Consider the following 115,343-nt stretch of genomic DNA (forward strand, 5'->3'; position numbering starts at 1 on the left):
CGGCGATCGTCTGGGCGGGCACGGTCGGCGCGCTGGCCGGGCCGCCGCTGATCGCCCCGGCCGCGCACACCGCCGACGTGCTCGGGCTGCCAGGGCTCGCCGGGCCGCTGCTGGTCGCCGCGCTCGTGACGGCGGTGGCCGCGGTCGCCAGCGCGGCCCTGCCCCGGTCCAAGCCGGACGTTCAGCCGGAAACCCGGGCGTACGCGGGGTTCGCGGCGGCGTTCGCCCGGCCCTCGGTACGCGGTCCACTGCTCGCCATGGTCGCCGCGCAGGTGGCGATGGTCGCCATGATGACGATGTCGGCGCCGCAGTTGCACCAGCACGGGCACGGGCTGGAGGTGGTCGGCTGGACGCTGACCGCGCACATGATCGGCATGTTCGCGCTGGCGCCGATCTCCGGGCGCATAGCCGACCGGTGGGGCGGCCGGACGGCGATCTTCGCCGGGATCGGCACGCTCGCGGTGGCTTCGGCCGCCGCGATGGCCGCGCCGACTTCGCACACCGCCGGTATCCCGCTGTCGTTGTTCCTGCTCGGCTACGGCTGGAACCTGGTCTTCGTCGGCGGCAGCAGCCTGCTGAGCAAGCAGGCCCGCAAGTTGCAGGGCACTGTGGACGCGGTGGTGTGGTCGACTTCGGCGCTGGCCGGACTGGCCGCCGGGCCGCTGTTCGCGCTCGGCGGGTACGTGCTCGTGGCCGCTGTGGCGGGGATCACCGCGCTGGTTCCGCTGGCCGTGCTCACCCGGCGCTGAAAACGCTCGTGCATTGCGCACGTGCATTACAAGACATTGTCCGCAGTGGACAAGTGGACGCCCGAAATTCAGCCGGGCGAAACTCCCGGTGGGGCACCGAGGCCCCGGCTTTTCCCATTTGGCGGATAGACAGGGGCAGTAGCATGAAGATTCCTCACTGCCGACGTCGCCGGTGGGGCTCATTTGTGCGAGCGGAGGGGCGGCGCATTGTGAACGATTCGTCCGGCAGACGGAACGGCTTGACAATTCACCAAGATCAGGTCCAGCCGATTCGTGAGCCGCGGATGATCCCGGAACCGGTGCCCGCACAGCGGTCGCTGGTGCGCCCGTACGTGCTGACCAAGGGCCGCACGAAACCCAAACGCCACCTCGCGGTGGAGACGATGATCTCCACCAGGGCGTGCGCGCAGTGGCGGGACGCGCGGCTGGGCGCCGAGTACCACTCGGTGCGCGCGGTCTGCACGGAACCGCGCTCGGTCGCCGAGGTCGCGGCCCGGCTGCGGGTGCCACTGGGGGTGGCCAGGGTCCTGCTGGGGGACATGGCCGAACAGGGCCTGGTCGCGGTGCACGGCGCGGTCGCGACCCCGGGCACGCGGCCCGACCTGGCGCTGATGGAGCGCGTGCTCACCGGCCTGCGGCGGCTCTGAACCGCGCTTACCATCGGCCGGTGGCAAGTGAATCCGGCGGCGGCAGCACGCTCACCGTACTGCTCGCGGGTGGGGTGAACCTGGCGATCGCGGTGCTCAAGGCGATCGCCGGGTTGATCACCGGCTCCTCGGCGATGATGTCCGAAGCCGCGCACTCGGTGGCCGACACGATCACCGAGGTGCTGCTGCTCACCGCGTTGCGCCGGTCGGGAAGACCCGCCGATCGCGTGCACCCGTTCGGGTACGGCAAGGAGCGCTACTTCTGGGCGTTGCTGGCCGCGGTGTCGATCTTCGCCTCCGGCGCGATGTTCGCCTTCTACGAGGGCTTCTCCACGGTCTTCGGCGAATCGCAGGAGCAGGAGAGCCCGCTGATCGCCTACGGGGTGCTGGCGATCGCGTTCGCCCTCGAGTCCGTCTCGTGGTTGCAGGCGCTGCGGCAGGTCCGGCGCGAATCGGCGGAGGAGCACCGCTCGGTCGCCGAGCACCTGCGGCTGATCGACGATCCGGCGCCGAAGACCGTGTTGTTCGAGGACTCCGCCGCGCTGCTCGGCATCCTGCTCGCGTTCGCCGGTATCGGGCTGCACCACCTCACCGGCTCGTCGCTCTGGGACGGGCTCGCCTCGATCGCCATCGGCGCGCTGCTGGCCGTGGTCGCCTACACGCTGGGCCGCACCAACCGCGGCCTGCTCATCGGGCGGCAGGCGGATCCGGTGCTGGTCCGCGGGGTTCGCGACCACCTGGCGAGCGCGCCGGAGGTGGACGCGCTGGTCGACCTGCAGACCATGCTGCTGGGCACCGACCAGGTGCTCGTCTGCGCGCGACTGGACTTCGCCGACACGCTCAACTCCGGTGAGCTGGAACGGGTCTGCGTGCGGCTGGCGGGCGAGTTGTCCGCCGCCTTCACCGACATCACCGAGGTCTTCCTGGAACCGGTGCCGCGGACCGACACGGCGCTGCGGTCGGCGGTGCTGGACCGGTACGGCGACTGGCGCCCGTCCGGCTGACCCTTGCGCGAAGGAATGAATCGGCGTTCAATCCTTCCATGCCGTACCGCCGCACGCCCCGGGTCCAGGCACGCCTGGACTCCCAGCGCGCGAAGATCCTGGACACCGCAATCGAACTGCTGGCCGAGCACGGCTACGCGGGCTGCTCGATGGCGGCCGTGGCAAGCCGGGCAGGCGTCGCCACCGGCAGCGTCTACCGGCACTTCCCCGGCAAGGCGGAGCTGGTGGTCGAGGTGTTCCGCGAGGTGGTGACCCGCGAGGTCGCCGCGGTCGAGGCGGCCTCGGCCGAGCCGGGCGAGCACGCCGACCGGATCCTCGCGGTGTTCGACACCTTCGCCACGCGGGCGCTCAAGGCCCCGCGACTGGCCTACGCCCTGCTCGCCGAGCCGGTCGACGCGCCGATCGAGGCCGAGCGCCTGGTGTTCCGCCGGGCGTTCCGCGACGTCGTCGCCCGCCGGATCACCGACGGGATCAGCGCCGGCGCGCTGCCGCACCAGGACGCCGAGGTCACCGCGGCGGCGCTGGTCGGCGCGGCCGCCGAAGTCCTGATCGGACCCCTCACCGAGAACGACGCCGAAAGCGCCCTGCCCGCCCTGCGCACCTTCGTCCAGCGCGCCCTAGGAGGACATTGATGCCCGCCACCCACGAGGTCACCAACCAGGTTCCGCTGCTCACCGGCTACAACGTGGCCGACGATCCGGCGCTGCTGGCCGGCCTGCACCGCGAAGGCGCCGGGTGGGCCGAGCCGGAGCTGCGCGAACTCGGCGCGCTGGCCGGGGGTGAGCAGGCGCAGGAATGGGGCAGGCTGGCCAACGAAAACCCGCCGAAGCTGCGCACGCACGACCGCGTCGGCCACCGGATCGACGAGGTCGAGTTCCACCCGCACTGGCACGACCTGATGGACGTCGCGGTGAGCCACGGGCTGCACGGCACACCGTGGCAGGACGACCGCGCGGGCACGCACGTGGCGCGGGCGGCGAAGTTCTACACCTGGGGCCAGGTCGAAGCCGGGCACAGCTGCCCGATCTCGATGACCTACGCGGCCGTGCCCGCGCTGCGGCACAACCCGGAACTCGCCGCGGTCTACGAGCCGCTGCTCGCCAACCGCGAATACGACTTCGGCCTGCGGGAACCCAGTGGCAAGCGCGGGCTGATCGCGGGCATGTCGATGACCGAGAAGCAGGGCGGGTCCGACGTCCGCGCGAACACCACCCTCGCCCGGCCCACCCAGGACGGATACCTGCTCACCGGGCACAAGTGGTTCACCTCGGCGCCGATGTCCGACCTGTTCCTGACGCTGGCGCAGGCGCCCGGCGGGCTCTCCTGCTTCCTGCTGCCGCGCGTGCTGCCCGACGGCACCCGCAACCGCATCCACCTGCAGCGGCTCAAGGACAAGCTGGGCAACCGGTCCAACGCCTCCGCCGAGATCGAGTACGACGACGCGGTCGGCTTCCTGGTCGGCGCGGAGGGCCGCGGGGTCCAGACCATCATCGAAATGGTCAACATGACGCGGCTGGACTGCGTGCTGGGCAGCGCTTCGGGCATGCGGTACGGCGTCGTGCGGGCGGTGCACCACGCCGGGCACCGCACCGCGTTCGGCAAACGGCTGGCGGAGCAGCCCCTGATGACGAACGTGCTGGCCGACCTGGCGCTGGAGGCCGAGGCCGCGACGACCGTCGCGATGAGACTGGCCGGAGCCACCGATCGCAGCGAAGAAGCGGCGTTCCGGCGCCTCGGGCTCGCGGTGACGAAGTACTGGGTCTGCAAACGGGCGCCGATGCACGCCGCGGAGGCGCTGGAATGCCTCGGCGGCAATGGCTACATCGAGGAATCGGGAATGCCGCGGTTGTTCCGCGAATCGCCGTTGATGTCCATTTGGGAGGGTTCCGGGAACGTCGCCGCATTGGACGCGTTGCGCGCGATGGCCAAACAGCCGGATTCGGTCGACGCGTTCTTCACCGAAGTCGAACTGGCCACCGGCGCTGATTCCCGATTGGACGATGCGATCGCCGCGGTGCGCAAGGAACTCGCCGATTTCGAGCAGATCGAATACCGCGCGCGGCGCATCGTCGAATCGCTCGCGCTGGTGCTGCAGGGCTCACTGCTGGTGCGGCACGCACCGGCGGCGGTCGCGGACGCCTTCTGCGCGTCCCGGTTCGGCGGGGACTGGGGCGTCGCGTTCGGCACCCTGCCCGCCGGGACCGATGTGGACGCCATCGTCGAACGGGCACGAGTGTGAGCGTGCGAAGTGAGTCGACGGGTCCGGTCACCACGATCATCCTGTCCCGGCCGGAGAAGCGGAACGCGGTCGACGGGCCGACCGCCGCCGCGCTGGCGGAGGCGTTCCGCGCCTTCGACGCCGATCCGGGCGCCCGCGTGGCGGTGCTGTGGGGCGAGGGCGGCACGTTCTGCGCGGGCGCCGACCTGAAGGCGATCGGGACCGAGGACGGCAACCAGGTCACCGAGGACGGCGACGGCCCGATGGGCCCGACCCGGCTGCGGCTGGGCAAGCCGGTCGTCGCCGCGATCGCCGGGCACGCCGTGGCCGGTGGGCTGGAGCTGGCGATCTGGTGCGATCTGCGGGTGGCCGAGGAGGACGCGGTGTTCGGCGTCTTCTGCCGCCGGTGGGGCGTGCCGCTGATCGACGGCGGCACGGTCCGGCTGCCGCGGTTGATCGGCACCAGCAACGCGATGGACCTCATCCTGACCGGCCGCGGGGTGCCCGCCGACGAGGCGCACCGGATGGGCCTGGTGAACCGGCTGGTCCCGCCAGGGCGATCGCGGGCCGAGGCCGAACGACTGGCCGCGCAGATCGCCGCCTTCCCGCAGACCTGCCTGCGCGAGGACCGGCTGTCCGTGCTGGAGCAGGAGGGCCTGTCCGAAGAAGACGCCATGGCGGGCGAGCTGCGCCACGGCCTCGTTTCCCTGTCCTCGGACGCCTTGGCGGGCGTTCGGCGATTCGCCTCCGGTGCCGGGCGCCACGGCGAAATGTGACTCGGCGCACAGCAGGTTTGCCCGGCCCGGGTGCCGGGGTAGTAGATCACCGGTGTCCGGCGGATACCGGCCCGCAGGGGGTGCGACTCATGGTGGATCTGCGGTCCGGAAGCCGGTAGGGACGGACACCCCTTTACCAAATGCACAGAGGAAACGCCGGCGGCCACGAGCTCGCCGGCGTTTCTGTTCGCGGACCTCAGTAGCCGAAGTTCTGGGTCCAGTACCAGCCGCCGGTGGCCACGCCCACGCCGAGCTTGGTCAGGTCGCAGTTGAGGATGTTCCGCCGGTGCCCCTCGGAGTTCATCCACATGTTCATCGTCTGCTCGGCGGTGGTGGAGCCCTTCGCGATGTTCTCCGCGCCCGGCTTCGGGTAGCCCGCCTTCTTGATGCGCTGGTCGAAGGTGACGCCCTCGGGCGTGGTGTGCGAGAAGTAGTTCCGCGCCGACATGTCGTCGCTGTGCGCCTGCGCGGACTTCACCAGCCGGTCGTCGATCCCGACGGCACCGCAGCCCGCCTTCGCGCGCTCCTGGTTCACCAGCGCAACCACCTGGGCGCCGCGCGAGCCGTCGACCGGCTTGGCCTTGGGCGTCTCCTTCGGCTTGGCCGACGAAGTGGGCGCGCTGCTGCTGCTTTCGGGCGCCGCTTCGCTGCTGCTGGGCGGCGCGGTCGACGACGAGGGCGGCGGTGCCGTGCTCGTGGTGACCGGCGGCGCGCTCGCCGTCGTCTGCTGCGCGGCCCGGAACGCACTCAGGTCCTCGGTGACCCGCTGCTGGCCCGCGAGGGCGTCGGTCTCGGCGGACCGATCCAGCGTCAGGTAACCACCGGCGGCAAGCGCACCACCCATCAGGACACCAAGTACCACTGAAAGTGACTTCTTACGCGGGTTCACGGCTGGCACGAGCCCGGAAATTACCACTAAAGCATGATCATGTGGACCCTACGTAAGCAGTGGGTAGTTAGTTCACGTGGTTTCGGCCACGTCGTGAAACCAGCACCAGAGCGCCGCCCACGAGCAGCAAGCCGAGGCCCGCGACCAGGGTCGGCAGCGCGTCGACACCGGTGGACGCGAGCGACTTCGCCGCCGTCTGCTTCGGCGTGCCGCTGCCACCCGACTGGTTCGCCGCACCGCCGCCGACCTGCACCACCGCGGTGTCGGAGTCGGTCAGCGCGACCGTCCCCTGGTCGGTGTCCGGCGTCGCCTTCGCGTTCGCGGTGTTGCTCAGCTGCCCGCTCTTCGGCGCCGGGGTGGTGCACGTCCAGGTGCGCGTCTCGCCGACGCCGAGCCGCTCGAACGACCGGTCGCAGGCGGCCAGCGTCGGGTCGGTCACCTGGACGGGGGCGAGCACGGTGTTGCCGGTGTTCTTCGCGGTCAGCGTGAAGGTGACGGTGGCGCCGGGCGCCGCCTGCTCCGCACCGGCGTCCTTGGTCAGCTCCAGGCCGGGCTTGGCCGAGCGCAGCATCAGCTCGTCCTTCGAGCGGACTTCCTTGGCGAGGGCGTCGAAGCCGGTGACCTTGACGAAGTAGACGACGTCCTGCTCGCCGATGGTGAACTCGCAGTTCACTTCGTGCTTCCCGCCGGGCTCCAGCGTGCCGATGGTCGCGGCACAGCCGGTCAGCGGGTCTTCGACGGCGACATCGGTCAGCACCGCGTCACCGGTGTTGGTCACCTCGACGACCAGCGCGGCCTTGTGCCCGGGGTTGACCGGCTTCTCCGGCCCGATGAGCTTGGCCGTGATCCCGGGTCCGAGCACGTCGACGCCGGAGTCCGCCTCATCCTCCAGCTTGCCGCCGAGCGGGTCGACCGCGCTCACCGCGGCCGTGCTGGTCACGTCCTGATCGGCGACGAAGGTGCAGGTGCGGGTCTCGACCGCTTCGGGGTCCAGCGACTCGACGGTGAAGCCGCAGGACGGCTCGCGGTCGTCGGTCACCGCGACGTCGGTCAGCGGCACGTCGCCGGTGTTCGTCACGGTCAGCGTGACCGTCACCTCGTCACCCGGGTGAGCCTGCTCGGGCGAAACGGTGTGGTCGAACTTCAGCGACGGGTGGATCACGTCGATCGACGCGCTCGCCTCGCTGGTCAGCGGCTTCTTGTCGGCGGCGAGGGTGCTCGCGCTGGTCTTGACCTCGGCGTCCTCGGTGGCGGTCATCGCGCACTGGTAACCCTCGGAGGTGCCCGCGAGCAGCGAGTTGATCGTGCGCGCGCACTCGGGTGCCAGGGTGTCGGCGACCTTGATGTCCTCCAGGTCCTCGTCGCCGGTGTTGGCGACCTCCACCTGGAACACCACGGAATCGCCCACCCGGTACGGGCCGTCCAGCGCCTTCTTCGTCAGCGACAGCCCCGGGTTGATCACCTGGAGCCGCTGCTCGGCCGAGGCGAGCACGAGCCGGTGCGTGCCGTCGGTGCCGTTCGCGCGGATCGTCTTGTCGATGCTCTCGGTGGCCTTGACCGTGCACTCGTAGGTCTGCGTCGCACCGGCGTCGAGCTTGCCGAGCTTCTTGCCGCAGTTCGGATCGGCCACGTTGACGTCCCGCAGCGGCGAGTCACCGGTGTTGCGCACGGTGACCGAGAAGGCCGCGGACTCGCCCTGGCGCGCCAGCTTCGGACCGCTGATCCGCAGGTCGAGCTTCGGGTGGATGACGTCCACCGCCGCACTGGCCGCCGCCTCCGCGCGGCGACCGGCCGGCGGGCGCGCGGTGACCGTCGCCTCGTTGGTGAAGTCCTGCGCGGGCGCGGCGGCGAAGCAGCCGTAACCCCAGACCCCGCCCGGCTCCAGCGGCTCGGCGCGGCTCTGCGAGCACTCGGGGGTGCGCGGGTCGGTCACCGTGACGCGCGCGAGCGGCACGTCCCCGGTGTTGCGCACGGTGAGCTGGAAGGTCACCTGGTCGCCGGTGCGGAACGGCCCGCCGGTGACCTCCTTGGTCAGCTCGATACCCGGTTGGTCGGCGGCGGACGCGGGGGTGACCGCGAAAACCGCCGGGCCGCCGAGGGCCAACACGATCGCCATGCCCATACGGACCAGCCCGGCCTTGCGCACGAAACCCCCATCGGAGCCAGTGGATACTGCCGACTATTCGCCGGATCGGGGGATTTCGTTACACGATTCGCAGTGCTTTCCGCGCCAGGTCAGCGTTTGGTGTCGATCAGGTGAAAGTTCTGGTAAGCCCGGCTCGGCGTGGGCCCGCGCTGGCCCTGGTACCGGGAACCGGCCTGCGCCGAACCGTAGGGGTGCTCGGCCGGGCTGTGCAGCATGAACAAGCACATCTGGCCGATCTTCATCCCCGGCCACAGCGTGATCGGCAGATTGGCCACATTGGACAGTTCGAGGGTGATGTGGCCGGAGAAGCCGGGGTCGATGAAGCCGGCCGTGGAGTGGGTGAGGAGGCCGAGCCTGCCGAGCGAGGACTTGCCCTCGAGGCGTCCGGCGAGGTCGTCGGGCAGGGTGAAGCTCTCGTAGGTGGAGCCGAGCACGAACTCGCCGGGGTGCAGCACGAACGCCTCGTCGCCCTCCTTCTCCACCAGCGAGGTCAGCTCGTCCTGCTGGAGGCGGGGGTCGATGTGGGTGTACTTGGTGTTGTTGAAGACCCGGAAGAAGCGGTCGAGCCGGACGTCGATGCTGGACGGTTGCAGCATCGCCGGATCGAACGGGTCGACGCCGAGCCGTCCGGATTCGACGTCTTTGCGGAGGTCTCGGTCACTGAGCAGCACGGGCCCAGGTTAGCCGGGGTCAGGCCGCGCTCCGCATGTGCTGTGCGTAGGTCGCGTCGATGTCGAAGAGTTTCGCGAGGTGGGCGACGTAGGCGCGGCGCTCGGCCAGGCCGATGCGCTCCTGGAGCGCGGTGAGCCCGGGCACCGTGCGGCGGACCGTCTCGGCCGCGAAGATCGCCCCGGCCGCGGCCACGATCGCCCCCTGCGCGACGCGGTCGTCGGGCAGTTCGAGGAAGTCGGCGTTGGCCTTGCCGAGCACGAGCCTGCTGATCGAGGAGTGCACGCGGACCGAGACGTGCGAGAGGACCTTGCCGAGGGCCCCGCGGCCGTGGCCGATCTCTTCGTGCGACTTGAGCAGCGCCCTGGCCAGGCGCTTCGAGTCTTCGTCGGGGATGAACTCGGTGGCGGCGAGCAGCCAGAGCAGGCGCCAGGCGTCGCGCTCACCGGCGGGCAGCAGTTCCTCGTCGACACCCATGAGCCAGCCGGCGTAGCGCCAGAGGTGCAGGATGTCGGCGCGCTCGCGGGCGGTGTAGCGGATGCCGAGCAGCTGGGTGCCGAAGACGAAGACGAGGGAGAACAGGAGCAGCGTGCCGGTGGTCTGGACCTGGTTGACCGGCCGGTCCCACTTGTCGTAGTCCCAGTCGGGCCGCCGGTTCATGGCCGCGCGGACGTGCGCGTGCACGATCCGCACCCGCAACGCGGCGGCGTACCCCTCGGCCCCGGGCTCGAGCGCGCCGGGATTGGTGACTTCGATCCACCAGGTCGCCGTCTCGACCAGTCGTTTTGTCGCCTTGTGCTCGATGGCGCCGGTGCCCACCAGCGACTTCGTGGCCCGCGATGCGAGGTAGCCGCCCATCAGGGCCATGTCGCCCAGCGGGAAGAGGCCCAGCAGCCCGGTGCGCACGATCGCCCGCGCCCCACGCTCGACGCTGGCCCGATCCACCCACAACGGCGTCGCCTCGACGGCCCGGAAGAACCGACGCAGCTCGTCCGGTGGTTCCTCGATGCTGTCGATGCCGTCCTTGAGCGCCCGCTCGAACAACGCGCGTCCCGCGGGGTTCTCGCGCATCATCGCCACCACCGCGTCGGCAGCGGGATCCTCGGCCTGCGCGAACTCACGCAACCGGCGGACCTGCTGTTCGTCACCCCGGATGTCGCCCCCGGAAAACCGCGCCGCCAGCCGGAACCCACCCTGGCGGAACAACTCAGGCTCGTCCACGCAACCTCACCACCTCTGGACAACAAGTGTTGTCACTTGCCGGGTGCCACGTCAACCCGGTAGGTTCAAGGAGGCCGGAGCAAGGCGGGGATGGACACCGTGTATGCTCGGTCGAGTACTGCGGATGTAGTTCAATGGTAGAACATCAGCTTCCCAAGCTGAATACGCGGGTTCGATTCCCGTCATCCGCTCCACCGGCATAAGCCCTGGTTCGCGTTCCCGGCGAACCAGGGCTTATTGCTTTCCATGTCCCGTTCCCCGGCCTCGCCCACCCGCTCTCTCTCGCAGGTTCCTCGGATGCCAGCAGCCATCCGGGGAGCGGCAGCCACCGACGTGCCACAGAACGTCGAACTCACCTTCTCGAGCAGCCTCGAATGCCACACAGCGCCGCCATGTGAGTTATCCAGAACCCGATAAAAGTAACCACGAGACAACCGCTGGATCGGCGGTAGTGAATACGACAGCCCGGTTGCAACTGTTGAGCTACGCATATTGCCAGATCCGGGGAGGCAGATTTGCGCACGGTTCACTACAAAAATTGCGAGGATGCGACCAGCGAGACCTGCAGGTGCACATGGTGCGCAGGCACGAGACACGGATGGCAAGGCGCACTCGAAATCGCAAAGGATGCGAGCCCGAAGCGATATGACGACTTGCGAAAGGCCGTTGAGGATAACTGGAAAGTAGTCGCCAGCAAAAGACTGAAGACTTCTACGAACCTGGCAGTAAGATCACTCAAGAACGCTGCCACCAGATTACTCAAAGCCGACTTGATCGGCGGGCTCCGTCGATCCGCAAGAAATCCCGTGACTCCCGAATCAACACCCGATCTTGCCACCGGCAGTGAAGATACACAGAAGACCAAAGCCGAAGGGGGTCAAGACCCCGGCGCCGCCAATCTACCCGAGCAGCAAGACAACATACTGGAGCAGATCGACTCGCTGACCAAGGTGATGTTCAACGGCGTCGGACCCAGTGACAACAAACCCAGCGTGACCGCCGGCATCATAGGCAAGATCGAGAATGAGCTGGGCAGGAAAATATCCGATAAAACCCGGCGCGCCATGGCCGATCACTTCTGGTGCGACATACTGGCGCACTTGGCCCACACCTTGGACCAGGCCGTGACCATGGTCGACAAGATCCCGGATCACGTCGCGGACGTGGTCATCAAATCCCGGCCGAACGAGAAGCGCCCGCACGTCGAAGACGTGATCGTCAAGCTTGCTGTCAAGTACGTCTGGACTTACCTGCAGAAGCTCATCCTTTTCGGCCTGACGGCCAAGGGCAAGGCCCTAGTTGTCACCCTTCGCGTCCTCGCCATCCTCATGTGCAAGCAGCCCGACCGGCACAAGGCAGTGATCCAATACTGCGTCGACCCCATGGGGCAACACCTCAAAGACGAGACCAAGGAGAAGCTCAAGACCACACTGCAGGACTGGCTGCCGTCATTCCCGGCGGTGCAGTGAGCCAGTCAGAGTGTTGTCGTGCTCAAGCCTCACTTCTCCTTGTGGAAGACGTAGGCGGCGGATACCGGGTGGTGGCGGTACTTCGACCACTTCGGTTTCAGGGTGATCCATCGGTCGTCTACCACGGCTTCTCGTAGTTCGGCCAGGCGCCAACCGGCGGTCAGCGCCGCGGTGAGGTGGTCGCTGATGAGGTGCACGGTGGTGGAGATGGCGATGGACTCGCCCGCCGCGGTGGTGAAGTGGGTGGGCATGCCTGACGCCATGATGAAGTGCGGGTGCAGGCCCACCAGGGCGAAGTGCGCGTTCGGCGCGGCGACGCGGAAGGCTTCGCGGTACAGCGGCGCGAGGTCCGGCAGGTGCTCGTCGATCAGGGAGGCGATGAGCAGGTCGTACGTGTCGTCCGGCAGGCCGGTGTCGGTGACATCGCCTTCCAGGAGGGTGTCGTGTGCACCTCGCGCGCGGGCGGCGGCGAGCATTTCCGGGGTGAGGTCGATGCCGTCGATCGCGGGCACGCCGTGGCGGCGGAGCCAGGCGCCGGTGCGACCGGTGCCGCAGCCCAGGTCCAGTGCCCTGGTCGTGCGCGACCACTGTGGCACGGTCAGTTCGTCGAGCACGGCGATGTCCATTTCGTCCTGGACCGTGTCCTCGTACGTGCTGACCCACTCGCCATAACCGGTGCGCACGTCGACCGTGCGGTAGCCGCGCGAATCGAAGCTGTCGAACTCCATGCGGCCGAGTATGGCGATCACCACGCCGCACCCCCAACCGAATATCACCGCAGTCGCGCCGGGGCCTTCGTCCGCCACGCCTCTTCGATCAACTCCGCCAACTGCTCCCCGTCGACCTTCGCCAGGTCCACCAGGATCGCGCCGTAGCCGTCGTAGTGCGGCGTCGTGTAGAACGCCGGATCGCCCGAGGCGAGCAGCGCCTCCTTCTCGTCCAGCCCGCACATCAGCACCAAGCCGCCTTCCGCCTCGGTGCGCAGGCGGGCGAACGACTTGCCCGCCACCTTCAGCGCCGGCGTGCGGTACGAAGTGGACTCTTCGACTTCCGGCAGCCGCTTCGCCAGCGCGACAGCGTCTTCCTAGGTAGGCATGCTCCCATTGTCACGGCCCCGGCTTGGAGGAACGGGAACTCACGAGCGCGGCGCGTACATGATCACCGCGACCCCCACCAGGCAGACGGCCACGCCGATCAGGTCGTACCGGTCCGGCCGGTAACCGTCCAGCACCACGCCCCACAGCAGCGAACCGGCCACGAAGATGCCCCCGTACGCGGCGAGGATCCGGCCGAAGTGCGCGTCCGGCTGCAGGGTGGCGACGAAGCCGTACGCCCCGAGCGCCACCACGCCACCGAGCACCCACAGCCAGCCGCGCTGCTCCCGGACGCCCTGCCACACCAGCCACGCCCCGCCGATCTCGGCCAACGCGGCCAGCACGAACAGGACCAGCGAACGCACCACCGTCAACGCGTACCCACCCACGAGAAATCAGTCGCCGAATTGAGCACGATCTTCTCAGCGACCTCGACCAGCGCGGACTCCCAGCCCGGCCCCCGGACCCCGTACTCGGCCGGCGGCGTCCGCAGCACCACCCAGCGCCCGTCCCCGAGCGGCACGCTCAGCGCCGCGCCGGTCTTCGGCTGGAACGGGACGAACTTGCCTCGGATGCCGCGCACCATCACCTCGTACCCGCCGGGGAGATCCGCCGGAGCCGGGGCGACCGCGGCGTCGAACTCCTTCCAGCTTCCCGACGTGTTCCAGTCGGACGCCCTGGTCACCGCGGCCGACGGTGAACTGCCCTCCACCGAAACCTCCACCCGTTCGGGCGGCAGGCCGAGGTCGAACTGGGGGGTGAGCACATCCGCGGACTCGTGCACCGACTCGGCGATTCGCAGTGCGATGCCCCTCGGCTCGGCCACCTCGTGGAACTGCAGGCTCAACCGGACCTTCGGCGCCGGCAGCCAGGCCAGCGAGGCCCGCTCGGGATCGTCGGTCGCCTCGAAAGCGCCGGGCCTGCCGTGCACGCTCGTCCTCTGCGGCTCCGGTGCCGCGGTGATGTCGTCGGTCCACACGGGCAGCCCGTCCGGTCCGGGGGTCGCCTGCACGAACAGGGAGATGCGGGACTCGCCCGACCCCCACGTCCGGATCTGGATGTAGTCGTAAGCGGAACTCCGGCTGGTTTCGACGTACCCGTCCGGCAGCCAGCCCACGTCGTACCGCATCGGCAGGCCGGGCAGCTCCCGTTGCGCGAATCCGGCCACCGGCACCGGGGGCGGTGAGGGCGCCAGCAAGGAGGTCGCGCCCACGGCGAGCACCGCCACGAGGGCCGCGATCAGGCTCACCACCAGCGACTTCCGCGGAGACCGCCGCTCACCGGCCAGTGCGTGCAGGATCGGGCCGCCGTGCGGCACGCGTTCGGCCTGTTTCGCCAGTGCGGCTTTGATCAGCTCCTCGGTCATGCCTGCTCCGCTTCCAGTTCGATGGCCCGCAACCTGGTGAGCGCCCGCGAGATGTGGCTGCGCACGGTGCCTTCCCGGCACCCGAGCAGGGCCGCGATCTCGGCGTCGGAGTAGTCCTCGTAGTAGCGGAGGACCACGGCCGCGCGTTGTTTCGCCGGGAGTGCCGCGATTTCGGCCAGCATCGTGTCCCGCGCGTCGTAGTCATCGGCGGGATCGTCGCTGTGGCCCAGCGCCTCCCACTCGGCGTGCGACAACGAGACGTCGGTCCTGGCCCGGCGGCGGCGCCACGAGAGGTACTCGTTGGTCACCATCCGCTTCACGTACGCGGCGGGCTGGCCGGTCGCGGCGATGCGCGGCCAGCGTTGCTGCGCGCGCAGCAGCGACTCCTGCACGATGTCCTGCGCCAGGTGCGCGTCGCAGGTCAGGACGGTCGCGTACCGCAGCAACGGGTCGAGTCGCTGCGCGACGAACTCGTCGAAGGTGGGGCTCACCCCTCTCAAACGCACCAGCCCCCCGTTCTGTTGAACGGGGGGCCGGTGGATTTTCACGCGGAACTACGGCTTGACGGTGATGCGGTCCGCCGGCGGCGGGGCGACGCCCGGGTGCGCGCCGAAGTAGGCGATCAGCGCGTCCAGGTCGACCGGGCCGCCCGCCAGGTCGGTGCCCTTGGTGAACTCGGTGAACCCGTCCCCGCCGGCGGCGAGGAAGTTGTTCACCGACACCCGGTAGGTGCCCGCCGGGTCGACCGGCTGGCCGTCGATGGTCAGGTCGGAGACCTTCGACCCGGGGGCCGCCGACGACGAATACGCGTACTTCAGCGTCGACGAGACCTGCAGGATCCGCGGCGAGGCCTGCTGCCACTGCTGCTCCAGCACGGCCTTGAGGTTCTCGCCGGTCATCGTGATCGTCTGCATGATGTTCGCGAACGGCTGCACGGTGAACGCCTCGCCGTAGGTGACCACGCCGTCGCCTTCACCGGCGGGCGAGGACGCGTACACCAGGTCCGCGCGCACGCCGCCCGGGTTGGTGATGGCGATCTGCGCGCCGTTCGACTTGGTGGCTTCGAGCTGGGCGTCGGCGATCACGCTGCCGAGCGGCATCTCGCCGGACGGCGCGGCCGCGCGCAGCAGGTCCCCGGAAATGGTGCCGACCTGCTCGTTCGCGATCGGCGCGGCCTTGGTCTTCGCCTCGTCGATCAGCTTCTGCGTGCCCGCGTCGGGCGTGCCGGTGCGGGTGACGATCTCGTTGTGCGCCTTGGACTGCTCACGCACCACCTCGCGCGAGCGGCGGTCGACCTTGAGGTCCACAACGGACAGCAGACGGCCGAAGGAGGCGCCCTGGATCATCGTGCGCGGCTGCCCGGACGGGTCGTTGACCGTGCAGTTGTACTGCTGGTGGCTGTGGCCGGTGAAGATCACGTCGACCTCGGGGGTGACGTTCTCGGCGATCTTGGTGGCCGGACCGGGCAGCGCCTTGCAGTCGTCGGGGCCGCCGCCTTCGGTGTTGTCACCCTGGTGCAGCAGCACGACCTGCGCCTTGATGCCGAGGCGGTCGAGCAGGGTCGCGGTGCGGTTGATCGCCTCGACCTCGTCGCCGAACTTCAGGCCCTTGATCGCCTCCGGGGTGACCACGGTCGGCAGGTCCTTCAGCGTGGCGCCGATGATGCCGATCGGCACGCCACCGGAGAATTCGACGCTGAACGGGAGCAGCGCCGGGATGCCGTTGTCGAAGGTGACGTTGGCGCCGAGGAACGGGAACTTCGCGCCCTGGTACTTGTCCCGGAACTGGCAGCCGTCATCGGGGTGGCAGCCACCGAACTGCATGCGCCGCAGTTCCTGGTACCCCTCGTCGAACTCGTGGTTGCCGACCACCGAGGCCTTGACGCCGATCGAGTTGAGGAATTCGATCGTCGGCTCGTCGTGGAACAGCGCGGAGATCACCGGCGAGGCGCCGACGCTGTCGCCCGCGGAGAGCACCACCGAGTTCTTGACCTCACCGCGCAGCCGCTTCACGTGCGACGCCAGGTGAGCCGCGCCTCCAGCGTCCACAGTGGACCCGTTCGGCAGCGCGACCCGGCCGGAGGAACCGGACGGCGGCTCGAGGTTGCCGTGCAGGTCGTTGAAGGTGATCAGGCGGACGTCGGTGGTGGCGGCCGGCGCGGCGGAGGCGGGTGCGCCCGCCGCGATGAGGCCGAGCGAGGCCAGCACGGCCACCCCGAGGGTGCCTGCTCGCCTGCGCAGGCGGGTAGTCAAGATCATTTCTCCTCCGTTTCGGGCACGGAGTCTGCCTGGTCGCCAGGCCATCCACCAGAGGAGAAAGGCGGCTAGTGGGTTAATTCGCTGCCGGACAACAGCACGTGCGCGACCAGTTCCGGATCGTCACTCATCGGCACGTGCCCGCAGCCGGGCAGGCGCACGAGTTCAGCCCGCGGGCAGATCCGGCGGAGTTCGGCGGCACGCGGCGGGAAGACGATGCGGTCGTACTGGCCCCACGCGATGGTCACCGGTAGGTCGGCCACCTGGCCGTCGAACCGGATGTCGCGACCGGCCGCGATCGCCGGGGCGAATCCGGGCGCGCCGGCGAAGGCCCGCATGTCGTCCAGCACCACCTCGGCCGCCAGGCGCGCCGGTTTCGCGACGATCAGCCCGACCATGGCGCGCCGCCCGGCCGGTGTGGCCGCGAGCCGGCGCGCGATCCCGGCGGGCATGCGCTGCGCGGCGTGGCGATGCGCGCGAAGTACCCGCAACGCGTGCAGTTGCTGTCGCCGCGTCCAGAGTCCCGCCGGCGAGAGCGCGGTGACGCTGCGGACCAGGCCGCGCTGACCGAGGCCCAGCGCGAACAGCCCGCCCATCGAGTTGCCCGCCACGTGCGGCCGGTCGAGGCCGAGCCCGTCGAAGAACTCCGCCATCGCCTCGATGCCGTTCTCCAGCGTGAACGGCTTGTCCGACATCGGCGACTCACCGAAGCCCGGCACGTCCACCGAGATCACCTCGCGGTGCGGCGCGAGCAGCGGCACCACCGGTGCCCATGCCTGGCGCCGGTGCCCGACCCCGTGGATCAGCACCAGCGGTTCCCCGGACCCCGTCCGGTCGAAGGCCACCTTGCCCATTACCCGACGGTAACAGCTGGAACTTACCGACGGTAGGTTCCGCCGCCCCGGCCACCCGGCCGGTCCCACCTCGGCCATTCGGCCGACCGGCCGCCGGACCGGGCAGCTTTTCGACCGAAGCGGCCGGGACCTGCGAATTCCTAACGTTCTGGGGTATGACGCACGCACAGGCCACCGCCCTCCAGTACGGACTGCTCGCGTTCCTCGCGGTCTGGGGCACGCTGGTCATCCCGCAGGCGATCGTGCAGTACGCCCGGCACGGCCGGATCCGGCCGAAGGGGCTGCTGGCCAGTGCGGTGCTCACCCTCTACGCCTGCCTCGCGCTGGCCGTGGTGCTGCTGCCGCTCCCCGGACCGGGCACCGCGCGCCTGAGCCAGACGGTGCAGCTGGTCCCGTTCCAGTGGGTCGCCGACATCGGCACCGAGATGGGCGAGCACGGCCTGGCGGGCTGGCAGGCGCTGGGCACGCTGGCCTTCCAGCAGCTGGCGATGAACGTGGTGCTGCTGGTGCCGCTCGGCGTGGTCGCCGGGCTGGCGTGGCGACAGGGCTTCGCGCGGACCGCCGCGATCGGCTTCGGCGTCTCGCTGGCGATCGAGTTCACCCAGGGCACCGCGAACTTCGGCACCGCGCCGTTCGTCTACCGGATCTTCGACGTGGACGACCTGTTCGCGAACACCATCGGGGCCGCGCTGGGCTGGGTGCTCGCGGCGCTCTACCTCGCGCTGCGTGCGGGTGCGGCCTCAGCCGTCGAAGCGCCGGTCGCTCATCGAGGTGGCCAGGCGAGCGGGCGCCAGGGGGTCCACCTCACCGAGCCGCGCCAGCCTCGCCCGGCGCTGGGCGGCGTGGCGGCGAGCCGCTCGCTTGTCCTCACGCAACACCACGAACGCCGCGGCCGCGAAGACCGCCAGCACCAGGGTCACGACCAGGACAAGCTCCACCACGCCACCTCCACACGCCGCTGTGCGTCAGATCACACAGGGTACGCATTTCGTGGTGATTTGGCCAACAACCCGAATTATCAGTGGTCCTGACGCGGCAGGACGCAAAATTCGTTGCCCTCCGGGTCGGTCAACACGATCCACGGGTGGTCGGGCGCCTCGTCGAGCAGCGAGGCGCCCAGCCCGATGAGCCGGTCCACCTCCGCGCGCTGGTCCCGCTCGACCGGGCCGAGGTCGAGGTGCAGCCGGTTCTTCACCACCTTGCCCTCGCCGACCGGCTGGAAGAGCAGGCGCAGCCCGTCCGGCTGGGCCGGATCCCCGATGGTCAGGTATTCGAGGCCGTGGGAGTCCTTCCAGCGCTCGATCTCGCGGTAGTCCAGCGCCGCGCACCAGAACTCGGCGAGCCGGTCGGAATCGTCGCAGTCGATGGTCAGAGCCAGCACTTTGGTCGACATCACACCAACGTATCCAGCCGGGCCGGTGTGCACACTTGTTGCCGTGCGACCCACCCCCGAGCAACTCGCCGCGGCCCACGGCGGCGAGATCGACGACGTCATCGCCCCCGGGCTGAAGGTGCTCTTCTGCGGCATCAACCCCGGCCTCTACTCCGGCGCGGTGGGCCTGCACTTCGCCAGACCGGGGAACCGGTTCTGGCCGGCGCTGCACGCGAGCGGGTTCACCCCGCGGCGGTTCCGCCCCGACGAGCAGCACGACCTGCTCGACCTGAGCCTCGGCATCACCAACCTGGCCGCGCGCACCACGGCCAGGGCGGATGAGCTGGCCAAGGAAGAACTGCACCAGGGCGGGCTGATCCTCACCGAAAAACTGGCCCGCTACCGGCCACGCTGGCTCGCGGTGGTGGGGATCACCGCCTATCGGACGGCGTTCCGGCAGCCGAAAGCAACCGTGGGCGAGCAGGCCGAAACCATCGCCGGAACGAAGGTCTGGGTGTTACCCAATCCCAGCGGTTTGAACGCACACTGGACGCCCGCGGCGCTCGGCGAGGAGTTCCGGCGACTCCGCGTAGCGAGCGAGGAGGACGTAACCCACCCTCAGTAGACCCGGTCACCAGCCCTCGCGCGGGTCTCGCACCGTCGTGGGACAGGTCACCCGGGTAACTTACTGACAGTCGATTCCGCAAACACGGATGCGGCCATGAGGGGGATCTGGCGTCACGAGGTCTCCGGCGGCAACTCACACAACCAGGAGGAACATCGTCGGCCGGTCCCGGCAGGGGGGACCGGCGTGTGGTGGTGCGCGGCCGGGGGGCCGGGCAGCACCCCGGCGGCGATGCGCGCACGAAGATGGAGATCGCATGACCCGCAGCACCGACCCCGGCCGGGCACATCCCCCGGGGGCATCGGCCCCGCCGATACCCCCGGTCACCGGCGGTCGCGGCTTCACCGTCGCGGCGGTGGAGGCGGTCCCGATCTTCCGGGACGGGCTGTCCGCGCTGATCCAGCGGTCCCACGGGATGACCTGGGTCGGCCACGCCGCCAACCACCACACCGCGCTGCAGCTGTGCGAGCAGCTCAAACCGGAGATGATCCTGCTCGACTCCGGGCTGGACCCGAACTGCCACCTGACCCGACTGCTCACCGCGGCCGAGCACCCGCCGATCGTGGTCGTGCTGATCCGCGAAGCCACCCGCACCTCGCGCTACCTCACCTCGGCCATCGGCGCCGGCGCCCGTGCCGCGGTGCCCCGGTCCGCCGAGCCGCGACGGGTGGTCGAGGCCATGCGCCGCGCCCACATGGAGACCCGGTACCTCGACCCGGCGCTGGCGACCCTGGCCGTCCGGCCGAAGCGGCAGCCCGCGGCGGACGGGCGCCCGGCGACCGGCCCGCGCGCGCAGATGCCGCTGTCCCGCCGGGAGTACCAGGTGCTGCAGCTCATCGCGGAGGGCATGGAGAACTCGGCGATCGCGAAGGTGCTCTACCTCTCGGTGGAGACCGTGCGCACGCACGTGAAGTCCATCCTGCGCAAGCTCGCGGCCAGGGACCGCACGCACGCGGTGACCACCGCGTTCCGCTCCGGCATCCTGATCACCCACCCGGACGATTGCGCCCAGCTCCCGGAAAGTGCCGAACCACAGAAGTGATCGGGATCACATCCATTGGTGAGGATCGTCGATCACATCTGGACGGATTCACTTGCCGTGAGTTACCGAGGGGTAATATCCTGAAGTTACCGGCCAGTAGGGCAGTAGACGGCTACGGCGTGCCCACCGGAAACCCCGAGCGACACGGAGCGACGAAATGGGCCACTACAAGAGCAACGTACGAGACCTCGAGTTCAACCTGTTCGAGGTGCTCGGCGTGCAGGAACGCCTCGGCAAGGGCGTGCTCGCCGAATCCGACGAGGAGACCGCCCGCGGGGTGCTGAGCGAGCTGAACAAGCTCGCCGTCGGCCCGCTGGCCGAGTCCTTCGCCGACGCGGACCGCAACCCGCCGGTGTACGACCCCAAGACCTTCTCGGTGAAGCTGCCCGAGTCGTTCAAGAAGAGCTACGAGCGGCTGTACGAGGGTGAGTGGTGGCGCCTCGGCCTCACCAATGACCTCGGCGGCTTCGGCCTGCCCCCGACCGTGCAGTGGGCGGCCTCGGAGCTGATCCTCGGCGCGAACCCGCCGCTGTTCATGTACCTGGCGGGCCCGAACTTCGCGATGATCGTGAACAAGAACGGGACCGACGAGCAGAAGCGCTGGGCGCAGCTGATGATCGACAAGGCCTGGGGCGCCACCATGGTGCTCACCGAGCCGGACGCCGGTTCGGACGTGGGCGCCGGGCGCACCAAGGCGGTGCTGCAGGAGGACGGTTCCTGGCACCTCGACGGCGTGAAGCGGTTCATCACCTCGGCCGAGCAGGACCTGACCGAGAACATCATGCACCTGGTGCTGGCGCGGCCAGAGGGTCCCGGCATCGAGACCAAGCCGGGCACCAAGGGCCTGTCCCTGTTCCTGGTGCCGAAGTTCCACTTCGACAGCGAGACCGGTGAGCTGGGCGAGCGCAACGGCGCCTACGTCACCGGCGTCGAGCACAAGATGGGCATCAAGGCGTCCACCACCTGCGAGCTGACCTTCGGCCAGCACGGCGTGCCCGCCAAGGGCTGGCTGCTGGGCGAGGTGCACGATGGCATCGCGCAGATGTTCCAGGTCATCGAGTACGCCCGGATGATGGTCGGCACCAAGGCCATCGCCACGCTGTCCACCGGCTACCTGAACGCGCTGGAGTTCGCCAAGGAGCGGGTGCAGGGCGCCGACCTGCCGAACATGCTGGACAAGACCGCGCCGCGGGTGACCATCACGAACCACCCGGACGTCCGCCGGTCGCTGATGCTGCAGAAGGCCTACGCCGAGGGCCTGCGCGCGGTGTACCTCTACACCGCGACCTACCAGGACCTGCTCTGGACCGGTGAAGGCAGCGAGGACGAGCTGAAGCTGGCCGAGCGGGTGAACGACCTGCTGCTGCCGATCGTCAAGGGTGTCGGGTCCGAGCGGGCCACCGAGCAGCTGGTGCAGTCGCTGCAGACGCTCGGCGGTTCGGGCTTCCTGCAGGACTACCCGATCGAGCAGTACATCCGCGACGCGAAGATCGACTCGCTGTACGAGGGCACCACGGCCATCCAGTCGCTGGACTTCTTCTTCCGCAAGATCGTCCGCGACAAGGGCCAGGCGCTGGGGCACATCGCGAACGAGATCACCAAGTTCATCGACGCCGAGAGCGGCAACGGCCGGCTCAAGAACGAGCGCGCGCTGCTCAAGCAGGCCCTCGAGGACACGCAGGGCATGCTGGGCGCGATGATCGGGCAGCTGACCTCGTCGCAGGAGGACCCGAAGAACATCAACAAGGTGGGCCAGCACACGGTGCGCCTGCTGATGTCGGCGGGCGACCTGCTGGTCGGCTGGCAGCTGCTGCGGGCCGCCGAGGTGGCCATCGCCAAGCTGGACGCGGGTGCTTCGGCCAAGGACACCCCGTTCTACGAGGGCAAGATCGCGGTGGCGTCGTTCTTCGCCAAGACCGTGCTGCCGGAGCTGACCTCGCGCCGCGCCATCGTCGAGGCGGCGGACAACGACCTGATGGACGTGCCGGAAGCCGCGTTCTGATCCTGGTCTCCACCAGGGAGGGGCCGGGCGGGGTTCACCCGCTCGGCCCCTTCGGGGTTTGGCCGTTTTCGTCGGAGGTACCCCGACGTCAAGACGGTGTAAGGGAGACGGCTAATGGAAATCGCAGGCATCATCAGCGCGATCGTCGTAGGGCTGATCATCGGCATCCTCGGCCGCTTGGTCGCCCCGGGCAAGCAGGGCATCCCGATCTGGCTGACCCTGCTCGTCGGTGTTATCGCCGCGTTCATCGGCACCGCGATCGCGCGGGGGGTGGGTTACGCGGACACCAAGGGCTTCGACTGGCTCGAACTGCTGACGCAGGTGATCGTCGCGGCTATCGGCGTTTCGATCGCCGCGGGGCTCTACGGTCGGCGTCGCGTCACGCACTAGTGCTTGTTTGTTCGATGTTCCGATGGGCGGCGCCTTGGTGCGCCGCCCATCGTCATGTCTGACCTAGTCGCGGAACGACGCGCAAGCCACCGCGACGTACGCGGGCTTCGGCGCACGCCAGGTGACCTGCGCCCAGCGGTTGTCCTTCACCTGGAGGTTCTTGCCGCCGACGCAGGAGTACTCCCCACCGACCACCGGCTTGCCGCATGGTTCGTCGGGGTTGGTCGGCAGGTTCAAGCAGGTGGTGTAGCTGTCGCAGGAGAGCGTGGCCAGCAACTGCCCGCTCAACTGCGGCTCGGCGCGGACGTTGAGCTTGCACTCGTTGGTCACCGTCGCGTGCACCAGCGCGGGCCCCTCCCCGGCACTGGCGGCGGGGGCGCCCGCGATCGACATCCCCACCACCGCGACCACCGGCAGTACCTTGGCGAACTTGGACACCCGACCTCCTTGTTTGCTGTATGTCCTGACCCACAGTAGCCATGCGCGCGCGAAGGGCAATTACTCGATAGGGCGGTACGGTGGCGCCCGTGGAACTGGACTTCTACCGGCACGAACTGACCGAAGTACCGGACTCCGTGTGGTCGGCCGCGGACCTGCGGGTGCTGAACCTGGCGGACAACAAGCTGACGTCAGTGCCCTCGCGGATCGGCACGCTGACGTCGCTGCACACGCTGGACCTGGGGCACAACCAGCTGACTTCGGTGCCGGATTCGCTGGGTTCGCTGCCTTCTTTGACGGAGTACCTGTATCTGAGCGACAACCAGCTGACGGCCTTGCCGGATTCGCTCTGCCAATTGAGTGGCTTGCGCTATCTGGGGGCCACCGACAATCTTTTGGTCTCCCTTCCCGTTGATATCGGTTCGATGCGTTCCCTGCGGGAACTACGCTTGTACTACAACCGATTGACTTCCCTGCCGGAGTCGATTGGTTCTCTGGGTTCTTTGCGAGAACTGTATTTGCGGGGAAATCGCCTGAGCGCTCTGCCGTCTACTCTCGGCTCGCTGACGGACCTGCGACACCTGGACTTGCGGGAGAATGCTTTGACTTCGCTGCCGGAGTCGCTGCTGGACTTGCCCAAGCTGGGGAAGCTGGATCTGCGGTGGAACAAGCAACTGGAGTTGCCGGGGTGGTTGCCACAGTTGGAAGCACAAGACTGCGTCGTCCTACTCTGACCCTCCGTCCACAGGCACCTCCTTGTCCACAGGCCCCATCTCAAGCACCCCCATCCGTGGAGTGAGGGCTATAGACTGGCGATAGGGGCCGCCCCGGGGAGGGTGGGGGGCTGCCTGTCGGTGGGTCGATGACGCACCTTCATGCGTTCTCCCGTGGGCGATGGCTAGTCGTTCGGCGAGCGTGGGTGCCTAAATGCAGACTTCGACTGCCTGAGTGCGGAACTCGATGGCCGGAACGTGGAACTCAGCTGCCCGAGCGCGGGACTCGGGTGCCTGAACGTGGAATTCGACTGCCTGAGTGCAGGATTCGAGTGCCCGAGCGCGGGACTCGGTGCCTGAACGTGGGAGTCAGGTGCCTGAACGTGGGACTCGGCTGCCTGAATGTAGGACTCGAGTGCGTGAACGTGGGACTCAGCCCACGGGCGTGGAACTCGGCTGCCGGAACGTGGAGTTGGCTGCACGGGCGTGGCGTTCGAGTGTTCGGGCGTGGAGTTCAGTGGGACTGGCTGCACCGGGCGGAACTCGAAGGCCCGAACGTGAGACTCAGCCGCCCATCGCGGGCTCGGTTGTCTGGCTTTGGTCTTTGATCGCTCGGTGTCGATTCCGGCTGGCCAAACCCGGGGTTCTCCCGCGCGAGTGTGTGGGACTCCGGCGTTCGAACGTGGAACTCGGCTCCCCCAATGCAGCACTCGGGTGCCTGAACGTGGGACTCAGCTACCTGAGTGTGGAGTTCGGCCGTCTGAACGTGGAAGTCAGGTGCCTGAGTGTGGAGTTCGGGTGCTCGAGTGTGGGACTCAGGTGCCTGGGTGTGGGACTCGGGCGCCGGAACGCGGGACTCGAGTGCCCGGGCGTGGGACTCGAGTCCACGAACGCGGGGTTCGGGTTTCTGAACGTGGGACTCGGGTGCCTGAGTGTGGGACTTGAGTTCGTGAGCGCAGGACTCGGGTGCCGGAATGTGGAAGTCGGCTGCGCGGACGTGGGGTTCGGGTGATCGAGTGCGGGGTTCGGGTGCCTGGGGGGTGGGACTTGGGTGCACGGACGTGGGCTTGGGGTTAGGGGCGGGGGGTGGAGGGGGCTGGGGGTTGGGATTTGGGGCAGGTGGTTTGGGGGCGGGGGGCGTAGGTGGTTACTCGTGGTTCTCGGGCTAGTTCGGCGCCGGTGTTCGGGTCGTAGAAGATGCGGGTGTCGGTGACGGTGAAGCCGGGGACGCCGCGGATGGGTTTGCACCGGCGTCCTGAGCCGCGTTCTTCCGGTGGGGCGATGACGTTCGACTGCGGGCCGGTTTCGCCTTCCACCCGGAATCGCTTGGTGCCCCAGATCTTCACGGTCACGGAGTTCGCGCTGGTCAGCGTCTGGATGGCCACCCCGGTCGGGGCGTCGTTGGTGAAGCGCAGGTCGACCGCGGAACCGTCGTCCTCCAGTGACTTGGCGTCCCGCCCGGCGGGGAAGCGCGCCAGGTGGAAGCTGTGCGAGCTGTGCTCGGCGTCGGCCAGTCCGGCGAAGTAGACGGCGTTGTACAGGGTGGACGTGAACTGGTTGATCCCACCGCCGTAGACCTCCGCGCCGGTGCCGTCCTCGTGCACCGGCGCTTTGATGTAGCCCTGCGAGGCGGTGGTCGGGCCCGCGTAGCCGTTGAGGCTGAACGTGTCGCCCGGCCGCACGATCGCCCCGGCGACCTTGCCCGCGAGGGTCTTCACGTTGCGCGCCACGTCCCCCGAGAACCCCTCGCTGGTGTACTCGCCGATGACCTCCTTGATGCCCATCGCGTTCGCCGCGTCCGTGGGCACGGCGGGCGGGACGGGTTCGTAGGTCACCTGCAGCTCGTGCGCGTCCGGGCGCTTCACCACGTCCAGCAGCGGCGCGAACGTCGGGGCCCACGCCACCTTCCGGCCGTCCTCGGACGGCTGCACCGACGGTGACGCGTCGGTGAACACGATCTTCGCGTCCTTCGGCTGCCGTTCGGTGTCCTCCAGCTGCGGCTGCGCGAGCAGTTGCAGGCTGCCCTGGTCGATCCGCACGTCGAGGGAGCCGGCGTCGTTCGGCGTGAACTGCATCGCGGCGGCGATCGCGTCCGGCTTGAGCACCGCCTCGCCCCCGTCGCCGCGCAGGTAGGTCGGCTGCGCGACGGCGGGCTTCACGATCTGCTCCAGCGTCGCCCGGACACCCTCGCTGGTCGCCTTGGGCAGGCCCACCTGCACCGGCAGCTCCACCTGACCCCCGCTGATCCAGCTTTCCTTGATCAGCTCGGCGGCGCGCCGGACGTCGGTCATCTCCTGCCGCTGCCGGGGCTCCACCACGATCGGCGTCACCCCGCCGTCGCTGCTCTGGATCGACTCGAAGCGGATGCCGCCCTCGGTCATGGCGTGGTTGAGCCGGTCGGCGGCGAAGGTGGCCAGTGCCTGCTTGAGCTCGTCCGGATCGCTGGAGGTGACCACGCCGACCTCGCGGGTGGTGAAGAACGAGGCGATCCGGGTGAACGGGTCCAGCGGCTGCATGCCCGCCTTGGACACCGTCTCCGCCCAGTCGATGTCGAACCCGGAGGTGGTCGGGTCGAGCTCGGCCGTCACGTCCCCGGCGCGCACCGGCACCGGCTTGGTCAACCGCGGTTCCAGCTCCTGGCGCAGCAGCGCCTCGGCCGCACCGCGCTCCATCCCGCCGACGGGCACGCCGACCACGGTCACCCCGCGCGGCACGGTGCCCGAGCTGAAGTACAGGTCGGCGGCGTAGAGCACGAGGAACAACGCGAGGAAGGCGCCGATGCCGACGAACAGGCGGCCGATGGCGAACCGGCGGCGGGTGGACTCGCTGCGCGGGCGCTCCAGCACCACCGGTTTGTCCAGCAGGGAGTCGGCCAGCCCCTCGTCGTGCTGCCGGGGGGCCGGGGGTTCGACCTCGACCAAGTCGGCGTCGAACTCCGGCCAGAAGTGGTCCGGGACCGTCGCCGTCGGACGGTCGAGCTCTTCTCGCACTTGCCACCTCCCGAGCGGTCGGGTGGCGGCGAGCGCCTACAAGTACAGCCCGGTGCCGTGCTCCGTGCGCTCGCTCGCCATGGCGTGAATGTCGCGCTCGCGCATCACCAGATACCCCTCGCCCTGGATCTCCACCTCGAGTTGGTCATCCGGGTTGAACAGGACTCGGTCGCCGACCTTCACGTTGCGCACATTGTTGCCAACACCGAGTACATCACCCCAGGCGAGCCGCCGCGCGACTTGAGCCGTCGCCGGGATGACGATGCCGCCGCTGCTGCGGCGCTCACCGTCCTCACCGGACAGCTTGGCCAGCACCCGGTCGTGCAGCATTTGGATTTCGAGCTTGGCCGCGGATTGTTCGGACACGACCCGAATGCTACGCCGCGAAATTCACTCCGCCGGGGTACCCGCCATCATCAGCTCCAGCGCCCGGTCGCCGCCGGGTTCCAGCCGCACCGGCACGCCCCAGTCCTGCCGCGTGACCCGGCAGACCGGGTGCTCGGTCGCGCTGTCGCAACTGGCCGCCTGCGCGACCACCTGGAGCACGCCCTCGGTGATGCCGTCGGCGAGGCGGATGCGGCGGACCAGGTCGGTGCCCACGCCCGCGCCCTCGGCCAGCAGCTCCGGCGGGGACGCGCTGATCTCCAGGCGGGTCGACGGGCCGTAGCGGTCGTCGAGCTTCTCGCCGGGCGGCGGGGTGAAGACCACGCTGAACTCCAGCTCACCGGGGGAAAGCACGGACGGCGGCCGTCGCACGGCGTGCGCGTCACCCTCGACGCTCTCGACCCCGTCGGCGGCGATCGCGGTGATCCGGTGCCCGGAGGACTCGACGACCAGCAGTTCGTCGCCGCGCACCAGCAGCCCGGACGGCTCGGCGAGGCCGATGGCCACAGTGGACACCCGCGCGGTCCGCGGGTCGTAGCGGCGGACGGCACCGTTGTAGGTGTCGGCGATCGCTATCGAACCGTCCGGCAGGGCGGCGAGGCCGAGCGGGTGCTGCAGCAGCGCCTCGGCGGCTTCGCCGTCGCGGTGGCCGAAGGAGAACAGGTCCACGCCGACCGCGGTGTGGACAGTGGACGACTCGTCGATCCAGCGCAGGGCCGAGGTCTCGGCGTCGGCGAGCCACAGCTTGCCCGGCGTGACGGCGAATCCCGAGGTCTGCGCGAAAAAGGCCTCGCTCGCCTCGCCGTCGCGCAGGCCTTCGACGGTGGTCCCGGCGAAGCGGCGGATGGTGCCCTCGACCGGGTCGAAGGCGGAAAGCGTGTGGTTGCCCGCCATCGCGACGATGACCGAGCCGGCGGGCTCCCACCAGATGACGTCCCACGGGCTGGTGAGGTCGACCTTGAGCGCGTCGCCGCCGGAGTCGCCGTCGCGCCACTGCTCACCGGTGCCCGCGACGACGGTGACCTCGCCGGTGTCCAGGTTCAACCCCTGGAGCTGGTGGGCGGCGGTGTCGGCGACCACCGCGTGGTACCCGGCCCGCTCGGCGACCTCGGGCGGCAGCAGGGCGAGGCCGGACGGCTCGGTGAACGGCTCGCCGCGCCGGCCCGTGCCGAAGCGGCGGACCAGGCGGTCACCGTCCAGTTCGGCGATGGAGTGGTTGCCGGTGTCGGCGACCAGAAGATGTCCGTTCGCAGTGGACACCGCCTTGCTGGGGAAGCGCAGCAGGCTCTCGGCCTCGTCGAGCGGCACGTACGGACCGCCGCCGCGGCGCAGCGTGCCCTCGTGCTTCACCACCAGCTCGGCGATCACCCGGCGCAACGCCTCGGCATGCCCCTCACCGGCGGCGACGTGCACGACGTAGCCCTCGGGATCGACGACCACCAGCGTCGGCCACGCGCGCACGGCGTACTGCGACCAGGTGGTGAGCTCGGGGTCGTTGAGCACCGGGTGGTGCACCTCGTAGCGGCGCACCGCGGCCTCGATCGCGGCCGCCTCACCCTCGTGCAGGAACTTCGGCGAGTGGACCCCGATGGTCACCAGCACGTCGGCGAACTCGGCCTCCAGCGGGCGCAGCTCGTCCAGGACGTGCAGGCAGTTGATGCAGCCGGAGGTCCAGAAGTCGAGCAGGGTGATCTTGCCGCGCAGGTCGGCGAGGCGCAGGCGCTCACCGCCGGTGTTGATCCACTCGCGGCCGGCCAGCTCAGGTGCCCGCACCCGGGCCTGACGATTGCTCACCCCCCACAGCTAACACGAGCCACCGACAATTCCCAGTCAGTGGGAGGCTTCCGCGCGGGTTTTGAGGCGGCGCAGGGTGGCTTCGATGTTGCGCTGGTTCTGCTCGTCCCGCTGGAAGACGCCGGTGACCGCGGAGGTGGGCAGCTTCAGCCAGCCGGGTCGGCGCTCCCACGTGCTTTCGGTCACCACGCAGCCGGTCTCGGTGGCGGTGATGTCGTACTGCCACCGCGAGACCGGGAGCCCCGCCACCGAGGTGACCTCGAAGGCGAACCGGCGGCCCGCCCAGGCGTCGGTGATCTCCGAGGTGGTGCTCCACCGGCGGAACCCGCGCCGGTTGCTGCCCTTGAACCGGGCGCCGACGACCGCCTTGTCGGCGCCGTCGAGCCACCGGTGCCCGGAGTACTCCTCGGCCAGTTCCGCCAGCACGCCCAGATCGCTGACCAGCTCGTACACCCGCTGCGGACTGGCGTTGACCTCGATCCGCCCCTTCGCGTTCGGTTCAGCCATGTATCGCAAGATACAAGGTCAGCCCCGGCGCAGTGTCCTGGTGACGCCCGCGGCCACCGTGGTCGCCAGCGTCCAGCCCATCGCGGTGAACCCGACCGCCACCCACTTGTCGGCGCCCTCCATGAACCAGCGGCTCTTGTTGCCGAAGTCGACGATCGGCACCAGCAGGTCGACGGTGTAGAGCACCGGGCTCCACTCCAGGCCCTTGTCGTCGCTGTTCACCGCGCACCGGCCGCCGCTCTGCGCGTAGTTCTGGGTGTCGGTCAGGCACGGGTGGTCGGTCTGCCCGGTGGCGAACCAGATGCTGCCGGAGATCAGCAGCAACAGCAGCCAGCCGACCGCGCGGCCGGGCCGGTAGCCGTAGCCGACCATCGAGCGCTGCAGCCAGCTCCACAACCGGACCAGCGGCCCGAGGAAGCGGTAGCCGTCGGCCAGCGACTCGTACCGGAACTGCTGCTTCTTGAACAGCACGGTCGAGGCGTGCTCCTCGTTACCGCTGGTCCGCAGCATCTCGGCGAGCTGGTCGTACGGGCCGGGCCGGTAGCCGCCCATCGCCCGGCGCAGCAGGCGGATGCGCTGCTCGACCGCGGCGTCGTCCTTGATGCCGATCGGCACCTTCATCGAGTCGTAGCGGAAGTCCTCCAGGTCGAGCCCGCCGGTGGCCTCCCACAGCTCGGGGTTGTCGTTGAGCGTGACGCAGTGCGCCCCGGCCAGCACCACCTGACCGCGGGGCGCGATGTCGGGGACCAGCGCGAACTCGTCGGCGGTGACCGAGCCGACGTCGAGCGCGATGCCGTCGCGGTCGCTGGACTGGAGCACCGCGCCGGTCAGGTCGATCCGGCGGGCGACCACCGCGCCGTCCAGGTTGACCCCGCCCTCGGCGTGGAACCGGCGCTCGCGGTTGGCGGTGAACACCAGGTCACGGCCGATGCGACCGGCCCGCACGTCCACCGAGAAGCTGGTGTTCGGCCGGACCGCGGGCTTGACCACCTCGGTGCCGTAGAGGTCGATGCTGCCGCCGACCTCGATGCCCTGCAACCGGAGCGTGCCTTCCACGGTCGCGTCGGTGATGTGCAGGTTCCCGGCGATCTTGGCGCGACGGGCGGAGAAGACGTCGCGCTCGTGGTGGTGCAGGGTGGCGTTCCAGGCGAGCACGTTGCCGCCGACGGTCACGTCCGACAGGCGGCACTGGCCCATCGGCACGTTCAGGCTGGTCGCCTCGATGTCGCCGTTGATCTCGGTGCCGTCGATGTGCAGCGCGCGGTCGTAGAACGGCTCGACGTACCCGCGGGCGACGGAGATCTCGGCGTGCGCGAGCCGCAGGGTGCCGCCGATGTGCGCGTTGACCATGCGGATGGTGCCGGTGGCGCGGAAGTCGTCGCTGAGCTCCACGTTGCCGTCGACGCGCAGCCGGTCGGCGCTGATCGCCGGGCGCGGGTCGAGGTAGGGGTCGCGGGACTTCCACTGGTCCACCACGATCGGGCCGTGCTGGCTGGTGTGCAGCCGGGCGCCGCGCAGCACGATGTCACTGTCCACCTTGGCGCTGGGCAGGTAGATGATGCCGTTGGCGGAGAAGCGCTTGCGGGCCTTCGGCGGGCCGTAGGTGTCGACCTCGCAGAGCAGGCTGCCGCCGATGTGCAGGCCGTTGCCGTTGAGCGCGAAGCCGTCCGGGTTGTGCAGGGTGGCGCCGGAGAAGTTGACGTTACCGCCGGTCTTCAGGCCGGGGACGCGGATCTCGCCGTCGGCTTCGAGGCGGTAGGCGAGCAGCGCGCCGGTGATCTCCAGCCGGTCGGCCTGGATGGCCTTGCCGCGGGCGTGCCTGATGCGGGTCCGGGTGAGCACCACGGAACCCTCGATGGCGGCGTCGGTCAGGTTGATCGCCGCGTCGGGGCGGCCGCGCTCGCGGTCGTCACCGCGCTGGACCGCGGTCTCGCTGTGCCCCTTGACCGTGTGCTCGACCTCCACCTCGCAGCGGATCAGCCGGACGTCGTTGCGGCTGCGCATGTTGCGGGCCTTGAGCCCGGGCAGCCAGCAGCGGCGGAACACCAGTCCGAGCAGGGTCGCCTCGCGCACGTCCGGCGCTTCCTCGAACCGGCAGCGCTCGAAGCGGAAGAGGTACTCCAGATCGAGCGCGCGCAGGTCGAAGCGGCCGGTGATGTAGGCGTCCTCGACCTGCACCAACGGCGCGTTGGTCGACTGCTTGCGCAACCGGAGCAGGCCGCCCGCCTCCGGCACGATCAACGGCTTGATCAGGTCCTCGGCGCGGATCTCGAAGCGCTTGTCGGGATCGGGCTGGAAGGGGTCGAAGGCGTCGGGCGGTTCGGGCGGATCACCCGGCTCCTGCTCGTCACGGGTCCCGCCTCGCCGGAACACCACCACCCGCGCTCCCCCTCCTCATGAACACACCCATGCTAGGAGTGGGGCATTACCAGCGCCCTCCCGTCGCCCACCACCACCCTCAACGGAGCTGCGCGCGGTTCTCAAACGCAAGTAATGCCCCACTCACAGCATTCGAAGACCCCTATTCGACGGGGTGCGTGGGGTTGAGCACCCGCGACAGGAACGTCTTCGTCCGCTGCTGCTGCGGGTCCCCGATCACCCTGGCCGGCGGACCCTGCTCGACCACCACACCGCCGTCCATGAACAACACCACGTCGGCCACCTCACGCGCGAACTGCATTTCGTGCGTGACCACCAGCATGGTCATGCCCTCTTCGGCGAGCTGGCGCATCACGCTGAGCACGTCGCCGACGAGTTCCGGGTCCAGCGCCGACGTGGGTTCGTCGAACAGCATGACCTCGGGGTTCATCGACAGCGCCCGCGCGATCGCCACCCGCTGCTGCTGCCCGCCGGATAGCTGCATCGGCAGCGAGTTCGCCTTTTCCGAGAGCCCGACCTTCTTCAGGTTGTCGTGCGCGATCCGCTCCGCCTCGGCCTTGTCGCGCTTGAGCACCTTGCGCTGCGCGATGGTGAGGTTGTCCAGCACGGACAGGTGCGCGAACAGGTTGAACGACTGGAACACCATGCCGATGCCGCGCCGCGCGTGGTCGATGTCGACGTCGGGGTCGGTGATCTCGTGGCCGTTGACCACGACCTTGCCCTGGTTCGGCTCTTCGAGCAGGTTCACGCAGCGCAGGAGGGTGGACTTGCCGGAGCCGGACGGCCCGATGATGCAGACCACCTGCCCGCGCTTCACCAGCAGGTCGATGCCCTTGAGCACTTCCAGCTCACCGAACGCCTTGTGCAGTCCGGAAACCTCGACGATCAAGTCGCTCATGCCTCGACCTCCAGGCCTCGGGTCTGCTTCCGGCCGGTCCGGCGCTCCAGGTACCGCGAGAGGTAGCCGAGCGGCAGGGTGATGATCAGGTAGCAGAGCCCGGCCAGCAGGATCGGGGTCATCGACCCGGTCGCGTTGAGGCCCTCGCGGCCCCACTTGGTCAGTTCGTACTGGTCCCTGGCCAGGCCCAGCAGGTAGATCAGCGACGAGTCCTTGGTGAGCAGGATCAGCTCGTTGGTCAGCGGCGGCAGGATGATCCGGAACGCCTGCGGGATGACGATGGTGATCATCGCCCGGCCCTCGCTCATGCCCAGCGACCTGGCCGCTTCGACCTGGCCGGGCGGCACCGCCTGGATCCCGGCGCGGATGGTCTCGGCCATATACGCGGCACCGACCGCGCCGAGCGCGATCGCGGCCGTGGAGTAGATGTCGAACTTGATACCGAAGGCGAGCGGCACACCGAAGCCCAGCGCGATGAACACCAGCAGCGCCGGGATGCCGCGGAAGAATTCGATGTAGATGGTCGCGATCCACCGGTACGGCGGCACCGACGACAGCTTCATCAGCGCCAGCACGAGCCCGAGGGCCAGGCCGAGCGCGAAGCCGAGCAGGGTGAAGATGATGGTGTTCTTCAGCGCGGTGGTGATGATGCCGGGGAACTGCTCGGACGCGGCGTCGAGGTTGAAGAACGCGCGCTGGATGGTCGCCCAATCCGCGATCAGGGCGAGCACCCCGATCACGAGCACCAGCAGCGCATATTGCGCCAGCTGGATCACCTGGCGCCGTTTGCGCTTGGACATGGCCATGGGAAGTGGCTCCTCGAAAGTGGTCGGCACGACCAAGGGGAACGACCGCCGTGGCGGCCGTTCCCCTCAGACGCGGATCAGGCGGTCGGCTTCTTGCCGAACCACTTTTCGTAGATCTTGTCGTAGGTGCCGTCGCTCTTGGCCTTGGTCAGCGCCTCGTTGACCTTGGCCAGCAGCGCGCCGTTGCCCTTCTTCACCGCGATGCCGTAGTTGTCCCCGGTGTCGAAGGTGGCGGTCACCTCCACGTCGGCGTTGGCCTTGAGGAAGTCCAGCAGCACCACATCGTCGTTGATGCCCGCGTCGACCTGGCCGGTCTGCACCGCGGTCTGCTCGAGCGCGAGATCCTCGAACTGGATGACCTCGTAGCCGAACTTGTCCTTGTTCTCGTTGGCGTAGGTCTCGCCGGTGGTGCCCTGCTGCACGCCGAGCTTCTTGCCGCGCAGCTTCTCCAGGCTGTCCAGACCGGCCCCCTTCTTCACCAGCAGCGCCTGCTTGGCGTTGAAGTACGGCGCGGAGAAGTCCATCACGGCCTGGCGTTCCGGCGTGATCGACATGGCCGCCGCGGCCACGTCGCACTGGCCGATGTTCAGCGACTCACCGGACTTGATGCCCTCGAACGGCGTGTCGAAGATCTTCTGCTCGCTCGCGCCGACCAGGGGCAGCACCAGGTCCACCAGCTCCACGTCGAAGCCGACGGTCTTGTCGCCCTCGGTGAACTGGAACGGGGCGTAGGGCAGGTGGGTGCAGGTCGTCAGCTTGCCCGCTTCTTTGAGCGTGATCTGCCCACCGGCCTGGGTGTCGGCTCCGGTGTTGACCGATTCGGCGCAGCCTGCCGCGGTAACGGCCAGGGCGAGCGCCGGCAAGATGGTGAGCGCTCTGCGTGTGTATCGACGCGCCACGGTGTCACTCCTAGTAGTCAGAACTCGGCGAGTTTTTGCATCCTGCCACCAGCCGGGTCAACTGCCCAGCATTGGGACGTTACAGCGCCGTTTCGACTAGGTCTTTCCTGTGTCTTCCTGGTCGCGGAGTGGACGACATCACCTTCGCGTATCGCGAGGTGAGCCCAGTCGCCATTCACGCCTCGGACTTGGCCGGGGTAGTGCCGAGGTGACACGAATGTGGCTTTGGGGGCCGATTCCGCCCCCAAAGCCACATTCGTGTCGTCGGTGTCCTAGGCCGTGGCGTGGGCGTGGAGGATGTGGGCGACGGCGGCGGTCACGCGTTCCGCTTGGGCCAGGTGCAGCCATTCGTCCGGGACGTGGGCGTTCGAGTCCGGGCCGAGGGCGCCGGTGACCAGGAACTGGGCGTTCGGGTACTTCTCGCCCAGCAGGCCCATGAAGGGGATCGAGCCGCCGAGGCCCATGGCTCGCCAGGGGGCCTCGAAGACCGAGGAGCTGACCTCCTCCAGCGAGGCCGACAACCAGGGGGCGGTGGCCGGGGCGTTCCAGCCGTCGGCGTGTTCCAGGCCGGCCAGTTCGACGGTGGCCGAGTACGGCACGTCCGTGGTCAGCGCCTTCTCCAGCGCGCCGAGCGCGGCGGCCGAGTCGGCGGTGGGCGGCAGGCGGAAGCCCAGCGCCAGGGTGCTGTGCGCCCGCAGGACGTTGCCCGCGTCGATCGGCTCCGGGAAGCCCGAGGCGCCGATCACCGAGAGCGTCGGCCGCCAGGTGTTGTTCAGCAGCAGCTCCACGTCGTCCTGGTCGACCGTGGTGGTGCCGCCGTGCAGCGGGAACGCCCGCTTCATCGCGCCCGGCGCGGCGGCGGCCGCGGCTTCGGCTTCGGCGGCGCGGTCCGCCGGGACGTCCACGTAGAACTCGTCGAGCAGCACGTGCCCGGTCTCGGCGTTCTCCACCCGGTCCAGCAGCTCGCGCAGGACGCGGAACGAGCTGGGCACGACGCCGCTGGCCAGGCCGGAGTGCTGCCCGGAGTCGAGCACGCGCACGGTCACGTGCAGCTGGACCATGCCGCGCAGGCTGGTGGTCAGCCAGAGCCGTTCGTAGTCCTGGCCGCCGGAATCCAGGCAGACCACGAAGGTGACGTCACCGAGGCGCTCGCTCAGGTGCTCCAGGTACGCGGGCAGATCGGGACTGCCCGACTCCTCACCGGTTTCCAGCAGCACCACGGCTCGCGCGTGCGAACCGCCCGCGGCGCGCAACGCCTCCAGCGCGGCCGTCGCGGCGTAACCGGCGTACCCGTCGTCGGCCGAGCCGCGGCCGTACAGCCTGCCGTCCTTGAGCACCGGCTTCCACGGGTCCAAGCCCTCCGACCAGCCACCGAGCGGCGGCTGCTTGTCGAGGTGCCCGTAGAGCAGCACGGTGCCCTTGTCCTCGGCGCCCTCGGTGGCGGGCACGTCCAGCAGCAGCACCGGGCTGCGGCCGGGCAGTTCCACCACGTCGATCGAGGCGCCGGGGATCGCCCGGGTCCCGAGCCAGGTCCGGACGTGCTCGACGGCGGCGGCCAGGTGGCCGTGCTCCGCCCAGTCCGGGTCGAAACCGGGGGACAGGGCGGGGATGGCCACCAGTCCCGAAAGGCTCGGCAGGATGTCGTCCGCCCAGAGCCGCCGCACGGTCTCACGCATCGCGGTCGTATTCACAGTCTGTTCCACCTCATCCATCCTGCCACCAGGTCATTCGCCGGCGTGCGCGTGCAGAATCCTCGCCACGGCCTCGGTCACGCGCTCGGTCTGCTCCAGGTGCAGCCATTCGTCCGGCACGTGCGCGTTGTTGCCGGGGCCGCGCGGGCCGGTCACCACGAACTGCGCGTCGGGATAGGTCTCGGCGAACAACCCCAGGAACGGGATGGTGCCGCCGAGGCCGAGCGCCCGCCACGGCTCGCCGAAGACCTCCACGCTCACCTTGTCCAGCGTGGTCGCCAGCCAGGGCGCGAGCTTCGGCGCGTTCCAGCCGGACGCCCCGGCGGGCCTGCCGATCTCGACTTTGGCGCCGTACGGCACGTCGGTGGTCAGCGCGCGGGTGATGGCCTCGAGCGCGACCTCGGCGTCGGTGGTCGGTGGCAGCCGGAAGCTGAGCTTGAGCCCGGTGAACGGCCGCAGCACGTTGCCCGCGTCCTCCAGCGACGGCAGCCCGCTGGCCCCGGTGACCGACAACGTGGTGCGCCAGGTGTTGTTGAGCACCAGTTCGACCGGGTCGTCGGTGGCCGTGCGCACGCCTTCGGTGATCGGCAGTTCCGGGCGCAGACCGCCCTCGGCGACGGCGACCCGCACCTCGGCCAGGCGGTCCTCCGGGATCACCACGCTCAACTCCGGCAGCAGCATCTCGCCGGTGCGCGCGTCCTCCAGCCGGTCGAGCAGCTGCCGGACCACGCGGAACGAGCTGGCCACCAGGCCGCTCGAATGCCCGGAGTGCACGCCGGAATCGAGCACATGCACGGTCAGATCGAGGAAGGCGATGCCGCGCAGGGAGGTCGCCAGCCACAGCCGTTCGTAGTCCCCGCCCGCCACGTCGAGGCAGACCACCAGCCCGACCCGGCCGATGCGTTCACGCAGGTGATCGAGGTAGGCCGCCAGGTCGGGACTGCCGGACTCCTCGCAGGTCTCCAGCAATACGACCGTTCGTGCATGTCTGCCGCCCGCCCGGTGCAGCGCCTCCAGCGCCGTCGATGCGGCATAACCCGCGTACCCGTCGTCACCGGCGCCGCGGCCGTAGAGCCGCCCGTCCTTGAGCACCGGGGTCCACGGGTCGAGCCCGGGTGACCACTCACCGGCCGGCGGCTGCTTGTCGAGGTGTCCGTAGAGCACCACCGTGTCCTCGGTGGTCGCGCCGGTCGCCGGGATCTCCAGCAGCAGGAGCGGGGTGCGGCCGGGGAGCTTGACCACGTCGACCACCGCGCCCGGGAGCTGCCGCGAATCCAGCCACTCGCGCATGTGCTCGACCGCGGCGTGCAGGTGGCCGTTGCTGGCCCACCAGGCGTCGAAGGCGGGTGACAACGCCGGGATCGAGACGAACTCCGAAAGGCTCGCCAAGGCGTCGGTGCGCCACGTGTCCTGAATCGTCTCCCGGAGCAGTCGCTGGTCCATGCCTCGATCCTGACAGAGGGGGTGGGGTACATCACAGGGGGCGAGCAGCCCGGAAGTCGCGGGCGCCCGTGGCCCGGCCACGCCGGGGACCCCGCTGGTCCAGACGTACCAGCGCACCCTACTTTCGGCGGCCCCACCATTGGGTTTCCTAGTGTTTTCCCTGTTCAGCCACGCTTTAGCGACAACGAATCAATCTCCGGTATCCACCAGGGGCCGGTTCTCATGCCAGGATGTCGGCGAGAACCGTCACCGCCGACGGGCTGGGCGCTCAACCGAGACCCGATGGCCGCCGGCGAAGTCGCGGCGGCTGCCACAAGCGGCTGCGCGGCACCGAACTGAGGAGAACGAGCGAATGTCGTCCCCGGAACAGTGGACGCATCCCGAACCGGGCGCCGGGCCTGCCGCGACAGCGGCGGAACCCACTCCCGAGCAGGTGATCGCGGGTTTGCGCGCAACGACCGAGGGTGGAGCCGAACTCACCCAGCTGCTGACCCCCGAGGGGGAACGCGTCGCTTCGGCGCGGTTCGACCCCTACGTCACCGACATCGACGCCGAGGCACTGCGGAACCTCTACCGCGACATGGTGCTGGTCCGGCGGGCGGACCGGGAGTCCAACGCGATGCAGCGCCAGGGCCAGCTCGGCATCTGGGTGCCGCTGCTCGGCCAGGAAGCGGCGCAGATCGGCTCCGGCCGCGCGCTCCGCCCGTCCGACATGGCCTTCCCGAGCTACCGCGAGCACGGCGTGGCGTGGACCCGCGGCGTCGACTTCCGCGAGCTGATCGGCATCTTCCGCTGCTCCGACCACGGTGGCTGGGACTTCAAGCACCACGGCTTCCACCCGTACACCATCGTCATCGGCAACCAGGTGCTCAACGCCACCGGGTACGCCATGGGCCAGAAGTTCGAGGGCAGAGTAGGAAACAGCGGCGACGCCGAGAACACCAACGAAGCCACCATCGTCTACTTCGGTGACGGCGCCACCAGCCAGGGCGACGTGCACGAGGGCTTCGTCTGGTCCGCGGTCTACGACGCGCCGGTCGTCTTCTTCTGCCAGAACAACCAGTGGGCCATCTCCGAGCCCACCGAGCGCCAGTCGCGCCTGCCGCTGTACCAGCGCGCCCGCGGCTACGGCTTCCCCGGCATCCGCGTCGACGGCAACGACGTGCTCGCCTGCCTCGCGGTCACCCGCTGGGCGCTGGACGAGTGCCGCCACGGCAACGGCCCGGTGCTGATCGAGGCGTTCACCTACCGGATGGACGCGCACACCACCACCGACGACCCCACCCGCTACCGGCTCTCCGACGAGCTGGAGGAGTGGAAGCTCAAGGACCCGATCGAGCGGGTGCGCGCGTACCTGGCCCGCGGTGGCGGCGCCGACCAGGAGTTCTTCGACAAGATCGACGCCGAGGCCGACAGCTTCGCCGCCGAGTTGCGGGACTTCGTGTTCAACATGCCCGACCCGCCGCCGGAGCGGATCTTCGCCAACGTCTACGCCGAGCCGTCGCCGGTGCTGGAGGCGCAGCGGCGCGAGTACCTGTCCTACCTCGAGGGTTTCGCGGGGAGTGAGCACTGATGGCCGCTCCCGTGAAGTCCAAGGTGGACGGTGCCGCCGGTGCGGTGCAGAACCTGACCATCGGCAAGGCGATCAACCTCGCCCTGCGCTCGGCCATGGAGGCCGACGACAAGGTGATCATCCTCGGGGAGGACGTCGGCAAGCTCGGCGGCGTCTTCCGGATCACCGACGGTCTGCAGAAGGACTTCGGCGAGCAGCGCGTGCTGGACACGCCGCTGGCCGAGTCCGGCATCATCGGCACCGCGGTCGGCCTGGCCGTGCGCGGGTTCCGGCCGGTGTGCGAGATCCAGTTCGAGGGCTTCATCTTCCCCGGCTTCGACCAGATCGTCAGCCAGGTGGCGAAGCTGCACTACCGCACCCAGGGCCGGGTCAAGGTGCCGATCGTGATCCGCGTGCCGTTCGGCGGCGGGATCGGTGCGGTGGAGCACCACTCGGAGTCGCCGGAATCGCTGTTCGCGCACGTCGCCGGGCTCAAGGTGGTCTCGTGCTCGAACGCGGTCGACGCGTACTGGATGACGCGCCAGGCCATCGAGAGCGACGACCCGGTGCTGCTGTTCGAGCCGAAGCGGCTCTACCACTCGGGCAACCTGCGGACCGAAGTGGACACCACGGCCACGCCGGACCCGCTGCACGTCTCACGCGTGGTTCGCCACGGTGACGCGGCCACGCTGGTCGCCTACGGGCCGTCGGTGAAGGTCTGCCTGGACGCCGCCACCGCCGCGCAGGAGGAGGGGACCTCGCTGGAGGTCATCGACCTGCGCACGCTCTCCCCGATGGATCTGGACCCGGTGTTCGAGTCCGTCCGGCGGACCGGCCGGCTGATCGCGGTCAGCGAGGCGCCTTCGGAGTCGTCGCTGACCTCGGAGATCGCCATGCGGGTGCAGCAGGAGTGCTTCTACTCGCTGGAGGCACCGGTCCTGCGGGTCACCGGGTTCGACACCCCGTACCCGCCGGCCAAGCTCGAGGAGGACTACCTCCCCGACCTGGACCGGGTGCTGCACACCGTCGACCGCTCGCTGGCCTGGTAGGGGGATTCGCGAACATGCCGCAGTACAAGCAGTTTCCCCTGGCCGACACGGCGGAGGGGCTGACCGAGGCCGACATCCTCAACTGGCACGTCAAGCCGGGTGACGAGGTGAAGGTCAACCAGATCGTGGTGGAGATCGAGACCGCGAAAGCCGCGGTCGAACTGCCCATCCCGTGGGCGGGCGTGATCACCGAGCTGCACGTGGAGCCGGGGCAGACGGTCGAGGTCGGCACGCCGATCCTGACCATCGACACCGATCCGGGTGGGGCACCGGCGGAGGCACCTTCGCCGAACGGCGTCGCGGCGGCTCCGGCCGCTGCTGCTCCGGCCGCGCCGGCTGCTCCGGTCGAGGAGGAGATGAAGCCGCTGGTCGGCTACGGCTCCAAGACGGTCACCGCCAAGCGGCGGGCGCGCAAGGATGCGACGCCTCCTCAGCCGGTCGCCGTGCCCGAGCCGGTGGCCGAGCCGGTCAAGGGTGGTTACGTGCCGCTGGCGAAGCCGCCGGTGCGCAAGCTGGCCAAGGACCTCGGCGTCGACCTGCACGCGCTGGCGAGCGAGGGCCAGGTGATCACCCGTGAGGACGTGCAGCGCGCGGCCTCGGGCCCGGTCGCCTCGCCCGCGGCCGCACCTGCTGTGTCCACTGTGGACGCCGCTGGTGAGCGCCGGGTGCCGATCAAGGGCGTGCGCAAGGCGACCGCGCAGGCGATGGTGCAGAGCGCCTTCAGCGCGCCGCACGTGACGGAGTTCCTGACCGTCGACGTGACGCCGATGATGGAGCTGCGGGAGAAGCTGAAGAAGAGCCCGGCCTTCGCCGGGATCAAGCTGACTCCGCTGGCCTTCGCGGCGAAGGCGGTGTGCCTGGCGGCGAAGCGGACCCCGGACGTGAACGCGACCTGGGACGAGGCGGCGCAGGAGATCGTCTACAAGAGCTACGTCCACCTGGGCGTCGCCGCGGCGACGCCACGCGGGCTGATCGTGCCGAAGATCCGCAACGCCGAGCAGTTGTCGCTGCCGGAGCTGGCCAAGGCGCTCGGTGAGCTGACCGACACCGCGCGGGAGGGCAAGACGCCGCCGGCGGACATGGTGAACGGCAGCATCACGATCTCCAACGTCGGCGTCTTCGGCGTCGACACCGGCACGCCGATCATCAACCCCGGCGAGTCGGCGATCCTGGCGTTCGGCGCCATCCGCGACACCCCCTGGGTGGTCGACGGCGAGATCAAGGTGCGCAAGGTGCTGCAACTGGCGCTGAGCTTCGACCACCGCGTGGTCGACGGCCAGCAGGGCTCCCAGTTCCTGGCCGACGTCGGCATGCTCCTCGCCGACCCGGCAAGCGCCTTCGTCTTCTGACCCTTTGCCATGAGTGGGGCATTACTTGCGTTGAATGCAAGTAATGCCCCACTCATAGCGTGGGAGGGCGGATATTCGCTTGACGGAGTGAGCGCTCACTCCGCAGACTGGGGACATGAATCCTCCTCAGACCAAGCGGCGTGCGCCGGCGATGGGTGTCGAGCAGCGGCGCGAGATGATCGTCCGGGCCGTGTTGCCGTTGGTGGCCGAGCACGGGGCGGCGATCACCACCAGTCAGATCGCCCGTGCGGCGGGCATCGGTGAGGGCACGATCTTCCGTGCCTTCAAGGACAAGGACGAGCTGCTCGACGCGTGCATCGCCGAGGCCGTCCGGCCCGACACCGCGTTGCAGGCCATCGCCGAGATCCCGATCGAGCAGCCCTTGCGCGAGCGGCTGATCGAGGCCGCGGCGACCTTGTCCGCGCACCTCGAGCGCATGGGCGCGGTGGTCGGCGCCATGTTCACCTCCGGCCGCGCGATGAAGCGTCCCGAACCCGGGCAGCACAATGTCAACGCCCGGCGCGATTCGTTCCTGACCACGCGCGACGCCATCGCCGAACTCTTCGAACCCGAGCGCGACAGGTTGCGCCTGCCGCCGGAGAAGCTCGCGGCGTTGTTCTCCTCCATGTTGCTCGGCCGGCACCGCGACGCAGAGCAGGCGGTCACCGTCGAGGAGATCGTGGACGTCTTCCTCGACGGGGCGTGCCGGTGAACGATTTCCGCGGCGGGGGACCGCCCGGCCTGCGCCGGCTGATGCGCCGGGCGGGCAAGGCGACCGAAAGCGGGCTCACCGGCCCGATCACCATTCCCGATCCCCGCACCACCCTCGACGAGCCGAAGGACCTCGCCGCCCGGTTCAGGCGCGTGCGCGAAGCGGTCGGCGGGACGGTCCGCGGGCTGCCCAGGGTCGCCCGGCTGACCTGGGACGCGGGCCGCCTGCTGACCATCGGCATCGCGCTGCTCACCCTGATCGCCGGGCTCACGCCCACGGCCACCGCGTACGCCGCCAAGCTGCTGATGGACGCCGTGGTCGCGGCGATCTCCGGGCACGGCGGCACGGACACCATCGTCTGGCTCGCCGCGCTCCAGTTCGGCATCTTCACCCTGACCGCGGTGACCACCGCGCTGACCAACATCTGCCAGCAACTGCTGACCGAGCGCATGGTGCTGACCATCCGCCACCAGGTGATGGACCACGCCAGCCGCCTGCACCTGGCCTTCTTCGAGGGCTCGGAGTCCTACGACCTGCTGCGCCAGGCCGACCGGGAAGCCCCGCAGCGCCCGGTGTCCATGCTGACCTCCGGCCTCGGCCTGATCCGCACCTCGATCACCTTCGGCAGCATGATCACCCTGCTGATCACCGTCAGCCCGCTGCTGGCGCTGGTCGCACTGGTCGCGCCGATCCCGGCGTTCATCGCGCAGTCGAAGTACGGCGCCCGCGCGTTCACGCTGACGCTGATGCTCTCGCCGTTCCGGCGGCGCATGGAGTACCTGTCGATGCTGGTCACCACGGACAACCACGCCAAGGAGACCAAGCTCTTCGGCCTCGGCCCGTACCTGGTCGACCGGTTCCACCGGATCAGCACGGCCGCCTACGCCAAGCAGCGCAAGCTGATCCGCAACCGGAACCTGGCCGGCGCGGGCTGGAGCCTGCTGTCCACCTTCGCCGGGTCCGCGATCGCGCTGTACATCGCGCTCGAAGCCGTCGCCGGACGGCTGACGCTGGGCGACCTCGCGCTGTACACCGCCGCCGCGACCTCCGTGCAGACCTCGGTGCAGGGCCTGTTCAACGCCTTCACCGGGATGTACGAGAACAACCTCTACCTGGACACGCTGTACAAGTTCCTCGCCACCGAACCGGAGATCGTGGCGCCGCCGGATCCCCGGCCGCTGCCGTCGCCGCTGCTCGGGCGGGTCACCTTCGAGCGGGTCAGCTTCAGCTACCCGGGCGCCGACGAACCCGCGCTCGACGACGTCAGCTTCACCATCGAGCCCGCCAGCACGGTCGCCGTGGTCGGGCGCAACGGCGCCGGGAAGTCGACGCTGCTCAAGCTGCTGTGCCGGCTGTACGACCCGACCGGCGGGCGCATCCTGCTCGACGGCGTGGACATCCGCGAATTCGACCCGGACGAACTGCGGCGGCAGATGAGCGCGATGTTCCAGGACCACGTCAGCTACCACGCCACGGCCGCCGAGAACATCGGCCTCGGCGACATCGACAACGTGAGCGACCGCCCGCGCGTCGAGGACTCCGCCCACCGCGCCGGGGTCGCCGAACGGATCGAACGGCTGCCGAAGACCTACGACAGCCCACTGGGCCGCTGGTTCGACCAGGGCATCTCCCTGTCCGGCGGCGAGTGGCAGAAGCTGGCGCTGGCCAGGGCCTTCCGGCGGGACGCCCCGATCCTCCTGCTCGACGAGCCGACCTCGGCACTGGACGCCGAAGCCGAGCACGAGTTGTTCGCGCGCCTGCGCGAACTGGCCCACGGGCGCACCACCCTGTACATCTCGCACCGCTTCTCCACGGTCCGGCGTGCGCAGAAGATCTTGTTGCTGGAGAAGGGAAAGCTCGCCGAGTACGGCACGCACGAGGAACTGATGGAACTGGACGGCGGCTACGCGGAGCTGTTCAGCCTCCAGGCCGCCGCCTACCTGGACGAGACCTGACGCCGGGTCCCCACGATCGAGCGCCTTGGCGGGGAGCAAATCGGGCGGGTGCGTCGTTGAACAGGACATGGCTGTGGTTTTCCTGCTCTACGTGGTAGCCGAGGTGGCGGCCGTCTGGGCGGTCAGCTCGGCCATCGGCTTCTTCGGCACGTTCGGCCTGCTGCTGGCGGGCGCGTTCCTCGGCTCGTGGCTGGCTCGCCGCGAGGGCGGCAAGGCGGCGCGCGCGTTCATGGAGACGGCACGATCGGGCCGCTCGGCGCACAACGAGGTGACCGACGGCATGCTGATCGGGCTCGGTGGCCTGCTGATCATGCTGCCGGGCTTCGTCAGCGACGTCGCCGGGCTGCTGATGATCCTGCCGCCGACGCGCGGCATCTTCCGCCGCTCCTGGCTGCGCCGGATCGAGAAGCGGGCGATGACCGCGCCGAACGTGCGCTCGCCGTTCCAGGGCGGGGTGATCGTGGTGGACAGCGAAGTGGTCGACACCGACGAGCCCCGTCAGGCGAAGAACCACCCGGTGATTGAGGGTTAGTCGCGCGCAGCGCGCCCGTTGAGGGCGGTGGTGGGCCGGCGGGCCGGGCGAGGGGTAGGTGCCGGGATGTCGAAGTAGCTGCTGAACCGGACGGCCAGCGCGTAGTCGCCCTTCACCTTGACCCGGCCGGTGACGAACATCGCCGCGGCCGCGGTCACGCCGGTGGCCATGCGGATGAAATCGGCGGCGGAAACGGTGACCGTGGCGTCCGGGGAGCGGCCGAGGTCGCTGCTGGAAACGCAGACGCCGTCCTCGACCACCGTCTGGTAGCGGTCGAACGGTTCTTCCCCGTCCCCGTGGTGGAAACGCCAGCCGATGACGAATTCGGCGTTCTCCGCCTTTTGCGGGATCAGGTGGTCCGACATTCTTCGGAATATCTCGTCGAGGAATACCGACCGCAGTTCCTCGTGTGCGGCCAGCTCGTTGATCTGCTCTTTCGTGGCCCCGCTGACCACGTCGACGAGCAATTGCGTGGACAGCGAGGACAGCTCGATACCCGCGCCCACCGTACCCAGCATGTGCAGGGTTTCCAGCACCTGCACGAACTGCGCCGGGCTCAGCCGCCGGAATTCGAGTTCGGCGGCGAACGCGTCCAGCACCGAATCCGTGTGCGGGCGCTCGGCGGGCAGCCGACTGCGCCGCGCCAAAGTTCCGCGCCAGCGCTCGCGCCAGGTAACGGGGTTGGAAGACACGGGAAACGAGTGTAGATCGCCGTTCAGGGCTTGGGAAGGTCGAAGAAACCGATGAGCCCGGCCGCGAATGCGAGATCGCCTTTCACCTTGATGCGGCCCGTGACGAACATAACCGCCGGGGTCGCCTGATGGGTGATGAGCGTGAAAAAGTCCACCGGGGACACGGTGATGGTCACGCGCGGTTTCTCCACCGGCGTCCGGCTGACCGTGCAGGTCCCGTCACGGATGACCGTCTCGAAGCGGTCGAAGCCGTCGGGGGCGGCGCCACCGGTCAGCCGCCAGCGGATCACCGCGTCCAGCCCGGCCGCGCGATCCGGCCGCAGGTGCGCGCTCATCCGCCGGAAGATCTCGGTGAGCACCTTCTCCCGCAGCGCCCGATCGGCGACCACGATGTCCAGTTGTTCCTTCGAGGCGCCGGCGATGATCCGCGCGAACTGCTCGGGCTCGACCTGCCGCAGGTCCGTTTCGCGCAGGGCGTCGAGCAACGCCGGGCCTTCGAGCAGCTCGATGTCCTCCACCACGGCCTCCCAGTCGTACCTACTCCACAGTAATATTACTTGCGAGTAGGTAGCTCGGCAAGTCGATGCCGCCGTGCCGTCACACCAGCCGCGCCGCGCCCGGTAGCGTTCACCGGACGAGGAGGTCGAGGTGTCCGAGGAAGTGCAGAATCCGCCCGAGCGAGCCAAGCGGCTCCCGCGCGCCGTCCGGGAACGGCAGATCCTGGACGCCGCCGTGCAGGTCTTCGCCCGCTACGGCTACCACTCCGCGTCCATGGACGAGATCTCCGAGGTGGCGGGCGTCTCCAAGCCGATGATCTACACCTACCTCGGCTCCAAGGAGGACCTGTTCGCCCAGTGCATCCGGCGCGAGGCGACCCGGCTGCTGGAGGCCATCCAGGCCGGGGTCCAGCCGGACCTGCCACCGGACATGCAGCTCTGGTACGGCCTGCGCTCGTTCTACCGGTTCGTCGCCGATTACCGCGAGTCGTGGACCGTGCTGCACCGGCAGGCGCTGGTGGTCGGCGGCCCGTTCGCCGCCGAGATCACCGACATGCGCAAGCGCGCGATCGAGCTGGTGGCCGCGCTAGTGGTCTCCGCGGGCACCCGCAAGGGACTCGCAGAGCAGGCCGAGTTCTCCGGCGAGGGCCTGTCCGCGGCGCTGGTCGGCGCCGCCGAATCGCTCGCGGACTGGGCCCTCGACCACCCCGCCGTTTCCGACGGCGTGCTCGCCTCCTGGTTGATGAACCTGGTCTGGCTCGGCTTCAACGACCTGGTCGAAGGCGCGGTCTGGAAGCCTGCCGACCCCGGCGCCTAAAGAGCGGTCACCGATCCGGCCAGGTGCGGCTTCGGCTTCTTCGCGCCCCACAGCTCGAACGCCCAGCCGTCCCCGGTCCGCCAGCTGGTGAAGGCGACCTTGCCGGGCAGCAGCACGGGCAGCTTGAACTTGACGTCCAGGGTGAACGCCTCGGGCAGCCTGCCTTCGAACGCGGCGAGGCTGTGGGCCTTGGTCCACATGCCGTGCGCGATCGCGGCCGGGAAGCCGAACGCCTTCGCGGTCAGCGGGTGCAGGTGGATCGGGTTGCGGTCGCCGGAAACCTCGGCGTACCGGCGGCCGATGTCGCCGGGCACCCGCCAGATCGCACTCGGCGATGGCGCCGCGAGCCGCTCCCCGGAAGCCTTGCCGCCCGAGCCGTCGCCGCGGCGCAGGTAGGTGCTCACGTCCGTCCACACCGGAGTGTCCTCAGTGGACGAGACCAGCTCGCTGAGCACGTCGAACTGCCTGCCCTTCTCGTGTGGACGCAGGTTCTCCGCGCGCACGCGCAGGGTGAACCGCTCGCCGAGCCGCACCGGGCGGCGCTGGGTGATCCGGTTCGCCACGTGCACCATGCCGAGCAGCGGGAACGGGAAGTCCGGCTCGGTCATCAGCGCCATCTGCAGGCCGAAGGCGAGGACGTGCGGGTAGGTCGCGGGCAGCTCGTCGCCGAACCGGAAGCCGCAGACACGGTTGTAGGCAGCCAGGTGCGCCTGGTCCACGGTGATGCCGGTGCGCACGAACTCGGTGTCCGGCAACTGCCCGCCGGACGGCCCGGACCGCAGCCCGCCGAGCAGCGCCTTCGGGTAGAGCGTGCCCAGGCTGGGCGCGGTGCTCAGTTCCTTCGTGACCATCTCACGCCCCCAGGAAGGCCTGGCCGCACACGCGCACGACGTTGCCGTTGACCGCGGCCGAAGCCGGGTTCGCGTACCAGGCGATGGTCTCCGCGACGTCCACCGGCAGCCCGCCCTGCGCCAGGCTGGACAACCGCCGCCCGACCTCGCGGATCATCACCGGCACCGCCGCGGTCATCTTGGTCTCGATGAACCCGGGCGCGACCGCGTTGATCGTGCCGTTCTTCGCCGCCAGCTCCGGCGCGCCGACGTCGACCATGCCGATCACGCCCGCCTTGCTGGTGGCGTAGTTGGTCTGGCCGAGGTTCCCGGCGATGCCGGCGATCGAGGAGACGCCGATGATGCGGCCGTTGTCGTTGAGCACGCCGTCGGCGAGCAGTTTGTCGTTGACCGCGAGCTGCGCGGCGAGGTTCACCGAAAGCACCGCGTCCCAGTGGGCCTCGGTCAGGTTGCCGAGCGTCTTGTCGCGGGTGATCCCGGCGTTGTGCACCACGATGTCCACACCGCCGTGCCGCTGGTTGAGGTAGTCGGCCAGCTTCTGGGGCGCGTCGGCGGCGGTGATGTCCAGTTGCAGCGAGGCGCCGCCGACCTTGTTGGCCACCTTCGACAGGTCGCCGCCCTGCGCGGGGATGTCGAGCGCGATCACGTGGGCGCCGTCGCGGCCGAGGACCTCGGCGATCGCCGCGCCGATGCCGCGGGAGGCACCGGTGACCAGCGCGACCTTGCCGTGCAGCGGCTTCGCCCAGTCCTTGGGAGCGGGCGCGGTCTTGCCGTGGGTGCCGACGCGGATGACCTGGCCGTCGACGAACGCGGACTTGGCCGAGAGCAGGAACCGCAGGGTCGATTCGGTGGCCTCTTCGGCACCTTCGGCCACGTAGACGAGCTGGGCGGTGGCGCCGCGCTTGAGTTCCTTGCCGACCGAACGGACGAACCCTTCGAGCGCGCGCTGCGCGATCCGCTCGCGGCCCTCGACCGCTTCCGGCGGCGTGCCGAGCACGACCACCCGGCCCGACGGCACGAGCTGCCGGATCACCGGCTGGAAGAACTGGTACATCTCACGCAGCCGGCCCGGCTCGGTGATGCCGGTGGCGTCGAAGACGAGTGCGCCGTGCTTGCCGTCGGACGGCGAGGTGAGCACCTCGAGACCGGCGTCGGCGAGCTGGGTGGACAGGGCCTTTTCCAGCCGTCCACCGGCAGCCGCGCCGAGCAGGGCCGGACCGTCGAGCGGGGGCTGACCGGGGGTGTAGCGGCGTAGCGGGTACGGGTTCGGCAAGCCGAGTCGCGGCACGAGGAACCGTCCGAGCTGGCTTCCCGCGAACTGCTGGTACCTGTCGGCCATGACCGCCCCTTCCCTGCGTCCGGTGTCACTGTGCAGCCTAACCTACTAGCGAGTAGGTTACCCTACGAGTACCCCACAAACTCGCCTCGGAGGAAAGATGGCCACGAAGAAGGCACCGCCGGTCCGCAGGGTCGCCATCGTGGGCGGCAACCGGATCCCGTTCGCGCGGTCGAACGGCCCGTACGCGCGGGCGTCGAACCAGGACATGCTGACCGCCGCGCTGGACGGCCTGGTCAGCCGCTTCTCCCTGCAGGGCGAGCGGATCGGTGAGGTGGCCGCGGGCGCGGTGCTCAAGCACGCCCGCGACTTCAACCTGGCGCGCGAGTGCGTGCTGGGCAGCAAGCTGTCGCCGGAGACCCCGGCCGCCGACCTGCAGATGGCCTGCGGCACCGGGCTGCAGGCGATCGTCACGGTGGCCAACAAGATCGCGCTCGGGCAGATCGACTCGGCGATCGCCGGCGGGGTGGACACCACCAGCGACGCGCCGCTCGCGGTGAACGACGACCTGCGGCAGATCCTGGTCCAGCTCAACGCGGCGAAGACGGTCGGCGAGCGGCTGAAGCTGGCCGCGAAGATCCGGCCGGGGCACATCGTGCCGGAGATCCCGCGCAACGCCGAGCCGCGCACCGGGCTGTCGATGGGCGAGCACGCCGCGCTGACCGCGAAGGTCTGGGACGTGTCGCGGGCCGACCAGGACGAACTGGCCGCCGCGAGCCACCGGAACCTGGCCGCCGCCTACGACCGCGGCTTCTTCGACGACCTGCTGACGCCGTTCCTCAAGATTTCGCGGGACCAGAACCTGCGGCCGGATTCGAGCGTCGAGAAGCTGTCGAAGCTGAAGCCGACGTTCGGCGGTCCCGAAGGCACCATGACGGCGGGCAACTCGACGCCGCTCACCGATGGCGCGTCGACCGTGTTGCTGGCGACCGAGTCGTGGGCGAAGGCGCGGAACCTGCCGGTGCTGGCGTACCTGACCTTCTCGGAGACGGCCGCGGTCGACTACGTGCACGGTGACGAGGGCCTGCTGATGGCACCCGCGTACGCGGTGCCGCGGATGCTGGATCGCGCGGGCCTGACCCTGCAGGACTTCGACTTCTACGAGATCCACGAGGCGTTCGCGTCACAGGTGCTGGCGACGCTGAAGGCCTGGGAGGACCCGGCTTTCGCGAAGGAGAAGCTGGGGCTGGACACCCCGCTGGGCTCGATCGACCGGTCGAAGCTGAACGTCAACGGCTCGTCGCTGGCCGCGGGACACCCGTTCGCCGCCACAGGCGGCCGGATCGTGGCGACACTGGCGAAGCTGCTGGCGGAGAAGGGCTCGGGCAAGGGCCTGATCTCGGTGTGCGCGGCCGGCGGGCAAGGCATCACCGCCATCCTGGAGAAGTAGGTTCCCAATGCTATGAGTGGGGCATTACTAGCGTTCAACGCTAGTAATGCCCCACTCATAGCGTTCCGACTTGACTCGCTGGGGCCTCGAATGTGGGGCCCGGCTATCCGAACACGGGACTCGGCTACCTGAGTGCGGGGCTCGGTTGTTCGAGCGCGGGACTCAGCTGCGCGAACGTGGAGTTCAGCTGCCTGAGCGTGGGACTCGGCTGCGCGAGTGCGAATTCGGCTGCGCGAACGTGGGGTTCGGCTGCGCGTGTGTGGGGGTCGGGGGGCGGGCACGGATGTGGCTTTGGGGGCGGGCTTCGGCCCCCGAAGCCACATTCGTGTCCGGTCAGTTGGTGAGTTGCTTGGCGCGCTTGCGGGCCTTGCGCGTCTGCTTCTCGGCGGTCTTCTGCCACGTCTGAGCCTGCTTGCCCGCCGACTTCTGGATCGACTGGGCCTGCTTGCTCGCCACCTGAGCGGCCTTCTTGGCCCGCCAACCCAGCGAGGGCTTGCCGTGCGTGTCGGCGGCGGCGATCATCAGGCCGCCCGCCAGGCCGAGGTTCTTCAGGAAGTGGACCAGCTGCTGCTGCTTGGCCTGCTCGTCCTTCTCCGCCCAGAACGGGTGGCCGGCGACGGTGGTCGGCACCAGGCCGCCGAGCAGCACCAGCGCGGACAGCCGCGGCGCCTTGCCCAGCGCGAACAGCGAACCGGCGGCGATCTTCACCGCCGCGTCCACCTTGACGAGGGTCACCGGATCGGTCGGCACCTGGGCCGGCAGCTTGTCGGCATAACGGCCGACCGTGCTGTCCAGCAGCGGTTTGGCGGCTTCGGCATGGCCCTCCGCCTGCCGCAGCGCGTTGATGCCGCCGCTGATGAAGATCGACGCGAGCAGGGGGCGGGCCAATCGGCGCAGAATCACGGGGTCACCTCTCCGAGGAGCGAGGAGCGAGTCAAGCTTGCTTCGAACGTACCCAAAACCTTCCGGTCTCACGCCTTATGGGGCTTTCTAGTCCTGAGGCTAGAAAGCCCCATACTCCGTTAGCGAGTGGAATACGCGCGCGGCAGCTTGAACCCGCGCTCGGCGGCGACCTCGCGGAGCCGGTCCGGGTAGTCGGTGATGATGCCGTCCACGCCGTCGTCGATCAGCTTGTGCATGGTCGGCTTGTCGTTGATGGTCCACGGCACCACCTTCAGCCCCGCCCGGTGGGCCTCGTCGACCAGCGCCTTCGTGGTGAACGGCAGGTAGTTCGGGTCGGTCACCGAGCCGCCCTGCGGGTTGCCGTGCACCGGCGAAAGCGCGCTCGCGCCGAACGACTTCACCGCGCGCACCGGGCTGCCGCCGAAGTCGTCGATGTCCAGCCCGCCCAGCCACGGCGACTTGCCGGGCTGTCCGACCTGCAGGAATTCCGGCTGGGTCAGGGCGACCGTCTTCAGCCAGGGCGCGGTCCGGCGCATCAGCATCAGCGCGCCCCAGTCGAAGCTCTGGACGGTGGTGTGGTGGGCGAACCCGGAGAAGGTGATCTCGCGCGCGGCCCGCTCGACGAACTGCTCGCGCGGCGCGGTCTCGTGCGGCGCGGCCGCCTCCACCTTGGTTTCGATGTTGAACCGGACGCCCCAGGCGCGGTGGTCGCGCGCCAGGTCGAACACCTCACGCAGGGTCGGCATCTTCGCACCCGGTGAGAGCTGCTGGCCCGGGTGGTTCGGCTGCTTCTGCGAGCCGCAGTCCAGGGTTCGGACCTGCGCGAAGGTCAGATCCTTGACGTACTTGCCCGCGTAGGGGAACGCCGGGTCGCCGGGGAAGGCGGGCTGGGTGTCGGCGCACTTCGCCGGGTTCGTCTTGCGGTCGTGGGTGACCACCTCCCGGCCGTCCTTGGTGATCTGGATGTCCAGCTCCAGCGTGGTGACGCCCAGTTCCAAGGCGGTGGAGAAGGCGGCGAGCGTGCCTTCGACGGTGAGCCCGATCCCGCCGCGGTGCGCCTGGATGTCGAAGTCCTTGCGGGGGTGCGCCTGCGCGGCGGAGCCGCCGAGCACGGTCACGGCCAGAGCCGCGACCAGCGCTTTGGGGAGGATTCTCATGGCTGGCGAGCTAACCAGGCCAAGGCGACCACGAGGTGAACCCTGGGAAGATCATCGCCATGACCGAATTCACCGTCCGCCGGACGCAGGAGCACGAACGCCGACCGGCGCAGAGCACGGTCGCCGGGGCACTGCACTCCCCGCCGCTCACCGACGAGCAGTGGGCGATCGCCCGGCACGCGTTCCCCTCCGAGCGGACCTGGGCCGCGTTCGAGGGCGCGCGGCCGATCGGGATGACCGTGTCCGCCGCCGTCGACCTGGCGGTTCCGGGTGGCCGGGTGCCCGCGGCGGCGGTGGCCTGGGTGGGCGTCCGGGCGGACCGCACGCGACGCGGCGTGGTCTCCGAACTGCTGACCACGCAACTGCGGGAGTGCCGTGAACGCGGTGAACCGGCGGCGGTGCTGCACGCCAGCGAGGCCACGATCTACGGCCGCTTCGGTTACGGCGTCTCGTGCCAGGTCAAGCACGTGATGGTCGACCGCACGCGGGCGCGGCTGCGGGCGGACGTGCCGGTGACCGGCTCGGTGCGCCTGGTGTCCGAAGCCGAAGCGAGGACCGTGCCGCGTGAGCTGTACTCGCGGATGGGCCCGCACCGGCCGGGCATGATCACGCGCGGCGAAGGGTGGTGGCGGTGGAACCACGACCGCATCCTCGACCGCGACGACTACCTGGTCGCCGTCCACCAGGACCACCAGGGAGTGGATGACGGGTTCGTCACCTACCGCCCCAGATCGCTCGGCACCTTCGACCAGCCCGCCTCGGGCGAGGCACTGGACGTCCGCGACCTGCACGCCGCGAACCCCGGAGCCCTCGCCGGGCTGTGGCGGTTCCTGCTGTCGGTCGACTTGGTGGTGAAGATCCGCCTGAAGTCCCGGCCGATCGACGAGCCGATCGACCTGATGCTGGAGAACCCGCGCGCCGCGGAGGTCATGGCGATCCAGGACCACCTCTGGGTGCGGCTGACCGACGTGGCGCAAGCGCTTGCGTCCAGGGCATACGGCCACGCCGAGCCGGTGGTGCTCGAAGTGCGTGACGCCCGGCTGCCGGAGAACGCGGGCCGCTACCGGATCGGCCCGGAGGGTGCCGAGCGCACCGATGCCGACGCCGACCTCGACCTGGACGTCGACACCCTGGCGATGCTCTACCTCGGCGGCTTCCCGGCGAGCACGCTGGCGGGGATCGGGCGGCTCCATGCCCGCGACCCCGAGGCGCTGACCAGAGCGGACGCCCTCTTCCGCAGTGCCACGCCGCCCTGGTGCGGAACGGATTTCTGATTCCGGGTTGACCTTGACGCTGCGTCAACTTCTACCGTGGAACACGAGGTCGCGAAGGGGTGGGAGCAGTGGAGTGGTCCATCCAGGACATCGCACGCACGGCCGGGACCACCAGCCGGACCCTGCGCCACTACGGGCAGGTCGGGCTGCTGGAACCGACGCGCGTCGGGTCCAACGGTTATCGCTACTACGACGAACGGGCACTGGTGCGCCTGCAGCGGATCCTGCTGCTGCGCGAACTGGGGCTCGGGCTGCCCGCCATCGCCGAGGTGCTGGCCGGGCAGCAGGACCCCGCCGCGGCCTTGCGCACCCACCTGGAGCTGCTCGAACGGGAACGCGAGCGGCTCGGGCGGCAGATCGAATCGGTGCGCACGACCCTGCGGAAGACGGAAGGAGGTGAGCAACTGATGGCGGAAGAGGTCTTCGACGGGTTCGACAACGCCCAGTACAAGGACGAGGTCGTCGAACGCTGGGGCAAGGACGCCTACGAGAAGGGCGATCGCTGGTGGCGTTCGCTGAGCGACGCCGAGAAGAAGGCGTTCCAGCAGGAACAGGTCGATATCGCCCGCGACTTCGCCGACGCGATGCGGGCGGGGGAGCCTGCCGACGGCGAGGTCGCGCAGGCGATCACCCGGCGCCAGCACGACTGGCTGGCCAAGACGGTGGAAGTGAGCATGTGCTACTTCATCGGCCTGGGTGAGATGTACGTGTCGGACGAGCGCTTCACAGCGACCTACGACCAGCACGGCAAGGGGAACGCGGCGTACATCCGCGACGCGATGAAGGTCTACGGGGAGCGGAACCTCACCGATTAGGCCGGTGGCCAGGGCTGCAGACCTGGCCACGACACGCCTTGCTATTTCTGCCCGATTATCGCTGGCACGCTAGAAAGCCCGATACGGTGCCGGAGTGGACCCCATCCGCAACCCGTTCGCTCCCGGCGCCGGGCAGCGCCCGCCCGAGCTCGCGGGGCGGGAGCGGGAACTGCACGCCTTCGAAGTGGTGCTGGAACGGGTCGCCCGCGGACGTCCGGAGCGCAGCCTGATGCTGACCGGCCTGCGGGGCGTCGGCAAGACCGTGTTGCTCGGGGAACTGCGCTCGATGGCCGTCAAACGCGGCTGGGGCGCGGGCAAGATCGAGGCCCGGCCCGACACCGAACTGCGGCGGCCGTTGTCCGCCGCGTTGCACCGGGCGATCCGCGACCTGGCCGTCCGCCACCGCGCGCCGGACCGGGTGGAATCGGTGCTGGGCGTGCTCAAGGCGTTCGCCCTGCGGGCCGCGAAACCGGATGCGAAGCTGCGCGACCGCTGGCAGCCGGGCATCGACGTGCCCGCCGCGCAGGGCCGCGCGGACTCCGGTGACATCGAGATCGACCTGGTGGAGCTGTTCACCGATGTCGCCGAACTGGCCGCGGACGTCGGCACCGGGGCCGCGCTGCTGATCGACGAGATCCAGGACCTCAACGCGGAAGACGTCTCGGCGCTGTGCGCGGCCTGCCACGAGCTGTCCCAGTCGGGGGCGCCGCTGGTGGTCGTCGGGGCCGGGCTGCCGCACGTGCCCGCGGTGCTTTCGGCGTCGAAGTCCTACTCGGAGCGGCTCTTCCGGTACGCCCGGATCGATCGGCTGGACCGCGAGGACGCCGATCGCGCGGTACTCGCCCCGATCGACCGGGAGGACGCGGGGATCGAACCGGAGGCGCTGGACGCCCTGTTCGACGCCTCGGGCGGTTATCCGTACTTCATCCAGGCGTACGCGAAGGCCGCGTGGGACGCCGCGCCGGACGATCCGATCACCGTCAAGGACGTGCAGGTCGCCGCGCCGGAGGCGGAGTCGGAGCTGGCGGTCGGGTTCTTCGGCTCGCGGTACGAGCGCGCGACCCCGGCGGAACGCGAATACCTGCTGGCGATGGCCGAGCTGACGCAGGGCCGTGACGAGGCGGCGAGCACCTCGGATGTGGCCGTCTACCTGGGCCGCAAGCCGTCAAGCTTGTCGCCGGCGCGGGACAGCCTGATGAAGAAGGGCCTGGTGTACTCGGCCGAACGCGGCCGGATCGCCTTCACCGTCCCGCACTTCGGCCACTACCTGCTCAGCCGCATCGACGACTGAACCCCTTCCCGCTTGACGCCTGCTGGACCTAGTCGCGTCTGCGGCTTTATAGCGATTTTCCAATATTTGGCGAGATAGCCCGAGAGGGCAACCGGGCTCGCTTGGTTCGTCGGATCTACTCCTTGTTTGCCGATGATTCATCGGCTCGTGCGCCAGATCACCGGATAATCATTGGAGATCCTGGGCAAAGTGCGGCATACTAGACGACGTAAGCCGAGAGATCCAGCGAAACCCTTGAAGGGGATGCAGACACCGATGAACAACATCGCCGCCAAGCTCCGTGCCCGCCGCGCCGAGGCTCGCACTCGCCGGGCGCTGAACCGGGCGATCGACACCGCGGCCACCGCGACCGTTCGTCAGGAGCTCATCGCGATCGCCCAGGCCCGTCAGCCCCACATGCGCTGACCCCTCGTGGGCTGGGTGGTATTTCACCCACACGAGTGACGTAGAACACAATACGACCGGGGTGTAACGCCACACGACCAGGCGTCGATACCCCCAATGACCCCGTGATGCTGGCGGACCCCCGACCTGGCAGCATCACGGGGTTTCCATGTTTGGGCTCGCCTTTGGCATCGCCCTTCCCGGATGCCGTGAGCTGCGTGTTTCCCGGGGGGCCGAGCCCCCCGGACCCCCACGGTGCGAGTTCCTTGCGCTGGCGGGCGCTGGGCCTGTTGGCGAGGAACCAACGGCGGTCCGGTAATCGGAGTTCCCTGGTGGGGGACTCCTTGTGGCTTAATGGTTGACTTCGTCATTGAGTTTTGTTGTGGTTGTCAGGTGAATCGGGTGCGGGAAGTTCGGGCGTTCAACCGGCTGTATACGAGAGTGATCGGCGTGCTGGACGAGGGGCCGGTGGGGGCGGAGTACTCGCTGCCGGAGTCCAGGGTGCTGTTCGAGCTGGCGCGGCGCGAGTGGAGCGAGGTCGGCGAGCTGCGCCGGGTGCTGGGGCTCGACGCGGGGTACGCGAGCCGGTTGCTGGGACGCCTTGAGAGTCGCGCGCTGCTGGTGCGGGAGCGCAGTGCCGAGGACGCGCGGCGGCAGATCGTCCGGCTGACCGATCAGGGCCGTGAGGTGTTCGCGGAGCTGGATCGGCGCAGTTCGGAGCAGATCGGCGCGTTGCTGGGCCGATTCGGTGAGGATCGCCAGCTCGAGTTGCTGGACGCGATGCGCACGATCACCCGGATCGTCGGCGGGGAGCACGATCCGACGGTGGTGCTGCGGGCGCCCCGGGCCGGGGACCTGGGCTGGGTGGTGCACCGCCACGGCGCGGTGTACACGAAGGAACACGGGTGGAACGACGGGTTCGAGTCGCTGGTGGCGCGGGTGGTGTCCGACTACCTGGCTGACCGCGACCCGGCTCGTGAGGCGGCGTGGATCGCCGAGTTGGACGGCGAGCGGGTCGGATCGATCATGTGCACCCGCGGCTCGGATGAGCAGACGGCCAAGTTGCGGTTGTTGCTGGTCGAGCCGAGCGCGCGCGGGCACGGGGTCGGGGGGCGGCTGGTCAGCGAATGCGTGGCGTTCGCGCGGTCGACCGGGTACACCTCGATGGAGTTGTGGACGGTGAGCCTGCTGGCCTCGGCTCGCCGGATCTACCAGGCAGCGGGGTTCGAGCTGGTCGACGAGCAGCCGACCAGCGATTTCGGGCCCGTGGTGACCGGGCAGACCTGGCGGCTGAAGTTGTAGCGGACGCGCTGTCGATTCCGGCCGGGGTTCGTTCGTCTCCAGTGCACCCGACCACCAAGGAGGCAACCACATGCCCGACTACCTCGGCCTGATCCGCCGCGAAGAAAAGAGCGTGGAGGACCTGAGCCCCGACGAGGCACAGCGCGTGCTCGAGTCGTACATCGCCTGGACGGACCGGATGGCGCAGGAGGGACGCCTGCGCGACAGCCACCCGCTGACCAGGAGCGGGCGCCTGCTGCGGCGCTCCGGTGACGCGCTGACCACCACCGACGGGCCGCACACCGAGTCCGCCGAAATCGTCGGCGGGTACGTCACCATCACCGCCGACGACTACGACCAGGCTGCGAAGATCTTCGGCACCCACCCGCACCTGCGGTTCGGGCCGATCGAGGTGCGCAAGATCGCCGACGAGAGCTGCTCGGAGGAGTAGCACCGATGAGCGACACGGCCGGCGTGGTGGAGCACCTGTTCCGGCACAGCGCCGGGCAGATCACCGCCACGCTGGCCCGGTCGCTCGGCCCGGCCCGGCTGGACCTCGCCGAGGAAGCCGTGGCCGACGCGATCGAGCAGGCGTTGCGCACCTGGCCGCATCACGGCGTGCCGGACAACGCGCGCGGCTGGCTCTTCCGCGCCGCCCGCAACCGCGCGATCGACCTGCTGCGCCGCGAGGATTCGCTGCGGACCAAGCTCCCGCTGCTGCTCGAAGAGCTGGAGAAGCCCGCCGGTGCCGACGACGAGCTGACCATGATGGTGCTCTGCTGCCACCCCGAACTGCCCGTGCCCGCGCAGGTGGCGCTCACGCTGAAAACCGTGGGCGGGCTGGGCGTCCAAGAGATCGCCGCGGCCCTGCTGGACAAACCGGCCACCGTCGCGCAGCGGCTGGTGCGGGCCAAGCGCTGGCTGGCCGGGAGCGCGCAGCCGTTCGAACTGCCCGTGCCGATCGAGTCCAGAGTGGACAGTGTGCTGGCGGTGCTCTACCTGTTGTTCAACGAGGGTTACCAGGCCAGCAGCGGGGAAGACGCGATCCGCGGCGAGTTGTGCGGCGAGGCCATCCGGCTGGCGAGGCTCGTGCTGGCCGATCGGCGTACCGACACGCCGCGGGCCCGGGCGTTGCTGGCGCTGATGTTGTTGCAGGCGAGCAGGTTGCCCGCCCGCGTGGACGCCGACGGCGACCTTTTGCTGTTGCACGAGCAGGACCGCGACAGGTGGAACCACACGATGATCGCCGAGGGAACCCGGTTGTTCGCCGCCGCCTGCACCGGCCCGGAGCTGTCGGCTTACCACGTGGAGGCGGCGATCGCCCTGAGCCACACCACCCCCGACACCGACTGGCCGCGCATCGTCGGCCTCTACGACCAGCTGCTCACGCTGCGCCCGTCACCGGTCGGCAAACTGAACCGGGCGATCGCCCTGGCCATGGCGGACGGCCCGGCCGCAGGCATCTCCGAGCTCGAACGCCTCCGGGACGAACCCCGGCTGGCCGCGTACCCACTGCTCCCAGCCGCCCTCGGCGCACTGTGGCTACTCGCCGGCGACCCGACGAACGCCGCCCACTACTACCGGGAGGCCCTTGCGCTCCCCGGCTCCGAGCCGCAACACCGCTTCCTACGCCGCCGCCTGACCACCTGCGACCCCCGGCGCGGCCAAGAGGCGATGCCGTGAATGTGGCTTTCACGGCACATTCCGCCGTGAAAGCCACATTCACGGCACCCCACCCCCACCCCCTCGCCGCCCCGCGCACCCGGGGGACACGAATGTGGCTTTGGGGGCGGATTCGGCCCCCAAAGCCACATTCGTGACACCGCCCCAGCCACCCACCGCAACCGCCCCACCACGCGACCGCCGCCCGGGGCACCCACCAGGAGCACCCGCCCAGACCCCCCACCTCACCCCGGTCCACAGCCAAAAACACGGCGGGGATGGCCTTGTCAAGGCATCATTCCCGCCTTGACAAGGCCATCCCCGCCGTAGTCACAATCAAAAACCGGGGCGAGGCCCCCTACCTAATGCACCCCCACCGCACGCAGATTCTTGTCGTGCTCATCGACGTGGTAATCCGGCCCGATGGTCTGGTCGGTGCCGTTGTTCACCTTCAGCCGCCGTGCCACCAGGGTGACCAGTACCGCCACCACCAGGTTCGCAGCCAGTACCACCACACCCACGTAGATCTGCACGGTCGAGCCGATGAACGGCTGCCAGCCGAACAGGTTGATCTTGTCCAGCGCCAGCGCGGACCCGCCGAAGTGCGCCTTGCCGCTGGCCGGGTTGGGGATGTTGTAGAGCAGGATCATCCCCCAGCCCATGCCGACCACCCAGCCGGCCACCAGCCCCCAGATGTGGAACCACCTGGTGTAGAGCGAAAGCGCCACCGCGGGCAGCGTCTGCAGGATGATCACACCGCCGATCAGCTGCAGGTCGATGGAGAACTGCGGGTCGATGAACAGGATGAACGCCACCGCGCCGAACTTCACGATCAGCGAGGCGAGCTTGGCCTGCTTGGCCTCCTGCTTCGGCGAAGCGTCCTTCTTGATGAACTCCTTGTAGATGTTGCGCGTCCACAGGTTCGCCGCGGCGATGGACATGATCGCGGCGGGCACCAGCGCGCCGATGCCGATGGCGGCGAAGGCGATGCCGGTGAACCACGACGGGAACTGCTCGGCGAACAGCTGCGGGATGATCGTGTTGCCGTCCGGCCGCCCGGTGGCCTCGTTGGTGATCGGCTTCGTGCCCGCGGCGATCGCCACGAACCCGAGCAGCGCCAGCAGGCCGAGCAGCAGCGAGTAGGCGGGCAGCGCGGACATGTTCCGCTTGATCACCGTTCGCCCGCGCGAAGCGAGCACGCCGGTCACCGAGTGCGGGTAGAGGAACAGCGCCAGCGCCGAGCCGAAGGCCAGGGTCGCGTACTGCAACTGGTTGTTGACGTTGAGGAAGATGCCGTCCGACGCCGACGGGGTGGCGTCGAACTTGGCGTCCGCCGCGCTGAAGATCGACGCCCAGCCACCCAGCTTGCTCGGCAGGTACAGCACCGCGACCAGGATGACGATGTAGATCAGGATGTCCTTGACGAACGCGATCAGCGCCGGCGCCCGGAGCCCGGACTGGTAGGTGTAGACCGCCAGGATGACGAAGGCGATCAGCAGCGGCAGGTGCCCGAGGAAGCCGCTGGCGTTGAAGCCGAGCGTGCGCAGCACCGACTCGAGGCCGACCAGCTGCAGCGCGATGTAGGGCATCGTGGCGACGATGCCGGTGACCGCGATCAGCGTGGCCAGGATCGACGAGCCGTAGCGGCCCTTCACGAAGTCGGCCGGGGTGACGTAGCCGTGCGAGCGCGACACCGACCACAACCGCAGCAGTGGCAGGAAGACGATCGGGTAGGCGACGATCGTGTAGGGCAGCGCGTAGAAGCCGACGGCACCGGCGCCGAACAGCAGCGCGGGCACGGCGACGAAGGTGTAGGCGGTGTAGAGGTCACCGCCGATGAGGAACCAGGTGACCCACGAGCCGAACTTGCGCCCGCCGAGGCCCCATTCGTCGAGGTGGTCGAGGGTGTCCCCGGCCTTCCACCGGGAGGCCACGAAGCCCAGCACGGTGACCACCGCGAAGAGCAGGACGAAGATGATCAGTTCCGGCCACTGGATGGTGCTCACCGGGCGCTCCCTTCGTCCAGCTCGTCCACATCGGACTCGGGCTGCCCGGTCCGGCTGGTCGGCTTGTCCTTGGTCATCAGGTAGACCGCGGTGGTGCACAGCACCCCGACCGCGATGCCGGCGAACTGGAACCAGTAGAAGAACGGCATCCCGAACAGCCGGGGTTCTTCGAAGTTGTAGAGCGGGGTGATCACGACCCACAACGGGATGATCAGCAGCAGGTTCCACGGGCTGAACACCAGCCCGGAAACCCGGCCCCCGGGCTTACCGGTCGACATGTGGCCTCACCAAACTCCTCATCGAGCGCTCCACAGGCGGAGATCGCGTTGACCTTAGAACCTCCGCCCCCGTGCGTCACCCATGTCCGGTATCGATTTGCTCATAGGGACCGCGAGCTGGGGAAAGCCGTCGGATAGGGTCGGGCGCGAACCTGAGCGGGGGTGGCTGATATGGCGTCGCTGGCACGATCGACCGGGAGACGGCTGTCCTTCGGGCTGCTCGCCGCCGCGCTCGTGGTCTCGGGCTGCGCCACCGAGGTGGGCGGCCGGGCGCTGGCCGGGGGCACGGCGGACGAACAGTCCCCCGCCGCGAAGGCCCCCGCACCCAGCAAGGACCCGGTCGCCGAGCCGGGCCAGTGCGTGCTCGGGTCCAGCCCCGCCCCGGTCGACTGCGCGAAGCCGCACCACGTCGAGGTGACCAAGGCCGGCACCTTCGGCGCGGACCTGCCCGCCACGCGCCCGGACGCCGCGGTGATCTTCAAGGCCGCGCTGCCGGAGTGCCGGGCCGAAGCGGCCAAGTTCCTCGGGAGCACCGACTTCGACGCCTCCACCCTGGCCGCCTGGATGCTCTGGGCGCCCGTCGACGACTGGGCCGCAGGCAATCGCTGGTACCGGTGCGGGGTGGCGCAGCTGGACCCCGACGGGAAAGCGGTCGAACGCACCGGCTCGATCAAAGGCGCGCTGTCCGGGGAGAAGTTCTTCGAATACCAGGTGTGCTCCTCGGTCAAACCGCTGGAAGCCGCGGTGAAACGGATCTCCTGCACCGAACCGCACCACGCGGAGGGTCTCCGCGTGGTCACCATGGGTAAACCCGGCGACCCGGTGCCGACCCCGGACGAATTCAATGCGGCCGCCCGCCCGGTCTGCGGTGAAACGCTCACCAAATACCTCGGCACCGCCACCCGGGACGACGTGGTCGCGACCTGGCGCTGGCCCAGCCAGACCGAATGGGAGCAGGGATTCACCAACCTGACCTGCTACGCGCAAACCGATGTCCCCGTGACCAAGAAGTTACGGAACCTCGGCGCCGCTCCGCTGCCGGTGGGTTAGCGGAATCCGACTAACGGCTGTTGCCGATGCCGTCGCGGACCGATATCAATGACCCGCCAATGACTTTTTCGCCGGCCTGGAAACGGGCAAAAGAGTGACCGGCACCTCGAAGAGACAAGTGGGGCAACACATGAAAAGACTGCGCACAGCCGTGGTCATCCCGATGGTGGCAGGCGGTCTGCTGGCCGGGGTCACCCCGGCGCCGGCCGATCCGGTCGCGGCGGGGGCGCAACCGCTGAACTCCACCGGCATCCCGGCCCAGTACGCCGACCAGGTGCTGAACTGGCACACCTGCACCGGTGACGAACTGCCCACCGCGCCGCCGCCGGGCGCCGAGGGCATCGAGTGCGCGACCTACCAGACACCGCGCAACTGGGACCGCGCCGCCGACAAGATCGACCTGACCATCGCGGTCAGCAGGCTCAAGGCGACCGGTGGCGAGGCGACCGCCAGCGTGATCACCAATCCCGGTGGTCCCGGCGCGCCCGGCCGCAGCTTCCCGACGCGCCTGCGCAACCAGGCCAAGCTGCGTGCCGGCCAGGAGGTCGTCGGCTTCGACCCGCGCGGCACCGGCAAGAGCACCAACATCACCTGCGGCGGGGCCATCGGCACCGGCGGCGACCTGGACCCGCGTGACCGGTCCAAGCCGAACCTGAACCTGATCCTGGACGCCACCAAGTACGCGGCGAACTCGTGCCAGGTGAAGTCCGGCGAGCTGGGCCCGCTGATCAACACCTACCAGACCACCCGCGACATCGACCTGCTGCGCGTGCTGCTCAAGCGCGACAAGATCAACTGGGTCGGGTACTCGGCGGGCACCTGGATGGGCGCGCACTACGCCACCCACTTCCCGAACCGCGTCGGCCGGTTCGTGCTGGACTCGGCCACCGAGTTCACCACCACCTGGCAGAAGTCGTTCGACTGGCAGCCGCTGGGCTTCGAGCGCCGCTGGCGCCAGGACTTCCTGCCGTGGCTGGCCAAGTACGACTCGGTCTACCACTTCGGCAGCACCGGTGAGGCCGCCCGCCAAACCTACGAGCAGGTCCGCGCCTCGCTCACGCAGAACCCGGTCGAGCTGGACGGCGAGAAGGTCAGCGCGGCGAAGTTCGACTCGACCATCCCCGGTTACCTCTACGCCAAGCGCAACTTCCCGGTGCTCGCCGAGTACCTGGTGGCCGTGCGCACGCTGACCGAGGGCAGCACCACCGCCGAGCAGAAGTCGGTGGCGGCGCAGAAGGTCAAGGCCGAGCAGTCCGGCAACGACGTGATCGGCCCGCAGCCGCTGATGGTGCCGACCGACTACGACGACGCCTACGACGCGAGCTTCTGGACCATCCCCTGCAACGAGGGCCCGTGGCCGGGCACCCGCAGCAGCGTGATCAAGCAGTCGCAGAAGCTGATCGACCAGGACCTGCCGCTGCTGGGCGCTGGCTGGCTGATCCAGCCGTGCATCTTCTGGAAGAACAAGCCGATCTCGCTGCCGAAGGTCAACGGCAAGGGCGTGCCGCCGGTGGTCATCGTGCAGTCGGTGCACGACCCGGCGACCCCGTTCGAGGGCGCGCAGCGCGCGCACGAGGCGTTCGCCAACTCGCGGATGCTGACCGTCACCGCCGAGGGTGACCACGGCATCTACGCCGGTGGCAACGCGCCGGTGGACAAGGTCGTGGAGGACTACCTGGTCGACGGCATCGTGCCTGCCGACCAGAGCCTGCCGGGCATGCCGCTTCCGGTGCCCGCCGGTGCGTAACCCCCGCTAGGACAACGAGCCTCTCCGAGGCTGTGGGATCAAGGCCCCGTCGAACTTCCGTTCGGCGGGGCTTTTCCGTGCGCGCATGGACGGTTGCTCGTACCGGAGCGCGCCGCTCGCCAGTACGAGCAGCGTCACGCCGAGTCCGAGGACCAGCAGCGCCAAACCTGCGATCACGATCTCCGACCTCCTCGCTGGGGATGATTCTGTGCCGGGCCGTTACTACACAGACGTGCGAGGTGGCCTGCCGGATACAAGATTTTGGGTGTCATTCCGGTTGCGGCCGAGTTACCCCCAACCTGTGCACAGAGTTGTCCACAGGTTGGGGATGGGTGTGGGCACCAGGCGCTGTCCTGTGAGTCTGGTCGATGGGCTTCGTGATCCAGGTGGTTCCTGGCGGTGCGGGCGGGTCGGCCTCGTACTGGCCGTACTCGGCCGAACTCGCCCGTGCCGCCAGGGGCCGCCTGGGCGCGGAGACCGCGACCTTGACTCGCAGGACAGCGCCTAGACTGGGTCGCATGGTGCGGGTTCCGTTGACCGAGGCAGAGCGAGTACGCGGCGAGCGGCTCGGCGCCGCGCTACGGGAAGCCCGTGGTGACCGGAGCATGGTCGAGGTGGCCGCGGAGGCCGGGATCTCGGTGGAAACCCTGCGCAAGATCGAGACCGGGCGCATCCCGACGCCCGCCTTCTTCACCGTCACCGCCATCGCCGCCGCCGTCCGGCTGCCGCTGGACGCGCTGCGCGAGGTCGCCGAGCCCGACGAGCCCCTGCCCAGCGTGAAAACGGCCTAGCGCTTACCCGGGTTGCAGGGCGGCCAGGATGTGCTGCCGGTCGTTCAGGAAGTGGAAGCCCGCCGGTGGGCGGTCGTAGACGTGGAGCAGGCGCTCCAGGTCGGAGTGCTCGTCCACGCTCAACGGCGTGCGCTCGGTGAACAGGTGCGCGGCGAGCACGTCCACCAGTTCTTCCCACTCCCCGGCCAGGTAGATCTCGTGGTAGTGCGTCAGCACCTCGATCGGCAGCCGGTTCGCCAGCTGGGCCAGCAGGCGTTCGGCGAAGAAACTGACCCGGCTCTCGGTGAGGTCGGCGACGGTTGGGTTGGCCGGGTCGGCGGCGGTGTCCGGATTGCGCACCACGCCGGGGCCCGCGGTCGGGAAGCCGGTGACCACCCGGCCGTCCGGCTCGACCAGCACCACGATCGACACCCCGTCCCGCACCCCGGACGCGCGCCAGCGGCCGTTGGGCAGCCGCCGCGGTGGTTCGTCCGGCTCGTTCGCCACGTCGGTGATCAACCGGAGGATCCGGCGACCACCCCACTCCGGCGGAAATTCGGTGGTCGCCCGCCGACCGGTCCCCGCCGCATGCCCCCCACCCACAGTGACTCCCTTCGCCGACGCGAGACTAACGCGGGGGCTCAGCGAAGGCAGGACCACGTGGTCAGGGCCAGAATCGCCACCACCGGACCGGGGCCGAAAGAACTCACTGTAAGTATCAGTGAGCCCACCACACCGAGGTCCGGTCCCCGCATCGCCTGAGTGACCAGCCGGACCGGCGCCTGGCCGAACGGGGTGTCCGTGACGACGAGGTTGTCGTAGGTCATCGGCGGCCGTGAAGCCGTGCGCAGCACCGAGGCCGCGGCGAGCGGCAGCACGAGCCACGCCGCCGGGCCGAACGAGACGCCGAGCAGCGCCACCACCAGCACGAGCACCAGCGCCCAGGCCAGTGCCAACCCGGCGAAGACCAGTGCGTACGCCGCCCGTAAGCGCAGGTCACGCTCGTCGAGCCAACGACGCAGGCCGAGGCCGCGCCAGAGCTCCCCGAGCCCGCCGCCGAACGGCATCAGCGCCGCGTACGCCGCGACCGCCACCACCGCGACCTCGGGCAATGCCGGGAAAGCGAGCCGCGCGACCCCGGCGGCGAGGGCGATCAGCACCGCTCCCGCGGCGTACCGGCGCCGCCCCAGCACCCCGGCCAGCGCGAGCCGCCAGATCGAGGTGACCCGCACGTCCACCGGCCTCGCCGAGGGCAACATCAGCAGTGGATCAAGGAAACTCACCGCAACCAGGCGAACCACCCGTTCGCGCCACGCCGAAACCAGCTCCGGCCGCCCTGCGGCCTCGGCCGCCACCGGCCGCAGGAGCGACCCGGACCCCCAGCCGACGACCACGGCGGCCAGCAGCAGCACCGCCCCGAAGGCCGACAGCACCACCGCCGGCGGGCCGGTCAGCGCCACCACCGCCCCCGCACCCGCCAGCGCGATCGGCCCGGCCGCGGTCCCCGTCTCGACCGGCCGCCGCGCGACCGCCAGCGTCAGCGCCGAACTCCCGCCCAGCAGAAGCCCCACGGCCGTCCACACCTCGGCGGACACGTCGTAGACGACACCGCCGAGCGCGGTGACGTAGCCGAGCGCGAGCAGCCAGCCCAGCCACACCCGCCAGACCCGCGCGCCCAGCACCGGCACGCGATCGCTGACGAGCCAGGTCAGCTCGGCGGGATCGGCCCAGCGGTACCCGCGCCGAAGCTGGGCGCGGGCGGACAGTCCGGACAGGACCAGCACCACCCCGGGCAGTGCGGAGCCGTCTCCTGTGGACCCGGTGGACTCGCCGAGCAGGAACTCCCGCCACCACGGCAGCTTGCCGAACGCGGTGGCCAGCGCGCCGATGCCGAAGACGACCAGGAAGCTGGTGGTGTCACCGCTGAAGACCCCGCCGAACCGCGGGCGGCCCGGGATCCGCACCCGGTCGAGCGTAGTGGTCACTCAGGACCGGGCATGGTGATCACCGTTTCGGCGGTCTCCAGCAGCGGCGGGTGGTGCGTGGCCACCACGATCGCGGCGCCGTCGTCCTTGGCCCGGCGCACCAGCCCGGCCAGCCAGTCACGGCCGTCGGCGTCGAGCGCGCGCTCCGGTTCGTCCAGCAGGAGCACCTCGAACGGCCGTGCGGTGGCGCCCAGCAGCATCAGCCGCCGCCGCTGCCCCGCCGAAAGACTGCCCGCGGCCACTCCGGCCCGTTCCGCCAGCCCGGCCTCCGCGAGCAATCGCGCACCGTCCACTTCGGTACCGAAGCTTCCGGCGAGCAGTTCCAGATGCTGCACCGGGGTGAGTTCGGCGAACACATCGGAATCGTCCAGCACCACCGAAACCCGCCGCCGGAACTCGACACTTCGCTCGTCGGGAATGCGGCCCGCGACCTCGACCCTTCCTTCGGCAGGCGCCTGCATACCGTAAAGAACGCGCAGCAGGGTGGATTTCCCGGCGCCGTTCGGCCCGACCAGCGCGAGGCACTCACCTGGACCCACCGCGCAGTCGAGCCCGCGGAACAGCCATTGCCTGCCCACGCGGATTCCCATGGATTCGGTGATGATCCCCATGCGGCGACCATACTCGCGATTCTCCTGCCGGAAACGAATAGCCCTTTTGGGCCGAAAACAAGGCCAAAAGGGCTATTCAGGCCGACAATCAACGGAGTCCGGCCGGAACCGGGTGCGAACTGCCCCACCGACGAAAAACGGCCCGCCGGTCGGGGCGGGCCGTTCTCGGTGTGCGCTCAGCCGAGGCGCTGGCGCAGCGACTCCAGCTCGTCATGCAGGTTCGAGGGCACCTTGTCGCCGATCTTGGCGAACCACTCCTCGATCAGCGGCAGCTCCTGGCGCCACTCCTCGGCGTCGACCCGCAGCGCCAGCTCGACGTCGGACTTCGGCTCCTCGATGCCGTCGATGTCCAGGTCGTCGGCGGTGGGCACGAAGCCGATCGGGGTCTCGGTGGCCGCGGCCTGACCCTCGATCCGGCCGATGACCCACTTCAGCACGCGCGAGTTCTCGCCGAACCCGGGCCACAGGAAGCGTTTGTCGTCGCCGCGGCGGAACCAGTTGACGTAGAAGATCTTCGGCAGCTTGGTCGCGTCGGCTTCCTTGCCCAGCGAGATCCAGTGCTTGAAGTAGTCGGCGGCGTGGTAGCCGAGGAAGGGCAGCATGGCCATCGGGTCGCGGCGCACCTCGCCGACCTTGCCCGCGGCGGCGGCGGTCTTCTCCGAGGACATGGTGGCGCCCATGAACACGCCGTGCTGCCAGTCGCGCGACTCGGTGACCAGCGGAACCGTGGTGGCGCGGCGGCCGCCGAAGAGGATCGCCGAGATCGGCACGCCCTTCGGGTCGTCCCACTCCGGCGCCAGGATCGGGCACTGCGACATCGGCGTGCAGTAGCGCGAGTTCGGGTGTGCGGCCTTCTCCTCCGAGTCCGGCGTCCACTCCTGCTTCGTCCAGGAGGTGGCGTGCTCGGGCCGGCCCTCCATGCCCTCCCACCAGATGTCGCCGTCGTCGGTCAGCGCGACGTTGGTGAACACCGAGTTGCCCTGCTCGATGGTGCGCATGGCGTTCGGGTTGGTGTGCCAGTTGGTGCCCGGCGCGACGCCGAAGAAGCCGAACTCCGGGTTGACCGCGTACAGGCGGCCGTCCTCACCGAAGCGCATCCAGGCGATGTCGTCACCCAGGGTCTCCACGCGCCAGCCCGGGATGGTCGGCTGGAGCATGGCCAGGTTGGTCTTGCCACAGGCGCTGGGGAAGGCCGCGGCGATGTAGTAGGCCTTGTCCTCGGGCGAGATGAGCTTGAGGATCAGCATGTGCTCGGCGAGCCAGCCCTCGTCACGGGCCATCACCGAGGCGATCCGCAGCGAGTAGCACTTCTTGCCGAGCAGCGAGTTGCCGCCGTAACCGGAGCCGTAGCTCCAGATCATCCGCTCCTCGGGGAAGTGGGTGATGTACTTGGTCGTGTTGCACGGCCACGGCACGTCCTGCTCACCCGGGTTGAGCGGGGCGCCGACCGAGTGCAGCGCGGGCACGAACTCGCGCTCGGTGCCGTCCTCGGTGACGAACTTGTCCAGCGCCGCCTGCCCCATCCTGGTCATCACGCGCATCGAGGCGACCACGTAGGCGAAGTCGGTGATCTCCACCCCGAGCTTCGGGTCGTCGTCGCCGAGCGGTCCCATGCAGAACGGGATGACGTACATCGTGCGACCCCGCATGCACCCGCGGTACAGCTCGGTCATGGTCGCCTTCATCTCACCGGGGTGCGCCCAGTTGTTCGTCGGCCCGGCGTCTTCCTCGCGCTCGGAACAGATGAACGTGCGCTCCTCGACGCGTGCCACGTCGTCCGGGTCGGAAGCGGCCCAGTACGAGTTCGGCTTCGCCTTCAGCGGCACGAAGGTGCCCGCTTCCACCAGTTCGGCGTTGATCCGCGCCGACTCCTCCTCGGAGCCGTCCACCCACACCACTCGGTCGGGGGTGGTCAGCTCCGCGACCTCCCGCACCCACGCCAGGACCTTCGAGTGCGTGGTGGGGGCGGCGTCGAGTCCGGGGATGGCTACTGCAGTCATCTCTTCTCCTGAACTCCGGCAAAAAAGCCCACACCGAACTCTCGTCCGGGGCGGGCTCCTTCGCCGGCGACCGAATGGCTTCGCACACCGGCCGCGGGACCGGTGTGCTGATTTGGGGATTCTTGGAGGGTAACCGGATGGACGGCAAGTAACCGAGGGGTGGCCTGTCGGTTCTCTCACAGGAACGATAAGGGAATCGATTCAGTTGTCGCCGGAACGGAGGAACGGCAAAGTTCTTCCTGTGCCGGGCCGTCGAGTTGCCGCTTCCGCGACTCGAGAAAAGTGCGCTGCGTCTCACTCGAACGCGCGTTATGCCCGCGAATTGCCCGATTTCCCGGCAATAGCAAGAAGGCCCGGCGCGAACACGTCGCACCGGGCCTGCTGGACGAAGGGGATCAGTTCGGGCTGATCCACTGGCCGGTGACCGAGTCGATCTTGGCGACCCCCTCGACCGGCTGCGAACCGCTGACGCCCCAGGCGTCGTCGCCGGCGCTGGGCGTGCCCACCGCGCCGACCGCGCCGGAGGTGGTGCTCTCGGTCCACTCGCCGTCGCCGGTGTGCTCGTACACGGTGGACTCACCGCTGGGGTCGATCACCACGGCGAGGTCGGCCTCGCCGTCGCCGTCGACGTCGGTGAAGCCGATCGTGTTGCCGGAGGAGTCCTCGACCACGGCGGTGTCGTTCACGCCGTCGTTGTCGGTGTCCACCGTGGCCGGTCCGACCTCCACCTCACCCTCGGGAAGGTCGGCGGTGATGCCGCCTTCGCTCCCGGTCTGGGTGCCGGGGTCGGTGTCGTCCCCGGTGGTACCGCCGGAGCCGACGTCGATCCAGTCGCCGGACGCCTCGTCGTACGCCGCGTGCGAGACCACGTCGCCCTGGGCGTCCAGCTCGATGAACTCGTCGGCGTCGCCGTCGGCGTCGGTGTCGACGAAGGCCTGGACGCCGCCGTCCTCGGTCTCGATCGTGGCGGTGTCGTTGACACCGTCCTCGTTCATGTCGAAGTTGACGTCAGCGGTGTACTCCTCGCCGTCGACGGTCACCGTCATCTCGTCCGCGGCAGCGGAGGTGTCGGTGGTGTCGGTGCCACCGCTCTCGTCGACCCACACGGGAAATTCCCCCTTCGCCAGGAGTCGCCCCGGCAGTTCAAGGATGTTGTCTTCAGCGGTTATGACTCACCGTATGCCGGTTCGGTTCCCTGGCACAACAGCCGGTCACTCCGATGGTCAAGCGGGCATCCCGAGCGCGCCCAGCGTCACGCACCAGCGGTCGTTCGTGGTGCTCAGGTTGAGCCGGTACCGCAGTTCGCCGTCCTCGTAGCTGTCCGGGTTGGCCAATTTCCCGTCGATCCAGAACCCGGCGCTGGCGGCCGACTCCGTGCCTTCCTCCGGCGACAAGGTCATTTCGACCCCCTTGCCGGTCAGCTCCTCGCGCACGCTGTCCACGTACTGCGGGCCGAGCGAGCAGCTCAGCGCCACGATGGTCTCGGCGTCCTTGTTGTTCACCGCGTCCACGTACTGCTGGGCGGTGGCCCGGGGATCACCACTGGTACCGCTGTCGTTCAGCAGCACCACGAGCAGCACGGCACCGCCACCGAGCAGCACCACCAGCCCGACCACCAGCCCCACGATCAGCCCGGTGCGGCTCTTCTTCGGCGGCGGCTGCGGCGGATAGCCGTAGGGCTGCTGCCCGTGGTAATACGGCTGCTGCGGTGGCTGGTTCACGACGTCTTGTCCCTCAGCGTCCGGATCCGGGACAGGAACCCCTCCGCGCGCTCGCGGCCTTCACTCACCTGCGTGATCCGCTTGGTGACCAGGCTGAGCTTCTTCGCGCGCTCCTGGGTGCCCATCTTGATCGTCTTGTCGACTTCCTTCAGCTCGGCCTCGATCGCCTCGATCCGGCGGCCGAGTGCCTCGTCCAGTGCCAGCGACAGCTGCTGCTCCGCCTCGATCAGCTGCTCGGCGACCAGCTGGTCCAGCGTGGAGCGGGCGTCCGCGATGGACTCCACCAGCCACTGCTTCATGTGCTGCTTGTCCGCCGCGTGCCGCCGGGTCCTGGCCATCCACCAGCCCGCCCCGAGGCCGATCACGATGGTCGCGGGCAGCACCACCGGGTTGAACAGGGCGAGCCCGGCCAGCGGCGCGGCCACCAGCTTGCCCGCCCCGACCCCGCCGGACACGCCCATGAACACCAGCAGCTTGTCCTCGGCGGTCGGCGGCCGCTTGTCCGGCGGGCGCAGCACCACCGGCGGGCTGCCCGCCCTGGCGAACTGGGCGCGGATGACGTCCAGTTCCTCCTGGCTGAACAGCTCGGCCAGCGCCACGTCGGTGACCTGGTTGAGCCGCTGCGCCAGCGCCAGTGACATGCGCTGCGAGAGGGTCTGCAGCGCGACGTCGACCTGGCCGGGCAGCTCCTGGATCTGCTCGCGCTTGGCCGCGTCGATCTGCTGGCGGAAGTAGGACTGGGCGTCGCGCATCTGCCGGTTGCCGTCGTGCCCGATCTCGACCCGGGTGCGCTGGATCTCGCCGCGCAACCGCAGCTGCCAGCCACGGGTGGACGACCGGCGCTCGGCGGCGAGCTGGTCACGGCGTTCGCGCAGCAGCTCGGCCTCGGCCTCACCCGCCGACAGCGCGCGGCGCTCGGACTGGAGCTTCGAATGCTGCTCGCCGAGTGCGCTGGACAACGCGCGCAGCGTGTTCGCCTCCCCGAGCATGGCCGACCGGCCCACCAGCATCTCCTGCATGGCCGCTTGCAGCTCGGCCACCCCGGACCGCTCGCGCAGCATGGTCCTGCCCTGCTCGTTCGGCGCCTTCGCGGCCATCTCGAACATCCGCGCGGAAACCGGGTGGAACACCGCGTCGGCGAACCGGGGCGCGTGCTCGTTCAGCAGTTCGCGGTCGGCGTCGAGCACCTGTCGCCAGCCGCGGAACTGGTCGGTCTTGGTCAGCGCGAACACCACGGTTTCCACGCGATCGCCCATGCTGCGCAGGAAGTTCAGCTCGCTGGAGGTGAACGGCGCCGAGGCGTCCACCACGAAGAGCAGCGCGGTGGCGTTGGCCGCGGCCTCCATCGCCAGCTCGGCGTGCATCGAGTCCAGTCCGCCGACGCCCGGGGTATCCACAATGGACACCCGTTCGAGCAGCGGCACCGGGCCGCTGACTTCGACGTACCGCGGCGGCAGCTGGCCTTCGGGGAGCTCGTGGCTCGCCGAGACCCAGCGGACCAGCTCGTTCATCTCGACCCCGACCGGGGCCAGCTGACCGGGGTAGCAGGCCTGCGCCGACCACGTTTCGGCGTGCTCGAAGACCAGGTAGGTCGCGGTGGCCACGCTCGCGTCGACCGGAGACAGGCCCGGCATCGCCAGCAGCGCGTTGACCAGGGAACTCTTGCCGCGATTGGTCTCGCCGACGACCACCACCGAGGGCTTCTTCGGCCGCGCCTTGCGCAGGTCCTCCACCCACCGGGCGGCCTGCGGGTCCAGTTCGCGCAGCAGCGTCAGCAGGGTCTCCCTGGCCTGCTTCACCTGCGCGGGCAGGCTGGGCTTACCGATCGATCCGAGTGCGGCTGGTGCGGTCACACAGGCAGCGTAGCTATCTCCGGGTGTACACGGTGACGATCGGGGCACGAAGCAGCCGGTCGCGATCGGCGAAGCCGACCACCTCGGTTTCCGCGACGACGCCGTCCAGTGCCGGGTCCTCGGTCGGCACCGCGCCGCCCGCCTCGTGCACCGCCGGGTCGAACCGTTCGCCGTCCGGGCGCAATGCCCGCACCCCGACCTCGGCCAGGCCCTGCACCAGCCGTTCCACCACGCCGCCGCTGCGCGCGCGGTCCAGCGCGTACAGGCACAGCTGGATCAGCGTTTGCCGTTCGACGGACGCCTGGTCCACGTCCCCGCCGGGCACGATCACTCCTACGGGCTCCACATCGGGTTCCGACGCGGTGACCCCCGCCGCGGTTCCGCTGTTCTCCACTCCGTCAGCGTGGTCGGCTCCGTCGTTCTTGCGGGACCACAACGACATCCCAGCCACCCCCAACACCCCGTCGAGTCGTCGGGGGGAAACCTAACTCAGTCCACGGAACGCCGGTCGATGAGTACGGCGAGACCGTCGAGGATTCGCTCCAGCCCGAATTCGAGCGCGTTGTCCTGGCCACCCTCGGCGGCGTCCGAAATCGCGGCGGCCATCGACGGGAAGCGGTCGCCGTGCGCGTCCATCACCGCGGCGAGGGTGCGGGAGAAGTCGGCTTCCGGCGTCGACGAGTTCCTGGCCTGTTCGGCGATGGCCCGCAGGTGCCCGGTCAGCGTGGCGACGGCGTCGAGGCGCTCGCCCCCGGTCAGCCCGGTGCCCTCCAGCGCGGTCAGCGCGCGTTCGACCCAGCCCAGTTCGCACGGCCCCCACACGCGCGGGCACAACGAACTGTCCAGCAGCCACGGGTGCCGTTGCAGCACGGCGAACATCAGCAGGCACCACTCGTGGAGCTGCTCGCGCCAGCCGCCTCCGGCCAGGTCGACGGGTGCGCCGAAGCCCTGGTCGGTCATCACCGCGATCAGGTCGGCCTTGCTCGGCACGTGCCGGTAGAGCGACATCTTGGTGAAGCCCAGCTCGTCGGCGATCCGCTGCATGGACACCGCGCCGAGGCCTTCGGCGTCGGCCAGCCCGATCGCCACCGCGACGATCCGGTCCACGCCGAGCACCGGTTTCGGGCCGCGCGCGCCGGGGGTGTGCGGTTCCCAGAGCAGCTTGGCGCCGGCGATCACGGTCTCTCCTGAGCAAAAGCGGTTGCCACCAGAACTGCTTCCAATGTACACAGTAATCAACTGTTTCTACTGGACACTGTTTCGAGGGAGTCACATGACCGGCAAGAACGTGCTGATCTCCGGCGCCAGCGTGGCCGGGCCGGCACTGGCCCACTGGCTGGGGCGGTACGGCTTCCGGCCGACCGTGGTCGAGATGGCCCCGGCGCCGCGCGAGGGCGGTTACGCGGTGGACTTCCGCGGGCCCACGCACCTGGGTGTGCTGGAGCGCATGGGGTTGCTCGACCGGATCCACGAGCGGCAGACCGGCGGCACGCCGATCCGGTTCGTCGACGAGCGGGAGCGGACCCTGCTGCGGCTGCCGACGGAATTCGCCGGTGGCGCGGTGGAGATCCGCCGCTCGGACCTGTCGGAACTGCTGCGCGAGCACAGCGCCGACACCACCGAGTACCGCTTCGGCGACTCGATCAGCGCCTTGACCGAGACCGCCGACGGCGTGCACGTCACCTTCGAAAGCGGCGACGAAGGCACCTTCGACCTCGTGATCGGCGCGGACGGGCTGCATTCGAACGTGCGCGCGCTGGCCTTCGGGCCGGAGCGGGAGTACGTCAAGCACCTCGGTTACTACGTCGCGGGCTGGGAAATGCCGGCGCCTTCGTGGCTGGCGCAGGAGGCGGTCGGCCTCAACACCCCCGGCAAGTACGTCTCGGCCGCGGTCGACTACCGGAACCCGGCCATGGCGGGCAGTTACGTGTTGTTCAAGTCGCCGGAGCTGCGTTACGACCGGCGTGACGGCGAGCAGCAGAAGCGGCTGATCGCCGAGAACCTGGCCGGGATGGGCTGGCGGACGCCGGAGATCCTCGGCACGCTGCCGGCCGCGAAGGAGCTGTACTTCGATTCGATCAGCCGGGCCGACGTGCCGGACTGGTCGACCGGGCGGATCGCGCTGCTCGGCGACGCCGCGTGCGGCGCGACGCTCGGCGGCATGGGCACCGGCACCGCGATCGTCGCGGCCTACGTGCTCGCCGGTGAATTGGCGAATTCCGGCGACCACCGCACGGCATTCACCCGCTACGAAAACCTGCTGCGCGAATACGCGACGGGATGCCAGAAAGGCGGGGAAGGCACCGGGAAGTTCCTCGCCCCGGACACGCAGCTCAAAATCTGGCTGCGGAACAAGTCACTGAGCAACAAACTGGTGCTGAAACTGATGCTGAAAGCGGGTGAGGGGAGAAGCTCGAACATCAACCTGCCGGATTATCCGCACGCAACTGCTGCCAGATGAGGAAGTACGCCCGGTGCACCACGTGCGCGACCCGGCTCTGCGCCGGGGTCGCGCCGAAGGAGGCGAACGACCGCCACCACCCGGCGCGTTCGAGCGCGTAGGCCGCCAGTTCGGTGCGCGGGCGGCCGGGCATGCCGAGCTGGGCACCGATGTCGGCGTTGCTGCCCACCCGCAGCACCTCCTCGGCGAGGTCCTCCGGCATGTCCACCGCGCCGGAGGCGACCAGCGTCAGCGCCTCCAGCAGGCGCAGCTGGTGTGCCTCGGGCTTGGCGAGCAGCACCTCGATCGCGTCGTGCACGCGCTGGCGTTCGGCCGGGTCACCGGAGGCGTGCGCCAGCGCGGTCACCGAGGCGAGCGCGGCGGCGGCCTTGATGCCGTCGGCGCGCGCGGCGAACACCATCGCCAGCCGGGCACGCACCGCGGCGAGACCGGAAGCGTCGAGGAGCTTGCGGCGCAGCGCGCCCGCGGTAAGCCCCGGTTCGGCGCGGATCGCGTCGATCGCGCTGCGGATGCCGAACAGGTCGAGCTTCTCCAGCAACCGCAGCCGGACACCGGAGGGGACGTCGCACTCCCAGCTGGTGAAGATGTCCGCGGAGATCAGCATGGTCTCGAGTGAGGCGTCGTCGACCTCGGAAAGCTGGCGCAGCACGTCGGCGTCGGCGGAGGTGAAGGCACCCGCCTCGGCGGACTCGGCGAGCAGGCCGATCACCGGCAGCACGTCGGCCACCCGCGGCTTGAGCGTGGCGGCCTGCTTCTCGGCGAGCATGGTCGCCGCCTTCCACACGTCGTCCCCGGCGCCGTCCACCGACTCCGGCGCGATCGTGTCGGCCTTGTTGAGCACCGCGATCGCGTTCACCGGACCGGCTTCGCGGCTGGCCGTGGCGGCGGTGAACGCGGCCAGCGCCTGCTGGTCGTCGGCGCGCACGCCCTGGGTCACCACGTAGAGCACGGCCTCGGCACCGGCGACGGCGTTGCGCGAGGTGTCGTCCAGCTCGTCGGAACCGCCCTCGCCGTCCTCGCCGTCCTTGCGGTGCTTGGCCGCGCCGAGCAGCTGCTCGGTCCGCGACACCGAGGCGGCGTCCAGCGAGCCGAGCCCCGGGGTGTCGATCACCGTCATGCCCTGGAGCACGGCGTTGGTCAGGTACGCCTCGAGGTGGGAGACCTCGTCGATGTCCACGCCGAGCTCGGCCGGGATGCTGCCGTCCGGCGCGAAGGGCAGCACCTGCTTGCGGCCGTCGGTGAAGACCACCTCGACGCGGTCCACCGTGCCGTACTGGAAGCGGGTGACCAGCCGGGTGCACTCACCCACGTCGGTCGGCGCCACCCGGCGGCCGATCAGCGCGTTGACCAGGGTGGACTTGCCGGACTTGATCCGCCCGGCCACCGCCACCTGCAGCGGCGCCCCGAGCCGGCGCATCACCTCGGCGAACCCGGCCGCGGTGCGGGCGGAGACCTGGGACTGCAACCGGTGGCAGAGGTTGCCGACCGAGGTGGACAGGGGCCCCGCGAGGCGCCCACCCTGTTCCGCCGGTGCCGTCACGCGTGTCCCTCCCCGAAGCCTCGGTTCCGGGGGTAATCATGCCCGTCATCCTGCGGTCGCACCCAAGGTGGTCCCGGCGGGCGACGCGGTGTTCCGGCCAGCGGACATACGCTGGATGTCGTGCGCCGGCTCAGTCTCTGGTTACGGAAACACCCGATGGTCGGGGACAGCTGCATCGCCCTGTTGCTGATGCTGTTCGACCTGCTGTTGTTCGTGGTGTCGGCCACTGAGCAGACCGGGCTGGCGATCCACCCGTGGTACGTCACCGTGCCGCTGGACTTCCTGGTCGTGCTGCCGGTGGTGTTCCGGCGCAAGCGCCCGGTGTGGGCGGCCTACGCGGCGCTGCTGCTCGGCGCCGTGCACGGCGGGCTGGAGCTCGGCGTGGCCGGGTTCTTCGCCGGCACGATCGCGGTCTACACCCTGGTCGTCTACGCCGGCCGGCGCCACGGCGCGCTGTACCTGCTGATCAGCGTCACGACCAGCGTGCTCCAGCTGATCGTGCAGCGCACCGACGAGCTGGCGATCAACATCGTGCTGATCGTGCTCGCCAACGCGTTCTGCTGGCTGCTCGGCGAGTTCGTCGGGGCCCGGCGGGCGTACCACGCGGAAGTGGAGGCCAGGTTGCATCTCCTGGAGACCGAACGAGACCAGGCCACCCGGATCGCGGTGGCCAACGAACGCGGCCGGATCGCCCGCGAGCTGCACGACGTGGTGGCGCACGCGGTGAGCGTCATCGTGGTGCAGGCCGACGGCGCCTCCTACGCCATCCGGTCCAACCCGGACCTGGCCGAGCGCGCGGTGCAGACGATCTCCGAGACCGGCCGCGGCGCGCTCGCCGAGCTGCGGCGGCTGCTCGACGTGCTGCGCAACGAGGACGCCGACAACGAACCACGCGTGCCGCAGCCCAACGCGAACTCGCTGACCGAGCTGGCCCAGCGGGTCGGCGCCGCCGGGGTGCCGGTGGACGTGGAGGTCGACGAGAACTTCGACGACCTGCCCGCCGGGGTGTCCCTCGGGGTCTACCGGATCGTGCAGGAGTCGCTGACGAACACCCTCAAGCACGGCGGTCCCGGAGCGAAGGCGGTGGTGAAGGTGCATCGCGAGGCCGACGGCGTGCGCATCGAAGTGTCCGACAACGGCAACGGCTTGCGACCGGTGCCGGTACCCGCCCGCGGCGCCACCAGCGCGATGACGCAACTGCCCGGCGGCAACGGCCTGATCGGCATGCGTGAACGGGCGAACGTGCTCGGCGGCAAGCTGGAAGTCGGCCCACGGCCGGGTGGTGGCTGGCGCGTGCACGCCACCCTGCCGGTTAGGTTGGACACGTGATCCGGGTGGTGCTGGTCGACGACCAGGAGCTGATGCGCGTCGGGTTCCGCATGGTGCTCGGGGCCCAGCCCGACATCGACGTGGTCGGCGAGGCGGGCAACGGCCGTGAAGCCGCGCGGCTGGCCGAGGAACTGCGGCCGGACGTGGTGCTGATGGACGTCCGGATGCCGGTGCTCGACGGGGTCGAGGCGACCAAGCTGATCGTCGAGGCCGGCACCGCGCGCGTGCTCGTGATGACCACCTTCGACCTGGACGAGTACGTCTACGCGGCGTTGCGCGGCGGCGCCAGCGGCTTCCTGTTGAAGGACACCCCGCCGGACCACCTGGTCTCGGCGTTGCGTTCGGTGGCCAGTGGCGAGGCGGTGGTCTCGCCGTCGGTGACCCGGCGGCTGCTGGACCGGTTCGTCGGCTCCGGGGACGCCCCGCTGCGCGACGCGGCGGTGCTCAACGTGCTCACCGAACGCGAGCGCGAGGTGCTGGTCCTGATCGCCAAGGGAATGTCCAACACCGAGATCGCCGAGGCGCTCTTCCTGTCCGAGGCGACGGTCAAAACCCACGTCGGCCGGATACTGGCGAAACTCGAGCTGCGCGACCGGGTCCAGGCCGTGGTGCTGGCGTACGAAACCGGGCTTACCCGCCCGGGTGTCTCCTAGCGAGTTCAGGGTCGTCTCAGGGGGATCACCGATCGCCCTGGTCCTCGCGACAGGCCAAGCTACGACTGCAGTCGGGTGGGAAGTTCGATCCCAGGGATGACGCGCGAGGGCGCGGCGCCGGGAAACGATGGGGCCACATCCGGCGTTCCGCTGCCGAGGAGGAGACATGATCGAGGCAGAAGGCCTCACCAAGAGGTACGGGAAGACGCTCGCCGTCGACCAGCTGTCGTTCAGCGTCGCGGCGGGCCGGGTCACCGGCTTCCTCGGCCCGAACGGGGCAGGGAAGTCCACCACCATGCGGATGATCCTGGGGCTGGACAACCCGACCGCGGGCCGGGTGAGCATCGGGGGCAAGCGGTACCACGAGCTGAAGAATCCACTGAGGACGGTCGGCGCGCTGCTGGACGCCAAGTGGGTGCACCCGAACCGCTCGGCCCGCGCGCACCTGGCGTGGATGGCGAAGTCGAACAAGATCGCCGCGAGCCGGGTGGACGAGGTGCTCGACACCGTCGGCCTGACGTCGGTGGCCGGCAAGCGCGCCGGCGGGTTCTCGCTGGGCATGTCGCAGCGGCTGGGGATCGCCGCGGCGCTGCTGGGCGACCCCGAGGTGCTGCTGTTCGACGAGCCGGTGAACGGGCTGGACCCGGAGGGCATCCTCTGGATCCGCAAGTTCATGCACCGGCTGGCCGACGAGGGCCGCACGGTGTTCGTCTCCAGCCACCTGCTCTCGGAGATGGCGCTGACCGCGAGCGAGCTGGTGGTGATCGGCCGGGGGAAGCTGATCTCGCAAAGCTCCACAAAGGACTTCGTGGCCCGCGCGTCGGAGAACACGGTGAAGGTGCGCAGCCCGCAGCTGCCGCAGCTGGGCCAGTTGCTGACCAACGCCAGCGCGCAGGTGACCGCGGACGACGACGCGCTCATCGTGTCCGATTTGGACAGCGCGAAGATCGGTGAGATCGCCGCCCAGCACGGGATCGTGCTGCACGAGCTGAGCCCGCTGCAGGGCTCGCTGGAGCAGGCGTTCATGCAGATCACCGGCGACTCCGTGGAGTACCACACCGGCCTGGAGACCGAGGCGGCGCAGATCCTCGCGCCGACCGGTCAGTGACGTTCTGGAGACAACCATGACTCTGCTCGCTGTCGAACGCATCAAGTTGTTCACCACGCGCTCACCGTGGTGGTGCGCGCTGATCACGCTGGTGGTCACCATCGGGTTCGCCGCGCTGGTCACCGGCACCACCGAGAACGTCGAGTTCGTCACGGTCGGCAGTGCCGAATTCGGGTACTCCTTCGGCCTGGCCGTGGTGATGGTGCTGGCCGCGCTGGCGGTCACCACCGAGTACCGCTTCGGCACCATCCGCACCACGTTCCAGGCGGTGCCGCACCGGGGTTCGGCGCTGCTGGCGAAGACCGTGGTGGTCGCGCTGCTGGCGCTGGTGATCGGGGAGATCGCCGGCTTCGGCTCGTGGGGCATCGCGAACCTGCTGCAGCCCGAGGCCGACCTGGCGCTGAACACCACCGCGAAGTGGATCAACGTGGCGGGCATCGGCCCGGTGTTCGCACTGGCCGCGGTGGTGGCCGTGGCCGTCGGCATCCTGATCCGGCACAGCGCCGGGGCGATCTCGCTGCTGCTGATCTACAACCTGGCGGTCGAGGGCCTGGTGCCGCTGATCCCGTCGATCGGGGACGACATCCACCAGTGGATGCCGTTCAACGTGGCCCACAAGTTCATCGCCGGCGACGGCGCGTCGAACGGCGCCATGGGCGGGGAGGCGGGGCCGCCGCTGTCGTCGTCCACGCTGAGCCCGGCTTGGGCACTGGCGTACTTCGCCGGTTTCGCGGCGATCATGCTGGTGATCGCCATCACCACCGCGAAGAAGCGGGACGCATAAAGCCTCTACAGGGGAATCCGGCTCCGCGGCACGGGGGTGCGCAGAACCGGAACGGGGGAAAGGGCCCGGGTCGCCACTTCGGGGGGCGACCCGGGCCCTTTCATTTTTGCGTTCGTTCGCCGGGTGGCTGCCCGAGCGTGGAACTCGGCTGCCCGAGCGTGGAACTCGGCTGCTCGAGTGCGGAACTCGGGGGCGTGAGTGTGGAACTCAGGTGCGTGAGTGGGGAACTCGGGTGCTCGAGTGCGGAACTCGGGGGCGTGAGTGTGGAACTCGGGTGCCTGAACGTGGCACTCGCCGGTTCGGGCGTGGAACTGATATCCACGAACGTGGACTTCGGCTACCGCAGAGCCGAACTCGGCCATCCGAAAGTGGCACTCGCCTGACCTGAACGTGGAACTCGGCTTCCCGAACGTGGGGTTCGGGTGCCTGGACGTGGGGTTCGGGTGCGGGAGTGTGGGGTTCGGGGTGGGTTTGGGTTTGGGGGTGTGGGGTTGGGTGGGCGGGGTGGCGGAATGTTGTGGGGGGTGGGCGGTTTGGGGGCTAAAAGGGTGGGAAATGGGGGAATCATTGCGAGCGGGCGGCTCGGGCAAAAGATCACGGGAAAGAGTCGCGAACAGGTAGTAACGAATTACAAGATCTAAGCGACATACTCAGGAAGCACTACTGCACGCCGCCTGGTTAAGACCATGTAAATACGCTGTGGGTTCGCTCACAGTGGGCAGACACCCGGCCGCTGACCAGGCATTTTGAATAGTGAACCCGTCACGGAACTCTACGGAGGTGACCCTTGACGGTGGTGAAAACCGATCGAGGAGTCGAAGGCAACATCCCCGCCCAGCGACCTGCCCCGCGCCAGCTCCGGCTCGAGCCGATGGTGGGACTCGAATGGTCGCAGGCGATCGAAATGCCCCGCATCGTGGCGGCGGCGGTCAAACCGTCCGACATCCGGCGTGCGTGGGTGCACCGCGCCCCCGAGGACCAGGTGCTCGCGCTCTACCGGGCGACAGCGGCGGGTGGCGCCCGCGTACCCGCGCCCTGGTGGCTGCGGGCCGTGGTGGCCGGTGAACTGGATTCCCGCGAGAGCGGCTTCCGCGTCGAGGACCGGATCGCGCAGTTGCTCGGCAGGCGCATCGGCTGGGAGTACGTCCCCTGGGGCGCCGACGGTGAAGCCGGCTACTGGGAGTTCATGCCGTCGGAGGGCGGTCCCTCCGGGCACCGGATCCCGACGACCATCCTGAACACCGATCGCCACACCGGCTGGATCGACGTGCTGCCCGCGCACAGCGGCTCCACGCCGAGACCCATCGCGGTGCCCGGACTGGCCGGGCTGCGCGCGCGGCTGGGGGAGTTCGAAGCGGTCCGCTGACCGGCGGTTAGGTTTGCCGGGTGGAAAGCGAGAACCAGCCGCGGTTGCGCAGCGTGGTCAGCTACGTGCAGCGTGGTGGCCGGATGACCGTCGGGCAGCAGCGCGCGTGGGAAGAACACTGGCCGTCGCTCGGCCGCAAGGTGGCCGAGTTGCCCGAGGGGCCGCTCGACTTCGACGCGTGGTTCGGCCGGGAAGCGCCGGTGCTGCTCGAGATCGGCTCCGGCATGGGCGAGACGACCTCGCAGCTGGCCGCCGCCGCGCCGGAGCTGAACTACGTCGCCGTCGAGGTGTACGAGCCGGGCCTCGGCCAGCTGATGCTGCGTGCCGAGAAGCTCGGCGTGGAGAACCTGCGCCTGATCAACGGGGACGCCGTCGTGCTGCTCACCAGGCACGTCCCGGAGGACTCCCTGCACGGCGTGCGGATCTTCTTCCCGGACCCGTGGCCGAAGAAGCGCCACCACAAGCGTCGCCTGGTGCAGCCGGAGTTCGTCAAGCTCGTCGCCTCGCGGCTGCGGCCCGGCGGCACGCTGCACCTGGCGACCGACTGGGAGAACTACGCCGAGCAGATGCTCGAGGTGCTCTCCGCGGAGCCGACCCTGGTCAACCGGTACGACGACTGGGCACCGCGTCCCGACTGGCGCCCGGTGACCAAGTTCGAGAATCGCGCCAACGAAGAGGACCGCGTCAGCCGGGACCTCATCTTCGAACGCCGCTGACCGCGCCCCGCCGCGAAGGCGGGGCGCGGCCGCGACCCCTCACTCGTCGGCGAGGGGTTCGGCGCGCACCCGGTTCAGGGCCGGGGTGCACACCGAAGCTGCCAGCACCGCGACCCCGGCGCCCAGGACCACCGGTGCCAGGATCCACGGGCTGAGCACCACGGGACCGTCGTCGACCAGGCCGAACAGTCCGAGGCCGACGACCGCGCCGACCACGCCCGCGCCGATGGTGGCGACCAGTGCGGGCAACGCCGCCTCCATGCGCAGGGCTCGCGCCAGCGTGCGCACCGGGGTGCCCGCGGCGATCAGCGCGCCGAAGGTGCGCCGACGGTCCATCACCGAGCCCGCGGTGGCGATCGCCGCGCTGCACCCGGCCAGTACGCCCGCCGCGACCAGCCCGATCACCGTCACCCGCCGCAGGTCGCCCAGCTCGGTCTGCTGGTTGCCGAGCACCAGCTCACGGCTGTTGACCTGCTCTCCGGTGGCCGCGCCGACGAGTGCCGTCCGCACCACCTCGCGCGTCTCCGGCGTGGTCGGCACGGCGATCGTGTAGTTCTGCGGCTGCATCCCGGCAGGCACCGCCGACGGGTCGACGAACGTCGAAGTGAACCGATCTTCACCGCGGGGGGCGACCTCGCGCACGACCGTGCCCGCGACCAGCGGCTGACCCGGACCCTCGTCGCCGGAGACCTTCATGCCGGTCAGGTCCAGCGCGGAGCCCGTGTAGACGGCGGGCTTCCCGTCGCACGTGCCCGGGTCGAACCGCAGCAGGCTGCGTGCGCTCGCGCAGTCGAGCACCTGCGTGTACCGGCCGCCCTCCGAACCCGGTTCCTGGAGCACGACCTGCGGGATGGAGGCAGCCCGTTCCGGCACGCCGTACCGGGTCAGCTCGGTGTTCGCCTTGTCGGTGATCTGCTGCGCGGCCGTCGCGTCGGTGTCCAGGTAGATCACCGAATCGTGGAAGGAACGGCCGCCGCCGGCGAGCGATTCGAGGCTCGGCAGCAGGGTCAGCGCCATGGATCCGGCGAACACCGCGAGCACCACCCCGGCCGACGCGCGGTAGGCGCCCTTCGGGTCGTCACGCAACCGCCGCCCGGCGAGCAGTCCGGCGGGCTTGCGCCACACCCGGACGAAGATGCCGCCGACCGCCGAGGTCACCCACGGTCCGATCACCGCCGCCGACCCGACCAGCACGGCCAGCCCACCGAGCACGGCCAGCACTCCGCCGCCGTCCTTGGTCGTTGAAATCGCGTAGAAGAAGAACAGCCCGGCCGCGGGCAGCGCGAGCAGGCGCCACCAGTGCAGCGGCTTCTTGGTGTGCCCGCCGGTCGCGCCCAGCGGCGTGGTGACCACCCGCCGGAGCCCGGCGACCGCGGCCAGCAGCACCAGCGCGGGCAGGGCCGCGGTGATGCCGATGGCGAGCGGGAGCGGCAGCGCGAAGTCGTCCGACTGCCAGGTGCCGCCCGCCCACGGGACCACCGTGGCCAGTGCGTTGACCAGCGGGCTCACCGCGAGGCCGAGGACCGCCCCGGCCACCGCGGCGAGCGCGGTTTCGGCGGCGACCATGCCGATCACCTGCTTCGGCGTGGCCCCGGCGAGGCGGAGCGCGGCCAGCCGCTGCTCGCGCCGGGCGGCGGTCAGGCGGGCGGACGAGGCGACCAGCACCAGGCTCGGCACCAGCAGCACCACCACGCCGACGCCGGAGAGCAGTTGCAGCAGCGGGTCCGGCTGCGCGCCGGTCTTCGGGAAGCCGTTCACCGGCCTCGCATGCTGCGGCATGTCCTCCGGGGCGTGCCCGACCAGCGCCACCAGCTGTTCCGGGTAGGCCAGCGCCTCCTCGCCGAGGATCGACCGCGCTCCCGTGCCGAAGCGGTCGGACAGCTGCGACGCCATCCGCGAATCCATCAGCTGCGCCAACTCCGGCGAGACGACCGCCTCGCCGGGACCGGGCAGCCGGTCGATACCGGCCGGCAGGGAGTCCACTGGCGACAGCTGCGCCACGTCGACGCGGATGATCTGCCGGCCTTCGAAGTAGTCGTTGGAGATCACCTTGGCCAGGGTCGCCACGCCCTCGTCCTGCGAGCTGTACATCTGCTGCTGCCACAACGAGCGTTCAGCCCGCGCCTGCGTGCCGAACGGCAGCCCGACCAGCAGCAGGACCAGCGCGGTCGCCACGGCGACCCCCACGCCGGTGAGGATCGCCGAGACCCGCGTCCGGCGATCACCCCGGAGCACGCGCATGGCCAGCTGGAACGGGTTCATGCCGCGACCTGCACGTCGATCCGGCCGTCGCGGATGGCCACCGTGCGCGGCATGGACTCGGCCAGTTCGCGGTCGTGGGTCACCACGATCACCGCGGCGCCGGTCTCGGCGGCGGAGGCGAGCAGCGCGCTCATCGTGTCGCGGCCGGTGCGCGTGTCCAGTGCCCCGGTCGGCTCGTCGGCGAAGATCACCTTCGGCTGGTGCGCCAGCGCCCTGGCGATCGCCACCCGCTGCGCCTCGCCACCGGACAGCTCACCCGGGCGCCGCTGCTCCTTGCCCGCCAGCCCGAGCCTGCCCAGCCAGCCGCGGGCGGCGGTGATCGCCTCCTTGCGGCCCGCCCCGGCGAGCAGCCGCGGCAGCGCGGCGTTCTCCTCGGCGGTCAGCTCGGCGACCAGCATGCCCGACTGGAAGACGAAGCCGAACTCCGAGCGCCTCAGCTCGCTGCGCTTGGTCTCGCTGAGCTGGTCGACCCGCTTGCCACCGAGGAGGATCTCGCCGTCGTCGGCCTTGAGGATGCCGGCCAGCACGTGCAGCAGCGAGGTCTTGCCCGAGCCGGACGGCCCGACGATGGCGATCGCCTCCCCCGCGCGGACGTCGATGTCGACCCCGGCCAGCGCGTACTGGGCGCCGTAGCGCTTGACCAGTCCCCTGCCGGACAGCACGGGCGCGCCGTCGTTCGTCCACTGTGGATTCTGCACCGGAAGTCTCCTCGTTCTCGGACCGCGTTTCGCCGAGAAGACTCGCGCAGCGAGCGGGGGCCGGGCTTCGGGCAGACGGCCACCGCGGGCCGCGGCGACCTCGGCCGATCGGCCGAGGCGGAGATGGCCAGGCGGCCAAGGTGCGGGACCCGTGCGATCCTCTACCGTCGCTTCCGTGCCCACCGCCGACCAGCTCACCGCCCGGGTCTCCGCCTTCCTGCGGTGGCTCGGCGTGCCCGGCATGGTGCTGCTCGCCGCACTGCTGTGCGACCTGGTGATCATCACCGGCGCCGGGTTCGACGACGTCGGCCCGCGCCTGCGCGACCTGGGGATGGTGCCCGGCATCCTGCTGATGTCGGCGTGTGCGGTCTGGGCGCGCAAACAGCCGGTCACCGCCGCGTTCGCCGGTGCGGTCGTGCTGCTGTTCACCTCGGCGCTGCTGCGCTTCGGCCGCGTCCAGTCCTACTCGACCGTGCTGGACGAACTGTCCTTCGCCGAGGTGGTGGCCGGCGTCGAACTCGTGATCTTCGTGGTGCGGGCGGCCCGGCCGGGGGTCGCCTTCGCCGCGACCACCTCGCTGGTCGTCTCCTGCCTGCTGGCCATCGCCACGCGCGGGGACATGGACCCGGTCAGCGCCGCGTTGGGCGGCCGGTCCCCGTTCTTCGGCCTGGGGCTGCTGGTCGCCGCCGTGTTGTTCGGCCTGGGCGCCCGGCGCCCGGCGCAGCGCAAGCGGAAGAACCGGTTCGCCGAAGTGGTCAACGGCCAGTGGCCGCTGGTCGGCGGGCTGTCCCTGCTGATGTTCTTCGAACTGGCCGCCGGCTTCGACTACGGCCTGCGGGTCGGGCCGACCCTGCTCTGCTCGTTCGTCGCGGTGGTGCTCGCCGTGGTGGCGATCCGTGAACCGGTGCCCGCGGCCTGGGCGCTCGCCGGGGTGATGCTGGTGTCCGTGGTGGTCACGCGGCTGGTGCTGCGGGGCCACGCGAGCTACGTGCTCGCGGGCGGCACCCCCATCGCCCAGGTCGGCGCCGGGGCGGCGATGACCGTGTTGCTGATCCGGTACGCCGGCAACGCCCGTGCCGTCCCCGCCATCGCCGCCCTCTCCGTGGTGGTGGCGACCGGCGCGGTGGTCAACACCCGCCCCGACGGGCCCTCGTTCGACCTCGGCGACCTGCAGCCGCACGTGCTCTCCGCGGTCCTGCTGCTCGGCATCTCGGTGGCCACCGGGTTGTTCCTGCGCTCGCGCGATTCCGAGCGCAAGCAGGTGGTGCAGTCCGCGGTCACCGACGCGCAGACCTCCGAGCGCATGGCGCTGGCCAGGGAACTGCACGACGTGGTGGCCCACCACGTGACCGGGATCGTGGTGCAGGCGCAGGCGGCGAAGATGGTCGCCGGGAAGAACCCGCAGGTGGCGCTGGACGCACTGGACCGGATCGAGACCGCGGGCACCGAAGCGCTGACCGCGATGCGGCGGCTGGTGCGCAGCATGCGCGGCGACCACCCGGCGGGCACCACCGAATTCAGCGAGCAGGCCACCATGGACCTGGCCGCCGACCTGCACAAGATGGTCGACGCGGCGAACCACGGGGTGTACACCAAGATCCAGCTGAACCTGCCGGACGACTTGCCGCAGGAGGTCGCCCGTTCGGCGTTGCGCCTGGTCCAGGAGTCGCTGACGAACATCGGCAAGCACGCCGCCGGCGCCAGCGTCGCCTGGGTGGCGGTGCGCGAGGAGCAGGGCGAGCTGCACGTCAGGGTGAGCGACAACGGGCGCGGGCAGAGCCAGCGCACCGCGCCGGTCTCCGGCGGATACGGTCTGGTCGGCATGCGCGAACGGGTCGCGCTGCTGCACGGACGGCTTTCGGCCGGGCCGTCGCCGGAGGGTGGCTGGCTGGTCGAAGCGTGGTTGCCACTGGCGGGAGCGGAATGATCCGGGTGCTGATCGCGGACGATCAGGAAATGGTGCGGATGGGCTTCCGCATGATCCTCGACGCGCAGGACGACATCGAGGTGGTGGCCGACGTGGCGAACGGCGTGGACGCCGTGCGCCAGGCGCGCGAGCTGCGCCCGGACGTCTGCCTGCTGGACATCCGCATGCCCGAACTGGACGGGCTGGCGGTGACCAGGCAGCTGGCCGGGCCGGACGTGACCGATCCGCTGAAGGTCGTCGTGGTCACCACCTTCGACCTCGACGAGTACGTGCACACCGCGTTGCGCAACGGCGCCAGCGGCTTCCTGCTCAAGGACGCCGGGCCCGCGCTGCTGATCGAGGCGGTGCGCGCGGCCGCCCGCGGGGACGCGCTGGTGTCGCCGCAGATCACCGTGCGCCTGCTGAAGCACTTCGACAGCAAACCGGCCCGGCAGGCGGTCGATCCGCCGTCGGAGTCGCTGACCGCGCGCGAGATCGACGTGGTGAAGGCGACCGCGCGCGGGCTGACCAACACCGAGATCGGCACCGAGCTGTTCCTGTCGCTGTCCACGGTGAAAACGCACCTGGCGTCGGTGCAGGGCAAGATCGGCGCGCGCAACCGGGTGGAGACCGCCGCGTGGGCCTGGCGTTCCGGGCTGATGGACGAGTGAACCGCACCCCGTAGAATCTCGTGATGCGCCGTCGTTTCCACGCTCCTGTCGTCCTCCCCGCCGACCCCGCCTGTGCCGTGCTCCGCGACGCGGTGGTCGATGTCGACGCGGACGGGCGGATCGCCCACTGCGGTCCGGCCTCGACCGCCCCCGAGAGCGACGCCCCGCGCACCGAGCTGACCGGCGTCCTGCTGCCCGGCCTGATCAACACGCACGCGCACAGCCCGATGGTGCTGCTGCGCGGCATGGGCTCGGACCTGCCGCTGCTGCGGTGGCTCAGCGAGGTCATCTGGCCGGCCGAGGCGCGGTTGCGCCCGGAGGACATCCGCACCGGCATGCTGCTGGGCTCGGTCGAAATGCTCCGCCACGGCGTCACCACCAGCGCGGAGATGTACTTCCACGGCGAGCAGCTCGCCGACGCGGTGCTGGCCACCGGCGCCCGGGTGTCGATCGGTACGCCGATCATGGACCTGCCCGGCCTGGACTGGCGAGCGCAGCTCACCGCGATCGACGCCTGGATCGACGCCGACGGCCTGCGCTTCGGCCCGGGTGAGCGGATCGAACTCAGCTACGGGCCGCATTCGGCGTACACGCTGCCGGAGGAAGCGCTGCGGCTGACCGCGGAATCCGCCGTGCACCGGGACGCGCTGGTGCAGATCCACGTGGCCGAGGCCCGCGCGGAGGACGAGAAGCAGCGCGCCGAGCACGGTTCGGTGCCGAAGCTGCTGGCCAAGGTCGGCCTGCTGGACACCAGGATGATCGCCGCCCACGCGATCCACCTGTCCGATGAGGACATCGCGTTGTTCGCCGGGCACGGGGTCGGCGTCGCGCACTGCCCGGGGTCGAACGCGAAGCTCTCCTCCGGCATCGCGCGGCTGGCGGAACTGCGCTCGGCGAAGGTGCCGGTCGGCCTGGGCACCGACGGCCCGGCCAGCAACGACGACCTGGACCTGTGGGAAGAGGTGCAGCTCTCGGCGATGTTCTCGCGGCTGGCGACCGGGGATTCGACCGCGTTGAGCGCGGCGGACGCGCTGCTGCTGGCCACGCGCGGCGGTGCCGACGCACTCGGCCGGGCGGACATCGGCGCGCTGGAAGCCGGTCGCTGGGCGGATCTGGTGCACATCGACCTGGACGACCCGGCGTTCGCCACGGGCCTCGACGTGCCGGACGCGCAACTGCTGGCGAACCTGGTGTGGGGCGTGGGTTCGCGGCGGGTGCGGGATGTCTGGGTGGCGGGCGAGCAGGTCGTCGCGGACGGGGAGTCGACCAAGGTGGACCGGCGTGCCGCGCAGGCGGCCGTCGCGGAGGCATCGGCTCGCCTGCGCGCCTAGCTCGTCGCCGCGCCGGCGCGTCAGACCAGGTCGGCGTCGTGCACGAGCAGGGCGATCTGCACCCGGTTGTTCAGGTCGAGCTTGGTCAGGATCGCCGAGACGTGCGTTTTCACCGTCGGAACCCCGAGGTGCAGGGCGGGCGATCTCCGCGTTCGACCGGCCGCGGCCGACCTCGACGGCGACTTCGCGCTCCCGGTCGTTCAACCGGGAGAGCCGCGACGCCGCGCGGGTGCGGCGACGGTCCTGATCGGACTCCGCGACCCGGTCCATCAGCCGCCGGGTCACCGCGGGGGACAGCACCGGATTGCCCTGCGCCACCTGCCGGACCGCGGCCACGATCTCGCCGGGCGGGGTGTCCTTGAGCAGGAACCCGGCGGCTCCGGCCCGCAGCGCGCGCAGCACGTGGCGATCGGCGTCGAAGGTGGTCAGGACGATGACCTCCGGCGCCGACGGCCGGGCACGCACGGCTTCGGTGGCGGTGAGCCCGTCCATCTCGGGCATCCGGATGTCCATCAGCACCACGTCCGGCTCCCGCGCCTCGACCAGCGCGAGCACCTCGGTGCCGTCACCGGCCTCGGCGACCACCCGCAGGTCTTCGGTGCCGCCGAGCATCATCCGCAGCCCGGCACGCACCAGCGGATCGTCGTCGACGAGCAGCACCCGGATCACGGCGGCCACGGTAGCCAGGCCGAAACCCGCCACCCACCGGCGGCCTCCTGGCCGTGGGTCAGCCGCCCGCCCACGATGGCCGCGCGCTCGGTCAGCCCGGCGAGCCCCTGTCCCGAACCGCCCGGCCTGCCTGCCGCCGCGTTGGTCACCTCGATGGTCAGCCCGTCCCCGGGCCCACCGTCCACAGTGACCTCGACGGCCGCGCCCGGTGCGTGCTTGCGTGCGTTGGTCAGGCTTTCCTGGACGATCCGGTACGTGGTCCGGCCGACCGTCTCCGGCGGCTCGCCCCTGAGGTCCCGCCGGAGTTCGACGCGCATGCCCGCGTGACGGGACTCCTCGAGCAACGCGTCCAGGTCACCGATGCCGGGCTGGGGCCGGTCACCGACCGGCGCGCGCAGCACCCCGAGCACCTCGCGCAGGTCCTGCAGGGCCTGGTGCGAGCTTTCCCGGATCACCCTGGCGGTCCGCGCGATCTCGTCGGCGGGCGCGTCCGGCCGGAACTCCAGTGCGCCCGCGTGCACGCTGAGCAGGGAAAGCCGGTGCCCGAGCACGTCGTGCATCTCGCGCGCGATCTCCTCGCGCGTGGCCTGGACCGCGCGTTCCCGCAGCGTCACCAGCAGCTTGCGCCGGTGCTGGACGGCCAGCCCCCAGCCGACCACCGCGCCCTGCACCACCACGCCGAACAACAGCATCAGATACGCGGGCGCGTCGGGTTCCGGGCGGATCTCCTGGTACCCGAGCAGGGCGAGCAGCCCGCCCGCGCACAGCAACGCGGTCACCCGCGGCGGCCGGTGCACGGCGACGGTGAACAACGCCGCCATCGCCGCCCCCGCGACCAGCTCGGAGAACGTCGACAGCGCGGTCAGCACCACCGCCAGCGGCACCGGCCGGCGTCGCCGCCACCACAGCGCCGCGCAGCCGAGCGCGCCGGCCACCTGGTCCAGGTCGAACAACCACGCCGGTTCGGGCATCGGCCACCACCGCAGCCTGCCCACCGCCATCCAGAACCCGAACACCACGGCGAGGCCGAACAACGCGGTGTCCACGATCCAGTCACGGCGGGTGCGCACCCGGCGAACCTACCCAGCGATCGGCTCGCCGCGGGCGGATCCGATACCGAAGTCGCCGCGGCCGATACCTTCGGCCGATCACCCCGCGGGCCGGTGCTCCCTAGCGTCGAAACCATGCGGAAGTCGTGGGAGACCCTGGGCGGGCTGCTGGTGCTGATGGGCCTCAGCGGCACCATCGACCACCTCGCCTACCAGCCGGTCCTCGGGCCCTTCCTGAACGCGTTCAACCGGTACGTCTTCCCGCGCTTCGACGTGCTGCACGGGTACGAGATCTACGCGAACCTGCTGGTGGCCGTGGTCGGTGTGGTGGTCATCGGGGCCGCACGACGAGTTCGGTGAGGTGCGCGTCCGGGCTCGCGGACACCGCGGCCAGCACCGCCTTGGCGACCGAGTCCGGGCGCAGGTACCGGTCGGGGTCGTACTCGTTGCCCTCCCCGGCGACGATCGCGCGCTGCATGTCGGTGTCGGTCCGTCCCGGGTGGACGGACGTGACGCGGATGCCGTTCGGCTCCTCCTCGGCGCGCAGGACGTCGGCGAAGGCACGCACGGCGAACTTGCTCGCCGCATAGGGGCCCCAGCCCGGGCGTGCGGTGAGCCCGGCACCGGAGTTGATCACCACGACGTGCCCCTTCGCGGCTCGCAACGCCGGCAGCAGCAACCGGGTCAGCTCGGCGACCACCACCACGTTCAGCTCGAAGTTGCGCCGCCAGTCCTCGGCGGTGGACTGCTCGACGGTCCCCAGTTCGGCCACCCCGGCCGAGTGGACCAGCACGTCGAGCCGGTCGATCCCGGCGACGGCATCGCGCGCGGCGTCGAAGTCGCCCAGGTCGACCGCCCACGGCCGCGTGCCGGGTGACCCGGCCGCGCGCTCGGCCAGCGCGGCGGCGTCACGGCCGCCGAGCAGCACCTGGTGAGTGGGTTCGAGCGCGTGCGCGACGGCGGCGCCGATGCCCCGCGAAGCTCCGGTGACCAGTGCGAGCGGCTGTTCAGTCATGACCGACACGGTAAAAGGCCCTTGACTCGGCGGCGCGACGGGCCTGTGATGGGCGATCATGAAGGCGACTGATCCCGGTGACCGCGTGCTCCGCAAGGTGGCGCTGCGGCTGATGCCGTTCCTCTGCCTGCTGTACTTCGTGAACTACCTGGACCGGGTCAATCTTGCCTTCGCCGCGCCCAACGGGATGAACGAGGAACTCGGGCTCACCGCGACCGTCTTCGGCTTCGCCTCCGGCATCTTCTTCCTCGGCTACCTGCTGCTCGAGGTGCCGAGCAACCTGGCGCTGCACCGGTTCGGCGCGCGGCGGTGGATGGCCCGGATCATGATCACCTGGGGCGTGGTGGCCACCGTGATGGCCTTCGTGCCGAACGCGACCACGCTGGTCATCCTGCGGTTCTTGCTCGGCGTGGCCGAGGCGGGCTTCTTCCCCGGGATCATCCTGTACCTGACCTTCTGGTTCCCGGCAGCGCAGCGCGCGAAGGCCGTGGCGATGTTCATGGCCGCGGTGCCGATCTCCTCGGCGGTCGGCTCGACCGTCTCCGGCCTGCTGATCTCCGGCGGCGACGGGGTGTTCGGCCTGTCCGGCTGGCGGTTCATGTTCCTGGTCGAGGGGATACCGGCGATCCTGCTGGCCTTCGTCACCTGGTTCTACCTGACCGACCGCCCGGAGAAGGCCAAGTGGCTGACCGAGAGCGAGCGTTCCTGGCTTTCGTCCACGTTGGACGCGGAGAAGGCGAAAACCGAGCAGAAGCACCACTGGCCGTTGCGCAAGGCGCTGTCCCATCCGCGCATCCTGGCGCTGGCGTTCGTCTACTTCGGCATCGCCTACGGCCTCTACGCGCTCGGATTCTTCCTGCCGACCATCATCGCCGGGTTCAAGCAGCAGTTCGGCGTGCAGTTCTCGATCACCGAGACCGGGCTGATCACCGCGATCCCGTACGTGGTCGGCGCGGTGGTGATGGTGCTGTGGGCGCGCCACGGCGACCGGACCGGCGAGCGCACCTGGCACGTGGCGCTGCCGATGCTGGTCGGCGGCGCGGCCATCCCGGTGGCGCTGTACCTGGGGAACCCGATCATGGCCATGGTCGCGGTGACCATCTGCGCCACCGGTGTCTGCTCGGCGCTGCCGACCTTCTGGGCGCTGCCGTCGAGCTTCCTGTCCGGGGCCGCGGCGGCCGGCGGCATCGCGATGATCAACTCGCTGGGCAACATCAGCGGGTTCGCCGCGCCCTACATCACCGGCTGGCTCAAGGACGCCACCGGCAGCCAGCGGACCGGGATGTGGGCGGTCGGCCTGTGCATGATCGCCGCCGCCGGGGTCGCCATCGTGCTGGGCAAGCGCATCAAGAAGGACGCGCTTCAGTAGCTCAGCCAGCTTTCGTCGTCGGTGGCCTGCGCGAGCAGTTTCTGCAGCAGACCACGCAGGGCTTCGGTCTCCCGCGCGCTCAGCCCGGCGACGAGGTCGTGTTCCGCCCGCATCATCGGGCCTTCGGCGGCGGCGAGCAGCCGTTCGGTGCCCTCGGTGAGCACCAGCCGCACGGTCCGCCCGGTGGCGCCGGGTACCCGGTACAGGTGCCCGGCGTCCTCGAGTTCGCCGACCATCTCGTGCAGTGACTGCCTGCTGACGCCGAACTGGCGCGCGAGTTCCGACATGGTCAGCTCCGGTTCGAGCTGGAGTTGCACCAGCACGCCGAACTGACGCGCGGTGAGCCCGAACCGGCGGAGGCGCTCGGCGGCCTGCCGCGCCGCGAGCGTGTGCGCGTAGGCGAGCAGGTACGGAATGGGCGGCTTCACAGTGCACAGAATAAACGTCGACTGTCAAGGTTCCTGACGTTTTATGACGTATTCGCAGTAAGCTTTCCAAGCCTCAAATCCGGCAAATCACCTACTGAGATCGATCTCGCGCTGCCCGTGAATGGGGTGGCTCAAATTTGAGTATGGGAGCTGCAGATGATCCATGCCCGCGGTCTGACCAGGCATTTCAAGGTCAAGAAGGAGACCGTGGCAGCCGTCCGGGGCCTTGATCTGGACGTCGAGGAAGGCGAGCTGGTCGCCTTCCTCGGCCCGAACGGCGCCGGGAAATCCACCAGCCTGCGCATGCTGACCACCGTGCTGCCGCCGACGGCGGGCACGGCGGTGGTGGCGGGGCACGACATCCGCACCGAGCCGGCCGCCGCACGTGAGCGGATCGGGTACATCGGCCAGGGCAAGAGCTCGGGCGACTACTTCCGGGTGGCGGACGAGCTGTTCAGCCAGGGCCGGTGTTACGGCCTCAGCCGGTCGGAAGCCAGGAAGCGAGCCGGTGAGCTGCTCGCCATGCTGGACCTCGAAGCGCTGGGGAAGCGTTATGCCAACACGCTTTCCGGCGGCCAGCGGCGGCGCCTCGACATCGCGCTCGGGCTGATCCACCGGCCGAAGCTGCTGTTCATGGACGAACCGTCGTCCGGCCTCGACCCGCAGAACCGGGCGAACCTCTGGGAGCACATCCTGCGCCTGCGGCGGGAGTTCGGCACGACGATCTTCCTCACCACGCACTACCTGGACGAAGCCGACGCGATGGCCGAACGGGTGCTGGTGATCGACCACGGCAGCGTCATCGCCGACGACACCGCGGCGAACTTGAAGGCGAACCTGGCCGGTGACCTGATCGAAGTGCTCGTCGACGAACCGCGCCGCGCGGCGGAACTGGCGCCACCGGCCAAGGAGGTGCTCGTCGACGGGGACCTGGTGACCATCCGGCTGGCCGGGCAGGCCACCGCCGCGTTGCCGCGCTACCTGCGGGAGCTGTACCGGGAGGGGATCACCGTGCGCTCGGCCGACCTCCGCCGCCCGACCCTGGACGACGTGTTCCTCGGCCTCACCGGCCGCAGCCTGCGCGAATCAGCCTGAGGAGAGACGCATGAACCTGCTCACCCACACCGGGGTGGTCTTCGGCCGGGAGATCAAACCGAACCTGCTCAGCCCGGCCGGTCTGCTGATCACCATGGCCCAGCCGCTGGTGTTCCTGCTGTTGTTCGGCCCGCTGCTGCCCGGCGACGGCTCGCCGTGGCAGTGGTTCGTCCCGGGCATCCTGGTGATGCTCTCGTTGTTCGGCACCATGGCTTCGGGCTACGGGCTGCTGATGGAACGCGGCACCGGTTCGCTGGAACGGCTGCTGGTCACCCCGCTCAGCCGGACCGCGATGCTGCTGGGCCGGGTGCTCAAGGAAGTGGTGGTGCTGCTGGCGCAGGCGGTGCTGATCACGCTGGTGGTGCTACCGCTGGGCTTCACCCTGCACCCGGCGGGCGTGCTCACGGGCCTGGTGTTGCTGGCGGTGCTCGGATTCGGCATGGGCGCGCTGTCGTTCGCACTGGCGATCGCGGTGCGCAAGCAGGACTCGCTGTTCTGGGCCATCCACCAGACGGTGCTGTTCCCGCTGCTGCTGCTCTCCGGCGTGCTGTTGCCCCTCGACGGCGCCCCGGCCTGGCTGCACACCGTCGCCCGGCTGAACCCACTGTCCTATGTGGTCGATGCGGAACGGGCGCTGTTCCGCGGTGAACTGGCCACCGCCTCGGTCCTGCACGGAGGACTGGCGGTCTTCGGCATCGCCGCACTGGGCCTCTACCTGGGCACCTCCGCCATGCGCCGGGCCACCGAGTAAGAACGCTAGGAGTGGGGCATTACTTGCATCCATTGCAAGTAATGCCCCATTCATAGCGTTTGGCCGGGTCGGTCAGCGGGTGGCCGAGAGGTCAGCGGATGCCGATCTTGCCGGGCAGGTGCCTGCCCCGCTGGCGCCACACCGAGACGATGGCCGGGCGCGGCTGGGTGGTGCCGCCGTCGGGCCAGTGCGAGGTGGGGCTGCCCGAGTTGGGTGCGTTCTCCCCGGGGTGCTGCACGGCGACCAGCACCAGGTCCGAGGTGACCACCGGGCCGCAGGTCTCCGCGCCGGTCGGCACCGAGAGGAACTGCTGCACCTTGCCGCGTTCCGGACCGCTCACCGGCACCGAGAACAGCCCGTCGTGCGAGCCGAGCGCGTTGCCGTCGGTGGAGATCCACAGGTTGCCGTGCGGGTCGAAGGCCACGTTGTCCGGGCACGAGATCGGCGAGACCTGCGCCTTGTCGAACCCGCCGAAGTAGGTGTCGGCGGCCTTCGGGTCACCGCAGACCAGCAGCAGGCGCCAGGCGAACTTCGTCGACGCCGCACCGCCGATCTCCTCGAACTCCAGCACGTGCCCGTTGCGGTTGACGTTGCGCGGGTTGGCCTCGTCGACCCCGGCCTTGCCCGCCGCACCGCGGTCGGAGTTGTTGGTCAGCGCCACGTACACCCGGCCGTTGACCGGGTTCGGCTCGATGTCCTCCGGGCGGTCCATCTTCGTCGGCAGCACCTTGTCCGCGGCCTGCCGGGTGAAGACGTACACCTCTTCGGCGGTCATACCGTCCACAAAGGACTTGTTGCCCGCGGCCAGCGGGAGCCACTCGCCGCTGCCGTCGAACTCGCCGTCGGCTGGCACCTTGCCGGTACCGTCGATCTCGGCCGCCGGGCTGTCGCCGGTGAACCGGCCGACGTAGAGCGTGCCGTCGTCGAGCAGGCTCGAGTTGTGGCGGCGGGCGTGCGCGCTGTTGCCCTTCTTGTACTTGCCGTTCGACACGTACTTGTAGATGTACTCGAAGCGCTCGTCGTCCCCGGAGTAGGCGACCACGCGGCCGTCCTCGGCGATCTTGATCGCGGCGCCCTCGTGCTTGAACCGCCCGAGGTGCGTGTGCTTGATCGGCTTCGAGTTCGGGTCGTGCGGGTCGATCTCCACCACCCAGCCGAAGCGGTTCGGCTCGTTCGGCTCCTGGGTGACGTCCCAGCGCTTGTCGAACCGCTCCCACTTGCGGGTGCTCGCGGCACCGGAGAAGCCGTAGCGCTTGAGCCGCGCGGCCTGCACCGGGTCGGTCACCGCACCCGCGTTGGCGAAGTACTGGTTGATGTTCTCCTCACCGGAAAGCACGGTGCCCCAAGGGGTCACGCTGCCCGCGCAGTTGTTCTGCGTGCCGCGGACGGTCCGGCCTGCCGGGTCGGCGGAGGTCTTCAGGAACTGCGAACCGGCGGCGGGCCCGCGCACCTCGAACTCGGTGTTCAGCGTGATGCGGCGGTTGAACGGGCTCGGCACCACCCGCAGGCCGCCGTGCACCGGGTCGCGCAGGGCCTGCACCACGGACATCCCGTGCGCGGCCCAGGCGATCTTGACCTGCTCCTCGGTCGGGTTGTTCGGGTCGTACTGGTCCACCGGGAACATGTGCACCTCGGTGGTGTACTCGTGGTTGGCCACGAGCAGGTTCGCGATGCCCAGCGGGTCCTGCGGGATGAGCCCGACGAAGTCGTTGTTGTAGCCGAACTGCTTCTCCTGCGCCGCCGCGGTCTGCTTGGCGAAGTCGAACTTCGGCGCGCCGGGCACCACCGCGTCGCCCCAGCGGATGACCACGCGCTGGTCGTAGCCGGGCGGGATGGTGACCGCGTCGTTGGTGTTCGGCGGCACCGGGTCGAAGTCGGTGCCGGGCACCTTCTTCGCCGGCTTGCCGGGCTTGCCGTGCCCTTCGGCCTGCACGGGCGCGGCCGCCGCGGTCCCGGAGAGGGCGGCGAACCCGCCCGCCGCCGCGGCCATCACCGCGCTGGCCTTCAGCGCGCCGCGGCGCGACAGCACGTTCTTCGCCACATCGCCGAAATACTCGTTGTCCGAGGTGTTCGGCTCGGGGTGCGCGCAGGCGTTGCCGCAGCGGTACTCACAGGTGACCGCCGATCGGCCGCCGGGGTGAGAAGTGAACAACGGCAGGAGCCGCTGAGGCTCGACGGACACGGTGCCTCCATGGTGGTCCAGTCAGGGGAACGCCGTGACGTTAAGCGACCAAAGAGAGCCCGTTCCGACTTGCACGTGAACAGCCGGAGAACGCGGTGTGGCGCACTGCCCGCGCGCGTGTGCGCCACATCGCGATGACCAGGTCATTCAGCTTGAACCGAGGTCAACCACCGATATCGGACAACCCGTGCCTGCCGGGCTTCCAGACGGCCACCACCGAGGGCCGAGGCACGCTGGCACCCCCGTCGGGCCAGTGTGAAACGGGGTTGTCGGCACTCGCGCCGTCCACTTCACCGGGGTGCTGGACACAGACAGTGACCACTTTGTCGCCGATGATCGGGCCGCAGGTCTCCGCGCCCTTCGGCACGGTCAGGAACAGCTTCAGGTTGCCACGCTGCTTGCCGTCCAGCGGCACGCCGTAGAGCCCGTCGTTGATGCCCAGCGCCCCGGCGGAATCGGTGGAGATCCACAGGTTGCCGTGGCGGTCGAAGGCCACGTTGTCCGGGCTGGAGATCGGCGAGACCTGGTCCTTCGGGAAGCCGGCGAAGTAGGTGTCCGGCGCGGCCGGGTCGCCGCAGACCAGGAACAACCGCCAGCTGAACTTCAGCGCGAGCGCGTCCTCCTCGAGTTCGAGCACCTGGCCGTGCTTGTTGTTCAGCCGCGGGTTCGGCTCGGTCGCGCCCTCCTTGCCGGGGTTGCCGCGCTCGACGTTGTTGCTCAGCGCGCAGTAGATCCGGCCGGTCTTCGGGTGCGCCTGGATGTCCTCGGGCCGGTCCATCTTGGTCGCACCGACCTGGTCGGCCGCCTCGCGGGTGAACACGTACACCTCTTCGGCGGTCATCCCGTCCACAAAGGACTTGTTGCCCGCGGCCAGCGGGATCCACTCGCCACCGCCGTCGAACTCGCCGTCGCTGGGCAGCTTCCCGCTGCCGTCGATCTCGGACACCGGCGAGTCACCGGTGAACCGGGCGACGTAGAGCGTGCCGTCGTCGAGCAGCGTCATGTTGTGGCGGCGGGCGTGCGTGCTGTCGCCCTTCTTGACCTTGCCGTTCGAGACGTACTTGTAGATGTATTCGAAGCGCTCGTCGTCCCCGGAGTACGCCACGACCCGGCCGTCGTCGGCGATGCGGATGTTCGCGCACTCGTGCTTGAACCGGCCGAGGTGCGTGTGCTTGACCGGCGTGCTCCCCGGGTCGTGCGGGTCCAGCTCGATCACCCAGCCGAACCGGTTCGCCTCGTTGACCTGCTTGGTCAGGTCGAACCGGGTGTCGAACCGCTCCCACTTGCGCACGGTCCCGGTGCCCTTGATGCCGTAACGCGCGAGCCGCTTGCGGGTCTTCTCGTCGGGCACCAGATCGGCGTTGCCGAAGTACTGGTTGACGTTCTCCTCGCCGGACAGGATGGTGCCCCACGGCGTGACGCCGCCGGCGCAGTTGTTCATCGTGCCGAGCACCACGGTGCCGGTCGGGTCGGCGGAGGTCTTGAGCAGGTCGCTGCCCGCGGCCGGGCCGGTCACCTTGAACGGCGTGTGCATCGTGATGCGCCGGTTGAACTTCGACATCTTCGGCTGGAAGTGCCCGCTCCACGGCGACCGGGTCACCAGCACCACGGTCAGCCCGTGCGCCGCCCACGCGACCTTGACCTGCTCCTCGGTCGGGTTGTCCACGTCGTAGCCGGGGAACATGTGCGTTTCGGTGGTGTACTCGTGGTTGGTCACCAGCAGCGACGCGTGCCCGGCGTGGTCGAAGGGCAGGAGCGCGGCGAAGTCGCAGTTGTAGCCGAACTGCTTGGCCTGCGCGTCGCCGGTCTGCTTCGTGATGTCCCACTGCGGCGCGCCGGGCAGCACCGGGTCGCCCCAGCGGATGATGATCCCCTGCTCGTAGCCCTCCGGCACGACGACCGCGTCCAGCGTGTTCGGCTCGACCCGCCGGAAGTCCAGTCCCGGTGGCGGCTTGGGTCGACCGTGGTCGGGAGCGGCGGCGAGGGCGGGCGCGGCCGTCGCGGCGAGGCCGCCCGTGGCGAGCGCGACCACCGCTCCCGCCTTCAGCGCGCCGCGGCGGCTGACCTCGTTCAGCACGTCGGCGAAGGTGGCGTTGTCCGAGGTGTTGGGCACTTCGTGGAAGCAGGCGTCCCCGCAGCGGTAGGTGCAGGTGACGGCCGCGCGGCTGGGTGAATGGCCGGAGAGCAACGGCAGGAACTTCAACGCGGACCTCCAAGTTCGGGAGACCGACGCTAGGCGAACCGACCGAGGGAGGGAATACCTCCGTTGGTCGGTTGTTCACCTCTTGTTCACTAGGCGCCTAGAACTCTTCGCCCACCAGCGCCGCCGTGGCGGGCACCCGGTGCGAGTCCGGGGTGCGCTGCTTGAGCGAAAGCAGCCCGCCGGCCAGCACGCAGAGCACGGCGGCAGCCAGGAACGGCGCCTGCGGCGAGCCGAACCACTCGGCCACGTGCCCGACCACGGTGGCCGCGACCGCGCCGCCCATCCAGCGGAGGAAGTTGTAGCCCGCGCTGGCCACCGGCCGCGGCGCGTCGCTGACCGACATCGCGGTGCCGGTGAACAGCGTGTTCAGCAGGCCGGACACCAGCCCGGAGGCGACGATCGCGGCGACCAGCACCGGCTTGCTCGGCACCAGCATCACCGCCAGCAGCACCGCGTAGGCCAGCACGGCGACCACGGTCGCGTGCCGTTCGCCCAGCTTGGCCGCCAGCTTCGGGGCGAAGACCACCCCGGCGACCGCGACGCACAGGCCCCAGCCGCAGAACACCAGCCCAACCGCGATGGCGCTCCACTCCAGCACGAACGGCGACCACGCGAGCACCGCGAAGAACGCGGCGGTGTAGAGCGCCGAGCCGATCGAGGTCCGCAGCAGACCGCCGTGGCGCAGCGCGCGGATCGGGTCGAGCAGGCGCACGCGTGGCCGCTGCTCGTCCTTGTCGTTCTGCAGGAAGATCGAGCACAGCACCAGTGCGCCCGCCATCAGCACCGCGGTGCCGAGGAACGGGCCTCGCCAGGAGATGTTGCCGAGGAGCGCACCCAGCAGCGGCCCGACCGACAGGCCGACCCCGAGCGCGGCTTCGTACAGCAGGATTGCGCCGGCCTGCCCGCCGGTGGCCGCGCCGACGATCACCGACAGCGCGGTGGCGATGAAGAAGGCGTTGCCCAGGCCCCAGACCGCGCGCAGGCCGACCAGCTGCTCGATCGACCCGGCCGCCGCGCACAACGCGGTGGCCACCACGATCAGCGTGAGCCCGGTGAGCACGGTCCGCTTGGCCCCGAAGCGGGCACTCATCGCGCCGGTGAACAGCATCGCCACCACCTGCACGCCCAGGTAGGACGAGAACAGCAGGGTCACCTCGGACGGCGTGGCCTGCAGCCCCTCGGCGATGGACAGCAGGATCGGGTCGACCAGGCCGATGCCCATGAAGGCGATGACCGCGGCGAAGGCGGTGATCCAAACCTGCTTCGACTGGCCCTTGATCGCGGCCAGCAGACTTCCGTGGTTTCCGGCGCTCATCAGCGGCGCTGCCTCCTCTTCACGCGAGTATTAACTTAGCCATGCTAACTAAATTTACTTAGCATGTCGTAGTAATCCGCCGCGCAGGTACGGTTCCCGGCATGGACGCGGTGGTTTTCGATCTCGACGGTGTACTGGTCGACTCCGAGCAGACCTGGGACGAGGTGCGGCGCGCGGTGGTCGCCGAGCACGGCGGCACGTGGCGCGACGAGTCGACCCGCGCGATGCAGGGGATGAGCACCCCGGAATGGGCGCGCTACCTGGTGGAAGACCTCGGCGTCCGACTCGGTGCGGACGAGGTGGCGAAGGTGGTCGTCGACGGCATGCGGCAGCGGTACGCCGACGGGCCGCCGGTGATCGACGGCGGGCCGGAAGCGGTGCGCGCGGTCGGGGAGCGGTACCCGGTGGCCATCGCGAGTTCGTCGCCGCCGGTGCTGATCCAGGCGTTCCTGGAAGCGACGGACCTTCGTGACTTGGTGCGCGTGGCGTTGTCGAGCGAGCAGGTGGACGCGGGCAAACCCGCCCCGGACGTCTACCTGGAGGCGGCGCGGCAACTGGGCGTCGACGCGGCGAACTGCGCCGCGGTCGAAGACACCACGAACGGCCTGAAGTCGGCGATGGCGGCGGGCATGCGCGTGTTCGCCGTGCCGAACCCGCACTTCCCGCCGGACCCGGCGGTGCTGGCGCAGGCCTCCGCCGTCCTCCGCGAGATCAGCGACCTACCGCGCACGCTGGGTATAACGCTATGAGTGGGGCATTACTAGCGTTTATCGCTAGTAATGCCCCACTCATAGCACTCGGGCTGCGCCTGGGACTCAGGCTTCGCCGGCGATGAACTTTTCGACGGAGTCGCGCGCGGTGCTGTCGTCGTACTGCTCCGGCGGCGACTTCATGAAGTAGGAGGAGGCCGACAGGATCGGGCCGCCGATGCCGCGGTCCTTGGCGATCTTCGCGGCCCGCACCGCGTCGATGATGATGCCCGCCGAGTTCGGCGAATCCCAGACCTCGAGCTTGTACTCCATGTTCAGCGGCACGTCACCGAAGGCGCGGCCCTCGAGCCGGACGTAGGCCCACTTGCGGTCGTCGAGCCACTGCACGTAGTCCGACGGGCCGATGTGCACGTTGCCCTTGCCGAGGTCGCGGTCGACCTGCGAGGTCACCGCCTGGGTCTTGGAGATCTTCTTCGACTCGAGCCGCTCCAGCTCCTTCATGTTCAGGAAGTCCATGTTCCCGCCCACGTTGAGCTGCATCGTGCGGTCGAGCTGCACCCCGCGGTCCTCGAACAGCTTCGCCAGCACGCGGTGCGTGATGGTGGCGCCGACCTGGGACTTGATGTCGTCACCGACGATGGGCACACCCGCGTCGGTGAACTTCTTCGCCCATTCGGGGTCGGAAGCGATGAACACCGGCAGCGCGTTGACGAAGGCGACCCCGGCGTCGATGGCGGCCTGCGCGTAGTACTTGTCCGCGGTTTCCGAGCCCACCGGCAGGTAGGAGACCAGCACGTCGACCTCGGCCTCGCGCAGGGCGGCGACCACGTCGACCGGCTGCTCGTCGGACTCCTCGATCGTCTCCCGGTAGAACCGGCCCAGCCCGTCGAGGGTGTGCCCGCGCTGCACGGTGACGCCCAGCGGCGGCACGTCGGCGATCTTGATGGTGTTGTTCTCGCTGGCCACGATCGCCTCGCTGAGGTCGCGGCCGACCTTCTTGGCGTCCACGTCGAACGCCGCGGCGAACTCGATGTCCCGGACGTGGTACTCGCCGAACTGGACGTGCATCAGCCCGGGCACACGCGAGGCGGGATCGGCGTCGCGGTAGTACTGCACACCCTGCACCAGCGATGCGGCACAGTTGCCGACGCCAACGATGGCCACCCGAACGCTGCGGCGGTTCTCGCCCATGCCGGAATCTCCTTTGGTTTCGTTCTTCACGTAGGTAGTGGCCGAGCGGAACTCAGGGCTCCTCTGCCCGCTGCTCGGCCTGCTCGTGCGCGATCAGCTCGTTGAGCCAGCGCACTTCTCGTTCGCTGCTTTCCAGGCCAAGCCGGTGCAGCTCGCGGGTGTAGCGGTCGATCCTCTCCTCGGCCCTGGCCATGGCCGCCCGCAGTCCCTCGCGGCGCTCCTCGACCCGGCGACGGCGGCCTTCCAGGATCCGCATCCTGACGTCGGCCGGTGTCCTGGAGAAGAACGCGAGGTGGACACCGAAACCCTCGTCGTCCCAGGTCTGCGGACCGGCGTCACCGAGCAGCTCGGCGAACCGTTCCTTGCCCTCCGCGGTCAGCTTGTACACGCGTTTCCCGCGACGGGCCGCCCACGCACGGCTCTGTGCTCGAGCGGCGGCCTCCGGCGCCGGGGCTTCGCCGTCCTCCTCGACGATGAAGCCCGCCCGCTGCAACCGCCGCAGGGTCGGGTACAGCGAGCCGTAGGAGAAGGTGCGGAACATGCCGAGTGTTTCGTGCAGCCGCTTGCGCAGCACGTAACCGTGCATGGGTGCCTCGTGCAGCAGTCCCAGCACCGCGAACTCCAGCACGCCGGTCACCCCCTTCCGGGAACAAACGACGCGCCTCGGCGTTGCTCCGTATTACTCCATCCGCGCGTCGCAACCTACCGGGCCACTATATCGCGCCGATACATCGGAGTGGCGTACATAACCCGGTGGATCACTGGGAGCCACCGAATGGCACCAGTGGAATTCACCAGAGAGTTATCAGTCCGTCGGCGTGTCGCACCCAGGCGGGGGATCACTAGGCAGAACGGCTCATCGGCGCGGGCGCGGAGCCACGTACTCTGTCAGCGTGCGAACCCACCGGCAGATCGTGGACTACGCGTTGCAGCGCCGTGCGCTGCTCGCCGAGGTCTACTCCGGGCGCGTCGGTACCGCGGAGGTGTGCGACGCGACTCCGTACCTGCTCAGGGCGGCCAAGTTCCACGGCACGCCCGGCCAGGCCGACTGCCCCGTGTGCCGCCGCGAGGCGCTCACCGAGGTCTCCTGGGTGTACGGCGACGAGCTCAAGCACGCCGCGGGTTCGGCGCGGGCTCCGGAGGAACTCGCGAGAATGGCCAACCATTTCGGCGAGTTCACCGTGTACGTGGTTGAGGTCTGCCGGACGTGTGGGTGGAACCACCTGGTGCAGTCATACGTCCTTGGGACCGGACAACCACACCCTCGTACCCGTCCGCGGAGGTCGGCGGGGCAGTGATCCCAGCGTCACAGGGGCAAGCGAGAACCGATGACCACAGAACGGCGTCCCCCGAACCGCCGATCTGGGAGGCCTTTTCGTGAATGATCAGTACGGCCGTTCGTGGCCGGAAGAGGAACCGGGCCAGTGGGATGCACCACAGTGGCCGGGTGGTGACAACCGCGGTGGCCCCCGCCAACCGCAGCAGCGCGGCAGCCACGAGTGGCCTGCCGGTGACGAACCGCAGTGGCCAGGCGAGCAGGGCGGCCGAGGCCGTCCTCCACGCGGTGGTCCGCCGCCCGGTGGCGCGCAGGGCTGGCCGCAGGAGGACCGGCAGCCGCTGCCCCCACGCCAGCAGCACGGAGGCGGGTACCGCCCGCCGCCGCCCGGCCAGCCACCGCTCCCCCCGCGACGGCAGCCGCGTCAGGAGGAGCCGACGAGCTTCGTGCCGCCGACGCCGGAGCAGCCTGAGCCCGAGCTGATCACGCACCACGAGCACAACGGCACGGGCTTCGCCGGCGACGCCTACGACGACCGGCGCGACAGCCGGCCGCCGGACGAGAACCAGGCCGCGTTCAACGAGTACACCGCGGACGACGACGGTGACGGCGGCGACGGCAAGAAGCTGCTGACCCCGGCGCAGCGCAAGCGACGCCGCTGGAAGCGGGTGCGCCGGGCGCTCTACGTGCTCGTCGGCCTCTTCGTGGTGGTGCCGGCCGGGGTGTTCACGGTGCTCTACTTCACCGTCGACGTGCCGACCCCGGCGGAGGTCGCGGCCAAGCAGGACAAGGTGGTCACCTACCTGTACGCCGACGAGTCCGAACTGGGCAAGGACATCCCCCAAGAAGGCAACCGGGTGATGCTCCAGCCCGAGGACATCCCGCAGCACGTGCGCCGCGCGATCTACGCCACCGAGGACTCCACCTTCGAGACCAACTCCGGGTTCGACATCACCGGCATCCTGCGGGCGGTCTACAACCAGGCCACCGGCGGTGTCGGTGGTGGTTCCACGATCAGCCAGCAGTACGTGAAGAAGGCCACGGAGAACGAAGAGGGCACCCTCACCCGCAAGGCCACCGAGCTGGTCAAGTCCTTCAAGATGAACAAGCAGTACAACAAGGACGAGATCATCACGGCCTACCTGAACACCATCTTCTTCGGGCGCGGCTCGTACGGCATCCAGACCGCGGCGCAGTCGTTCTTCGGCAAGAGCGCCAAGGACATGACCACCTCCGAGGCCGCCCTGCTGGCCGGCCTGATCCAGCAGCCGGGCCGCTCGGAAAACCGCGCGGTGGCCGAGGAGCGCTGGCGCGTGGCGATGGACCGCATCGTGGAGAACAACTGGATGACGCCCGCCGAGCGGGCGCAGGCCACCTTCCCGGAGGTCCGGCCGCTGGAAGAGGTGCGCAAGCAGTCCATCAGCGGGCCGAACCTGCTGCTGAAGAACCGGATCGTGGACGAACTGGAGTCCAAGGGCATCACCGAGGACAAGATCCAGTCCGGCGGCTACAAGATCTACACCACGATCGACCCCAAGGGTCAGGACCTGGCGATCAAGACGGTCAACGAGGTGATGGAGGGCCAGCCGGGAGATCTGCGCGAGGCACTGGTCGCGATCGATCCGAAGACCGGCGGGGTGCTCGCCTACTACGGCGGGCCGAACACCAAGGAGGACCAGCGCGACTGGGCGAACACGGCCCGGCCACCGGGCTCGTCGTTCAAACCGTTCGACCTGGTCGCCCTGCTCAAGACCGGCAAGGGCCTCGGCGAGACCTATGACGGCACCTCGCCGAGGAAGATCCAGAACGCCACCGTGCGCAACTCCGAGGGCGTGGACTGCAGTGCGCAGTGCTCGGTCGCCGAGGCGATGGAGAAGTCGGTGAACACCGTGTTCTACGACTTCGTGGCCCGCCAGACCGGGGTCGAGGAGGTCGTCGACGCCGCGCACCAGGCCGGGGTGAAGGCCCCGCTGACGGACGCCGACAACAACCTGTCCATCGGTGGTGGCCGGGGCGCGGAGGTGACGCCCGCGGAGATGGCGGCGGCCTATGCCACCTTCGCCGCCGACGGCATGCAGCGCGACTCGCACTTCGTGTCGAAGGTGCTGAACTCGCGCGACGAGGTCGTCTACGAGGCCGAGGTCGCGGAGAAACCGGCGTTCGCGGAGGACGACCCGGACAAGAGCAAGCAGATCGCCGGGAACGTGACCAAGTCGCTGGTGCCGGTGCTGCCGTACTCGAAGCTGGCGTGCGGTGGCGGGTACGACTGCGCCGGGAAGACCGGGACGCACCAGTACACGCCGAAGGCCGGTGAGCCGGACAGCCTCGGGAACGAGAACTCGCAGGCGTGGATGGTCGGCTACTCGCCGACGGTGTCCACGAGCGCCTGGGTCGGCACCGAGGCCGACAAGGTCATCCGGATGGCGAACAAGAAGAAGATCTACGGCAAGGACCTGCCGGGCGAGATGTGGAAGAAGTTCATGGACGCCTACCTGAAGGGCAAGCCGAAGGAGAAGTTCTCCGAGGTGAAGATGATCGGCCGCACCGTGCCGACAGCGCCGCCCTCGCAGCCGTCCAAGTCGCAGCAGCCCAGCCAGACGCCTTCTTCGCCGCCGCCGAGCGAGTCGACCAACCCGTCGGAACCCCCCGAGGGCGACCCCTCAGGCGAGCCGAGCGACTCGGACAAGCCAGGCATCCCAGGCATCCCGGGCGGCGGCCACAACGGCGGCGACCCCATCAACGGCCGAGATCCAGACGACAACTGAGTTGGTTTTTCCGGGGCCCTGCTCGCCGTATTCCGGCAAGCAGGGCCCCTTCTTCATGCGGGCTCCCTTTGGGCTGGGCCGCTTTGGGCTGGGCCGCTTTGGGCTGGGCCGCTTTGGGCTGGGCCGCTTTGGCTTGGGTTCTTTGACCCGGGGAGCTTTGATCCGGGGGCTCTGATCCGGGGTGCTTTGATCCAGGCGCGCCCGGGTGGGTGCCCTCGGTTGGGTGCCGGACTCGCCACGCTCGACAGCAGCCTCGGCCACCCCCGTACCCCCGCCTGCGCCCCCTCGCCTCGGCTGCCCACCCTCGCCCCGGCCTCCCGGTGGCTCGGCCTCCCAGCGGCTCGCCCCTGCAGGAACTCGCCCGCCGAACGCGACACTCACCTGCCCGAATGTCGAACTCGGCTACCTGAACGTGGAACTCGGCTGCGTAGGCGTGGGGTTCGGGTGCCTGAATGTGGAGGTCGGGCGCCTGAGTGCAGGACTCGGGTGCCTCAACGTGGAATTCGGGCGCGAGTTGTGGGGTCCGCCTGCCCGAGTGCGGGATTCGGCTACCTGGGTGCGGGATTCGGGCGCCCGAACGTGGGATTCGCGTGCACGAGTGTGGGACTCGGGTGTCTGAGTGTGGAGCTCGCGTGCGCAAGTGTCGAATTCGGATGCCTGAATGTGGGGTTTGCGTGCGTGAGTGTCGAACTCAGGTGGCTGAGCGTGGAACTCGGCTACCTGAACGTGGAAGTCGGCTGCGTGGGCGTGGGGTTCGGGGGCGTGGGTGTGGGGTTTAGGGGGGTGGGGGTGGGACTTGGGGGGTTGGGCGTGGGGGGTGGGGGGTGGTGAGGAGGTGGGCTCGGGCGGTGGGGGTGAGGAGGGTGCCGCGGTGCAGGAGGGAGTGGATCTTGCGGGTGTTGCGGATGTCGGTGAGGGGGTTCGCGTCGAGGATGAGCAGGTCGGCCCGTTTCCCCCGCGCGATGGTGCCCAGCGTGTCCGACAGGCCCAGGTGGCGCGCCGGTTCCTTGGTCGCCGACTGCAGGGCCTGCATCGGCGTGCAGCCCGCTTCGACCAGGTAGGCCAGTTCCTCGTGCAGGCTGAATCCCGGGAACACCCACGGCGAACCGGTGTCCGTGCCCGCCACGATCGGGACGCCCGCCCGGTGCAGGGCGCCGGTGAACCGCAGCCGGTGTTCGAAGAGGGAGTGCCGGTCCGGCTTCCGGCGTAGCGTCTCCAGTGCCCACCGCCAGCCGTCCCGCACCTCGGCGGGGAGGTATTTCAGCCGGTAGTCGTCCGCCGAGATCAGGGACGGCCGGTCCAGGACGGCGTGCCGGACGAGCGCGGGCACGTGCGGCGGAGCCGAGCGCACGAATTCCACCGGGTCCAGCGGCAACGGCGAAGGCGAGGGTGCCCGGATCGTGGTCACGCCGTAGGCCAGCAGGAGTGCGTCCCTGGCCGGGTCGGCGGGGCCGTGCACCCGCAGGTCGAACAACCCCGGCACGACGAACTTCCCGGTCAGGTCGATCTTGCGCACCCCACGCGGCACGTGCGTCTCCCCGAACCGGCCCAGCGCCGCGATCCGTCCGTCGCGCACCACCACGGTCGCGTCCGGTTTCGGGCGGCCGCCGGTGGCGTCGATGACGGTGGCGTGCAGGAACGCCAACTCCCCGGAGATCACCTTCCCACTGTCGGTGATCCCGCCGCGCGAAGCCCTACCGCGCGCTACACCTTTGCCGGTGGGGTCTGCACCACGCGCCGCTCCGCGCCGGACACCGCGGCCGCTTCGATCACGCGCAGCGTCTCGACCGCGGACGCCGGGTCGACCGGGTAGGCACCCTCGCCGCGCAGCGCCGCCGCGACCTGGGCGTAGAAGCGTTCGTACTGCCCGGTTTCCGTCGGCACGCGGCGCTTCTCCTCGCCGGTGCCGAGCACGCCCTGGTCGCTGTCCGGCTCCACGCCCCAGCCCGCTTCTCCCGGCTTCATCCCCGCCTTGATCTGCGGTTCCTGCACGTCGAGGCCGTACTTGGTGAACGTGGCGCGGTCGCCGAGCACCCGGAACCGCGGGTTCAGCGTGGCGGCGAGCGCGGAGGTCCACAGGTGCGAGCGCACGCCGTTCTCGTGCGTGAGCGCGACGAAGACGTCGTCGTGCACGGCGCTGCCTTCGCGCCGCTTGTCCAGCTCGGCGTAGACCTCGGTGACCGGCCCGAACAACTGGAGCGCCTGGTCGATGATGTGCGCGCCGAGGTCGTAGAGCAGCCCGCCGGCCTCGGCGGGGTCGGCGAACTCGCGCCAGCTGTCGCGCAGCTTCGGCACCCAGCGGTCGTAGCGCGACTCGAACCGGAAGACCTCGCCCAGCTCACCCGAGTCCAGCACCTTGCGCACGGTCCGGAAGTCCGAATCCCACCGGCGGTTCTGGAACACGGTGAGCCCGACGTTCGCCGCGGCCGCCGCGTCGATCACCCGCTGCGCCTCCGCCGAGGTCGGCGCGAACGGCTTGTCCACCACGACCGGCACACCGTGCTCGATGGCCTGCAGCGCGAGCGGCACGTGGGTCCGGTTGGGCGTGCTCACCACGACCAGATCCAGCCCGCGGCCGTACAGCTCGCCGGCGTCACCGAGGATTTCGGCGCCGGGGTGGTCGGCCGCCGCCTGCTCCGCGCGCGAAGCGTTTCCGGTGACGATCGCCGCGACCGACAGGCCGGGCGTGGCGGCCACCAAGGGCGCGTGGAACACCCGCCCGCCGGTGCCGTACCCGATGATTCCCACTCGCGAGTCAGCCATGCGTCCCATTAAAACAACACTGTTGATTAACGGCAACACATGCGAGGATCGGCGGGTGGAGACCGAGTCCAGGGCCGGGGTGAACCTGCGCGGCCTGCGCGAGCACAACCAGGCGCTGCTGCTCGGCGAGATCCGCCGCACGGGCGGGCTCAGCCGGATCGAGCTGGCCGAACGCAGCGGGCTGACGCAGCAGGCGGTGTCCAAGATCGTGCCCGCGCTGCTGGACGCGGGCATCCTCGACGAGGAGCGCGAGCCTTCACGCGGGGTGGGCAAGCCGCGTATCCGGCTGCGCATCCGCCCCGACGCACGCCACGCGCTCGGCGCCCAGCTCGACCGGGACGAACTGCGCGTCGTGCGCACCGATCTGCTCGGCACGGTGGTCGCCGAGGAAACCCGCGACCTGCCGGCCGGCTTCACCCCGGACGACGCGATCGGCGCGATCAAGTCCTGTGTGGACGATCTACGCGGCGACACCCTCCTCGGCCTCGGCGTCGGCGCGCTCGGCCCGCTGGACCACACCACCGGCGTGCTGCGGGAGGCGACCAACCTGCCCGGCTGGCACGAGGTGCCGCTGCGCGACCTGCTCGCCGAGGCCACCGGCCTCCCGGTGCTGGTGGACAAGGACACCAACGCGGCCGCCGCCGGGTACGCCTGGCACGCCACCACCCCGGCCCGCGCGGCCGCCGTGGTGCTGGTCGGCACGGGCATCGGCGCCGGGCTGCTGATCGACGGCAAGGTCCACCGCGGCCCGCGCACCAACGCCGGCGAGTTCGGGCACACCACCATCGCGTACGACGGCCCGCGCTGCCCGTGCGGCAGGCGCGGCTGCATCGAGGTGCTGCACAACGCCGCCGTCCGGCGCGGGGATCCCGGCGAGGCCGCGCGCCTGCTCGGCGTCGGCCTGGTCGATCTGGTGCAACTACTCGATCTCGAACAGGTCGTGCTCTCGGTGCGCGCGCGGCCCGAGCTGTACCGCGCGCAGATCGACGCCCAGCTGAGCGCGTCCCTGCCGCTGCCGGGGTGGCAGAAGCTCGACCTGATCCTCGCCGAACACGACGATCGCCTGGTCGCGGCGGGTGCGGCCACCGAAGTACTGGCCAGGTTCTACGCCGGTCCGTCCACGTAACAGGTTCACCGGCGCGTCACCCGAGGCGCGGATACCATCCGGGCCGTGCCCACCGAGCCCGAGCAGACCGCCGTGACCGAACCGGTCTCCTTGGCCGCGGCGGACAGAGTGCTGCCCAGCCACAGCAGCCCGCTCGCGGCCGGGGCGACCCGCCCGCTCGGTGGTCCCATCGGCGAGCACGCCGCGCTGGGCAGGCACTGGTTCTGGTCACCCCTGCGCGTGGCGCTGCTGCTCGCGGTGGTGGGGCTCACACTGAGCTGGTTCGGCAAGGCCGCCTGCATCCAGCAGTACTCCGCCGAGGACGGCAGCCTGGAGCTCGACTGGCGATCGGGCAGGCCGTACGTGGCGATGTGCTACTCCGACGTGGTCCCGCTCTACAGCGCGGAACGGCTCGACGATCCCGAGACCTTCCCCTACAAGACCAGCTGGGTGGAGAACGAGGACACCGGCGACGAGCAGGTCCGGTACATGGAGTACCCGGTGCTGTCGGGGCTGTTCCAGTGGGTCAACGCGAAGCTGACCAACGCCTGGCTCTCCGGGGCCGACGGCGGTTTCCTCCCCGGCGCCATCCCGGTGGCCATCTACTTCAACCTCTCCGCGCTGTGGCTGGCGATCGCCTGGCTGACCACGGTCTGGGCGGTGGCCAGGACCTCCAGGAGACGCCCGTGGGACGCGGTGCTCGTCGCGGTGTCCCCGCTGATGCTGGTGCACGCGTTCACCAACTTCGACACGCTCGCCACCGCCTTCGCCGCGTGCGGGGTACTCGCCTGGGCGCGGCGGAAACCGTTGCTCGCCGGAATCCTGATCGGGCTGGGTGCCGCGGTGAAGCTGTACCCGCTGTTCCTGCTCGGGCCACTGCTGATCCTGTGCGTCAGAGCCGGGAAGATGCGCGCGTGGACCACCGCCACCCTGGCCGCGGCCGGGTCGTGGCTGGCGGTGAACCTGCCGATCGCGCTGGCCTACCCGGTCGGCTGGCGCGAGTTCTTCCGGCTCAACGGCGAACGCGGGATGGACCCGGATTCGCTTTACAACGTCATTTCCCACTTCACCGGCTGGACCGGGTTCGACGGCGTCCTCAAGCCGGGGGAGAGCCCGGTCTGGCTGAACACGGTGACCGCGGTGCTCTTCCTCGGCTGCTGCGCCGGTATCGCCTACCTCGGGCTCAACTCGGCGATCCGGCCGCGGTTCGCGCAGCTGGGTTTCCTCGTGGTGGCCGCGTTCCTGCTGACGAACAAGGTGTGGAGCCCGCAGTACTCGCTGTGGCTGGTGCCGCTGGCGGTGCTCGCGCTGCCGCGGTGGCGGCTCCTGCTGGGCTGGATGGTGCTCGACGCGCTGGTGTGGGCCCCGCGCATGTTCTTCTACCTCGGCGAAGACAACCGCGGGCTGCCCGAGGGCTGGTTCCTCGGCACGGTCGTGGTGCGCGACCTGGCCGTGGTGGCGTTGTGCGTGCTGATCATCCGCGACATCCGGCGCCCCGCCTCGGACCCGGTGCGCGCCACCGGGGACGACGACCCCAGCGGCGGCGTGCTCGACCGCGCCAGGGACGTCGTGGTCTACCGGGGTGGCGTGTTCAGCCGCAGGTCACCAGCCGTGGGTGCGCGAGGCCGGGCCGGTCGCGCGCACTGACCACCGAGTCCGCGCGGAGGAAGAGGAAGAACAGGGCGACCAGCAGCGCCGCCCGGCCCCAGACGCCGACCATCACCGCCTGCGCGGCGAACCCGTCGTAGATCCCGCTGCCCTCGCCGTCCTGCAGCGCGGCGAACCAGCGGAAGATGCCGATGCCCATGGCCAGGTCGGCGACCAGGTACCCGGCGATCCAGCCCCACGGGATCCGCAGCAGCACGAACATCGGCAGCAGCCACAGCGTGTACTGCGGCGAGTGGACCTTGTGCAGCAACAGGAACCCGCACAGCATCGCGGCCGAAACCGGCAGCAGCGGGTAGACGCCGTCACGCCGGTACCGCTTCCAGCCCAGCACGCACGCCAGCGCGAACGAAGCCAGCATCAGCGTCGGCGAGATCAGGCCCATCAGGTCCTGGAAGATCTCGTTGTCCGGATCGGACAGTGGGCGGAAGGCCCAGAACCAGACGGAGTTGGTCGACACGTCGACCTTGCGATCGCCCTGGAACTGGAAGGAGGCCCACCAGCCCTCGAACCCGGCCAGCATGAACGGCAGGTTCGCGGCGACGCCGGTACCCGCCGCGATGGCGACCACCCGCAGCGCACCCCGCGGGTCGTAGCGGCTTTCCTCGCGTTCGCCGTTGGTCAGCACGTACAACGCCAGCGGCACCACGAAGAGCGCCGGGTACAACTTCAGCGCGAAGCCCAGGCCGAGCAGGACCGCGGCGATCGAGGCGCGGTGCACCAGTGGCCGCTTGCCGAGGAGGGTCACGAAGAAGGCGGCGACCGCGCAGGCGACCACCGGCAGGTCCCAGTTGTGGAAGGCGTAGAGCACCAGCGGTGGCCCGATCGCCCACCACAGCGATCTCCAGCCCGCCATCCGGCCCAGCAACCAGGCGACGAGCAGGCCGAACGGCGCCAGCAGCACCGACGACGCGAGCAGGAAGCCGGCGTCGGTGTCGACGAAGAACGCACCCGCCCAGATCAGCACGCCGGTGAGCACGGGGTACTCGACCGAGCCGCCGACCAACTGCCCCTTCTCGAGCTTGCCGTCGACGTACGGGAAGACGTGCCGGTCGATGTCCCTGCCGATCCACAGGTGCTGGATGTCGGAATAACAGACGTCGGCGTAGCTGCGGTGGGTGTAGTCCGGCTCGCTGCGGCCCCAGGAGTCGAACTCGGGCCCGGTGCAGCGGTCCTTGTTGGCGAAGCCCAGCACCATGGTCACCCCGCACAACACCACGAGCACGGCGAGCGCGGCCCGGCTGAGCTTCTTCGTCACCGGGCCAGTGCCTCCCGCAGGTAGGCGATGTCGGCGGCCTGGCCGTCGCCCGGCGTTTCCACCACCACCGGCGCCCCGGCCGTGCGCGCGACCTCGGCCAGCACCTCCGGGTCGATCGTGCCCTCGCCGCCGACCACGTTGGCGTGCCGGTCACGGGTGGAGCCGAACTCGTCGCGGGAGTTGTTCAGGTGCACCAGGTCGATCCGGCCGGTGATGGCCTTGACCCGGTCCGCCACGCCGTCGAGGTCCCAACCGGCCGCGTAGGCGTGGCAGGTGTCCAGGCAGAAACCCGCGCCGAACTCGCCGACCTGGTCCCAGAGCCGGGCGATCATCTCCAGGTCCTTGGTCATCGCGCCGTCGCCGCCCGCGGTGTTCTCGATCAGGATCGGCACCGCGAACCCGCCGCTGTCGGCCTGCCGCTCGAACAGCTTGCGCCAGTTGGCCAGTCCCTCGGCCGGG

104 protein-coding genes, 1 tRNA gene and 2 pseudogenes (2 of these 107 cut by a window edge) are annotated in these 115,343 nt (G+C 69.7%); 51 read left to right on the forward strand and 56 right to left on the reverse strand.

All coding sequences use genetic code 11. The annotated features are described in order from the left end of the window. From L3Q67_RS09950 to L3Q67_RS09975, 6 genes are all read left to right on the forward strand, one after another. On the forward strand, positions 1-749 hold the 3' portion of the coding sequence (locus L3Q67_RS09950) for an MFS transporter (protein ID WP_499189242.1). 412 nt of this gene lie to the left of the window's left edge; 749 of the gene's 1,161 nt are visible here — the last part of the coding sequence; its start codon lies off the left edge, out of view; its stop codon occupies positions 747-749. Between the two features lie 284 nt (positions 750-1,033). Further along, positions 1,034-1,396, forward strand: a complete 363-nt coding sequence (locus tag L3Q67_RS09955; RefSeq protein ID WP_499189243.1) for a helix-turn-helix domain-containing protein — start codon at positions 1,034-1,036, stop codon at positions 1,394-1,396. A gap of 20 nt (positions 1,397-1,416) precedes the next feature. After that, positions 1,417-2,400 (forward strand): cation diffusion facilitator family transporter, encoded by a 984-nt coding sequence (locus L3Q67_RS09960; protein WP_499189244.1) that lies wholly within the window; start codon positions 1,417-1,419, stop codon positions 2,398-2,400. Positions 2,401-2,438: 38 nt separating this feature from the next. Next, complete coding sequence (locus L3Q67_RS09965) at positions 2,439-3,032, forward strand: TetR/AcrR family transcriptional regulator (RefSeq protein WP_499189245.1); 594 nt, start codon at positions 2,439-2,441, stop codon at positions 3,030-3,032. Beyond that, positions 3,032-4,639 carry an acyl-CoA dehydrogenase family protein gene (locus L3Q67_RS09970; protein ID WP_499189246.1) on the forward strand — a complete coding sequence of 536 codons (1,608 nt, stop codon included), beginning with the start codon at positions 3,032-3,034 and terminating at the stop codon, positions 4,637-4,639. Before L3Q67_RS09965 ends, L3Q67_RS09970 begins: the two co-directional genes overlap by 1 nt. Next, a complete protein-coding gene (locus L3Q67_RS09975; protein WP_499189247.1) occupies positions 4,636-5,394 on the forward strand; it encodes an enoyl-CoA hydratase in 759 nt (252 codons plus the stop codon). Before L3Q67_RS09970 ends, L3Q67_RS09975 begins: the two co-directional genes overlap by 4 nt. Positions 5,395-5,590: 196 nt before the next feature. Here the strand turns inward: L3Q67_RS09975 and L3Q67_RS09980 are convergent, their stop codons facing one another. The 4 genes from L3Q67_RS09980 to L3Q67_RS09995 all read right to left on the reverse strand — a co-directional run bounded on the left by L3Q67_RS09980 (position 5,591) and on the right by L3Q67_RS09995 (position 10,319). After that, positions 5,591-6,238 (reverse strand): CAP domain-containing protein, encoded by a 648-nt coding sequence (locus tag L3Q67_RS09980; RefSeq protein ID WP_499189248.1) that lies wholly within the window; start codon positions 6,236-6,238, stop codon positions 5,591-5,593. A 112-nt stretch (positions 6,239-6,350) separates the two neighbouring features. Next, positions 6,351-8,399: a CLIPPER-2 domain-containing protein gene (locus L3Q67_RS09985; protein ID WP_499189249.1), complete on the reverse strand. Its 2,049-nt coding sequence runs from the start codon at positions 8,397-8,399 to the stop codon at positions 6,351-6,353. 119 nt (positions 8,400-8,518) lie between these two features. Continuing rightward, on the reverse strand, positions 8,519-9,100 hold the full coding sequence (gene dcd / locus L3Q67_RS09990) for a dCTP deaminase (RefSeq protein WP_499189250.1): 582 nt from the start codon (positions 9,098-9,100) through the stop codon (positions 8,519-8,521). Between the two features lie 19 nt (positions 9,101-9,119). Further along, complete coding sequence (locus L3Q67_RS09995) at positions 9,120-10,319, reverse strand: oxygenase MpaB family protein (RefSeq protein WP_499189251.1); 1,200 nt, start codon at positions 10,317-10,319, stop codon at positions 9,120-9,122. 120 nt (positions 10,320-10,439) lie between these two features. Here L3Q67_RS09995 and L3Q67_RS10000 point away from each other — a divergent pair. After that, positions 10,440-10,513, forward strand: a tRNA-Gly gene (locus tag L3Q67_RS10000). Positions 10,514-11,125: 612 nt separating this feature from the next. Further along, positions 11,126-11,788 (forward strand): hypothetical protein, encoded by a 663-nt coding sequence (locus tag L3Q67_RS10005; RefSeq protein ID WP_499189252.1) that lies wholly within the window; start codon positions 11,126-11,128, stop codon positions 11,786-11,788. 29 nt (positions 11,789-11,817) lie between these two features. Here L3Q67_RS10005 and L3Q67_RS10010 read toward each other — a convergent pair whose 3' ends face one another. From L3Q67_RS10010 to L3Q67_RS10040, 7 genes are all read right to left on the reverse strand, one after another. Next, entirely contained in the window at positions 11,818-12,516 is a 699-nt protein-coding gene (locus L3Q67_RS10010) for a class I SAM-dependent DNA methyltransferase (protein WP_499189253.1), read from the reverse strand. A 44-nt stretch (positions 12,517-12,560) separates the two neighbouring features. Continuing rightward, positions 12,561-12,857 (reverse strand): MmcQ/YjbR family DNA-binding protein, encoded by a 297-nt coding sequence (locus L3Q67_RS10015; RefSeq protein ID WP_499191484.1) that lies wholly within the window; start codon positions 12,855-12,857, stop codon positions 12,561-12,563. A 66-nt stretch (positions 12,858-12,923) separates the two neighbouring features. Next, positions 12,924-13,256: a YnfA family protein gene (locus tag L3Q67_RS10020; protein ID WP_209663557.1), complete on the reverse strand. Its 333-nt coding sequence runs from the start codon at positions 13,254-13,256 to the stop codon at positions 12,924-12,926. Beyond that, complete coding sequence (locus L3Q67_RS10025) at positions 13,253-14,248, reverse strand: hypothetical protein (protein WP_499189254.1); 996 nt, start codon at positions 14,246-14,248, stop codon at positions 13,253-13,255. The genes L3Q67_RS10020 and L3Q67_RS10025 overlap by 4 nt, the downstream gene beginning before the upstream one ends. Further along, a complete protein-coding gene (locus L3Q67_RS10030) occupies positions 14,245-14,739 on the reverse strand; it encodes a SigE family RNA polymerase sigma factor (RefSeq protein WP_499189255.1) in 495 nt (164 codons plus the stop codon). The genes L3Q67_RS10025 and L3Q67_RS10030 overlap by 4 nt, the downstream gene beginning before the upstream one ends. Positions 14,740-14,802: 63 nt before the next feature. Continuing rightward, a complete protein-coding gene (locus tag L3Q67_RS10035) occupies positions 14,803-16,506 on the reverse strand; it encodes a bifunctional metallophosphatase/5'-nucleotidase (RefSeq protein ID WP_499189256.1) in 1,704 nt (567 codons plus the stop codon). Between the two features lie 65 nt (positions 16,507-16,571). Beyond that, complete coding sequence (locus L3Q67_RS10040) at positions 16,572-17,357, reverse strand: alpha/beta fold hydrolase (RefSeq protein WP_499189257.1); 786 nt, start codon at positions 17,355-17,357, stop codon at positions 16,572-16,574. A gap of 155 nt (positions 17,358-17,512) precedes the next feature. On the opposite strand from L3Q67_RS10040, the gene L3Q67_RS10045 reads away from it, so the two are divergent. Continuing rightward, positions 17,513-18,388: a VanZ family protein gene (locus tag L3Q67_RS10045; RefSeq protein WP_499189258.1), complete on the forward strand. Its 876-nt coding sequence runs from the start codon at positions 17,513-17,515 to the stop codon at positions 18,386-18,388. Here the strand turns inward: L3Q67_RS10045 and L3Q67_RS10050 are convergent. Then, the gene (locus L3Q67_RS10050) at positions 18,376-18,750 is read right to left on the reverse strand and encodes a VOC family protein (RefSeq protein ID WP_499189259.1); all 375 of its coding nucleotides are present in this window, start codon (positions 18,748-18,750) and stop codon (positions 18,376-18,378) included. The two genes, L3Q67_RS10045 and L3Q67_RS10050, sit on opposite strands and share 13 nt — an antisense overlap. Before the next feature lie 43 nt (positions 18,751-18,793). On the opposite strand from L3Q67_RS10050, the gene mug reads away from it, so the two are divergent. The 4 genes from mug (at position 18,794) to L3Q67_RS10070 (ending at position 22,788) form a co-directional block, all read left to right on the forward strand. Next, entirely contained in the window at positions 18,794-19,354 is a 561-nt protein-coding gene (mug, locus tag L3Q67_RS10055; RefSeq protein ID WP_499189260.1) for a G/U mismatch-specific DNA glycosylase, read from the forward strand. Between the two features lie 256 nt (positions 19,355-19,610). Then, the gene (locus tag L3Q67_RS10060; RefSeq protein WP_499189261.1) at positions 19,611-20,396 is read left to right on the forward strand and encodes a transcriptional regulator; all 786 of its coding nucleotides are present in this window, start codon (positions 19,611-19,613) and stop codon (positions 20,394-20,396) included. A 157-nt stretch (positions 20,397-20,553) separates the two neighbouring features. Next, positions 20,554-22,398 carry an acyl-CoA dehydrogenase gene (locus L3Q67_RS10065; protein WP_499189262.1) on the forward strand — a complete coding sequence of 615 codons (1,845 nt, stop codon included), beginning with the start codon at positions 20,554-20,556 and terminating at the stop codon, positions 22,396-22,398. A 114-nt stretch (positions 22,399-22,512) separates the two neighbouring features. Beyond that, positions 22,513-22,788 carry a GlsB/YeaQ/YmgE family stress response membrane protein gene (locus tag L3Q67_RS10070; RefSeq protein WP_499189263.1) on the forward strand — a complete coding sequence of 92 codons (276 nt, stop codon included), beginning with the start codon at positions 22,513-22,515 and terminating at the stop codon, positions 22,786-22,788. 63 nt (positions 22,789-22,851) lie between these two features. Here L3Q67_RS10070 and L3Q67_RS10075 read toward each other — a convergent pair whose 3' ends face one another. Further along, entirely contained in the window at positions 22,852-23,226 is a 375-nt protein-coding gene (locus tag L3Q67_RS10075) for a hypothetical protein (protein ID WP_499189264.1), read from the reverse strand. Between the two features lie 89 nt (positions 23,227-23,315). Between L3Q67_RS10075 and L3Q67_RS10080 the strand changes: the two genes are divergently transcribed. Beyond that, on the forward strand, positions 23,316-23,960 hold the full coding sequence (locus L3Q67_RS10080) for a leucine-rich repeat domain-containing protein (RefSeq protein ID WP_499189265.1): 645 nt from the start codon (positions 23,316-23,318) through the stop codon (positions 23,958-23,960). Positions 23,961-25,012: 1,052 nt separating this feature from the next. Here L3Q67_RS10080 and L3Q67_RS10085 read toward each other — a convergent pair. From L3Q67_RS10085 to L3Q67_RS10130, 10 genes are all read right to left on the reverse strand, one after another. Further along, on the reverse strand, positions 25,013-26,929 hold the full coding sequence (locus tag L3Q67_RS10085; RefSeq protein ID WP_499189266.1) for a VanW family protein: 1,917 nt from the start codon (positions 26,927-26,929) through the stop codon (positions 25,013-25,015). Between the two features lie 36 nt (positions 26,930-26,965). Further along, positions 26,966-27,259, reverse strand: a complete 294-nt coding sequence (locus tag L3Q67_RS10090; RefSeq protein WP_113698006.1) for a GroES family chaperonin — start codon at positions 27,257-27,259, stop codon at positions 26,966-26,968. 60 nt (positions 27,260-27,319) lie between these two features. After that, positions 27,320-29,086 (reverse strand): NHL domain-containing thioredoxin family protein, encoded by a 1,767-nt coding sequence (locus L3Q67_RS10095; protein WP_499191485.1) that lies wholly within the window; start codon positions 29,084-29,086, stop codon positions 27,320-27,322. 57 nt (positions 29,087-29,143) lie between these two features. Next, positions 29,144-29,614, reverse strand: coding sequence for an SRPBCC family protein (locus L3Q67_RS10100; RefSeq protein ID WP_499189267.1), 471 nt, complete (start codon positions 29,612-29,614; stop codon positions 29,144-29,146). Positions 29,615-29,632: 18 nt separating this feature from the next. After that, positions 29,633-31,993, reverse strand: a complete 2,361-nt coding sequence (locus L3Q67_RS10105; RefSeq protein ID WP_499189268.1) for a translocation/assembly module TamB domain-containing protein — start codon at positions 31,991-31,993, stop codon at positions 29,633-29,635. Positions 31,994-32,135: 142 nt separating this feature from the next. After that, positions 32,136-32,891, reverse strand: coding sequence for an amino acid ABC transporter ATP-binding protein (locus tag L3Q67_RS10110; protein ID WP_499189269.1), 756 nt, complete (start codon positions 32,889-32,891; stop codon positions 32,136-32,138). Further along, on the reverse strand, positions 32,888-33,697 hold the full coding sequence (locus tag L3Q67_RS10115; RefSeq protein ID WP_499189270.1) for an amino acid ABC transporter permease: 810 nt from the start codon (positions 33,695-33,697) through the stop codon (positions 32,888-32,890). Before L3Q67_RS10115 ends, L3Q67_RS10110 begins: the two co-directional genes overlap by 4 nt. Positions 33,698-33,774: 77 nt before the next feature. Further along, positions 33,775-34,596, reverse strand: a complete 822-nt coding sequence (locus tag L3Q67_RS10120) for a type 2 periplasmic-binding domain-containing protein (RefSeq protein WP_499189271.1) — start codon at positions 34,594-34,596, stop codon at positions 33,775-33,777. Positions 34,597-34,868: 272 nt separating this feature from the next. Next, positions 34,869-36,308 (reverse strand): zinc-binding metallopeptidase family protein, encoded by a 1,440-nt coding sequence (locus L3Q67_RS10125; protein WP_499189272.1) that lies wholly within the window; start codon positions 36,306-36,308, stop codon positions 34,869-34,871. 12 nt (positions 36,309-36,320) lie between these two features. Continuing rightward, positions 36,321-37,730: a zinc-binding metallopeptidase family protein gene (locus tag L3Q67_RS10130; protein ID WP_499189273.1), complete on the reverse strand. Its 1,410-nt coding sequence runs from the start codon at positions 37,728-37,730 to the stop codon at positions 36,321-36,323. Between the two features lie 352 nt (positions 37,731-38,082). Here L3Q67_RS10130 and pdhA point away from each other — a divergent pair, with 352 nt between their 5' ends. The 6 genes from pdhA (at position 38,083) to L3Q67_RS10160 (ending at position 44,879) form a co-directional block, all read left to right on the forward strand. Next, positions 38,083-39,303: a thiamine pyrophosphate-dependent dehydrogenase E1 component subunit alpha gene (pdhA, locus tag L3Q67_RS10135; RefSeq protein WP_499189274.1), complete on the forward strand. Its 1,221-nt coding sequence runs from the start codon at positions 38,083-38,085 to the stop codon at positions 39,301-39,303. Next, positions 39,303-40,331, forward strand: coding sequence for an alpha-ketoacid dehydrogenase subunit beta (locus L3Q67_RS10140; protein WP_499189275.1), 1,029 nt, complete (start codon positions 39,303-39,305; stop codon positions 40,329-40,331). Before pdhA ends, L3Q67_RS10140 begins: the two co-directional genes overlap by 1 nt. Before the next feature lie 14 nt (positions 40,332-40,345). Further along, positions 40,346-41,680: a dihydrolipoamide acetyltransferase family protein gene (locus L3Q67_RS10145; RefSeq protein WP_499189276.1), complete on the forward strand. Its 1,335-nt coding sequence runs from the start codon at positions 40,346-40,348 to the stop codon at positions 41,678-41,680. Between the two features lie 151 nt (positions 41,681-41,831). Then, entirely contained in the window at positions 41,832-42,392 is a 561-nt protein-coding gene (locus tag L3Q67_RS10150; protein ID WP_499191486.1) for a TetR/AcrR family transcriptional regulator, read from the forward strand. A gap of 41 nt (positions 42,393-42,433) precedes the next feature. Beyond that, complete coding sequence (locus tag L3Q67_RS10155) at positions 42,434-44,347, forward strand: ABC transporter ATP-binding protein (RefSeq protein WP_499191487.1); 1,914 nt, start codon at positions 42,434-42,436, stop codon at positions 44,345-44,347. Positions 44,348-44,414: 67 nt separating this feature from the next. After that, positions 44,415-44,879, forward strand: a complete 465-nt coding sequence (locus L3Q67_RS10160; RefSeq protein WP_499189277.1) for an FxsA family protein — start codon at positions 44,415-44,417, stop codon at positions 44,877-44,879. Here the strand turns inward: L3Q67_RS10160 and L3Q67_RS10165 are convergent. Both L3Q67_RS10165 and L3Q67_RS10170 read right to left on the reverse strand, forming a co-directional pair. Beyond that, positions 44,876-45,475, reverse strand: a complete 600-nt coding sequence (locus tag L3Q67_RS10165) for an SCP2 sterol-binding domain-containing protein (RefSeq protein ID WP_499191488.1) — start codon at positions 45,473-45,475, stop codon at positions 44,876-44,878. The two genes, L3Q67_RS10160 and L3Q67_RS10165, sit on opposite strands and share 4 nt — an antisense overlap. A gap of 119 nt (positions 45,476-45,594) precedes the next feature. Beyond that, positions 45,595-46,032 (reverse strand): annotated as a pseudogene (locus tag L3Q67_RS10170) (SCP2 sterol-binding domain-containing protein); the annotation flags it as partial. Positions 46,033-46,219: 187 nt separating this feature from the next. On the opposite strand from L3Q67_RS10170, the gene L3Q67_RS10175 reads away from it, so the two are divergent. Then, positions 46,220-46,885, forward strand: a complete 666-nt coding sequence (locus L3Q67_RS10175) for a TetR/AcrR family transcriptional regulator (protein ID WP_499189278.1) — start codon at positions 46,220-46,222, stop codon at positions 46,883-46,885. Here the strand turns inward: L3Q67_RS10175 and L3Q67_RS10180 are convergent. Beyond that, positions 46,882-47,736: a hotdog family protein gene (locus L3Q67_RS10180; protein WP_499189279.1), complete on the reverse strand. Its 855-nt coding sequence runs from the start codon at positions 47,734-47,736 to the stop codon at positions 46,882-46,884. The two genes, L3Q67_RS10175 and L3Q67_RS10180, sit on opposite strands and share 4 nt — an antisense overlap. Before the next feature lies 1 nt (position 47,737). Beyond that, on the reverse strand, positions 47,738-49,075 hold the full coding sequence (locus tag L3Q67_RS10185) for a 3-oxoacyl-ACP reductase (protein ID WP_499189280.1): 1,338 nt from the start codon (positions 49,073-49,075) through the stop codon (positions 47,738-47,740). Positions 49,076-49,172: 97 nt separating this feature from the next. Here L3Q67_RS10185 and L3Q67_RS10190 point away from each other — a divergent pair, with 97 nt between their 5' ends. After that, positions 49,173-50,462: an acetyl-CoA C-acyltransferase gene (locus L3Q67_RS10190; protein WP_499189281.1), complete on the forward strand. Its 1,290-nt coding sequence runs from the start codon at positions 49,173-49,175 to the stop codon at positions 50,460-50,462. 333 nt (positions 50,463-50,795) lie between these two features. On the opposite strand, the gene L3Q67_RS10195 is transcribed toward L3Q67_RS10190, so the two are convergent. Then, a complete protein-coding gene (locus tag L3Q67_RS10195; RefSeq protein ID WP_499189282.1) occupies positions 50,796-51,365 on the reverse strand; it encodes a DoxX family protein in 570 nt (189 codons plus the stop codon). A 119-nt stretch (positions 51,366-51,484) separates the two neighbouring features. Next, complete coding sequence (locus L3Q67_RS10200) at positions 51,485-52,522, reverse strand: PI-PLC domain-containing protein (protein ID WP_499189283.1); 1,038 nt, start codon at positions 52,520-52,522, stop codon at positions 51,485-51,487. A 59-nt stretch (positions 52,523-52,581) separates the two neighbouring features. On the opposite strand from L3Q67_RS10200, the gene L3Q67_RS10205 reads away from it, so the two are divergent. The 7 genes from L3Q67_RS10205 (at position 52,582) to L3Q67_RS10235 (ending at position 59,250) form a co-directional block, all read left to right on the forward strand. Beyond that, a complete protein-coding gene (locus tag L3Q67_RS10205; protein WP_499189284.1) occupies positions 52,582-53,796 on the forward strand; it encodes a putative GNAT family N-acetyltransferase in 1,215 nt (404 codons plus the stop codon). Between the two features lie 68 nt (positions 53,797-53,864). Then, complete coding sequence (locus L3Q67_RS10210) at positions 53,865-54,611, forward strand: MerR family transcriptional regulator (protein WP_499189285.1); 747 nt, start codon at positions 53,865-53,867, stop codon at positions 54,609-54,611. 94 nt (positions 54,612-54,705) lie between these two features. Then, complete coding sequence (locus L3Q67_RS10215) at positions 54,706-55,902, forward strand: ATP-binding protein (protein ID WP_499189286.1); 1,197 nt, start codon at positions 54,706-54,708, stop codon at positions 55,900-55,902. A gap of 255 nt (positions 55,903-56,157) precedes the next feature. Further along, positions 56,158-56,307: a hypothetical protein gene (locus L3Q67_RS10220; RefSeq protein ID WP_020669193.1), complete on the forward strand. Its 150-nt coding sequence runs from the start codon at positions 56,158-56,160 to the stop codon at positions 56,305-56,307. 333 nt (positions 56,308-56,640) lie between these two features. After that, complete coding sequence (locus L3Q67_RS10225) at positions 56,641-57,588, forward strand: bifunctional helix-turn-helix transcriptional regulator/GNAT family N-acetyltransferase (RefSeq protein WP_499189287.1); 948 nt, start codon at positions 56,641-56,643, stop codon at positions 57,586-57,588. Between the two features lie 70 nt (positions 57,589-57,658). Then, positions 57,659-58,018: a YciI family protein gene (locus L3Q67_RS10230; RefSeq protein WP_499189288.1), complete on the forward strand. Its 360-nt coding sequence runs from the start codon at positions 57,659-57,661 to the stop codon at positions 58,016-58,018. Between the two features lie 5 nt (positions 58,019-58,023). After that, positions 58,024-59,250 (forward strand): RNA polymerase sigma factor, encoded by a 1,227-nt coding sequence (locus tag L3Q67_RS10235; RefSeq protein WP_499189289.1) that lies wholly within the window; start codon positions 58,024-58,026, stop codon positions 59,248-59,250. Between the two features lie 341 nt (positions 59,251-59,591). On the opposite strand, the gene mctP is transcribed toward L3Q67_RS10235, so the two are convergent. Both mctP and L3Q67_RS10245 read right to left on the reverse strand, forming a co-directional pair. Then, entirely contained in the window at positions 59,592-61,235 is a 1,644-nt protein-coding gene (mctP, locus tag L3Q67_RS10240) for a sodium:solute symporter family protein (RefSeq protein ID WP_499189290.1), read from the reverse strand. After that, complete coding sequence (locus L3Q67_RS10245) at positions 61,232-61,513, reverse strand: DUF3311 domain-containing protein (protein ID WP_209663521.1); 282 nt, start codon at positions 61,511-61,513, stop codon at positions 61,232-61,234. Before L3Q67_RS10245 ends, mctP begins: the two co-directional genes overlap by 4 nt. A gap of 171 nt (positions 61,514-61,684) precedes the next feature. Here L3Q67_RS10245 and L3Q67_RS10250 point away from each other — a divergent pair, with 171 nt between their 5' ends. The 3 genes from L3Q67_RS10250 to L3Q67_RS10260 all read left to right on the forward strand — a co-directional run bounded on the left by L3Q67_RS10250 (position 61,685) and on the right by L3Q67_RS10260 (position 65,101). Continuing rightward, on the forward strand, positions 61,685-62,563 hold the full coding sequence (locus L3Q67_RS10250) for a septum formation family protein (RefSeq protein WP_499191489.1): 879 nt from the start codon (positions 61,685-61,687) through the stop codon (positions 62,561-62,563). A gap of 130 nt (positions 62,564-62,693) precedes the next feature. After that, a complete protein-coding gene (locus L3Q67_RS10255; RefSeq protein WP_499189291.1) occupies positions 62,694-64,310 on the forward strand; it encodes an alpha/beta hydrolase in 1,617 nt (538 codons plus the stop codon). A gap of 518 nt (positions 64,311-64,828) precedes the next feature. Then, entirely contained in the window at positions 64,829-65,101 is a 273-nt protein-coding gene (locus tag L3Q67_RS10260) for a helix-turn-helix domain-containing protein (RefSeq protein ID WP_499189292.1), read from the forward strand. Between the two features lie 3 nt (positions 65,102-65,104). On the opposite strand, the gene L3Q67_RS10265 is transcribed toward L3Q67_RS10260, so the two are convergent. From L3Q67_RS10265 to L3Q67_RS10305, 9 genes are all read right to left on the reverse strand, one after another. Beyond that, on the reverse strand, positions 65,105-65,683 hold the full coding sequence (locus L3Q67_RS10265; RefSeq protein WP_499189293.1) for an EndoU domain-containing protein: 579 nt from the start codon (positions 65,681-65,683) through the stop codon (positions 65,105-65,107). A 38-nt stretch (positions 65,684-65,721) separates the two neighbouring features. Beyond that, positions 65,722-67,044: a hypothetical protein gene (locus L3Q67_RS10270; RefSeq protein WP_499189294.1), complete on the reverse strand. Its 1,323-nt coding sequence runs from the start codon at positions 67,042-67,044 to the stop codon at positions 65,722-65,724. 17 nt (positions 67,045-67,061) lie between these two features. Continuing rightward, complete coding sequence (locus tag L3Q67_RS10275; protein ID WP_423577029.1) at positions 67,062-67,676, reverse strand: ABC transporter ATP-binding protein; 615 nt, start codon at positions 67,674-67,676, stop codon at positions 67,062-67,064. Positions 67,677-67,852: 176 nt separating this feature from the next. Further along, complete coding sequence (locus L3Q67_RS10280; RefSeq protein WP_499189295.1) at positions 67,853-69,676, reverse strand: phosphoenolpyruvate carboxykinase (GTP); 1,824 nt, start codon at positions 69,674-69,676, stop codon at positions 67,853-67,855. Between the two features lie 395 nt (positions 69,677-70,071). After that, positions 70,072-70,782 carry a DUF6802 family protein gene (locus L3Q67_RS10285; RefSeq protein ID WP_499189296.1) on the reverse strand — a complete coding sequence of 237 codons (711 nt, stop codon included), beginning with the start codon at positions 70,780-70,782 and terminating at the stop codon, positions 70,072-70,074. Positions 70,783-70,899: 117 nt separating this feature from the next. After that, entirely contained in the window at positions 70,900-71,397 is a 498-nt protein-coding gene (locus tag L3Q67_RS10290; protein ID WP_499189297.1) for a hypothetical protein, read from the reverse strand. Then, positions 71,394-73,250: a dynamin family protein gene (locus L3Q67_RS10295; RefSeq protein WP_499189298.1), complete on the reverse strand. Its 1,857-nt coding sequence runs from the start codon at positions 73,248-73,250 to the stop codon at positions 71,394-71,396. The genes L3Q67_RS10290 and L3Q67_RS10295 overlap by 4 nt, the downstream gene beginning before the upstream one ends. 13 nt (positions 73,251-73,263) lie before the next feature. Next, on the reverse strand, positions 73,264-73,692 hold the full coding sequence (locus L3Q67_RS10300) for a nucleotide exchange factor GrpE (RefSeq protein ID WP_499189299.1): 429 nt from the start codon (positions 73,690-73,692) through the stop codon (positions 73,264-73,266). A 47-nt stretch (positions 73,693-73,739) separates the two neighbouring features. Then, positions 73,740-74,429 (reverse strand): TetR/AcrR family transcriptional regulator, encoded by a 690-nt coding sequence (locus tag L3Q67_RS10305; RefSeq protein ID WP_499189300.1) that lies wholly within the window; start codon positions 74,427-74,429, stop codon positions 73,740-73,742. A gap of 94 nt (positions 74,430-74,523) precedes the next feature. Here L3Q67_RS10305 and L3Q67_RS10310 point away from each other — a divergent pair, with 94 nt between their 5' ends. Next, positions 74,524-75,711, forward strand: a complete 1,188-nt coding sequence (locus L3Q67_RS10310; protein ID WP_499189301.1) for a Rossmann-fold NAD(P)-binding domain-containing protein — start codon at positions 74,524-74,526, stop codon at positions 75,709-75,711. Here L3Q67_RS10310 and L3Q67_RS10315 read toward each other — a convergent pair. After that, on the reverse strand, positions 75,671-77,251 hold the full coding sequence (locus L3Q67_RS10315; RefSeq protein ID WP_499189302.1) for a dynamin family protein: 1,581 nt from the start codon (positions 77,249-77,251) through the stop codon (positions 75,671-75,673). The genes L3Q67_RS10310 and L3Q67_RS10315 overlap by 41 nt on opposite strands. 156 nt (positions 77,252-77,407) lie before the next feature. On the opposite strand from L3Q67_RS10315, the gene L3Q67_RS10320 reads away from it, so the two are divergent. From L3Q67_RS10320 to trmB, 6 genes are all read left to right on the forward strand, one after another. Next, positions 77,408-78,580, forward strand: coding sequence for a sensor histidine kinase (locus L3Q67_RS10320; protein WP_499189303.1), 1,173 nt, complete (start codon positions 77,408-77,410; stop codon positions 78,578-78,580). After that, complete coding sequence (locus L3Q67_RS10325) at positions 78,577-79,233, forward strand: response regulator (protein ID WP_209663508.1); 657 nt, start codon at positions 78,577-78,579, stop codon at positions 79,231-79,233. Before L3Q67_RS10320 ends, L3Q67_RS10325 begins: the two co-directional genes overlap by 4 nt. Before the next feature lie 166 nt (positions 79,234-79,399). After that, positions 79,400-80,341, forward strand: a complete 942-nt coding sequence (locus L3Q67_RS10330; protein WP_499189304.1) for an ABC transporter ATP-binding protein — start codon at positions 79,400-79,402, stop codon at positions 80,339-80,341. A gap of 16 nt (positions 80,342-80,357) precedes the next feature. Further along, a complete protein-coding gene (locus L3Q67_RS10335) occupies positions 80,358-81,125 on the forward strand; it encodes a hypothetical protein (RefSeq protein WP_499189305.1) in 768 nt (255 codons plus the stop codon). Between the two features lie 871 nt (positions 81,126-81,996). Next, complete coding sequence (locus L3Q67_RS10340; RefSeq protein WP_499191490.1) at positions 81,997-82,491, forward strand: hypothetical protein; 495 nt, start codon at positions 81,997-81,999, stop codon at positions 82,489-82,491. 20 nt (positions 82,492-82,511) lie between these two features. Then, the gene (trmB, locus tag L3Q67_RS10345; RefSeq protein ID WP_499189306.1) at positions 82,512-83,207 is read left to right on the forward strand and encodes a tRNA (guanine(46)-N(7))-methyltransferase TrmB; all 696 of its coding nucleotides are present in this window, start codon (positions 82,512-82,514) and stop codon (positions 83,205-83,207) included. 39 nt (positions 83,208-83,246) lie between these two features. On the opposite strand, the gene L3Q67_RS10350 is transcribed toward trmB, so the two are convergent. Next, positions 83,247-85,469, reverse strand: coding sequence for an ABC transporter permease family protein (locus tag L3Q67_RS10350; RefSeq protein ID WP_499189307.1), 2,223 nt, complete (start codon positions 85,467-85,469; stop codon positions 83,247-83,249). Next, positions 85,466-86,167, reverse strand: a complete 702-nt coding sequence (locus tag L3Q67_RS10355) for an ABC transporter ATP-binding protein (protein WP_499189308.1) — start codon at positions 86,165-86,167, stop codon at positions 85,466-85,468. Before L3Q67_RS10355 ends, L3Q67_RS10350 begins: the two co-directional genes overlap by 4 nt. Positions 86,168-86,342: 175 nt before the next feature. Here L3Q67_RS10355 and L3Q67_RS10360 point away from each other — a divergent pair, with 175 nt between their 5' ends. The 3 genes from L3Q67_RS10360 to L3Q67_RS10370 are packed head-to-tail and all read left to right on the forward strand — an operon-like array spanning position 86,343 to position 90,075. Then, on the forward strand, positions 86,343-88,094 hold the full coding sequence (locus tag L3Q67_RS10360; protein WP_499189309.1) for a sensor histidine kinase: 1,752 nt from the start codon (positions 86,343-86,345) through the stop codon (positions 88,092-88,094). Further along, the gene (locus L3Q67_RS10365) at positions 88,091-88,744 is read left to right on the forward strand and encodes a transcriptional regulator (protein ID WP_499189310.1); all 654 of its coding nucleotides are present in this window, start codon (positions 88,091-88,093) and stop codon (positions 88,742-88,744) included. The genes L3Q67_RS10360 and L3Q67_RS10365 overlap by 4 nt, the downstream gene beginning before the upstream one ends. A gap of 23 nt (positions 88,745-88,767) precedes the next feature. Beyond that, positions 88,768-90,075 carry an amidohydrolase family protein gene (locus L3Q67_RS10370; protein ID WP_499189311.1) on the forward strand — a complete coding sequence of 436 codons (1,308 nt, stop codon included), beginning with the start codon at positions 88,768-88,770 and terminating at the stop codon, positions 90,073-90,075. A 20-nt stretch (positions 90,076-90,095) separates the two neighbouring features. Here L3Q67_RS10370 and L3Q67_RS10375 read toward each other — a convergent pair. Together L3Q67_RS10375 and L3Q67_RS10380 are read right to left on the reverse strand one after the other, a co-directional pair. Beyond that, a pseudogene (locus L3Q67_RS10375) lies at positions 90,096-90,690 on the reverse strand (response regulator). Between the two features lie 50 nt (positions 90,691-90,740). Continuing rightward, positions 90,741-91,814, reverse strand: a complete 1,074-nt coding sequence (locus L3Q67_RS10380; RefSeq protein WP_499189312.1) for a sensor histidine kinase — start codon at positions 91,812-91,814, stop codon at positions 90,741-90,743. A 114-nt stretch (positions 91,815-91,928) separates the two neighbouring features. Here L3Q67_RS10380 and L3Q67_RS10385 point away from each other — a divergent pair, with 114 nt between their 5' ends. After that, on the forward strand, positions 91,929-92,153 hold the full coding sequence (locus L3Q67_RS10385; protein WP_499189313.1) for a hypothetical protein: 225 nt from the start codon (positions 91,929-91,931) through the stop codon (positions 92,151-92,153). On the opposite strand, the gene L3Q67_RS10390 is transcribed toward L3Q67_RS10385, so the two are convergent. Next, a complete protein-coding gene (locus tag L3Q67_RS10390) occupies positions 92,125-92,808 on the reverse strand; it encodes an SDR family oxidoreductase (RefSeq protein ID WP_499189314.1) in 684 nt (227 codons plus the stop codon). The genes L3Q67_RS10385 and L3Q67_RS10390 overlap by 29 nt on opposite strands. A 58-nt stretch (positions 92,809-92,866) precedes the next feature. Here L3Q67_RS10390 and L3Q67_RS10395 point away from each other — a divergent pair, with 58 nt between their 5' ends. Beyond that, positions 92,867-94,177: an MFS transporter gene (locus L3Q67_RS10395; RefSeq protein ID WP_499189315.1), complete on the forward strand. Its 1,311-nt coding sequence runs from the start codon at positions 92,867-92,869 to the stop codon at positions 94,175-94,177. On the opposite strand, the gene L3Q67_RS10400 is transcribed toward L3Q67_RS10395, so the two are convergent. Beyond that, positions 94,171-94,605 carry a MarR family winged helix-turn-helix transcriptional regulator gene (locus L3Q67_RS10400; protein WP_499189316.1) on the reverse strand — a complete coding sequence of 145 codons (435 nt, stop codon included), beginning with the start codon at positions 94,603-94,605 and terminating at the stop codon, positions 94,171-94,173. The genes L3Q67_RS10395 and L3Q67_RS10400 overlap by 7 nt on opposite strands. Before the next feature lie 156 nt (positions 94,606-94,761). On the opposite strand from L3Q67_RS10400, the gene L3Q67_RS10405 reads away from it, so the two are divergent. Together L3Q67_RS10405 and L3Q67_RS10410 are read left to right on the forward strand one after the other, a co-directional pair. After that, positions 94,762-95,700, forward strand: a complete 939-nt coding sequence (locus L3Q67_RS10405; protein ID WP_499189317.1) for a DrrA family ABC transporter ATP-binding protein — start codon at positions 94,762-94,764, stop codon at positions 95,698-95,700. Between the two features lie 10 nt (positions 95,701-95,710). Then, complete coding sequence (locus tag L3Q67_RS10410) at positions 95,711-96,451, forward strand: ABC transporter permease (protein WP_499189318.1); 741 nt, start codon at positions 95,711-95,713, stop codon at positions 96,449-96,451. Between the two features lie 91 nt (positions 96,452-96,542). On the opposite strand, the gene L3Q67_RS10415 is transcribed toward L3Q67_RS10410, so the two are convergent. The 3 genes from L3Q67_RS10415 to L3Q67_RS10425 form a co-directional block, all read right to left on the reverse strand. Continuing rightward, a complete protein-coding gene (locus tag L3Q67_RS10415) occupies positions 96,543-98,633 on the reverse strand; it encodes a PhoX family protein (RefSeq protein WP_499189319.1) in 2,091 nt (696 codons plus the stop codon). Positions 98,634-98,796: 163 nt separating this feature from the next. Continuing rightward, a complete protein-coding gene (locus L3Q67_RS10420) occupies positions 98,797-100,836 on the reverse strand; it encodes a PhoX family protein (RefSeq protein ID WP_499189320.1) in 2,040 nt (679 codons plus the stop codon). 97 nt (positions 100,837-100,933) lie between these two features. Then, a complete protein-coding gene (locus L3Q67_RS10425; RefSeq protein ID WP_499189321.1) occupies positions 100,934-102,151 on the reverse strand; it encodes an MFS transporter in 1,218 nt (405 codons plus the stop codon). 101 nt (positions 102,152-102,252) lie between these two features. Here L3Q67_RS10425 and L3Q67_RS10430 point away from each other — a divergent pair, with 101 nt between their 5' ends. Continuing rightward, a complete protein-coding gene (locus tag L3Q67_RS10430) occupies positions 102,253-102,900 on the forward strand; it encodes an HAD family hydrolase (protein WP_499189322.1) in 648 nt (215 codons plus the stop codon). A 66-nt stretch (positions 102,901-102,966) separates the two neighbouring features. Here the strand turns inward: L3Q67_RS10430 and L3Q67_RS10435 are convergent, their stop codons facing one another. Beyond that, positions 102,967-104,052 (reverse strand): inositol-3-phosphate synthase, encoded by a 1,086-nt coding sequence (locus tag L3Q67_RS10435; RefSeq protein ID WP_499189323.1) that lies wholly within the window; start codon positions 104,050-104,052, stop codon positions 102,967-102,969. A 52-nt stretch (positions 104,053-104,104) separates the two neighbouring features. Beyond that, positions 104,105-104,680, reverse strand: coding sequence for a PadR family transcriptional regulator (locus tag L3Q67_RS10440; RefSeq protein WP_499189324.1), 576 nt, complete (start codon positions 104,678-104,680; stop codon positions 104,105-104,107). Positions 104,681-104,945: 265 nt separating this feature from the next. Here L3Q67_RS10440 and L3Q67_RS10445 point away from each other — a divergent pair, with 265 nt between their 5' ends. Both L3Q67_RS10445 and L3Q67_RS10450 read left to right on the forward strand, forming a co-directional pair. After that, entirely contained in the window at positions 104,946-105,350 is a 405-nt protein-coding gene (locus L3Q67_RS10445; RefSeq protein WP_395902624.1) for a DUF5318 domain-containing protein, read from the forward strand. Positions 105,351-105,429: 79 nt separating this feature from the next. After that, complete coding sequence (locus tag L3Q67_RS10450) at positions 105,430-108,093, forward strand: transglycosylase domain-containing protein (RefSeq protein WP_499189325.1); 2,664 nt, start codon at positions 105,430-105,432, stop codon at positions 108,091-108,093. Between the two features lie 775 nt (positions 108,094-108,868). Here the strand turns inward: L3Q67_RS10450 and L3Q67_RS10455 are convergent. After that, positions 108,869-109,753, reverse strand: coding sequence for an amidohydrolase family protein (locus L3Q67_RS10455; RefSeq protein WP_499189326.1), 885 nt, complete (start codon positions 109,751-109,753; stop codon positions 108,869-108,871). Between the two features lie 44 nt (positions 109,754-109,797). Then, entirely contained in the window at positions 109,798-110,856 is a 1,059-nt protein-coding gene (locus L3Q67_RS10460) for an oxidoreductase (RefSeq protein WP_499189327.1), read from the reverse strand. A 55-nt stretch (positions 110,857-110,911) separates the two neighbouring features. Between L3Q67_RS10460 and L3Q67_RS10465 the strand changes: the two genes are divergently transcribed. Then, positions 110,912-111,982, forward strand: a complete 1,071-nt coding sequence (locus L3Q67_RS10465; protein WP_499189328.1) for an ROK family transcriptional regulator — start codon at positions 110,912-110,914, stop codon at positions 111,980-111,982. A gap of 45 nt (positions 111,983-112,027) precedes the next feature. Continuing rightward, positions 112,028-113,608, forward strand: a complete 1,581-nt coding sequence (locus L3Q67_RS10470; protein WP_499189329.1) for a glycosyltransferase family 87 protein — start codon at positions 112,028-112,030, stop codon at positions 113,606-113,608. Here L3Q67_RS10470 and L3Q67_RS10475 read toward each other — a convergent pair. Then, a complete protein-coding gene (locus L3Q67_RS10475; protein WP_499189330.1) occupies positions 113,553-114,884 on the reverse strand; it encodes a glycosyltransferase family 87 protein in 1,332 nt (443 codons plus the stop codon). The genes L3Q67_RS10470 and L3Q67_RS10475 overlap by 56 nt on opposite strands. After that, positions 114,881-115,343, reverse strand: the 3' portion of a protein-coding gene (locus L3Q67_RS10480; protein ID WP_499189331.1) for a deoxyribonuclease IV. 314 nt of this gene lie beyond the right edge of the window; only the last 463 of its 777 coding nucleotides appear in the window; the start codon falls outside the window, past its right edge — the gene reads right to left on this strand; its stop codon occupies positions 114,881-114,883. The genes L3Q67_RS10475 and L3Q67_RS10480 overlap by 4 nt, the downstream gene beginning before the upstream one ends.

The sequence above is a fragment of the Saccharothrix sp. AJ9571 genome (assembly GCF_021725495.1).
Taxonomy (GTDB): Bacteria; Actinomycetota; Actinomycetes; order Mycobacteriales; family Pseudonocardiaceae; genus Amycolatopsis; species Amycolatopsis magusensis.

Excerpts from the sequence above, each read along its gene's own strand:
- L3Q67_RS09955 (WP_499189243.1), top strand. The coding sequence starts at position 1,034 with ATGATCCCGGAACCGGTGCCCGCACAGCGGTCGCTGGTGCGCCCGTAC.
- L3Q67_RS09965 (WP_499189245.1), top strand. The coding sequence starts at position 2,439 with ATGCCGTACCGCCGCACGCCCCGGGTCCAGGCACGCCTGGACTCCCAG.
- L3Q67_RS09970 (WP_499189246.1), top strand. The coding sequence starts at position 3,032 with ATGCCCGCCACCCACGAGGTCACCAACCAGGTTCCGCTGCTCACCGGC.
- L3Q67_RS09980 (WP_499189248.1), bottom strand. The coding sequence starts at position 6,238 with ATGGGTGGTGCGCTTGCCGCCGGTGGTTACCTGACGCTGGATCGGTCC.
- L3Q67_RS09985 (WP_499189249.1), bottom strand. The coding sequence starts at position 8,399 with ATGGCGATCGTGTTGGCCCTCGGCGGCCCGGCGGTTTTCGCGGTCACC.
- L3Q67_RS10010 (WP_499189253.1), bottom strand. The coding sequence starts at position 12,516 with ATGGAGTTCGACAGCTTCGATTCGCGCGGCTACCGCACGGTCGACGTG.
- L3Q67_RS10025 (WP_499189254.1), bottom strand. The coding sequence starts at position 14,248 with ATGACCGAGGAGCTGATCAAAGCCGCACTGGCGAAACAGGCCGAACGC.
- L3Q67_RS10035 (WP_499189256.1), bottom strand. The coding sequence starts at position 16,506 with ATGATCTTGACTACCCGCCTGCGCAGGCGAGCAGGCACCCTCGGGGTG.
- L3Q67_RS10040 (WP_499189257.1), bottom strand. The coding sequence starts at position 17,357 with ATGGGCAAGGTGGCCTTCGACCGGACGGGGTCCGGGGAACCGCTGGTG.
- L3Q67_RS10045 (WP_499189258.1), top strand. The coding sequence starts at position 17,513 with ATGACGCACGCACAGGCCACCGCCCTCCAGTACGGACTGCTCGCGTTC.
- L3Q67_RS10050 (WP_499189259.1), bottom strand. The coding sequence starts at position 18,750 with ATGTCGACCAAAGTGCTGGCTCTGACCATCGACTGCGACGATTCCGAC.
- L3Q67_RS10060 (WP_499189261.1), top strand. The coding sequence starts at position 19,611 with ATGACCCGCAGCACCGACCCCGGCCGGGCACATCCCCCGGGGGCATCG.
- L3Q67_RS10065 (WP_499189262.1), top strand. The coding sequence starts at position 20,554 with ATGGGCCACTACAAGAGCAACGTACGAGACCTCGAGTTCAACCTGTTC.
- L3Q67_RS10070 (WP_499189263.1), top strand. The coding sequence starts at position 22,513 with ATGGAAATCGCAGGCATCATCAGCGCGATCGTCGTAGGGCTGATCATC.
- L3Q67_RS10090 (WP_113698006.1), bottom strand. The coding sequence starts at position 27,259 with ATGCTGCACGACCGGGTGCTGGCCAAGCTGTCCGGTGAGGACGGTGAG.
- L3Q67_RS10100 (WP_499189267.1), bottom strand. The coding sequence starts at position 29,614 with ATGGCTGAACCGAACGCGAAGGGGCGGATCGAGGTCAACGCCAGTCCG.
- L3Q67_RS10110 (WP_499189269.1), bottom strand. The coding sequence starts at position 32,891 with ATGAGCGACTTGATCGTCGAGGTTTCCGGACTGCACAAGGCGTTCGGT.
- L3Q67_RS10115 (WP_499189270.1), bottom strand. The coding sequence starts at position 33,697 with ATGGCCATGTCCAAGCGCAAACGGCGCCAGGTGATCCAGCTGGCGCAA.
- L3Q67_RS10125 (WP_499189272.1), bottom strand. The coding sequence starts at position 36,308 with ATGGATGAGGTGGAACAGACTGTGAATACGACCGCGATGCGTGAGACC.
- L3Q67_RS10130 (WP_499189273.1), bottom strand. The coding sequence starts at position 37,730 with ATGGACCAGCGACTGCTCCGGGAGACGATTCAGGACACGTGGCGCACC.
- pdhA (WP_499189274.1), top strand. The coding sequence starts at position 38,083 with ATGTCGTCCCCGGAACAGTGGACGCATCCCGAACCGGGCGCCGGGCCT.
- L3Q67_RS10140 (WP_499189275.1), top strand. The coding sequence starts at position 39,303 with ATGGCCGCTCCCGTGAAGTCCAAGGTGGACGGTGCCGCCGGTGCGGTG.
- L3Q67_RS10145 (WP_499189276.1), top strand. The coding sequence starts at position 40,346 with ATGCCGCAGTACAAGCAGTTTCCCCTGGCCGACACGGCGGAGGGGCTG.
- L3Q67_RS10150 (WP_499191486.1), top strand. The coding sequence starts at position 41,832 with ATGGGTGTCGAGCAGCGGCGCGAGATGATCGTCCGGGCCGTGTTGCCG.
- L3Q67_RS10155 (WP_499191487.1), top strand. The coding sequence starts at position 42,434 with ATGCGCCGGGCGGGCAAGGCGACCGAAAGCGGGCTCACCGGCCCGATC.
- L3Q67_RS10160 (WP_499189277.1), top strand. The coding sequence starts at position 44,415 with ATGGCTGTGGTTTTCCTGCTCTACGTGGTAGCCGAGGTGGCGGCCGTC.
- L3Q67_RS10180 (WP_499189279.1), bottom strand. The coding sequence starts at position 47,736 with ATGGTCACGAAGGAACTGAGCACCGCGCCCAGCCTGGGCACGCTCTAC.
- L3Q67_RS10185 (WP_499189280.1), bottom strand. The coding sequence starts at position 49,075 with ATGGCCGACAGGTACCAGCAGTTCGCGGGAAGCCAGCTCGGACGGTTC.
- L3Q67_RS10190 (WP_499189281.1), top strand. The coding sequence starts at position 49,173 with ATGGCCACGAAGAAGGCACCGCCGGTCCGCAGGGTCGCCATCGTGGGC.
- L3Q67_RS10200 (WP_499189283.1), bottom strand. The coding sequence starts at position 52,522 with ATGAGAATCCTCCCCAAAGCGCTGGTCGCGGCTCTGGCCGTGACCGTG.
- L3Q67_RS10205 (WP_499189284.1), top strand. The coding sequence starts at position 52,582 with ATGACCGAATTCACCGTCCGCCGGACGCAGGAGCACGAACGCCGACCG.
- L3Q67_RS10220 (WP_020669193.1), top strand. The coding sequence starts at position 56,158 with ATGAACAACATCGCCGCCAAGCTCCGTGCCCGCCGCGCCGAGGCTCGC.
- L3Q67_RS10225 (WP_499189287.1), top strand. The coding sequence starts at position 56,641 with ATGGTTGACTTCGTCATTGAGTTTTGTTGTGGTTGTCAGGTGAATCGG.
- L3Q67_RS10230 (WP_499189288.1), top strand. The coding sequence starts at position 57,659 with ATGCCCGACTACCTCGGCCTGATCCGCCGCGAAGAAAAGAGCGTGGAG.
- L3Q67_RS10235 (WP_499189289.1), top strand. The coding sequence starts at position 58,024 with ATGAGCGACACGGCCGGCGTGGTGGAGCACCTGTTCCGGCACAGCGCC.
- L3Q67_RS10245 (WP_209663521.1), bottom strand. The coding sequence starts at position 61,513 with ATGTCGACCGGTAAGCCCGGGGGCCGGGTTTCCGGGCTGGTGTTCAGC.
- L3Q67_RS10250 (WP_499191489.1), top strand. The coding sequence starts at position 61,685 with ATGGCGTCGCTGGCACGATCGACCGGGAGACGGCTGTCCTTCGGGCTG.
- L3Q67_RS10255 (WP_499189291.1), top strand. The coding sequence starts at position 62,694 with ATGAAAAGACTGCGCACAGCCGTGGTCATCCCGATGGTGGCAGGCGGT.
- L3Q67_RS10260 (WP_499189292.1), top strand. The coding sequence starts at position 64,829 with ATGGTGCGGGTTCCGTTGACCGAGGCAGAGCGAGTACGCGGCGAGCGG.
- L3Q67_RS10275 (WP_423577029.1), bottom strand. The coding sequence starts at position 67,676 with ATGGGGATCATCACCGAATCCATGGGAATCCGCGTGGGCAGGCAATGG.
- L3Q67_RS10280 (WP_499189295.1), bottom strand. The coding sequence starts at position 69,676 with ATGACTGCAGTAGCCATCCCCGGACTCGACGCCGCCCCCACCACGCAC.
- L3Q67_RS10300 (WP_499189299.1), bottom strand. The coding sequence starts at position 73,692 with ATGTCGTTGTGGTCCCGCAAGAACGACGGAGCCGACCACGCTGACGGA.
- L3Q67_RS10310 (WP_499189301.1), top strand. The coding sequence starts at position 74,524 with ATGACCGGCAAGAACGTGCTGATCTCCGGCGCCAGCGTGGCCGGGCCG.
- L3Q67_RS10320 (WP_499189303.1), top strand. The coding sequence starts at position 77,408 with ATGGTCGGGGACAGCTGCATCGCCCTGTTGCTGATGCTGTTCGACCTG.
- L3Q67_RS10330 (WP_499189304.1), top strand. The coding sequence starts at position 79,400 with ATGATCGAGGCAGAAGGCCTCACCAAGAGGTACGGGAAGACGCTCGCC.
- L3Q67_RS10335 (WP_499189305.1), top strand. The coding sequence starts at position 80,358 with ATGACTCTGCTCGCTGTCGAACGCATCAAGTTGTTCACCACGCGCTCA.
- L3Q67_RS10340 (WP_499191490.1), top strand. The coding sequence starts at position 81,997 with ATGGTGGGACTCGAATGGTCGCAGGCGATCGAAATGCCCCGCATCGTG.
- L3Q67_RS10350 (WP_499189307.1), bottom strand. The coding sequence starts at position 85,469 with ATGAACCCGTTCCAGCTGGCCATGCGCGTGCTCCGGGGTGATCGCCGG.
- L3Q67_RS10365 (WP_499189310.1), top strand. The coding sequence starts at position 88,091 with ATGATCCGGGTGCTGATCGCGGACGATCAGGAAATGGTGCGGATGGGC.
- L3Q67_RS10370 (WP_499189311.1), top strand. The coding sequence starts at position 88,768 with ATGCGCCGTCGTTTCCACGCTCCTGTCGTCCTCCCCGCCGACCCCGCC.
- L3Q67_RS10385 (WP_499189313.1), top strand. The coding sequence starts at position 91,929 with ATGCGGAAGTCGTGGGAGACCCTGGGCGGGCTGCTGGTGCTGATGGGC.
- L3Q67_RS10390 (WP_499189314.1), bottom strand. The coding sequence starts at position 92,808 with ATGACTGAACAGCCGCTCGCACTGGTCACCGGAGCTTCGCGGGGCATC.
- L3Q67_RS10395 (WP_499189315.1), top strand. The coding sequence starts at position 92,867 with ATGAAGGCGACTGATCCCGGTGACCGCGTGCTCCGCAAGGTGGCGCTG.
- L3Q67_RS10405 (WP_499189317.1), top strand. The coding sequence starts at position 94,762 with ATGATCCATGCCCGCGGTCTGACCAGGCATTTCAAGGTCAAGAAGGAG.
- L3Q67_RS10410 (WP_499189318.1), top strand. The coding sequence starts at position 95,711 with ATGAACCTGCTCACCCACACCGGGGTGGTCTTCGGCCGGGAGATCAAA.
- L3Q67_RS10425 (WP_499189321.1), bottom strand. The coding sequence starts at position 102,151 with ATGAGCGCCGGAAACCACGGAAGTCTGCTGGCCGCGATCAAGGGCCAG.
- L3Q67_RS10430 (WP_499189322.1), top strand. The coding sequence starts at position 102,253 with ATGGACGCGGTGGTTTTCGATCTCGACGGTGTACTGGTCGACTCCGAG.
- L3Q67_RS10435 (WP_499189323.1), bottom strand. The coding sequence starts at position 104,052 with ATGGGCGAGAACCGCCGCAGCGTTCGGGTGGCCATCGTTGGCGTCGGC.
- L3Q67_RS10460 (WP_499189327.1), bottom strand. The coding sequence starts at position 110,856 with ATGGCTGACTCGCGAGTGGGAATCATCGGGTACGGCACCGGCGGGCGG.